We start from the raw sequence: 103,302 nt of genomic DNA, 5'->3' as shown, positions 1-103,302 counted from the left end.
GTGGGTCATGAGGGGTAGGTCCTTCGCGCGGATGGGTTGTAGAGGTACTTCCATCCTGCGCTCGGGGACCTACCCCTTTCGCACGCTCACACCACCTGGCGCGTTAGCAACGTCATGACCCACAACACCTAGTGCCGGGTGTCCTCCTGTGCAGGCCCGGCTGCCTGACGCGGGGTGTCGTCGTGGGCGGCGTGGGTCACGATGTCGTCCAGCTCGTCGAGGGTCAGCAGTTCGCGGCGCAGGTGACGCGTACGGTACCCGGCGCGACCGACCATGTGGGCGGAGACGGGGCTGGTGAGCAGCTGGAAGATCCAGCACAGCACCAGGACCGGCACCAGCGCCCAGACCTCGAGTTCGACCGCGAGGGCCAGCAGGAACAGGAGCAGCCCGAGGACCTGGGGTTTGGTGGCCGCGTGCATGCGGGAGAGCAGATCCGGGAAGCGCACCAGACCCACACCTGCGGCGAGGGACATCAGCGCTCCTCCGATGAGCAGCACCGAGACGATCACGTCGTGGATCATGGCCCTACTTCCTGTCCGTGACGAACCGGGCCACGGTCACGGACCCGATGAACCCGATCAGCGAGACCACCACGAGCAGCACCAGGTTGTCCGTGTGACGCCCCACGATCATGTTCAGGACCAGTCCGGCGCCGATGGTGGCGAGGACCACGTCGAGCGCGAGGACCCGATCGAGGACCGACGGCCCGATCACCGCCCGGTAGACGGCCATGATCGCCGCGAGGCTGAGTATGCCGCCCACCACATATATCACTGCGGTCATGCCTTCTCCTCCGCCTTCAGCGCTGCCAGATCCGCACGACTCCCGAGGATCCGGATCAGCCACGCCTCCGTGGCCCGTACGTCCCGGCGGATGGCATCCGCGTCGGCCTCGTTGCTCACGTTCAGGGCGTGGAGGTACAGCGTGGACGTGGAGCGGTCCACCTCCAGCACCAGTGATCCGGGGATCAGGGAGATCGCGTGGCCGGTGGCGGTCACGAGGATGTCGGAGTGGCTGCGCAGTTGCACGGCCACCACCGCGTTCCGCAGGGTGGGGCCCTTGGTGAGTGCCAGCCAGAACACCTCGAAGCTGGCCGTGACCAGCTGGAAGAGGAATCGTCCGAGGAACGGCACCAGCAGCAACGGGTTGAACCGCCCCGTCAGCTCCACCGGGGGCAGGTAGAAGAAGTTCACGATCACGTACGCGATCAACGCACCGAAGACGAGGTTGCCCAGGCCGAAGTCCTGCCAGAGCGCACCCCAGACCAGGACCAGCCACAGGACCAGGGGGAGTTCGGTGATCAGCGGGATCCGTTGTCTGCTCATCGGTCTGCCCCCTCGCCCAGCACGGCCTCGATGTACGGGGTGCGATCGAGCATCTCCTGCGCGGCGCCGTCACTGAGCGTGAAGAGCGGGCCGGCGAGGAAGGTGAGCGCGAGGCCCAGCCCCACCAGCCCGATTGTGGGGCCCGTCATGGTGCGCGGGAGGAGGGTGACCGGGTTCTTCCCCGCGAAGCGCCCCGTGTCCTCACCGGTCACGTGGCGGGAGGTGCCGATGCTGCTGCCGTCGGCCTTGCTGGCCAGGAGGATGGGATCCGGGTCCGCCACGTCCTCGGTGCTGCGCCAGAACGCGCGGTTCCACACGCGGGCCATCACCAGGAGCGTCAGCAGACTCGTGACCACGCTGGCGGCGACGAGCACGTAGGTCAGCGGTGTGCCGAGATCCACGCCGGCCTGGATGAGCCCCAGCTTCCCCAGGAAGCCGGAGAACGGCGGGATGCCCGCGAGGTTCATGGCCGGGACGAAGAACAGGACGCCGAGCAGCGGTGAGAGCTTCGCGAGTCCGCCGAGCCGGTCCACGTTGGCCGTACCGCCGCGCCGCTCGATGAGACCGGTGACCAGGAACAGACTGGTCTGCACCGTGATGTGGTGCGCCACGTAGTACACCGCCGCACCGAGGCCCACCCGCGTGGAGATCGCCAGACCGAACACCATGTACCCGATGTGGCTCACGAGCGTGAAGGAGAGCAGCCTCTTGATGTCCGACTGCGCCAGGGCCCCGAGGATGCCCACGATCATGGTCAGCAGCGCCACCACCATCAGGAGCGAGTTGATGCGGTCCCCCGGGAACAGGAGCGTCTCGACACGCACCATCGCGTAGACACCCACCTTGGTCAGCAGCCCCGCGAACACCGCCGTCACCGGTGCCGGCGCCGTGGGGTAGGAGTCCGGCAACCAGAAGGAGAGCGGGAAGACGGCGGCCTTGATGCCGAACGCCACCAGCAGCATCAGGTGCAGCACCAGCTGCGTGGCCGGGTCCACGTCCTCGAGCTTCACGGCGAGATCGGCCATGTTGATGGTCCCGGTGGCACCGTAGATCATGCCGATCGCGATGAGGAACAGCATGGAGGAGACCACGCTGACCACCACGTACGTCACCCCGGCGCGGATCCGCGGTGCCGTACCGCCGAGCGTCATCAGCACGTAGCTGGCGGTCAGCAGGATTTCGAATCCCACGTACAGGTTGAACAGGTCGCCGGTGAGGAAGGCGTTGGACACACCGGCCACGAGGATCAGGTAGGTGGGGTGGAAGATCGACACCGGGCCGTCCTCGTCACCGTCCGCGACGCCCTGGCCCGAGGCGTAGATCAGCACCGCGAGGCTCACGGCCGAGGAGATCACCAGCATCAGAGCCGAGAACTGATCGACCACCAGCACGATCCCGAACGGTGGTTCCCATCCGCCCAGCCGCACCGCGTGCGTTCCCGTGGACGGGGCGTTGACGAGCATCAGCACCTCGATGAGGAGGGTGACACCGAGGACCGAGATGCTCACGGCGCGCTGCGCGTGGGCATGCCTGATGAGGATGAAGGTCACTGCCGCCCCGAGGAAGGGCAGGACGACGGCGAGCGGCGCGAGGTCGGCGGCGATCACAGTCCGGTCCCCCGGACGGCGGTGGAACCCGAGTTCACGACGTCGTCCTGCTCGAGGAAGTCGGAGGTGTCCGCGGCGAGCTCGGCGTCGTCCTCGTGGTCGTAGGCACCGCGGTCGGTCCGGACGCGGTGGTCCTCGGGGTCGTCCTGGACCTCGTCCTCACGGCCCAGGACCCACGAGCGGTAGATGATGCCGAGCACGAAGGCGGTCACGGCGAACGTGATCACGATCGCGGTGAGGATCAGCGCCTGGGGGAGACTGTCCGTGTACTCCTCCGCGGGTGTCCCGGAGACGTACAGCGGCGCCCTCCCACTCCCCCCGCTCATGGCCAGGATGAGGATGTTGGCGCCGTTCCCCATGAGGATCAGGCCGAGCAGCACACGGGTGAGGCTCCGCTCGAGCAGCAGGTAGATTCCCGCGGCGAAGAAGGCGGCCATGAGCACGATGAGCGTGATGTTGACCGTCATGGCCGAGCTCCTTCGGTGGTGGATGGTGCGCGTGTGTCCGGACCGGAGTCTTCCTCCACGGGCCGCTCGTTCTCCTCCCGCTCGTCGATCTCCGAGCCGAGACTGCGCAGGACGTCGAGGACCAGGCCGATGACGACCAGGTACACGCCGATGTCGAAGATGGTGGACGTCACGAACTTCACGTCACCGAAGACCGGCATCCAGAACTCCAGGATGTAGCTCTCGAGCACCGCGCCCCCGAGGAACAAGGGCGCCACCGCGGTGAGCGTCACGATCCCGAGGCCCACACCGAGCAGCGTCCCCGCGCTGACCGGGCTCGCCTCGGCCAGCTCGAACCGCCCACCCGCGAGGTACCGGATGGCCAGTGCGAGGCCTGCCACGAGGCCTCCCGCGAAGCCTCCACCGGGGAGGTTGTGCCCCGCCACCAGCAGGTAGATCGAGAGCAGGATGATGGTGTGGAAGAGCAGGCGCGTGATCACCTCGAAGATGATCGACCGCCGTTCCGGGGCGAGTGTGCGGCCGGCGACCAACCACGGGTCGCGGGAGACCACGGCGAAGCGTTCCGCCAGCTGCCGGGCCGCGTCCGACCGGCCCCCCGCGCTCAGCGGCCCCTGTCCGCGGTCCCCCGAACCGTCCTCCACCCCTTCGGCGCGACGCCGGCTGTCACCACGACCGCGGACGAAGATCAGGCTCGCGACACCCGTGGCCGCGATGGCGAGCACCGTGATCTCCCCGAAGGTGTCCCAGGCACGGAGGTCCACCAGGAGCACGTTCACCGCATTGGCCCCGCCCCCGATGTCGTAGGCGAGTTCCGGGTAGGCCAGGGAGATCGGATCGGCGGTCCTCGACGCCATGGCGGACATGGCGATGACCGCCATCGTGATGCCGAAGGCGATGCCCAGGCCCGCGCGCAGCAACCGGTGCGTGCTCCCGCGGTGGTCCCACAAGCGGGCCGGCAGCGAGCGCAGCGCCAGCACGAAGGCCACGAGCACGATCGTCTCCACCAGCATCTGCGTGAGGGCGAGGTCCGGTGCGCCGTGCAGCGCGTAGATGATCGCCATCCCGTACCCGGCGACGCCCACCATGAGCACGGCGGTGAACCGCTTGGTCGCACGCAGTGCCGCGAGGACCCCGATCAGGATCACCACCACGGCGACCACCTGCACCGGGGAGTCGGCGACCTCGAAGCTCGTGGGAAGCGGTGCATCCAGCAGGATCAGCGCGGACAGCGGTGTGGCCACGGCCATGGTGAGGATGACGAACAGGTAGAAGGACAGCGAGCCGCGCTGGGTACGTCCGGTCACACGTGCGGCGACGTCGTCCACCACGTTGATGGTCGACCGGTACGCCTCGTCCGCCCCGATCACCGTGGGCAGCCGCCCCTGCAGGCGCTCGAACGGCTCCCGCAGGAGGTACAGCGCGACCCCTCCGGCGATGGTCACGGCGGAGAGCACCAGGGGAAGGTTGAACCCGTGCCACAGCGCGAGGTACGACTCCTCCCCCTCGGCCGGGAACAGACCGGCATAGGGCTGGATCATGGCATCGAGGGGCACCGGCCAGAGGCCGAAGAGCAGGGAGGCGACGGCGAGCAGTGCCGGCGCCAGGAGGAACGTGGCCCCCACGGCGGCGAAGTCCGTCCGCGGCTTGCCCCGCTTGAGGGCGAAGGCGCCCCAGACGAAGCGCGCGCTGTAGGCGAAGGTCAGGATGGACCCGAGGATGATGCCGCCGAACAGGAGCACCCCGGCCGGGCCGTGCTCGGCGCGGTGCAGGAACGCCTCGTAGACGGACTCCTTCGCGACGAAGCCCAGCAGCGGGGGCACACCTCCCATGGACGCCGCTGCGATCAGGGCGGTCACGAAGAGCAGCGGGGACGCCGCTCCCACGCCGGAGAGCACGCGCAGGTCCCGCGTACCGGCCTGGTGGTCGATGATCCCGACCACCAGGAAGAGCGTGGCCTTGAAGAACCCGTGGGCCAGCAGCAGGCCGAGCCCGGCGACGGCGCCGTCCTGTCCGCCGAGTCCCACCACCATGGTGAGGAACCCGAGCTGGCTCACGGTCCCGTAGGCGAGCACCAGCTTGAGGTCGAACTGCCGCAGTGCACGCCAGCCCCCGATCAGCATGGTGGCCATGCCGAGGACGAAGATCACCGGGTACCAGTACGCCGTCTCCGTGAAACCGGGGGCGAACCGGGCCACCAGGTAGATCCCCGCCTTCACCATCGCCGCGGCGTGGAGGTAGGCGCTGACGGGCGTCGGGGCCGCCATGGCGGCGGGCAGCCAGAAGTGGAACGGGACGAGCGCCGACTTGGTGATCGCGCCCACCAGGACCAGCACGATCGCGACGTCGACCAGGGTTCCGCGGGCCACGAGGTCGGAGGCGCCGGCCATCACCTCGGAGATCCGGTAGGTGCCCGCCGCCTCGCCGATCATCACAAGGCCCACGAGCATGGCGAGACCGCCGAACGTGGTGACGATCAGCGCCTGCAGGGCGGAACGGCGCGCCGAGAGGCGCTGCCGCGAGTACCCGATGAGCAGGTAGGAGAGGATGGTGGTGATCTCCCAGAAGATGAACATCAGGATCAGGTCATCGGCCAGGACCAGTCCGAACATCGCGGCGGCGAACGCGAGGAGCTGCGCCCCGAACGCACCGATGCCGGGATCGTCGTCCTTGAAGTAGCGGGCACAGTAGAACAGGACGAGCGCCCCCACGCCGAGGATCAGCAGGCACAGGACGGCGGCGAGGGAATCGAGCCGGAAGGCGAGCGCGAGCTGGAGCTCCGGGATCCAGGGCACGGTGACCGAGGGGGGCGCGCCCGGCTGTCCCTCGAGCGCCGACTGGTCCGCGGAGAGGACTGCCGGCAGCATCGTCAGGAGCCAGCCGAAGCCGGCCGCCGGGGCCGCCGCGAGGACGAAGAAGGCGGACCGTCCCAACCGGGGGAAAAGGAAGGGCGCCACCAGGGCGAGCGCGAACATCGCCAGGAGCACGGTGAACATGGGGGATCTCGATCTTCCACTGGGGGACGGTCGGGTTTGCCCCATTCTATCGGTAGGGGGCCCCTGCCGATTCCACGGGGTCCGCTGCCGCGCCTCTTCGCCCGTGCCTCCCACCCCGGGCCGGCCGTGGCGTTAGCATTCGCAGTATGAGTGCGCACCAGCGTGGCACGGGCACCGCGGCCTCGTCCCCCTCCCCGTCCGTGGGATCCGGCCGCCTGTCCAGCAGGCCCGTGCTCGCATGGGCGTCCTGGGACTGGGGTTCGGCGGCGTTCAACGCCGTCATGACCACCTTCGTGTTCACCGTCTACCTCACCTCGGACGCCTTCGGCGGCGAGGCCCGGGCCTCCCAGGTGCTCGGCTGGGGACTGGCCGCCGCAGGGCTGCTGATCGCCCTGCTGGCGCCCGTCACCGGTCAGCGCTCCGACACGGGCGGGCGCCGCAGACTCTGGCTCGGGGTGAACAGCCTCCTGGTGGCGGTCCTCACGGGCCTGTGCTTCTTCGTGTTCCCGAGTCCGGAGATGCTGTTCCTCGGGGTGGCGCTCATCGCCGTGGCGAACATCTTCTTCGAGTTCGCCAACGTCAACTACAACGCGATGCTCACCCAGATCTCCACGCCGTCGTCGATCGGCCGGGTCAGCGGTTTCGGTTGGGCCATGGGGTACCTCGGGGGCATCGTGGCCCTCCTCGTTGTCCTCGTGGCGTTCGTGGAACCGGTGGTGGACTGGCCCGGGGCCTCCAGCGACAACGGGCTGAACATCCGGCTGGTGGCGGTCTTCTCCGCCCTGTGGTTCGCCGCCTTCGCGCTGCCGGTACTGTTCGCGGTACCGGAGGTGCCGCGACGTCCGGACGCCCCGCGACCGGGCATCCTCGCTTCCTACGCCCTCCTGGTGCGCCGGGTGAGGACGATCCACCGGGAGAGCCCCCACACCATCTACTTCCTGCTCGCGAGCGCCGTCTTCCGCGACGGCCTGGCGGCGGTCTTCACGTTCGGCGGGGTCCTCGCCGCGGGCGCCTTCGGGTTCTCGACGAGCCAGGTGATCGTCTTCGCGATCGTGGCGAACGTCACCGCCGCCTCCGGTGCGGTGGTCGGCGGGTTCCTGGACGACCGCGTCGGCCCCAAACGGGTGATCATCGGATCGCTCCTCGGGCTCCTGGTGGCCGGGACGGCGATCCTCGTCCTCGGGACCAGGTCCTACGAGGTGTTCGGCCGGGACTGGACCTCGGACACCACGTTCTGGGTGTTCGGTCTGCTGCTCACCCTGTTCGTGGGCCCGGCCCAGGCCTCGTCCCGGGCCTACCTCGCCCGCCTCGCGCCGCCCGGCGGCGAGGGCGAGATCTTCGGGCTCTACGCCACCACGGGGAGGGCCGTGAGCTTCCTCGCACCCGCCCTCTTCGCCCTCAGCATCACCGTCTTCGGCTCCCAGCTGTCCGGCGTCGTCGGCATCCTGGTGGTACTGCTCGCGGGTCTCCTCCTCCTGCTGCCGGTGCGCCCACCCGCCGTGGGACACGCCTCCGCATCCACGGGGTGAGATCGGCGCGGACGGCCGCCCGAGGTCGTCGCGGCCGTGGAGGAGCGCGGCCGGGAGGAGGTGGGGTCAGATGACCGTCCGGTGGAAGTTCAGGTGGCTCCGCGACGCCGTGGGGCCGCGCTGGCCCTGGTAGCGGTTCCCGTACTCCCCCGAACCGTAGGGGTGCTCGGCCGGTGAGGTGAGCTTGAAGAAGCACAGCTGGCCGATCTTCGAGCCCGGCCACAGCTTGATCGGGAGCGTCGCCATGTTGGAGAGCTCGAGCGTCACGTGCCCCGAGAAGCCCGGGTCGATGAATCCCGCCGTCGAGTGCGTCAGCAGCCCGAGGCGCCCCAGCGAGGACTTGCCCTCGAGCCGGGCGGCGATGTCGTCGGGGAGGGTGACGGTCTCGTAGGTGGATCCCAGCACGAACTCCCCCGGGTGGAGGATGAAGGGCTCGTCCGGTGCCACCTCGACGAGGCGGGTCAGCTCCGGCTGGTCCTCGGCCGGGTCGATGTGCGCGTACTTGTGGTTGTCGAAGAGCCGGAAGTAGCGGTCGATGCGGACGTCGATGCTGGAGGGCTGCACCATCCCGGGATCGTGCGGGTCGAGGACGATCCGCTGGGCGGCAAGTTCTGCTCGGATGTCGCGGTCTGAGATCAGCACCGTCCAAAACTACCAGCCGGGACACCGCGTCCGGCTCCCGGATGTCGGCCCCCGGGTCTACCGTTGGACCAACCCGAGGAGGTTCCCCGTGCAGAGAATCCACTGCGGCATCGTCCCCCCGCACCTGCTCACGCGGCTCGCCGCGCTGGACACGCCGGTCGCCCCGCGCGCCGCCCGGTCCGCGCGTCACGCCCTCCTGGAGCTGGACCCCCTCGTCCGGGCGCGCTCCGAGGCGCTGGGCTCCCCGGTCCGCAGGACCCTGACCGTTCCGGCACCCCTCACGCGTCGCATCCACGACGCCGGTGGGCGCGAAGAGCTCCCCGGTACCCTCGTGCGCGCCGAGGGCGCTCCTGCCACCCGCGATCCCGCCGCGGACGAGGCGTACGACGGCCTGGGGGCCACCTACCGGCTCTTCTCCGAGGAGTACGGGCGGTCCTCGATCGACGGCGCGGGGATGCCGCTGGAGGCGACGGTGCACTACGGCACGCACTACGACAACGCGTTCTGGGACGGGGACCGCATGGTCTTCGGCGACGGCGACGGCGAGGTCTTCGGGCGTTTCACCGCATCCCTCACCGTGATCGCCCACGAGCTGGCCCACGGGTTCACGCAGTACACCACGAACCTCGAGTACCGCGGCCAGTCCGGAGCGCTGAACGAATCGCTGTCCGACGTGTTCGGCGTGCTCGTGGAGCAGCGGGAGCTCGGCCAGGGGGCCGGCGACGCCGACTGGCTGGTGGGCGCCGGGATCTTCACCCCGGGCGTGAGCGGCCAGGCCCTCCGCTCGCTCCGGGCCCCCGGGACGGCGTACGACGACGACCTGCTCGGCAAGGACCCGCAACCCGCCACGATGGCCGACTACGTGGAGACGGACACCGACAACGGCGGCGTGCACATCAACTCGGGCATCCCGAACCACGCCTTCTACCGTGCCGCCGTGGCTCTCGGCGGGCCGGCCTGGGGCGGGGCGGGCCGGAGCTGGTACGCCCCCGGGCTGGGCGGGGGCGTGCCGCCGGGCTGCGATTTCCCCCCCTCCGCGCGGGCCCCCGTCCGCCCCGCGGCGGCCCGCGTCGGGGAGGGCAGCCGTGAGGCGGGGGCGGTCCCCGAGGCCTGGTCGCAGGTGGGGGTGCTCGGGTGAGGATCGAGATCACCCGCTCCGGGGGCTTCGCGGGCATGACCCGCACCTGGGTGATCGAGGTCAGCCGGAGCGAGGCCGAGCAGCGCTGGATCCCGCTCGCCGAGGCGGAGGCAGGCGCTGGTGACGGGGAGGCCGGTTCCGGTTCCGCGCAGCGTGACAGGTTCAGCTACCGGATCCTCGTGGGCTACGTGGAGGTACAGGTCCCCGAGAGCCGGCTGGAGGAGCCGTGGAGGGAGCTGATCGCCCGCGCCCGCTCGGATGACCGGAGGGCCGGTGACGAGGGAACCACCGGGAAGGAGTGAGCGGCCGGTGAGGACGGGCCGGAGCCCTCCGCAGCGCGTGCGCCACGGAACCCGCCCGAACTGTTGTAAGGTGATGGAGCGGTTCACGCCGTGACGCGGGCGTAGCTCAATGGTAGAGCGCTAGCTTCCCAAGCTCGATACGCGGGTTCGATTCCCGTCGCCCGCTCCAGCACTTCCTCCGGCGCCGTGTGCGCAACGCCACCCCGCCTCGTCGGCCTCCACCGGGGCAGCAGCAGTATCCTTGAGGCGATGAATCGCACCCAGTCATGAACCGCACACTGTTCAAGTCCAAGATCCACCGCGCCACGGTGACCCACGCCGATCTGCACTACGTCGGATCCGTGACCGTGGACCTCGACCTCCTGGAGGCCGCGGACATCCTTCCCGGCGAACTCGTCTCGATCGTCGACGTCACCAACGGTGCACGCCTGGAGACGTACACCATCGCCGGTGAGCGCGGGTCCGGGGTGCTCGGCATCAACGGGGCGGCAGCCCATCTGGTGGAGCCGGGGGACCTCGTCATCCTCATCACCTACGCCCAGTTCTCCGACGAGGAGGCGCGCGTCTTCGTCCCGACGGTGGTGCACGTGGATGCGGCCAACCGGATCGTGGAGCTCGGCACCGATCCCGCCGAGGCCGTCACCGGCGACGTCGAGCGGCCGCCGTTCGCGCTCGACAACTCCGCGCTGCGCGGCTGAGTCCGCGCTCCCGCGTCGTCCCACCCCCACCCTGTCCTCCCGGAGCACCTCGGGCCCCCGGTGCGTCCCTGGCGGAATATCGTCAGAAGGCTTAGGGTCGGAAAGCAAGCTGCTCGAGCTGTCAACTCCCTGGGAATCGACGGCCGGCTCGCCTACGACGAAGTGGAGGCTCGGGACGAATGCGGATCAGACGATTGACGCACAGGGGGATGGGCCGTCCGCGAGTCGCCGTCCTGACCGGGCTGGTGGTGGGCACGCTCGCCCTCAGCGCGTGCGGTGGCGGGGAGGCGGACAACGCCCTGACCTGGTACATCAACCCCGACGACGGCGGTCAGGCCACCATCGCGCAGCAGTGCAGCGATGCCTCCGGGGGCCGCTACACGATCGAGACCTCCCTGCTGCCCAGTGATGCGGCCTCCCAGCGCGAGCAGCTCGCCCGCCGCCTCGCCGCGGGGGACAAGTCTCTGGACATCATGAGCCTCGACCCTCCCTTCATCCCCGAACTCGCCGAGCCGGGCTTCCTGGCACCGATCCCCGAGGACGTGGTCGAGCGCACCACGGAGAACGTGGTGGAGGGGGCCCTGGCCGGCGCCACCTGGAAGGACGAGCTGGTCACCGTCCCGTTCTGGGCCAACACGCAGATCCTCTGGTACCGCACCTCGGTGGCGGAGGCCGCCGGACTGGACATGACGCAGCCCGTGACCTGGGACCAGCTCATGGAGGCCGCCGAGAGCCAGGACAAGGCACTCGGGGTCCAGGGGGCCCAGGCGGAGTCCATGACGGTGTGGGTGAACGCCCTGGTCGAATCGGCCGGCGGCTCGATCATCGTGGACCCGGAGGCCACGGCGGACGAGATCGAACTCGGACTGGACTCCGAGGCCGGTACGGAAGCCGCCCGCATCATCTCCACCATCGGCAGGGAGGGCCTCGGCGGTCCGTCCCTGCCCACCCAGAACGAGAACGCCTCCCTGATCGGTTTCCAGGGGGACTCGGGGTCCTTCATGGTGAACTACCCCTTCGTCTGGCCCGCCACCTCCGGCGCCGTCGAAGCGGGGACCCTGGACCAGGAGGTGCTCGACGACATCGGCTGGGCCGTGTTCCCGCGCGTCACCGAGGACCAGGAGTCCGCTCCGCCGCTGGGCGGCATCAACCTCGGGGTGGGTGCCGAGAGCGAGAAGCAGGATCTCGCGTTCGAGGCCGTCGAGTGCATCGTCTCGGTGGAGAACCAGGCGGAGTACTTCGTGACCAACGGCAACCCGCCCTCCAACACCGAGGCGTACGAGGACCCGCGGATCGAGGAGTCCTTCCCGATGGCCACCACCATCCGGGACTCCCTCCAGATCGCCGCGCCCCGTCCGCAGACCCCGTTCTACAACGAGGTGTCCACCGGCATCCAGCAGACCTGGGCACCGCCGTCCGCCGTCGACCCGGACACCACCCCGGGGTCGTCGAGCACCTTCATCACCCAGGTACTCCGAGGGGAGAGACTCCTGTGACCTCAGCAATCCCGGCGCGGACGACGACGGCGGCGTCCGCCGAGCCCGGCCCGCACCTCGACACCGGCGAGGACAAGGGTAACGGCAGGACAGGCAAGGCACCGAAGCAGTACAGCGAACGGGTGCGTGCCGAGCGGCGCCTCGGCTGGATCCTCGCCGGCCCGGCGTTCGTGATCATGCTGCTGGTGACCCTCTACCCGATCCTGCAGGCCATCTACGAGTCGCTCTTCCGGTTCCGGCTGACGGCACCGGGCGAACGCGAGTTCATCGGTCTCGGCAACTACGCGGTGATCCTCACGGACCCGGTGTGGTGGTCGGGCCTGTGGACCACCGTGCTCATCACCGTGGTCACCGTGCTCGTGGAGCTGGTGCTCGGGTTCGCCCTGGCCCTCGTGATGCACAAGGCGCTCAAGTCCGTCAGGGGCCTGCTGCGCACGGCGATCCTGGTGCCCTACGGCATCATCACCGTGGTCTCGGCGTTCGCCTGGTTCTACGCGTTCGACATCAACTCCGGGTACATCAACAACTGGTTCGGGTGGCTGCCGGGGATCGACCAGGACCTCAACTGGTTCGCGCAGGGCCCCACGGCCCTGTTCGTGATCATGGCCTCCGAGATCTGGAAGACCACGCCGTTCATCTCCCTGCTGCTCCTGGCCGGGCTCGCCCAGGTCCCGGACGAGCTCACCGAGGCCGCCAAGGTGGACGGCGCCACCTGGTGGGAGCAGATGCGCAAGGTGATCATCCCGAACATGAAGGCCGCGATCATGGTGGCCGTCCTGTTCCGGGCACTCGACGCCTTCCGGATCTTCGACAACGTGTTCATCATGACCAACGGGGCCTACGGCACCGAGGTGCTGTCCCTCCTGGCCTACCGGCAGTCCATCAGCAGGCTGGAGATCGGGCTCGGATCCGCGGTCTCGGTCCTCCTGTTCATCTGCGTGCTGCTGATCTGCTTCGTGGCCATCAAGCTCTTCAAGGTGGACCTCGCCGGATCCCAGGGAGGCAAGTGATGCTCACCACCAAGGCCAAGCTGCTGTGGGCGCTCGTGACGGTCCTCGTGCTCGTGTATGCCCTGTTCCCCGTGCTCTCCATCCTCGCCACCTCCTTCAAGGCGCCGAGTGACCTGACGAGCGGCACGTTCCTGCCGTCGTCGGGCACGGCCACCACCGCGAACTACGAGCAGATCCTGGTGGGTGACGCCCAGGGACTGTTCCTCTCCGCCCTGCGGAACTCGATCGGCATCTCGCTGATCGCCACGTTCATCGCCGTCGTCCTGGCCACACTGTGCGCCTACGCGATCGCCCGGCTGGACTTCCCGGGTAAAAAACTGGTGCTCACCACCGCGCTGGCGGTCTCGATCTTCCCGGTCATCTCGATCGTGACGCCGCTGTTCAACCTGTGGCGCACCATCGGCCTGTACGACACGTGGCTGGGCCTGATCATCCCCTACCTCTCCCTGACCCTGCCGATCTCCATCTGGACGCTCGCCGCGTTCTTCCGGCAGATCCCGTGGGAACTCGAGCAGGCGGCGCAGGTGGACGGCGCCACCACGTGGCAGGCGTTCCGCAAGGCGATCGTGCCGCTCGCGGCGCCCGGGGTGTTCACGACGGCGATCATCGCGTTCTTCATCGCCTGGAACGACTTCGTGTACGGCATCTCGCTCACGTCCACGGAAGCGGCACGACCCGTTCCCGCGGCGCTGGCCTTCTTCACCGGCGCCTCCCAGTTCGAGGCACCCACCGGGGCCATCTCCGCCGCGGCGATCATCGTCACCATCCCGATCGTGCTGCTGGTGCTGCTCTTCCAGCGCCAGATCGTCTCAGGCCTGACCTCGGGCGCCGTCAAGGGCTGACGCCCCCGTTCAAGAAAAGGATCCGCACCATGGCATCGATCACCCTCAACCACCTGGTCAAGAAGTACGGCGACGGCTTCCCCGCCGTGAACGACATCAGCATCGACATCGCGGACGGCGAGTTCATCATCCTCGTGGGCCCCTCGGGCTGCGGGAAGTCCACCCTGCTGCGCATGATCGTGGGCCTCGAGGACATCACGGACGGCGATCTGCTCATCGACGGCGAGCGGGTGAACGACAAGGCGCCGCGCGACCGCAACCTCGCGATGGTGTTCCAGAACTACGCCCTGTACCCGCACCTCACGGTGTACGAGAACATCGCGTTCCCGCTGCGGCTGGCCAAGGGCAAGCACTCGGAGGACCAGGTGAAGAAGCTCGTCACCGAGGCCGCGGCCACCCTGGAACTCACGGACCACCTGCAGCGCAAGCCCGCCAACCTCTCCGGCGGCCAGCGGCAGCGCGTGGCGATGGGCCGGGCCATCGTGCGGCAGGCGGACGCCTTCCTCTTCGACGAGCCGCTCTCCAACCTGGACGCGAAGCTCCGCGGCCAGATGCGCTCGGAGATCTCGCAGATGCAGCGGCGCCTGGGGGTGACGTCCGTGTACGTCACCCACGACCAGACGGAGGCCATGACGCTCGGTGACCGCGTGGCCGTGCTGAAGAAGGGCGAGCTGCAGCAGATCGCCTCCCCACGCGAGCTGTACGAGCAGCCGGTGAACCTGTTCGTGGCCGGCTTCATCGGCTCGCCGTCCATGAACTTCCTCCCCGCCACGCTCGAGGGGAACGTCCTGCGGACGGCCCTCGGCGACCTGGAGATCCCCGCGGAGAAGGCGCGGAAGGCGGCGGACAAGAAGGTGGTGCTCGTGGGGGTGCGGCCCGAGTTCTTCGAGGACGCCTCCCTGGTGGAGGAGCACAAGCAGCACCACGGATCCACGTTCGCCGCCACCCTGACGCACACCGAGTGGCTGGGCAACGAGCAGTACGGCTACATCAACTTCGACCCGGCCCCCGAGATGCGTGAGCTGCTGAACAGCCTGGCCCGGGACATGGACGCGGACGAGCTCCGCCCGCAGGTGGTGGTCACCCTGGACGCCGCGAGCAGGATCCGGGGCGGGCGCGAGGCCGAGATCTGGCTGGACACCCGCAAGCTCCACCTCTTCGACGCCGAGACCGGTGAGAACCTGACGCGCGACGCCGAGGCCGGCGCCCAGCTGACCCGGGAGGCCGGCGAGGACCGGGCCGAGGAGATCGCCCCCGCGCAGCGCGCCGACGCGGAGTCCGGCCACGGAGACGGCGGCAGCGATGCCGGGACGGGCGGCGCCACCGCGGTAGGGGGCCGGCACAGCGCCGGCTGATCCCGGCCCCGCAGCCCGGACACCCTAGACTCGACGAGCGGGACCGCACGCACGGCAGCGCGGCTCCCGGACGGACGGCGGACGGGATCGGAGGGTGGAGCGGATGGTTGCGGCTGAGATCGTCGGTGCCACCCTCACCGCCGTGGGGCTGGGCCTGCTCGCGGTGGCCCTCGGGATACGCCTCGCCCACGGTTCCTGGACGACGACGCAGGCCATCGCGTTCCGGCACGAGGGCCATTGCTACCTGCGCTGGCATGACCACCGGTACCGGATCGTGGAGGAGCTGTGGGCCGGCGGTATCCGCCGCCGGAGAACACCGCCCCCGCCCCCGCCCGACCCCGGCCGGGGCGGGACCATCTTCTCCCTGGCGCGCCCCCCGGCCGAGTGGGCCCTCGGGGGGCCGTACCGGAAGACCAGGTTCCCCGCCGTCGGGGGACTCGGCTGCGCCGTCATCGGTACCCTGGTGGGTTTCCTGCCCGTCTGATCCGGACGAGCCGGTACTCTGGGCAGCGTGTCCACTCCCCCCGCCCTGAAGGTCGCCGCAGGCTGGTTGCTCGGGCTGGTGCTCCTCGGTGCGGGGTCCCTCACCGCCGTGACACTGCTCAACAACCGGATGTACGGCCCGGAGCACCAGGTGGGCCTGTACCTGGACGCGCTGCGGGACGGTGACGGCGGCAGGGCCCTCGGACTGCTGGACGCCAGCGTACCCGAGGGGGCGAACCCGGCCCTGCTCGACGGCGACGCACTGCGCGGTGCCGTCGCCCCGCTGCAGGACCTGGAGGTGGGTCCGGCACGGGATGCCGGGGCGGACCGGGTGGAGGTGCCGGTCAGCTACAGCCTGGCCGGGACGGGGCACACCACGGTGCTCCCGCTCCACCGCACCGGCCGCGAGTGGCTCTTCTTCGACGTCTGGCGTTTCGAAGGCGGTGTACTGCCCGCCGCCGAGGTGTCCGTAGCGCACGACGTCGGCGCCACCGTCAACGGGATCGCGGTGGGTCTGCCGGGGGGGACCGCGACCCTGGCGTCCTTCTACCCCGCCACCATCGAGGTTGAGTACACGCGGACGTACTTCGCGGCACCGGCGCAGCAGATCCTGGTGGACTCCCCCGCACCTCCGGAGCCCCTGTCACTGCTCACGGAGGCCACCCCGGAGCTCGACCGGGCGGTCGAGGAGCAGCTGCACGGTTTCCTCGACGACTGCGCGGCGCAGGGAGTCTTCCAACCCACCGGGTGCCCGTTCAACTACCCCACCACCGAACGCACGGTGGGGGGCGTCCGCTGGTCGATCCAGGAGTACCCGGCGACGTCGATCACGGCCACGGCCGACGGCTACGTCATCGGCCCGCTCGAGGGAGTGGCGCGTATCGACACCGAGCTGCGGGACTTCTTCTCCGGTGCCGTCCGCCCGATCTCCGAACCGGTACCGTTCGAGTTCGGCGCCGAGCTCCTGGTGACCCAGGACGACGTCGTCGTCACGCCCGTGGTGCGTCCCTGACGCGTCCGTGACCTCTCACCGGCCGGGACGCCGCGCACCCGTCACGGGATCAGCCGGTCCGCCCGGTACCGGTCGAAGAGTGCGGTGAAGCAGTCCAGGGTGCGCCGGTACCCGGTGAAGCCGGCGTCCCTGCTCCTGCCCATGTCGGCCACCACCTCGATCTCGCGCCCGAGATCACCGTCCGTGTGCCACCAGGACGCCATCCGGTCCAGCCGGGGCTCGGCGAGTCCGTGCCGCTGCGCCAGCGCCCGCCACTGCTCGTCGCGTCCGGCCATGGCCTGCTCGAGCGGGCGCGGGGCACCCTCGAAGCCCTCCCACTCCACCCCGAAGTACGCGGCGAGTTTCGGCCACATCCAGCGCCACCGGAACACGTCGCCGTTCACGATGTTGAAGGCGCGGTCCGCCGCTCCCGGCGTCACTGCCGACCACAGCATGTGCTCGGCGAGGAGCCCGGCGTCGGTCATGTCCGTCAGCGCGTTCCACTGGGTCTCCGAGCCCGGGAACACGAAGCGCTCACCGGTCTCCCGGCAGAGGGTGGCCTGGGTGGCGAGGGTGAGACCGATGTTCATGGCATTGCCCACCGCGTGGCCGATCACCGTGTGCGCGCGATGCACCGACCAGGTGAATCCCTGCGCCCCCGCGGCGGCGAACAGTTCGTCCTCCTGCGCGTAGTAGAAGTTGTCCACCGGCAGCCGCGGTTCCTCCTCGTGGAACGGGGTATCCGGCATCTCCCCGGCCCCGTACGCCTCGAACGGGCCGAGGTAGTGCTTCAACCCCGTCAGCAGCGCCACGTGGGTCACGTCCTTGCCCTCGAGCGCGGCGAGCAGACTGCGCACCATGCCGGCGTTCACCTCGATGTTCTCCTCCTCCGTGTCCCGGCGGGACCAGGCGGTGAAGAACACGTGGGTGGGGTGTTCCGGGGCGAGGACGGCGGCCACGGACTCCGCCGAGGTGAGGTCCGCGGACAACCAGCGCACCCCTGCCCGCTCCGCACCGGGGGTACGGGAGAGGGCCAGCACCTCCAGGCCCTCCCCGGTCAGGTGCTCGAGAAGTGCCGAGCCGGCGATCCCGGTGGCACCCACCACGAGAGCCGTGCGCTGCGGGCGGTGGGACGGGGAGGTGGTCGAGGGCATGTCGATACTCATACCGGCGACAAGAGAGGACGCTGTGCCGTTATTCCGTGCTCCACCACGGGCAGGATCCCTGCGCTCCGGGGGAGGCTGCCGGGCGTGCGGCCACCGGTCGGCCCCGTACGCCCCCATGCCTCGCGGTACGCGTCAGTCGAGACCGCGCAGGTCCAGGGTCAACGAGGTGTCGCCGTCGGGCGCCACCGAGACCGGGATCCCCCAGTCCTGCTGGTACAGGTGGCATGCCGCGTGGTCGGGGATGTCACCGCCAGGCTCGCCGTCGCAGGACGCGGCGCGTGCCGTGATGTGCAGGACGCCGTCGCCGGCCTCGGGGGAGAGCACGAGGTCACGTGTCAGCCCGGTGGAGGTCCCCGCACCGGAGACCAGGAGCGATTCCGGTGACGCGCTGATCTTCAGCTGCGTCGGGTCCCCCCAGCGGTCGTCGAGCTTCTGGCCCGTGGGGGCGGTGAAGCGTACGGTCAGCGCCACGGGTCCTGCGGACATCGGCGTCGTGGGACGCTGGGTCCGGGACGCACCCTCGTCCACCGCCAGTGCGTCCTTCGGCAGGGGCACGCGCACCAGCTGGTGCCGGTTCGCCTCGACCACGATCAGCAGCGGGTCGCCGCCGTCGGCCACGGGGGTGAGATCCACCAGTACGTCGGAGGGCTCGGCGAGGCCGCGGAGCAGGGTGGAGACCTGCTGCGTGGCCGGGTCGTAGCGCCGTACGGCTCCGTTGTAGGTGTCGGCGATCGCCACGGAACCGTCCGGGAGCACCGCCACCCCGAGCGGGTGCTGCAGGCGGGCCTGCTCGGCGTCGCCGTCGCGGAACCCGAAGTCGAACAGCCCGGTACCGACGGCCGTGCGGACCCGGGACCCGCGCCCGCCGTCCGCCTCGGGGAACTCCAGCACGCGCAGCGCCGACGTCTCGGAGTCGGCGATCCAGATGCTGCCGTCGGGGCCCTCGGCCAGACCCGAGGACTGCGCGAACCAGGCGGCGTCCGCATCACCGTCGAGGAGCCCCTCGAGCCCGGTGCCGGCCAGGACCTCCACGGCGTGCGTACGGGGGTCGAAACCGAAGATCTGGTGGGTACCCGCCATCGCGATCACCACGCGCTGCAGCACCGACGAGTACAGCACGTCCCACGGGGAGGAGAGCGAGATCTCCAGCGGCTCCGTGCCGAGGTGGGTCTCGGTGAGCCGCGGCGACTCGCTCTCGGCCCCCACGTCCCGGAAGTCCTCCTGCTTGCCGGTCTTGGTGTGGTTCCCGGCGTCGAGCAGGCGCTGCGTGCCGTTGCCGGCGAGCGTGCGCACCTGACCGGTGGCGAGGTCCACGCCACGCAGGCGGTGGTTCACCGAGTCGGCGACGACGACGTCGTACCCCCCCCCCGCCGCCCCCCCGGGCGGCAGGAGGGCGACGCCCCGCGGTTCGTTGAACTCGGCCTCGTCCGCTCCCCCGGCCAGGCAGCCCTTGCGGCCCGACCCGATCGTCCGGCGGACCGTGACGAGACCCGCCTCCAGCTCCACCCGGCGGCGGTGCCCGGTGTCCCCGGCGAGGAACGTCCCGGGCCCGGGCCGGGCGGGGCGCTTGCCCGGGACCCTGGGGCCCCCCGCCGTGCTCTCGGCGGGGACGTACGGGCCGTCCCCGCGGTGCAGCGTGCCCTTCGTCTCGTGCTCGGCCACGAGCTCCTGCACCAGGGACGTCAGACCGGCGGCATGGCCCTCCCCGGACAGGTGCGCCACGATGTACCCCTCGGGGTCGATCACCACGAGGGTGGGCCAGGCGCGTGCCGTATAGGCCTGCCAGGTGGAGAGCTCGGGGTCGTCGAGCACCGGGTGGTGGAGGTCGTAGCGCTCCACGGCCGCGGCGAGCGCCGCCGGGTCCGCCTCGTGCTCGAACTTGGGCGAGTGCACGCCCACGGTGACCAGCACGTCCGAGAACTCCTCCTCGAGGGGGCGCAGCTCGTCGAGGACGTGGAGGCAGTTGATGCAGCAGAAGGTCCAGAAATCGAGGATCACGATCTTCCCGCGGAGATCCGCGAGGGACAGCTGGCGGCCGCCGGTGTTGAGCCAGTTGCGCCCGGTCAGCTCCGAACCGCGTACCCGGTAGTTGGCGCGAGCGCGCGCGGTGGTCTCCGTCATTCGTCTTCTCCTGCGGTCTTCCCTGCTGGGGTGTTGCCTCGTACGGTGCTCCCCGCCGCCGGCACCCGTCCGGTGGACTGGTGGCCCGGACGCCGCGGCGTGGTGTCGCGTGCGGCGAGATCGGCGAACATGCTGTTGTAAGCCGCGAGGTCGGCGTCGTTATTCCGGTCCGCCGCGCGATCCTTGCGCTTGGTCTCGCGGGCGTCCGAACGTGACCAGGTGACCGCCACGCCGATCGCGAGGATCAGGGTGGGCAGCTCCCCCAGCCCCCAGGTGACGGCCCCGCCGACCTGCTGGTCCTCGATCGCCGAGGCCCCCCATTCCCGGCCCATGTTGCCGAACCACGAGGCCTCCAGCAGGGACTCGGAGCCCATGAGGGTCACCCCGAAGAACGCATGGAACGCCATGGTGGCGAACAGGAGCAGGATGCGCAGGGGGTAGGGCGCGCGGAACGGCACCGGGTCCGAGCCGATCATCGAGAGCACGAAGATGTAGCCGGTGATGAGGAAGTGCGTGATCATCAACTCGTGCCCCACGTGCTCGCGCAGGGCGAACCCGAACAGCGGCGAGTAGTAGAACACGATGATCGAGGCCACGAAGTTGCCGGCGGCGAACAACGGGTGGGTGATGATGCGGGAGGGCAGCGAGTGCACCACCACGAGGATCCACTCGCGGATACCTCGTGTGCCGTCCCGCCGCGCGCCGAGCGCCTTGAGTGCCAGGGTCACGGGCGCACCGAGGACGAGGAACAGCGGGACCACCATGGTGAGTGCCATGTGGTCGATCATGTGGGCGCTGAAGAGCACCATCCCGTAGACGGCCGGGGCTCCCGAGGTGAAGTAGGTCAGCAGCAGCAGCCCGAAGACCCAGCTCACCAGCTTGAGCTTCGACCAGGGGTCCCCCCGACGGCCCAGCTTCCACACGCCGAGGAGGTAGGCGATCCCGAGGGTGAGCGCCACCGTGATCCACAGCCAGTCCGGGCGCCACTCGCTGATCCAGCGGCCTAGGGTGGGCTCGGGGGGAAGATCGTAGCCGGTGAGGATGCGTGCGGGGCCGGCCTCGGGCGGCAGGGCCTCGGCGCGCGGAGGCGCGGGGCGGCCGGGGGCCGCGGCCGGCCCGGACACGGCCCCCAGGACCCCCGGTCCCCCGGTGATCAGCTGCCACAGGACCCGCCGTGCGGAGAGTTTCGACGCCGCGCTCCCCCCGGGAGCCTTGAGCTGCGGGATGATCCACTGGCGGTGCATCCAGCCGATACCGCCCAGCAGGAGCGTGGCGATGGTCTTGAGGGGGACGAGCAGGCCCCACTGCGACCCGAGCTGGGCGAGATCGGGGATCCGCAGGCTGGCGGTCACCACGCCGGATCCCACGACGAGGAAGAAGGCGAACCCCGCCAGGGCCGAGAAGCGTCGGAGCACCGGCAGGGTCTGCTCGCCGAGCTTCCCTCCCACCGCCGCGACGGCGATGATGCCGCCCACCCACAGGCAGACGCCCACGAGGTGGAGGGCGATCGAGTTGACCGCCGCGTTGTGGTCGTCACCGCTGGCGGAGTGGCCGATCAGTGCCATCGGCAAGAGGTTCAGGAGCGCCACCACGAGGGTGAGCGCCAGGCCCGTCTGCGAGCGGACACCGAACAAGATCGTGGCGAGGACGGCCGAGACGATCGAGGTGACCAACCAGGCGCGGCCCGTGGAGAAGTCCGTCAGGAAGGCGGCCAGCCCCTGGGTGTAGGTGGGATCCGTGCTGAGCGGCAGACCGGCGGCGTCCGAGTAGGTGAACACCATGACACCGAGCGCGCCGAGGGTCCAGAGGACGGCGGAGGCCGCGGCGAGGAGCAGGACACGGGAGAACGCCGGATGCTCGGCGGCTTCCTTCTTCGGCTTCCGCCCCGGGACGCCGACCAGTCGGGGCACCATGAACACGGCGAACACGAGGGCACCGATGGTGCCGGCCGCCGCCGTGTTGTTCAGGGCCTTCGCGACGGGCAGGCCCCACCGTGTCAGCGCGCCGGGGTCCCCGAGCTGGCGTGCGGCGGAGGCACCGGAGTAGAGCAGTGCGACGACGAGGGCCGCGAGGACGAGCACCCCGGCCAGGATCAGCCACCCGGTGCCGACCCCGCGATCGCCGGACGTGGTGACGAGCCTCTCACGCGGTTGCTTCGTTGTAGTCGACACGTACACCATTCTCTACCTGCAGTAGAACCAGCGCTAATCCGTCTACGGCCGGACGAGGCTCCCGGCACCGAGCACGAAGGACCGCTGCTGGATCAGCAGCGGTCCTTCGTGGGTGGAACTACTTGGCGGAAGCCTTGAGCTTCGACCCGGCGGTCAGCTTGACGCTGTGACCGGCGGCGATCTGGATGGTCTCACCGGTCTGCGGGTTACGGCCGGTGCGCGCTGCGCGGCTCGTGCGCTCGACGGCGAGCCAGCCGGGGATGGTGATCTTCTCATCCTTGGCCACGGACTCGGCGAAGACGTCGAACAGCGCATCAAGGACACTGTTGACGGCGGCCTGGCTGGTATCGGCCTTCTCGGCCACCTCTGCAACGAGTTCACTACGGTTCTTAGCCAATTTGGGTCCTCCTGGACGTCACTCTCGGGAACGAGCTCTTCACGGTATTCGAAAAGCCTCTGTGCGAAAACCTACCAGCTTGGAGGGCGACCGCCGCGTGTTGTCGGGGTTCCGCACCCCGAACGGGTGTTCTTCGAACCCCTCCGGCACGCCCACCGGGCTCGCCGGGACCCGGATGCAGGAAGCCGGCACCCCGAGGGCTGCCGGCTTCCTGACGGTCACCACGTCATGTGGCGGGTACTGCGGGCGGAACGGTCGGTTCCGCGGGACGTGCTACCAGCTGGACTTGGTCACACCGGGCAGCTCGCCGCGGTGTGCCATGTCACGGAAACGCACGCGCGAGATCCCGAACTTCTGGAGGGTACCGCGGGGGCGCCCGTCGATCTGGTCGCGGTTGCGCAGGCGCACCGGCGAGGCGTTGCGCGGGAGCTTCTGCAGACCGAGGCGAGCAGCTTCACGTGCATCGTCCGTGGCGTTCTCGTCCACGAGGGTCTTCTTGAGCTCGAGGCGCTTGGCCGCGTAGCGCTCCACGATGACCTTGCGCTGCTCGTTACGAGCAATCTTCGACTTCTTGGCCATGCTTAGCGCTCCTCTCGGAATTCGACATGCTTGCGGATCTTGGGGTCGTACTTCATGAGGACCATGCGGTCGGGGTCGTTACGCCGGTTCTTGCGCGTCACGTAGGTATAGCCCGTACCCGCGGTGGACTTCAGCTTGATGATCGGACGTACGTCCTTGTCCTTCGCCACTAGAGCTTCACTCCCCTCGCGAGGATCGACGCGACGACCGCATCGATGCCACGGACGTCGATGGTCTTGATGCCGCGGGCCGAGACCTGCAGCGTGACATTGCGGCGAAGGGAAGGCACGTAGTAGCGCTTCTTCTGAATGTTCGGGTCGAACCGGCGCTTGTTGCGGCGGTGCGAGTGGGAAATGCTGTGTCCAAAGCCGGGCTCGGCTCCGGTCACTTGGCAGTGGGCTGCCATAACTCTCCTCCAGATCAGTTGGATGTGACGGAATCACCTCTCGAGCGTCCCGCCACCAGTAATGACACCGTTATTACTGCAGCTTTCCGGAGGTTTACCTGGCAGGGTGAGAACCTGCCGAAGCGCCTCGCCGCGGGGAAGACGGTGAAGATCGGGCAGTGCGCGGCCTGACGGCCGGGCACAGCCCTGAATTCCAGTGGTCACGGGTAGCCGGGCCGATCCTGACCCCTCCTGAGAACGGGCAGCACCGGCTGCAGCCAAACGCCTTACCATACTACCGACATGATTCGGCGGTGCCAAACGGGTCAGCCGGTCGTCCTGCCGTCCCTGCCCACCACCACGGGATCGTCCGGACCTGCCCCTGTGCTCTCGCCCGACAGCCGGGCGCCGGAGTCGACGACGGCGTGGCGGACCACGGCGCCCTCCTGTACCCGTACGCCGTCCAGCAGCACCGAGTCCTCCACCACCGAACCCGCTTCCACCACCGCGCCGGCACCGATCACGCTCCGCCGGACCGTCCCGCGCACCACCGCCCCCGCGGCGATCAGGGCGTCCGCCACCACGGCACCCTCGGCCACGAGGGCGGGAGCCAGCAGCGGCGGCTCGGTGAGCACGGGCCACTCCGGATCGGCCAGGTCCAGGCCCTTCCCCGCCACGAGATCCAGGTGCGCCCGGAGGTAGTTGGCGGGCGTGCCGAGATCACGCCAGTACCCGGTGAGCCGGTGCTCCACCACGGAACCCTGTTCCACGAGGTGCGGGACGAGATGGTCCCCGTAGTCACCGATGCCCCCGTGCTCGGCCTCCAGGTGCGTGAGGGCGTCGAGGAGTGTGTCCGCCGTGTAGAGGAACCCCTCCGCCGAGACGATGCTGGTCCTCGGGTTCTCCGGCTTGTACTCGAACCCCGTGACCGCTCCGCCCTCCGCAACCGTCACCACCCCGTGGCTCGAGGCGTCACCGTCGAAATCGACCGTCACCATGGTCAGCGCGGCGTCGGACCGCAGGTGGGTGTCGACGACGTCGCGGAAGTCCAACCGGTAGAGGTGGTCCGAGCTCAGTACCAGCACCAGGTCGGGGTCGAAGTCGCGGATGAAGGGTACCTGGCGGAGGAGTCCGTCCGCATTGCCCTCCGCGAAGCCCTCACCCTCGTGCCCGCTGTAGGGCGGCAGGACGAGCAGTCCGCCACGGGTACGGTCCAGGTCCCAGGGCCTGCCGTTCGCGAGGTGGTCGTTGATGGTCTTGGGCTGGTACTGCTCCATGATCCAGACGTCCGAGATCCCGCTGTGCAGCAGGTTGGAGAGCGGGATGTCGATCAGGCGGAAACTGCCACCGAGCGGCATCGCAGGTTTCGCCCGGTGATCGGTGAGGGCCCCCAGCCTCCCTCCTGCTCCCCCGGCGAGGACTATCGCGAGAATGCGCGGGTGGTGGCGGAATCGGATCTGCCGGCTCATGGTGCTCCTCGTCCTGTCGGGTCGGTCAACCGTTACCTGCACGGGTCGCGGCCGGATCGTCGTCGGTGAGGATCCAGTGCGTGCTGTCCAGCTTCCCGAGGATCCTGCGGCCGATCCGCTCGAGGTCCGCGACGTCCTGCTCGTCCAGCGGATCGAACACCGTGGAGCGGACCTGGGTCACGTGGGCCACGGCCAGGCCCGTGAGCATCCCCAGACCCTCGGTGGTCAATTCCGCCGTGGTCACCCTGCCGTCGGAGTCGGACGGCTGCCGGGTCACCCACCCCCTGCCCTCGAGCTTCTTCACCACGTGGCTCAGGCGCGAGAGCGAGGCCGTGGAACGCGCGGCGAGCTCACTCATGGGCAATCTGGTTCCCTCCGCCTCGGAGAGCATCGCCAGCACGTGGTAGTCGAAGAGCGTGATCCGCGCCTCGCGGAACAGGAAGGTGTCCAGGGTGGCGGGCAGCAGCGAGGTCAGGGCCTGGAGGGCCAGCCATGCCCGCCGTTCGTCGGGTGTGAGCCAGTTCGCCTCCATCAGCTCATTCTGGCACACGGGTCACGGTTCCCCGGGACCGCCCGGGGAACCGTGGGTACCCGGATCAGGTGGTGCCGGCTGCACCGCCCTGCTGGTCTGAGCCCGCACCGATCCGATACGGGTGTCCCGGTACCGGGTACTTCGCCGACAGCTCGTCGCCCGAGGAGACCCCGCGCAGCCGCCGCCCCACCCACGGGCTGAGGTACTCCCGCGCCCACCGGGCGTCGGCCCGCAACTGGTCCGCCCGCTTCAGCGCGGGGCGCGTCTCCAGCTCGGGCAGCTCGATCGCGTGGGACGCCTTCATCGCCTCGAGCACGCGCGCCGCCATGAGCGTGTGCCCGGCGGTGGACATGTGCATCCGGTCCACGTCCCAGTACCCCCAGTCCTGGAACTCCCGCAGCCGCCAGTAGTCCACCACCGTCGTCGAACGCGCATCGGCGATCTCGCGCACCCACTCGTTGTAGACGGCCGTGCGCCCACGGGTCTTGCCGAAGACGGCGGAACCGGAGGTGTCGAAGCCGGTGAAGAGCACGACGTCGATCCCTGCGTCCCGGAGCCGCCCCACGCCGTCGTCGTACGCGGCCATCAGGCCGTCGATGTCCACGCGGGGCCGCAGGATGTCATTGGCGCCCGCGTAGATCGTCACGATGCCCGGCTCGAGGGCGAGCGCGGCGTCGATCTGCTCGTCGAGGATCTGGTGCATCTTCTTGCCGCGGACGGCGAGGTTCGCGTAGCTCCAGGACGGGTCCGCGAGGACGAGCTGCTCCGCCACGCGGTCCGCCCACCCGCGCACGCCGTTGGGGGATCCCGGGTCAGGATCACCCACCCCTTCCGTGAAGGAGTCACCGAGGGCCACGTATCGCTGTACTGGGGTCACCGACCACAGATTACCCTCGCGCACGGACCCCCCGGGATAAGCTCGCCTCAGACACAGACCCACCCGAGCCGGAGGAAGACATGATGGCCGCAGCAGCACCGGAGGAACCTGTGAGCGCACCCGACACCGGGTCGGGCGGCCGTCGGGCGGCACTCGTCATCAACCCCGTCAAATCGGGCACCGACGACGTCCGGAGCGCGGTGGAGCGGATCGCCGCGGAGGACGGCTGGGACACCCCGCTGGTGATCGAGACCACGGAGGACGACCCGGGGCGCGGGCAGGCCCGGCAGGCCCTTGAGGCCGGGGTGGATCTCGTGATCGCTGCGGGCGGGGACGGCACGGTGCGCTGCGTCGCCGAGGAGCTGGCGGGCAGCGACACCCTCATGGCCCTGGTGCCGCTGGGAACGGGTAATCTCCTGGCCCGCAACCTGGACATCGCCGTCGACGACCCGGGCGCCGCCGTGGACGCCGCGTTCCGGGGGACCGAGCGCAAGATCGACGTGGTGCACGTGACCCTGGACCGGGCGGACACCTCCCACGTCTTCCTCGTGATGGCGGGACTCGGTTTCGACGCCGCGATCATGTCGGACACCCGGGACGATCTGAAGGACAAGGTGGGCTGGCTCGCCTACGTGGATGCCGGGATCCGGAATCTCCCGGGCAGGCCCACCCGGGTTCGGGTGTCGGTGGACGGTGGTGAGCCCTTCGAGCGGCATCTGCGCAGTGTCATGGGGGGCAACTGCGGCAAGATCATGGGAGGGCTCGAGATCTTCCCGGGGGCCAAGATCGACGACGGTCTCATGGACCTCATGACCGTGGCGCCCTCGGGCAGACTGGGCTGGCTCGGCGTGCTGGGCAACCTTTTCACGCGGGGGAGGAGCAAGGATCCCTCGGTGGAGTACTTCCAGTGCCACACCGCGGAGGTCACCCTCGAGGAACCGCTCGAGGTGCAGCTCGACGGCGACCCCCTCGGCAAGGCGAAGCACCTGACCTTCGAGGTCAAGCCCTACTCCCTCAGGCTCCGGATGCCGTTCGGCTACAAGGACCCGGCCGTGGTGAGCGAGCCACTGCCCTGAGGGGATGCTCCGCACGACCCTCACCCCGCCGGCACCATCCGGGGTAGGGGGTCCACCTTCTGGCCGTCCACCAGCACCTCGAAGTGGAGGTGGCAGCCGGTGGAGTTCCCGGTGCTGCCGACCGCGCCGAGGACGGTGCCGCGCTGCACCGGGGTGCCGGCCGGGATGCCGAGCGCGCTCAGGTGGTTGTAGGTGCTCTGCACCCCTCCTCCGTGGTCCACCACGATCCGCTGGCCGCCGCCGTAGGCGTGCCATCCCGACTCGATCACCTGCCCGGCGGCAGCCGCCACCACACCGGTACCGCAGGCGCCGGCGTAGTCCACGCCGGTGTGGAGCTCGGGGACGTCACCTCCGAGCGGGTTGACGCGGTACCCGAAGAGAGAGGTGGGACCCGCTCCGGCCACGGGCAGTCCGAACACGAGGGGATCGTCCGGGGGCACAGGATCCACGGCGGGGACTGCAGCGGGAGGAACAGGAGCCGCCTCCGGCGCAGGAACAGTGGGCGTCGGAGGCACGGACGGCTCCGGCACGGCGTGAACGGCGGGAACCACGGCGGGAGGAGCAGGAGCGGCCCCGACGGAAAGAGCCCTGACCGCTTCCTCCGCCGCAGGCGGATGCAGCGCGTACACCGGCTCCAGGGGGTGGTGCATGGTTACCCCGGCCGCCGCGACGACCGCTGCTCCCGGACGCGTCTCGGCCACGACGAGGGCCGGCGACACTTCATGGCCGGCGAGAGGGGCGGCGGGGGCATCGGGGCGCGCCCCACCGAGGCTCAGACCCGCGAGGGCGAGCAGACCTCCGCCCGGAAGTGCTGCACTCCCGCGGGGTGTCCCGCCCCGGTGCCATCGCCGGCGGCGGCGTCGTGGGGGCTGAGCGCCCGCTTCCCGTGCGCCGACGAGATCGACCCGCTCGGCTGGACGGGGTCCGGATGTGGACCGTCCCGTCGGAACCACCTGCATGTGCCGCCCACCTCTCTCCAGGAGAGCGACACCCCTTCACCGCTGGACGGCGCGAGTGTCCGCCCCCGTCCCGGGTGGGCGCCGCTCGCGGAGGTGGCGGGAGGAGCCCGGTCGGGAACCAGCTCTGACCCGTCCAACCCTAGGCAGCACAGGGGCAGGACCCCACGGGATACGAGGACATGTGGACAACGTGCACACAGGTGCTGTGCCGCAGCGTCCTGGGACGGCGTCAGGAGAGCTCGGCGCGGCCCTTCCGCCAGTACCCCATGAAGGCCACCTGCTTGCGGTCCACGCCGACGTCGCGGACGAGGTAGCGGCGCAGCCCACGCACCACGGCCGCCTCCCCCGCGATCCAGGCGTAGAAGGGCTGGGTACCGGGGGGCCGCTCGGGGTTGACTGTCGACTGCACCACCGCGGCCTCGAGACGCTGCGGGGTCTCCCAGAGGATCGTGCCGTCGATGTCCACGTCCTCGGGTTCCGTGCCACCCTGCGCACCGCCCGGTCCCGCGAGGGACACCCACCCGGGTACCCGGACGGCGTCGCGCACCGCCGCGTCCAGCGCCTCGCCGTGGACAGCCTCGCCCCGGGAGAGCCAGGTGACGGTCACCGAGGAGCGCGTGGCGATGTCCTGGAAGTCCCGCGCGTCGGGCACCTCGAGGAAGGCATGGCCTCCGATGTGCTCGGGGAGGGACTCGAGGATGGAGCTGATGGCGGGGACGGCCGTCTCGGCACCGGCGAGGAGCACGTGCTGCGCGAGGCCCGGGCGCCCTTCGCCCCCGCCGTAGGCACCCGCGGTGGCGCACTGTGCCGCGGCCGCGTTGGGGCCGATCACGCACACGGCGTCACCGGGCCGGGCGGCTGCCGCCCACTCGGCGGCGGGGCCCCCGCGACCGTCGTCGTCCAGGTGCAGCACGAAGTCGACGTCGATCTCCGGAGTGGCGCCCCTGCAGCGCGAGTTCCGGACGGTGTAGGTGCGCATGGCGCCGCGTTCCTCGGCGTCCATCCCGAGCCACAGCTGGTACCAGCTCCCGGCGTCATCGCGCCGCATCAGCGACGCGATGTCCGGGCACGGCCGGCCCGCGGACGGGATGATCACCTTGATCCGCAGGTCCAGGGTGTCCCCTGCCACGCCGAAGGCCTCCAGCCCGGCCCCACCGAAGGTGATGCGGCGGAAGTTCGCGCCGAGCTGCTGGACGCGCGTGACGACGACGTCGAACGCCAGCACCATCGGTTCGGTGTCCGACGACGTCCGCCGGGCGCTTCGCTGTGTCACCTGGGTCATGATGTTGCCTCCACATGGGCAGGAACGGTGTCCTGCGGGTTGGGTCGGTAGCCCCGGGCGGCCTCGTGGCCGCCCGGGGAGGGCTGGGGTCGGCTGTCCGGGGCCCCGTGGTGACGGCCTACGGGGACCACCATCGGGGTACCGGACACCGGGTCCTCGATGACGCGGCAGTCCAGGCCGAAGACCCCGGAGACGGTCTCCTGCGTCACCACGTCCGCGGGTGCACCCTCGGCCACGATCCGGCCCGACCGCATGGCGATCAGGTGGTCCGCGTACCGTGCGGCGAGGTTGAGATCGTGCAGCACCATGACCACCGTGGTGCCTGCACGCCGGTTGAGGTCCGTGATGAGGTCCAGGACCTCGATCTGGTGCGTTACGTCGAGGAAGGTGGTGGGCTCGTCCAGCAGCAGGATCCCGGTCTGCTGCGCCAGGGCCATCGCGATCCACACCCGCTGGCGCTGCCCGCCGCTGAGCTCGTCCACGGTGCGCTCGGCGAGACCCAGTGTGTCGGTGGCTTCCAGCGCGCCGGCGACGGCGGCGTCGTCCTCCGGCGTCCACTGGCGGAACCAGCCCTGGTGGGGGTACCGCCCGCGGCCCACGAGGTCCGCCACGCTGATGCCGTCCGGCGCCGTCGGCGTCTGGGGCAGGAGCCCCAGCACCCGGGCCACCGACTTGGTGGACTGCGTGTGGATGTCCGAGCCGTCCAGCACCACCGCGCCACGGGCGGGCTTGAGCAGGCGCGCGAGCCCGCGCAGCAGCGTGGACTTCCCGCAGGCGTTCGCGCCCACGATCACCGTGATCCGGCCGGCGGGCAGCTCCAGAGACAGCTCCTCCACCACCGTGCGCTCGTCGTAGGCCAGCGTGAGGTCCACCGCCGCGAGCGTGTGCTGCCGCAGGTCCCGGTTCTCCGCCATCATCCACCCCCCTGGCCCGAGCGGTTCGCCGTGGCCAGCAGCCACAACAGGAACGGTGCGCCGAGGGCCCCGGTCACCACACCCACGGGCAGGGAGGTCCCGGGGACGAGGTTCGAGGCGACGAAATCCGCGCCGAGCACGATCACGGCACCCACCCAGCCGGCCAGCATGAGCGAGGGCCGCCCGAGGATCCGGCGCGCGATCGGCCCGGACAGGAAGGCCACGGAGGCCACGGGCCCGGCAGCGGCGGTGGCGAACGCGGCGAGGGCCACGGCGGTGGAGAGCAGACCCAGCCGTGACGCCTCCACGCGCAGACCGAGACCCGCGGCGGCGTCGTCGCCCAGTTCCAGTCCGTGCAGGGTGCGTGCGAGCAGTGCGATGGCCGGCAGGAGGACCACGAGGGCCGCCACCAGCACGGTGACGCGGTCCCAGGTGCTGGAGTTGAGCGATCCGTTGAGCCAGAGCACCGCCTGCGACGCCGTACGGAGATCGGTGCGGGTGATGAGGAAGCTGACGAGTGCGTGGAGCACGGCACCGAAGCCGATGCCGACGAGGATCAACCGGTAGCCGGCCACTCCCCCGCGCCGGGAGATCAGGTAGATGGCGGCGGCCACCACCAGACCACCGATCAGCGCCGCGACCGACACCCCCCCCCCTGCCGCACCGAAGAGCACGATCGCGGTGACCGCGGAGGCGCTGGCACCGTAACTGATGCCGATGACGTCCGGGCTCGCGAGCGGGTTGCGCAGCATCGTCTGGAAGACGGCACCGGCGATCCCGAAGGCGACGCCGATCAGCAGACCGATCACGGTGCGGGGCAGTTTGCTCTCGAGCACGATGAACCTGGCCCCGGGGATGTCGGCACCCCCGAGGATGCGGAAGAAGTCGGGGACGGTCACCGTGTAGGAGCCGAGCAGCACGTTGCAGGCGAACAGGATCACCGCGAGACCGGCCACCAGCGCCAGGCACGCGGTGGTCCTGCGGCGGTTCCGGGAGCGCGCGCGGACCAGGAGCGCCGTGGAATCCGGAGCGGGAGCGGGCAGTGGCGTGGTGGATGTCCGCTCCGGGGCCTCGGTCACAGCTGCACCGACGTCCGGCGCCGCACGAGCCAGATGAACACCGGCGCGCCCACCACCGCCGTCATCACACCCACCTGGACCTCTCCGGGAGGCAGGATCACGCGCCCCAGGACATCCGCGCCGAGGAGCAGTACCGGACCGAGCAGGGCGGAGAACGGGAGGATCCAGCGGTAGTCCGCGCCGACCACCAGGCGCACCAGGTGCGGGATCACGAGCCCCACGAACGCGATGGGTCCGGCGGCCGCCGGGGCAGCGCCGCAGAGGAGGACGACGCCGAGAGCCGTGACGGCGCGGGCGGGACCCACACGCGGGCCGAGACCGCGGGCGACGTCGTCCCCGAGGGCCAGTCCGTTGAGGATCCGGCCGGGGGCCAGGGTCAGGAGCAGACCCACCACGATGAACGGCAGGACCGTCCCGATGACGTCCCAGCCGCGACCGGAGAGCGTGCCCACCTGCCAGAACCGGAAACGGTCCAGGGTCTCCTCGCTGGACACGAGGACCCCGTTGGTCAGGCTCGCGAGGCCCGCGGCGAGCGCCGCGCCGGCCAGCGCGAGCTTGACCGGGGTGGCCCCCTCCCGTCCCAGGCTCGCGACGGCGTAGACCACGAGGGCGGCGCCACCCGCCCCGGCGAAGGCGAACCAGATGTACCCGGAGGCCCCCTGGACGCCGAAGAGGTAGATGCCCGCCACCACGGCGAGCGCCGCCCCCGCATTGATCCCGAGGATCCCGGGATCGGCCAGCGGGGTGCGGGCCACACCCTGCAGGGCCGCGCCCGCCGTCGCGCGGGCCGCCCCGACGAGGAGTCCGATCACCGTCCGGGGAATGCGTGAGAGCACCACGGCGTGGTCGCCGTCGGAGGGGTCGAAGGCCGTGAGGGCCTGGAGCATGGTGGCGGGGCTGATCGGGCGGGCACCGATGGTGAGCGACGCCACGCAGCAGGCGAGCAGGACGAGAGCCGTGAGGGCGAGCTTCCCCGGCAGGCGGGTACGCACCCGGCGGGGACGGACCGGGATCGCCGTGGCGCGCGGCGGATGCAGGGCGGAGGCCTGGACTGCCATGGTGCCTCCTCAGCCGGACGATCGGTCTGAGGTAAGGCTAGCCTAGGCTTCCGATGATTAGGAAACGAGTTCGTTCGCTAATCACCACTCGGTGACTCCCGCTGCCACGGCGGTCGCCGGGCCTGCGGAGCACCCGGTCAGACCGCTGCGGGCGCCGTACCGTTCCCGAAAGGCCGCCCGCCGAGGGACTCCCGCCCGTGGGAGGTGGTCCAGCCGGACAGATCGGGGCCCTTGGGGACGATCCCCGTGGGATTGATGTCCTCGTGCACGATGTAGTAGTGCTGCTTGATCTGCTCGAAGTCGATCGTGTCGCCGAAGCCCGGTGTCTGGAACAGGTCGCGTGCGTAGCCCCAGAGTGCGGGCATCTCCGTGAGCTTGTTCCGGTTGCACTTGAAGTGCCCGTGGTAGACGGCGTCGAACCTCACCAGCGTGGTGAACAGGCGGACGTCGGCCTCGGTGATGGTGTCCCCCACCAGGAACCGCTGCGCGCTCAGGCGGTCCTCGAGCCAGTCCAGCGCCGTGAACAAGCGGTCGTAGGCGGCCTCGTACGCCTCCTGCGACCCGGCGAACCCGCAGCGGTACACGCCGTTGTTCACCTCGGTGAACACCCGCTTGTTCACGGTGTCGATCTCCTCACGGAGCGCTTCCGGGTAGAGCTCCGGTGCGCCCTCGCGCTGGAACTCCTTCCACTCGCTCGAGAAGTCCAGGGTGATCCGGGGGAAGTCGTTGGTGACCACGGCGCCGGTGGTGGTGTCCACGACGGCCGGGACGGTGATGCCGCGGGAGTAGTCGGGGTCCCGCTTGAAGAACGCCTCCTGCAGCCGCTCGATCCCGAGCACCGGGTCGCGGCCGTCCGGGTCCAGGTCGAAGGTCCAGGACCGGCTGTCGTGGGTGGGGCCGGGGGTGCCGAGGGAGATCGCGTCCTCGAGCCCGAGGAGGCGCCGCACGATGATGGTGCGGTTGGCCCAGGGGCAGGCGCGGGCGGCGATGAGCCGGTAGCGGCCCGCCTCCACCGGGAAACCGTCCACGGCGTCGCGCGTGATCCGCGTCTGGATGTACTGGCTGTCGCGGTTGAACTCCTGGCCGGAGGTCACGTACGAACCCTTGGTGCTGTGCGCTGAGTCAGCTGACTGCTGTGTGTCGGACATGGTGCCAGTCTAGGACCGCGGACCGACGGAAGGCCCGGACACCTGAGTGTCCGGGCCTTCCATGGTGAGAGATGCAGGATCAGCTGTTCATCGACTCCCGCTCGTACTTCTCGCGCAGCTCGCGGCCGTCGTTGACGAGTGCGAGCTGCTTCTCGTGCGTCTTCTCCGCGGCCTTCGTATCGCGGGGAGGCAGCTGGATGGTGTCCTCAGCCTCGATGCCGCCCTGCAGCTGGCGGCCGCGCTCCATCTCGGCGTCGAACTCGGCCCCGAAGAGCAACGAGAGGTTGGCCAGCCAGATCCACAGGAGGAGGATGACCACGCCGGCGATGGCGCCGTAGGTGGCCTGGTAGCTGTCGGAGTTCGCGACGTACAGCGAGAACCCGGCCGTGGTGATGGCAAGCACCAGGAGGGCGATGAAGCCACCGAGACTCATCCAGCGGAACTTGGGCTGCTGGATGTTGGGCGTGCCGTAGTAGAGGGTGGCGATCATCAGCACGGCGAAGAACACCATGACGGGCCACTTGGCGATGTCCCAGATCATCACCGCCGTCGAGCCGATGCCGATGGCATCGCCCACGGCCTGGGCCACCGGGCCGGTGAGCACCAGCAGGAGACCCATGATCACGATGAGGATCAGCACCACGACGGTGACCAGGAGCATCTGCGGGCGCAGCTTGATGAAGGGGCGCCCCTCCTCCACCTCGTACACCCGATTCATGGCGCGGGAGAACGCGTTGACGTATCCGGAGGCGGACCAGATGGCACCGACGAGACCGATCACGAACGTCAGACCGGCGGCCTGGTTGGCGGCGAGGTTCGCGATCGGGCCCTCGAGCGTACTGATGGCCTCGGGAGGCGCGAATTCGCCGATGATGTCCAGCACCGCATCGGTGGTGGATTGCGCCTGTCCGAAGAGTCCGAGGAGCGAGAGCAGGGCCAGGATGCCCGGGAAGATCGCGAGGACGGCGTAGTACGTCAGACCCGCGGCGAGATCGGTGCACTTGTCCTTGCCGAACTCGGCCACCGTCCGCTTGAACACGTACTTCCAGGCAGGCTTCCTGACCTCCGACGGGCCGTCCGGCTTCCGCGGATCGTTGGGGTCGGGGGCGTTCTTCGCCTTCTTGCCCGCCTCGCTCTGCGGGCTGCTCTTGTGCTTGTCGGTGCTGCTCATGCATGTCTCCTGGTCCGGCCCCCGGACGGTCCCCCGGGTCCTGAATATTTCTGTCGTCTCGCTCCACTGCACCATAAGGTTACTTAGTAGTCCAGCGTCGTCCGGCCACAGCGGCCACCCACCCTTCAGGAGAACTCATGAGAATCGCTGTCATCGGAGCCACCGGAAATGTCGGCACCGCAGTCCTCGCACGTCTCCGGCGCGCCGCCCGTGATCGCGAGGCGATCCAGCGATCAGGGTACGACACCGCGGAGGACACCGGTGGAATCTCGATCACCGGCGTCGCCCGCACCGTCCCGGACACCTCGAAGGAACCGTACGACGGCGTCGAGTGGTACGGGATCGACATCGGCACGGACGCCGGCCGGGAAGAATTGACGCTCACGCTCACCGGTGTGGACGCCGTGATCCACCTCGCCTGGGCCATCCAGCCGAACCGCGACGAGGCCGCGATGCCCCGCACCAACGTCACCGGTACCGCCAATGTGCTCGGCGCCGCCGCCGCAGCAGGCGTGGGGCACGTGGTCTGCGCCTCCTCCGTGGGCGCCTACTCGCCGTCGGACAAGGACGTACGGAAGGACGAGAGCTGGCCCACGAGAGGCATCGGGTCCTCGCACTACAGCCGGCACAAGGCTGAGCAGGAGCGCCTGCTGGACACCTTCGAGCAGGCACACCCCGAGATCCGGGTGGCCCGGCTGCGCCCCGGCCTGATCTTCCAGGAGCAGGCCGGCAGCGAGATCGGCCGCTACTTCCTGGGTCCGCTGGTGCCAAAGTTCCCCCTGGGCCGTGTCCCCCTACCGCTCCTCCCGGTCCCCGGTGCCTTCATCTTCCAGGCGGTGCATGCCGAGGACGTCGCGGATGCCTACTGGCGCGTGGTGGCACGCCGCGCCTCGGGCGCCTTCAACATCGCCGCCGAACCGGAGTTCACTCCGGCCCGGGTGGCGGACCTGCTGGGGGCCCGCCGGGTCCTGACCATCCCCGTCGCGCCCCTCCGGGCACTCGTGGCCGTGAGCTGGAGCCTGGGGATCCAGCGCACGGACCCGGGGTGGATCGACATGGCCGCCCTGAGCCCGGTCATGGACACCACGAGGGCCCGCACGGAACTGGGCTGGGAGGCCCGGCACTCCTCACGCGGGGCGATGGCCGCCGTCCTCTCCGGACTGCGGTCCGGCAGGGGCAGGTCCGGATCCCCGAAGCTGTACCCGCGGTAGGGGTCGGGCGCGGCTGATCAGCTGCGGGCGGCCGGAAGGGTGGGCTGCAGGGCATCCACCAGGGGTACGCCCTCGGGCCGCTGCTCCGGCCCCCCCGGGAGGCACACGGTGAACTGCGCCCCACCCGTCGCACGATTCCGCACGCTGATCGCTCCCCCGTGGCTCTCGGCGATGCGGCGGCAGATGGCGAGTCCCAGCCCGGTTCCCGTGGCCTGCCGCAGCCCGTTCTCCGAGCGGTGGAACTCCTCGAAGACGCGATCCAGGTCCGCCTCCGGGATGCCGATGCCGTTGTCCGCCACGTGCACGAGCGTCCTGCCGCTCGCCTCGTCCACCGACGTGGTGACGGTCACCTCCCCCGTGCCGTCAACGCGCCCGTACTTCATCGCGTTGCCCACGAGGTTCTCCATGAGCTGGAGGAAGAGCCGTTCGTCCGCGTACACGGGATGTGGTGCATCCACCGTGAAGCGGACGGGAGCCGACTGCGTCCCCGGGAGTGCCGTCCGCAGATCGATGATGCCCTGCACCACCACCTCGACGTCCAGCCGCGCGGCGATGACCTTCTCCTCCTTGGCCAGGCTGTAGGCCAGGAGGTTGCGGATCTGTGCCCGCATGCGTCGACTGGCCTGCTGCAGACGCTCGATGCTGGCCTGCTGCTCGGCCACCGGGAGGTCCGGGTCCTCCAGTAGCTCCAGCCAGCCGTCGAACACGGTGAGGGGCGTGAGGAGGTCATGGGCCACCACGGAGGCGAACCGGCTGAGGTCCCGCTGCTGCACCCGCTCGTTCGTGACATTGCGGGCCACCACGACCGCACCCCGGCCTCCGGGCAGCGGGACGGCATCCACGGAGAGATGGAGCAGCCTGCCCGAACCGTCACCGACGTCCAGGTCCATCCGCTCCGTCACCACACCCCGGAGCGCCAGGAGGAGCGGGTTGTCGTGGTCCTCCAGAGGCCTGCCGTCACTCGTGGAGACCTCCAGGCCCTGGAACAGACCCGTGCCGGGCGCCCCCACGGGGCCCAGCCAGCGAGCGCTCGTCGCGTTCTGGAACAGCAGGCGCTGGTCCGGGCCCGCCACGAACACGCCGTCGTTCATCTTGGAGATCACGAGGTCGCGGAGCTCGGCGGAGGCCTGGGCCTCCTGGTTCGCCGCGGACAGCCGGTCGATCAACCGTCGTCGCTCGTCCATGCTCAGGGCGAGGACGGCGGAGAGCGAGAAGGCGATGAACATGAAGGACTGCGCCACGTAGGCGGCGGTGTCGTCCGCCAGGTCCTGGAAGGGCCCGAGGTCACGCAGGGTGAAGAAGACGAGGAACGCCCCGCAGGCCACCCCGTACACCATGGCCCAGCCGGATTTCAGCCGGAGTCCCGCCCACATGTGGGCGGGGATGGTGGTGTAGGCGATCGGCAGGGCGACGCTGGAGCCGAACGTGGCGGTGTACACCACGGCTGAGGTCACTGCGAGCGCCGCGTATTCGACGATCTGCGGCCTGGTGAGTGCGGCTCGCGGCTCGTACCTGCTCGCCGAACGGAGGTATGTCACCAGCACGATGCCGAGGGCTCCCAGAGCGGTCAGCGAGACGGAGTGGCGCACGAGCCAGGGGATGAACACCGCGAAGGGTTCGGCCATGCCGTCCACGGCGCTCCCTGCCACGAGGAACAGCGCGCCGACGGTGCAGGAGACGAGCGCCGTGACTCCCAGCCGGAAGAACTCACCCACCGTCCGCACGGTGAGATCCGGTACGAGCTTCCGGAACAGCTGGGTGGCCACGGCGGTCTGGACCGTGTTCCCGACGGCGACGGCGGCCGAGAGCAGCAGATCGAGACCGGTGAGGTGGTTGACCAGGGTGATGAGCGGTACGGTGACGGCGAGCGCCAGGAGGAAATCGCCACGGGTCCGCAGCGCCCAGAGCCCCCAGAGGAAGCTGGCTCCGGCTGCGGGCCAGACCAGGGCCAGGCCGGAGGCTTCCAGATTGGTGACGCGACCTGTCAGGCCGGCGACGATCAGCGCGAGGGCGAAGACCACATGGAGGATCGCCGGAGGAAGACCTGCCAGTTTCGCCGCGACGCTCTGCATCCCCATGCTCATGCCACTACCTGTTCGAATGAGTGTCCACACCGGTCGGACCAGAACCGGCGGCATGGCGGGTGAGAAGACCGCCGCGCCTCAGCCTACTGGGTAACACCATCCGTGGGCGTCTCCCTGATGTCGTGGCGCATCCTGGTCAGCGCTCCGCGGGTGGAGGAAGGGGCGAGGACACGGATTCCCAGCGCTGCCGCGGGAGGGCGTCCGGGTACGCGTCCTGGAGGTGGCCGACCATGGACTCGCGGATCTGGCACCGCAGGTCCCAGAGGGAACCACTGTCGGCGGCGCTGACGAGGATCCGCACACGGACCACGCCGTCCACGGCACCCGTCACCTGGAGGGACCCGGTACGGCCGTCCCACAGGGGCGAGTTCTGCAGGATCCCGTCGAGGTGCTCCCTGAGCGCCGCGACGGGAGCGTGCCAGTCGAGGTCGAGCTCCACGGTCCCGAGGAGCTCGGACCGGCGGCGGGTCCAGTTCTCGAAGGGCGTGCTGGTGAAGTAGGTGGAGGGCAGGATGATACGGCGTTCGTCCCAGACCTGCACCACCACGTAGGTGAGGGTGATCTCCTCGATCGTCCCCATCGATTCCTCCACCACCACGACGTCGTCCACCCGGATGGCTCCCGTGAAGGCCAGTTGGACACCGGCGAAGACGTTGCTGAGGGAGCTCTGCACCGCGAGCCCGGCGACGATCGAGATGAGACCGGCGGAGGCGAGGAGTCCGGCACCGAGCGCCCGGACCTCGTCGATGGTCAGCAGCACGGAGGCCACCGCCAGGGTGATGACCAGCGCCACCCCGATACGCCGGGCCAGGACGATCTGCGTCTCGAGGCGCTTCAGCCGCCGGGTGTCGCGCGCGACCGCCGCGTACCGGGAGAGGACCACCGTCTCGACGATGACGAGCACCACGGCGAGGAACCAGGCGAGCGAACCGATCAGCAGCAGGACCAGCGCGTAGTCCACCACGGCCGCCCAGGGCTCCCCGGCGGCCGTCTGGCCCAGGGCTATGCGTGCACCCAGCGCGGCCAGCACGAGGCGCGCGGGGTTACTGGCCTTGCGGGTGACGAGCTGGACCTCCGGCGTGGCCCGCAGCACCCGGTGCACCAGGCGACGGGCGCACCAGACGAGGACGAGCGCGACGAGGACGGCGCCGAGGACGGCGGCGAGGGGCTGGAGGGTGTGGAGCAGTGCTTCCATGCCTCCAGCTTCCCAGAGTGCCCGGTCGGACTCCGAACCGGGGCGCGTGGTCACGGCGGACACGCAGCGACCGTGCGTTGCACCACGGGCGGGCATCACGGGCGGGCATCACGGGCGGCCCGGGTGGCGGGAGGATCCCGGGACGACGCGCGGAGCCCGGGAGGTGGCTTCACATGGCGGCGGGACTAGGCCGGGGAGGCCCGGGCGAGCCATCGCCGGGCCTCGGCCACGGTGCCGAAGTAGCCGACGGCGTACAGGGGCTTCCGGAGCTGCCGGTAGTAGGCCGCGATGGCGCCGTCCTCCTCGATGCCCACGAGCGCGAGCGCCGTGACGTCCAGCCACCTCATGATGATCTCGATGGCATCCTCCGTGAAGGGGACCGGAGATCTGCTCAGTGACAGCAGGGGGAATCGCGTACCGCCGCTGAGCTCCTCGACCGCCCGTACCACCGCCTCGGCGACCGGGACGGTGACCTGCGCACCGACACCCCACTCCACCACCACGAGCTCGTTGTCCAGCCACACGTCGAAGGCGTCCGCCGCAGCGGTCCCGTGGTCCTGGTCGGTCGGGTCCGGCGCCTGCATCAGCCACTCGAGAGCCGTCGCCTCGTCGGTGAAGTACCTGCTGGGCGTCACCGCACGGTAGTTGAAGGCGGTCAGCACCTTCCCCATCTCGTCGACGCCCACCACCGCGGTGCGGGACGAGCAGGTGTCCTCGATCAGGATGCTGCGGGCCGTGGCGGTGATGGCCTCCACCAGACCGATGTTCACGAGGAGGGGCCGCCTGCCCCCCGGGGAGGCCGCGGTCACCGCGGCGATCGTCGAGCGGACGTCGTCCTCACCCATGGTGACACCCGCCGCCCAGCTCAGGCGCAGGAAGGCGCCGTCGTCCGTGAGTGTGTAGCGCGGCTGCTCCACGGCACCACCGGTCATGTGCATCGTCCCTCCAGAAACCCGAGTCCCGATCCTAGGCGCAGCGGCAGCATACTCACAGTCGCCGTCGTGGCCGGTACCACCCGTTGTGGGCACCCGGCGAGCGGGAGAGGATTGGACCACCCCCCGGCCATCGAAGGAGTGCCCCATGGACCATACGTTCGACGTCCTCGTGATCGGTGGTGGACCCGCCGGGATGGCGGCCGCCACCCGTGCGGCCGAACTCGGCGCCCGCACCGCCGTCGTCGAGCGCTCGGCACTGGGCGGTACCTGCGTGAACTCCGGGTGCGTGCCCACCCGCGTGCTCGCGAAGACGGCCCGCCTGTTCCGGGAGGTCCGTACGGCCTACGACTACGGGATCGCCGTCGCCGAACCCGCCGTGGACTGGGACAAGACGGTGCAGCGCGTCCGTGCCACCGTGGCGAGGGTCCTCGCGGCCAAGGAGTACGGGTCCACCATGGACCGCCTCGACATCGAGCTGATCGAGGGCGACGCCGAGCTCACGGGTGAGCACTCCGTCCTGGTGGACGGTCGCGAGATCACGGCGGCGTCGATCATCCTGTGCATCGGCGGGAGCGGTCGCCGGCTCCCCATCGAGGGCGCGGAGCTCGCCGTCCTCCCCCACGAGGTCCTGTCCCTCGAGCGGCTCCCGGGCACGGTGGCGATCATCGGCGGCGGGCACACGGGCGCACAGCTGACCACCATCTTCGACGCCCTGGGATCCGAGGTCCTCCTGCTCGATCTCGCCCCGCGGATCCTGATGACGGAGGACGAGGACGTGGCCCGTGCAGTCACCGCGAGCTTCCGCGGCAAGGGCGTGCAGGTGGAGACCGGGATCGGCGGGATCGACAGCATCAGGGAGGACGGCGGGGGTCACACGCTCGCGTGGCGGGGCGACGGCGAGGCCTTCTCGCGCTCCGTGGACACGGTGATCATGGCGGCGGGGTGGCCGGCCAACCTGGAGGGCCTCGGGCTCGAGGCGGCCGGGGTCCGGACCTCGAGATCCTTCATCCCCGTGGACGACTACCTGCGCTCCAACGTGGCGCACATCTTCGTGGCGGGGGATGCCAACGGCACCAGCATGCTGGTGCAGGCCGCGGTGTTCGAGGGCGAGACCGCAGCGGAGAACGCCGTGCTCGGGGCCACCCGCACCACGCCTCACCACCTGCTGCCGGAGGGCGGCTTCACTGATCCGGACTACTCGGGGGTGGGCCTCACCGAGGCGAAGGCACGCGAACGCGACAGTGAGTGCCATGCCGTGATGGTGCCCTACTCGGCGGTGGAACGGCCGATCATCGACGACCGCGAGCAGGGCTTCCTCAAACTGGTCACCGATCGCCACCGCGAGCTCATCCTCGGAGCACACGCGGTGGGTGAGAACGCGGTGGAGGTGATCACGGCCGTGGCCTCGGCCATGGCAGCCGGGACGGACCTGGCCACCCTGGCGCGGGTCAAGTTCGCGTACCCGACCTACAGCGCCGTGATCGGCCACGCGGCGAGGGCCGCCCTGCGGACCTGAACGGATCCACCCGGACCCACGTGTCACCGCATCGGAGCCGTACTCCCCGGTCCGGCATCTCACGTGGCCCGCGGTGTGACCCACTGCTAAGGTTGCAGTCATCCGAATGGCAAGGGTACTTACCTCTTTCTCGACGGCAGGGATGACGATGGCGACGACCGACAAGAAGTTCACCGCGACGGAGGATTCGACGAGCAAGCACCCGCAGGACTGGGGGCGCGCGATGTCGGTGGCGATCACCCGCCTCACGGAGATGGCACGGGAGGCCGGGGACACGGTCCACCACGAGGCGTTGATCGGCGAGGATCTCCACGTCTACGTCGAGGAGACCGAGGAGGGCGTGAACATCACGATGTCGTGGACGCCCCGGGAGCAAGCCGCTACGACCTCGGGTACCGCACCGGACGGCGCGGCCGATCCGGAGACGGACGGCCCGGGGTCCGACGGCGACGACGCACACAGTGCGGCTGGTCAGCGGTTCGACCCCACGGGTGGAAGCACTGCAGGTCTGGGGCAGTGAGCGCAACACCGGAACCCGTCACGGATCACTAAGCTTGCTGACGAGTTCCCGGGGTAGGCTGGCGGGAGAATCACCCGGCCAACCACGTGGAGGACAGCATGAGTGAACGCACCCCGGAGAACGTCAACCCAGGGGACGACCCGGTGAATGCGGCCAACCCCGATCCGGCGGACGGCAACGTCACGGGGCTCGAGCCCGGAGGTGGAGTACCGCCGGGCGAGACCCCGCCGTCGGAAGCCAGTACCACATGGCAACAGGGACGGAGCGAGGACAAGGCCCCCTCGAAGGCCGTACCCACCCTCGTCATCGGCGTGGTGGGGCTGATCGTGATCCTGGTCCTGATCTTCATTATCGGCAACATCGTGGGAATCTTCCAGATGTTCTGATCCTTCGCCCATGAGAAGGCCCCCGTCCGGCGTCGTGGACGGGGGCCTTCTTCGTCTGCCGGACCGCTCAGACCGAGGTGGTGTCGCCCCGCAGCCGGTAGTAGTCGATCAACCCCGACTCCTCGGCCGGGGTCAGCTCCATGTCACTGATCGTGGTCGGGGAATCGGTGATCTGGTCCCTCGTCCAGGCCACGTGGAGGTCCTCGCCCTCGAAGCGGGAGTCCGCCAGCGGGATGTAGTGCCTGCGGGTGTTCAGGAGCCCCAGGGACACGGTGATCCAGGCGGGGATACCGGACTCGTTCTCGAGGTGCACGTGGTTCACCTCGCCCAGCTTCTTGCCCCTGCTGTCCCAGGCGGTGGCGTCCTGGAGTTTCTTGATCTCAGCCTGGTCCATCGAGGTTCCCTTCATCGGTCGAGCGTCGGTCCCTCTCCATTCCAGCCGAGATACCCGCCGAAGGCAACGCGGGTCAGGACGGCGCGTCCGCGGCTTCCGCGAGCATCGGCAGGAACCGGTCGAGCGCCCAGGGCAGGCTCAGCGGGTCGGCCGCGGAGATGGAGAGGGTCAGCGTGTTGTCGCTGTCGGCCACCAGGGCCCCGTTCCGCACGGCGGGGATCTGTCCGAGCAGGGGGTCCTCGGCGATGGCCTCCTTGGTGGACTCGTCCGGGACCCAGGTCACGAAGATCTCCGAGTCCAGCTCGTCGGCCCGCTCGGCGGACCACGGGATGAAGAACTCCTCGGACCCGGCGGTGTTCTCGGTGACCACGTCCGCCTGCACCATGCCCAGCTCACTGAGGAACCGAGGACGGTTGTCGTTGGCGGTGTAGATGTTCACACCCTGGGCGCCGGCGGGGTCGAGGTTCCCGTAGATGAAGGTGGTGCCCTCGAGCTGCGGGTACTCCGCGGCGGCGTCCGTCACGGCCTGCTCGGTGTCCGCCACCAGCTGCTCGGCGTCGTCGGACAGTCCGAGCGCCTCACCGATCATGCGGGTGGAGTCCTGCCAGGCCGTCCCGTAGGGCAGCTCCGGGTAGGCGATCACCGGGGCGATCCGGCTGAGGGTGTCGTAGTCCTCCTGCGACAACCCGGAGTACGCGGCCAGGATCACGTCCGGATCCGTGGCCGCGATGTCCTCGAAGGGGATCCCGTCGGCCTCGGAGTACTGCACCGGTGCGTCCTCCGAGCCGATCGCCGCCCCGAGCTCCTCGAGTTTCGTGTCCTTCCAGGGGGTGGACCCGTTCTCGTTGCCGCCATAGGAGTCGATCGGCATGCCCACGGGCACCACCCCGAGGGCCAGGGCCACGTCCGCATTGGACCAGGACACCGTGGCCACGCGCTCGGGCCGCTCGGAGAGGGTCGTCTCACCGAAGGCGTGCTCGATGGTCACCGGGAACGCATCCGGATCGGCCGATGCGGTACTGTCCCCCACCGGAGCCGGGTTCGTACCGGCGGGGCCGGTGGAGCATGCGGAGAGGGACAGTGCTGCGATCGCAGCGACAGCCGCGAGGCTGCGGAGACGCGAGGGGGACATGGGGGTCCTTGACTTCTGAGCCGGACGGGCCGGGACTTCTGGACCGGACGGGCCGGGACGGATAGAAGTAAGGCTAACCTAATGAACCGTCAATTAGAAAATACTTCTGTTGCGTAATGCATCATCCCTCTCGCGCCTTCCGGGTCTCCCGGTCGTTCGCCTTCTGCAGTGCGTCGACGAGTTCGTCCTTCGTCATGGACGAACGTCCCGGCACGTCGAGCTTCTTCGCCAGGTCGTAGAGATGCCGCTTCGAGGCCCTCGCGTCCACACCGCCCGCCGTCGGCCCGGTGTTCTTGCCGCTCCGTGCCGCCTGGTCGTCGGACGGCCCCCTCTCCTCCTTGGCCTCCCAGTGGTCCCCCACCTTCTCGAACCCGTGCTTGAGCGAGGCGAAGGCCGTACGGTGCGCCCGCTCGCCGTCGCCGTACTGCTCCTCCGCGGCGTCCAGGGTGGCCGCGAACGTGTCCTGCGCCTTCTCCTCCGAGCGCTGGAGCGTACTCGGGATGATGTCCTGCTTGACCTTGCCGTCCTTCGTGAAGCGCGACATCGCGTCCGTCCTCCTCGTTCCGATGCGTCCGGCCGTCCGTCCCGGCGCGGTAGCAGCACGCTACCGCAGGCAGGCGACGTCGGCGGTGGTTCCTCGTCGTCCCGCGCCCCTCTCCCGCGCCGAGAGGGCACACATCACCACTCGTGAGGTCGATCCGCCGTTATTACTGTCCCCTCGGCGCACGCAGCGACACTGCGCGACAGCGAACGGGACCAAACTAGGCGGGCGAGTAGGCGAGCGGGACCGAATAGGCAGGCAGACGACGACGTCGTCCCTGTCATCCCGTCCCGCTCCACCTACACGACGAGAGGGCACACATCACCACTCGCGAGGGCGATCCGCCGTCATTACTGTCCCCTTGGCGCTCCCGGCGGGCACTGCGCGACGGCGAACGGTGCCGGACCGGACGGGCGAGTAGGCGATCGGACGAACGGGACCGGGTAGTCGGGCGAGCGAGCAGGCGACGACGTCGTCGTCCTCGTCCCGTCCCGCACCACCCCCACGCCGAAAGGGCACACATCACCACTCGTGAGGGCGATCCGCGGTCATTACTGTCCCCTCGGTACACCCGGCGGGCGACGCCGAACGACACCGGACCGGGCGGGCGACGTCGCCGTCTCACCCGAGGGTTGCCAGGTACCGGACCAGCTCGCGGGGCGCGGATTTCGGCGCCACCGCCTCGACGGCGGCGTTGTAGTTGGTGTTCGTGTTGACGTCGTAGGTCAACACACGGCCGTCGGCGGTCTCGATGAACTCGATCCCGCACACCTCCAGGTCGTTGCGCCGGGCGAACTCCTCGAAGCGGGCGATGACGGGCGAGTCGAAGCCCTCCCGCAGGGCGAACAGCTGCTGATCGGGTTCGGGGGCGATCGTGGCCCCGGGAGGCATGATCGGCTTGCCGGTCTCCGGGTCGATCGCGCACGCGTCCGCCGGGCACAGCTGGAACCCGCCGCGCGCGGTGTCGGCCGTGATGGCGTAGACGAACCTCCCGCCCACGATCTCCGCGCGGGTGATGAACGGTTCGGCGGCCTGGATGAACTCCTGCACCAGGGTGATGCCGTCCGCGGGCTCCTCGAACTCGGACGAGGCCACGTAGGCGGCGAGCTCCTCGTGGGACTCGAACTTCCTGACCCCGAGACCCTTGCCGCCCTGGTTGTGCTTCACGATGAACGGCGTCGCGAAACCGGAAGCGGCCTCGACGATCCGCTCACGTCCCACCGCGGCCACCGTGCGCGGGATGTCGATGCCGGCCGCCTTCAACGCGGTGAGCTGGTCCACCTTGCTCATCTCCAGCTCCAGGACGCGGCGCCCGTTGACCGTCCGGCGCCCGTGCGCCTCCAGCCAGGAGAGCACGGAGCGTGCGTAGTCCTTGGACAGTCCGTGGTCCCGGGTGTGCGCCGAGGCGCTGATCCGCGACCAGAAGATGCCCTCGGGAGGCACGGAATCGAGATCCAGCACGCCGTCGGTGAGGAGCCATTCGACCACCTCGACCCCCTCGGCCTCGAAGGCGCGGGCGAAGGGCGGGAACCACTCCGGGTTCTCGTGTAGGGCGTAGACCGTGGTCACGGTGGATCCTTGTCGTCGGGGACTGGTGTGTCCGTATAACCGGTGCACCCGGGGCGCCTATTCCGGTTCGAGGTACATCCCGCACCCACCGGATGGGAAGCTGGGGCCATGCTGACCGATCTCGACCTGCCCACCACCCTGCGGACCCCCGAGAGGTCCGTCACGCTGCGGCGCGCCACGGAGGACGACCTTCCGGCGCTCGTCTCCCTGCTGGCCGACGACCCCTTCGGTGCCGGCAGGGAGGACGCCGATGCTCCCGAGGCGTACCGGCCCGCGCTGCTCGAGGTGCTGCAGAACGCGTCCGACGATCTCCTCGTGGCGGCCGACCACGCCGGCACCCCGGTGGCCATGCTGCAGCTGACCCGCATCCCGGGCCTGGCGCGCCGTGGTGCCACCCGGCTGCTCGTGGAGGCGGTGCGGGTCCACAGCGCGCACAGGTCGGGCGGGATCGGCACCGCGGTGATGCGCTGGGTGACGGCGGAAGCGGCACCCGCGGTGGGCGCGTGCCTGGTGCAGCTCACCTCGCACGAAGCACGGAAGGACGCCCACCGCTTCTACGAGCGCCTGGGCTTCGCAGGTTCGCACCGCGGGTTCAAGGTCGAGCTCGGCTGAGCACCACGGAGCGACGACGGCGGTCGCCCGCCCCCGATGCCGGTGCATGGTCATCGAGCACCGCTGCACCGGACGGTGGCCGGGAAGCTTGAGCCTTCGAGTTCTCGACACCGAGTGTTCACCCGAATGTCATCCCGCTCATCCTCCACGCCATCCGGACTGCACCCCCGCTGCCTACCGTGTGATGTGCGCTACGCGGGGGCGGCGCTCATCACTCAGGGACGTATCTTCGGAGGACCACATGCGTAGGAAAATTCCGGTGCTCGCCTCGGCGACACTTGCTGGTGCACTGCTCGCCACCATGGCTGCCGGGGGTGCGGCCGGCCCCGCGCTGGCGAACGTGCCGGCCGACGTCAACAAGTCGGACCGGGGCCGTGCCCAGAACGTCATCCTGCTGGTCGGCGACGGCATGGGACGCACGCACGTCACCGCCGGACGCGAGCGGTTCGAGGGCGCCGCCGGCCTGCTGACCATGGAGACGCTGCCCTCCCAGGGCTACGTGAAGACGTACGCGGTGGAGGAGAACTCGGGGCAGCCGGGCGAGGCGGACTTCGTGCCGAACCTCGTGACGGACTCGGCGTCGTCGGCCACCGCGTGGTCCTCGGGTGTGAAGAGCTACAACGCGGCCCTGGGCGTGGACGCGAAGGGCCAGGTGGTTCCCACGGCCATGGAGCTGGCCAAGCAGGCCGGGTACCGGACCGGGAACGTGTCCACCGCCGAGATCACCGATGCCACCCCGGCCGGGCAGATGAGCCATGTGCTGGCGCGCGGCTGCCAGGGGCCGGTCTACTCCGCCGCGTCCTGCCAGAACACCGAGGTCTCCGGGGCCGCACTGGCCACCGATGACATCCGGGTGACACCCGTGGCGAAGCAGATCGCGCGGAACGGGACGGCCGACGTGATCTTCGGCGGCGGCCTCGGCCGGTTCGACGCCGCGGACGAGCAGGCGCTGCAGGCGCAGGGCTACTCGGTGCTCGGATCCATCACCGACAAGGTCCCCGCGACGAGGGACGACCTGCAGGCGGCCTCGGGCGCGAAGGTGTTCGGCCTGTTCAACACCGGCAACCTCACCGTCGAGAAGACCAAGCAGGACAACCCGACGGCGGTCCAGGCCGCCGAGCCCTCCCTCTCGGAGATGACCAGCAAGGCCATCGACGTGCTCGTGGACGGCAAGAAGAACCTCAAGGGCAAGGAGAAGGCCAAGAGCGCGGGCAAGGGCTTCTTCCTCCAGGTCGAGGGCGCGCTGATCGACAAGCGCTCCCACGCCAACGACGCAGCCCAGACCCTCGAGGAGATCAAGGCCTTCGACGACGCCGTCGCCGTCGCCCTGGACTTCGCCGAGCGTGACCGCAACACCCTGGTGATCGTCACCGCCGACCACGAGTGCGCCGGCTTCAACATCATCGAGAAGGGCACGTTCACCAACGCCGAAGCGCTCACCCCGCCGAGCAACGTGGACAGCGGCAACACCGCGAACAACTCCGCCCCGAGCCGCACCCAGCGCAGCACCCTGGACCCGGCACGCTCCACCGGGCCGGTCAACGGTGCAGGCGCGGGCAACGCGGGCAACTTCGCGCCCGCGACCTTCCGCACCGCCGACGACGCCGCGGACGTCCAGGACGGCTCACCGGAGGCGAGCCTCTGGCTGACCTACCTCTCCGGCAACCACACGGGTGCCGATGTGCCGATCTACTCCTACGGCCCCGGCAGCAGTGCGATGAGCAGGACGCTGGACAACACCGAGCTGTTCGGCATCATGACCGACGCCCTGCGTCTTCGCCGCTGACCCACGTCCACCTCCGAGGGCGGTGACCACCGAGGGTGGTCACCGCCCTCGGGCCCAGACCAGGAATCATCATGAACACCACCCCACCGCCCCCGTCCCCGCGCCTCCCCGCCGTCCTCGCCGGCCTCGCGCTCGGCCTGCTGCTCACCGGCTGCACCCCCGCCACGCCTGACGCCGAGCCGCAGGGGGTCGCGCAGGCGACAGCCACGGCCCAGCCGACGGAGGAGACGGCCGCGGAGCCCACCGCGGTGGTCCGGACGGCGTTCCCCGACCTGGAAGCACCCGAGGGTGAACCCGAGCTGGAGAGCATCGCGGACGCCCGCCCCGCACCGGGGGAGGTGGTCCAGGCGGAGGGCCCCTTCGACCAGCGGATCGTCCTCGAGGACCTGGTCTTCGACGGCACCGGCGTGTCCGGCGAGGTGGTGGTCACCAGCGACATCAGCGAGCTCCTGGCACTCCAGGTCCTGGCGGGCTTCTACGACGAGCAGGGGAACCTCCTCGGGGCCGATCGCTTCGACCACGAACCCGACGCCGGACACACCCACGGTGGACCTTCCGAACCGGAGGAGTTCGCCATCATGGTTCCGCCGGAGTTCGCGGACCGGGCCGTGTCGGCCGCCGTCGGGGTCCCCGTGCTCGTCAACGAATGACCCCCGATCGGTCCGCCCCCAGCGGCACCCCGTGGTGCGGGCCGATCGGGGAGTCGACCGGGGGCGGCGTGCACCGGATGCCGGAGCGCGGCGCCTCAGTCCTGCGCGCAGACGACGACGACGATCGCGCTCGCCACGAGCTGCGCGAGGAGCAGCACCCCGGTGACGTCCCCGAGGTACAGGGCGATCAGCAGGGGGACCAGCGCGAGGATCGTCATGTCGATCCCCCGGAGCAGGGTGCCCAGTTGTTCACTCGGCACCGGCCCGAAGGGGGTGTCCAGGAGCGGCCGCGTCCAGTCCGTCGGAGGGCGTGAGGCCGCCCGGACCACCCCGGCCCCCGTGCCGATGCCCGCCGTCGCTCCGAGCAGGATCAATGACGGTCCTGCCGCCCCCAGCAGTGCGAGGGCGGCCGTCAGCACGCCCAGCCAGGCGGACATCGCCAGCGCGGGCGCGAGGACCCTGCTGCAGCGTACGAGCGACGGGGCGAGCGGGATGAGGGCGTCGAGTTCCGGGACGATCGCCGTCCTGCGCGCCACCGTCCCGAACCCCGACGCCGTGGCGGAGCCGGCCACGGCGATCACCGCGAGGTTCAGCAGCACCGGCAGGGCGGGCTCCACGAGCACGGGAGCGATGCAGACCAGCAACCAGGCGAGCGGGCCGATCGGCCTCGGCTGCACCCGGAGGAAGGCCACCACGTCCGCACGCACCAGTGCGGTGAAGGGTCCGCGGACCGCCCCGGCGTAGAAGCGGGCCGACCGTCCGGCCGCAGCGGGGCGGGCACTCGCCGCCAGGGCCCTCGCCAGTTCGTTCGTGTCCAGAAAGAAGAGGGACGCACCCACGCGCCCGGAGACCGCTCCCCCTCTCACCAGCTCGGCACCGGGGATCGTGGCCACCCGGGAGCCCACGTACACCACCAGCGCCCCTGCGCCCAGGACGGCGACCAGCAGGGGTACCGGGTGCGCGAGGAACGGCAGGAGGGCCAGGGGTACGAGGCCCACCGCGCCCAGGACGCGCGCCCCCGGACCACGGGCGTACCCCAGTTGCAGGAGTGCCGCACCTCCGACGGCGATCACGGCACCTGCACCGAAGGTGGCGGCCGCGAGCAGCTGGGCTCCCAGCGATCGTGTGCCGGCGGTGAGGAGGCCGAAGGGGACGTGGAGTGTTGAGGCCCCGACTCCCACGGTGGCGACCCGGCGGAGGAAACCCGGCAGGATCACGGGCCGGCGATCGACCGGCAGCGGCAACCACCAGGCGCCTTCCGCCTGCGCGACCGCCACCGGCCCGAGCTTGCGGGCCGTGATTAGCACGCCCACGAGGGCCAGGTACGTGAGCCCTGACCACAGCACCCCCTGGGGCAGGACCTGCCACTGCTGGTCCACGAGACCGCCCTCGGCCAGGCTCCGCGCCACGAGTTCCTCACGGAGCGCCAGCACGAAGGACACCACCACGGCCAGCACGCACGCGAGGGCGAGCACCGTGGAGTACAGGTCCACGACCACGTCCACCACGGACGTCCGCTCGCGGGTGTGGCGCCGGGAGGAACGGCGCGTGAACCTCGCCAGGTCCCGCGCGAGCTCACGCCCGTCCGCCGCCGAGCCCGTCACGGGAAGCACCACAGCGGGCCGGTCACGCCGAGCACCGCGTCACGATGACCCCGCGATGATCACGGCCCCTTGCTCGGGACTCACCATGGTGGGAACCTCGTCGATCACCAGGCATCGCGAGGCGGTCCGCACCAGGAGCCGCGGATCGTGCGTCACCAGGAGCACCGCGCCGCCGTCATCCACGTGACCACGGATCCGTCCCGCCAGGGCATCGCGCATCACCGGATCGAGGCGCTGCTCCGGCTCGTCGAGGAGCAGGAGCGACGACGGACGGATCAGTCCCGCCGCCAGCAGCAGACGCCGGCGCTGCCCCGAGGACAGGGCGTCCGGGACGGCGTCCGCCCGGTCCGCCAAGCCGAAGAACCCGATCTCGTCGCGGACGCGTTCCTCCGGTGATGCGAGCGAGTGACCCCGGGCCACCAGCAGCAGGTGCTCCCGGACGGTGAGTGCGGGGAAGAAGACGTCCTCGTCGAACACGGTGGCCACCCGGCGCCGGAACAGGACGGCGTCGGGCAGTACGGGCAGGCCGTGGACGCGTGCCTCTCCCGACAGCGGGGGCTGCCGGCCGGCCAGGGTCTTGACCACGGTGGACTTCCCCGCACCGTTGCCGCCCACCACCGCGAGGACCTCGCCGGACCCCACGGTGAAGGAGACCTCCCCGCACACCGGTGCCCCCGCGTACCCCACGAGCAGCGCGTCCGCCTCGAGTACCGCCTCCCCCTCACCCATGCATCCACCCTAGAGGCCCGATGCGTCGGCCCCCGCAGCGCCTCCGGGGAAGCCCCCGATGCGATCCGGCAACGGAACCGCCAGGTGCTTGGTGCTCCTGACCTCGGCGGTTACGCTCGGAGCCGCGCGCCCGTCCCGGGAGCGTGTCAGGAGCAGGGGGATCATGCGGCGTGGTGTGAGCAGGCGGCCGGTGTCCGCGTGGGTGGTGTCCGGCGGACTCGTCGTGGCCCTGGTGGGTGCTGGACTGGTGGTGGGTACCGTGCAGTCTCGGGTGTCCACCTTCGGCTGGTTCGCGTACGCGCCCCTTCGACCCACCACCCTCACCTTCGGGGACGGAGAGCCCGGTGCGGGAGAGCTCTTCGGGTACTTCCTCGCCGCGGGCGGACTCCTGGTGCTGGGCTGGGGTGCCGGGTACCGGTGGAGCCCCCGCGCCTTCCGGCCACTTCTTCCCGGTTCCTCCCGCACGGCGCGGATCACGGTCCTGGTGCTCGCCGGGTGCGCGTCGCTCTCGATACTGGCAGGCGGGGCGATGCTCCTCGGCTCACCGGCGTCCTCCCGCGTGATCACCCCACCGACGCCTCCTGAGGTGGGCGTCGCGTACTCCTCCACCCTGGAACTCGCCTTCGACGCGACTTCCGAACCGCTGCTGCTACCCGGCTTCGGCCTCCTGCTGGGCGGGCTGCTGGTGAGTTCGACGGCGCTCGGTCACCGGGCAGGTCGGCCGCGGGTGCAGGACGGACCCGCGGCCGATGGCGGTGCCGGTCATGCCGGACCGGATACCGGCTCAGGACCCGTGACCCGGCGCCGGGTCACGGGACGGAACCGCGATGAACCGCCGTCGCCTACGGCTCGTGGTGTTCACCGGTGCCGCGTGCATCGCCGTCGGACTTCTGATCGCCGTCCTGGCCGGGCTGCCCGCCACTGCGCCGGCCGGTCCCGCCCGCTACACCGAAGCCTTCGAGGAGGAACCGTCCCGCGTGCTGGGGTGGTTGTTGCTCGTGGGAGGCCTTGCCCTGGCCTCGGGGCTGCTCGGATACCTCCTCGGTGCGCGTCATCGCCCGGTTCCCTGAGCCACCCGCTGACCCTCATCGGAGCGATTACCCGGTCGTCGAGTCGGCGGACAGGATCGACCGCATGAGTGACGACGGCGTGATCCTGGCCGAGGACGCCGCGGCCGCGAAGGACTGACGACGGCGCCTCCGGTACGGGGTCCGGACGCTCGGCCAGGACACGTCGCGACACGGCCCTACCGGTCGAGGAAGATCCCGTTGCCGGGGCCCATCGGCAGGTCGAGGAAGAAGAAGACCGAGAGGATCGCCGTCCAGGCCAGCCAGAACGGCACCACGAACGGGAGCATCCGCGCCATCAGCGTGCCGAGACCCGCGTCCGGCTCGTACTTCCGCAGCATGGTCAGCAGCACGATCATGTACGGGTTCAGCGGGGTGATGACCTGCGTGGCGGAATCCCCTACGCGGAACGCGCCCTGGATGAATGCCGGCTCGTACCCGAGCAGCACGAACAGGGGGACGAACACGGCGGCCATGAGCGTCCACATGGAGGACCCCGAGACGATGAACAGGTTCAGCACGGACGCCAGCAGGATGAACGCGAGGATCGCCGGGTACCCGGTCAGGCCGATGGCCTCGAGCCCCGTGGCACCCGCGACGGCGATCCAGGAGCCGATGCCGGACCAGTTGAACAGGGCGATGAACTGCCCGAGGATGAACGCCAGCACCAGGAATCCCGCCATGTCCTTGATGGCCTCGCCCATGACCCGCGGGACGTCGCGCCCCGTGGTGATGGTGCCGACGATCCGCCCGTACACGAGCCCCGGGACGATGAAGAGCAGGAACACGATGAAGACGATCGAGCTGAGCAGGGGCGAGCGCGGGAGGAATCCACCGGTCTCGTTGCGCCAGGGCGAGTCGGGGAGGATCACGGCGACGAGGATCACGAGCGCGACGACGGCGCCCACCACCACGGACCAGCGCAGGCCGCGGGCCTCCACCGGTGCGAGCTCGGCAGTGCGCACCACGGATGCGGGGGCCTGCTCGCCGTCCTCGACGGTCTCGTCCACCGGGACGCCCTGCCGGTCCAGGCGCGGCTCCAGCACCTTGTCGATGATGAATCCGGCGAGGAGGATCAGCACCACCGAGGAGGCGATGTTGAAGTAGTAGTTGGAGAGCGGGGTGACGGGGGCGCCCGGGTCTGGCAGGTTCTCGGTGACCGCCGTCGTGATCCCGGCGAACAGGGCGTCGAGACTGGTGACCAGCAGATTCGTGGAGTAGCCGGCACCGGCGGCTGCGAAGCCGCCGAGCAGCCCGGCCACCGGGTGACGCCCCGCGGCCTTGAACACGAGTGCGGCGAGCGGCGGGATGACCACGAACGCGGAGTCGGACATGACGGACCCGACCACCCCCACGAAGCCGACCGCGTAGGGCAGGGCCCAGCGGGGCGCGGACCCGAAGACGCGGCGGATGAGCGCACCGAGCAGCCCCGACTTCTCGGCGACCCCCACTGCGAGGAGGATGGGCAGCACGGTGGCCAGGGGCGGGAACCCGAGGTAGTTGGCGCCGATGTTCTCCGTCAGCCAGGCCACCCCCTCCCCCGTGAACAGACCCCGGATCACCGTGGCCTCCTCGGCTCCCGGGACCTGCACGGTCACGTCCGCGAGGGCCATGCCGGTGGTGACGACGGCGGTGACGGCGAACAGGATGACGAAGAGCATGAACGGGTCGGGCAGCTTGTTGCCGATGCGCTCCACCCCGGTGAGGAAGCGGTCGGCCGGACCCGGGCGTCGTGCGGCGGTGGGAGCCATGCGTTCTCCTCGGAGTGGATGCTGCTGGAACGGACCGGTGCCGGGCCGGAGTGGTCAGGCGAAGTAGGAGGGCACGTCGATCGGCCCGCCCTGGGCCTGGAACTCGGCGTGCACGGCCTCACGCAGGGGCGCGTCGAGGAGGTAGTCGAGGGCGGTGAGCGCGAGCCCCACGGCGCCGTCCACCGCTGCGGACTCCGCCGCCCCGCTCGCGGCGGCGACGGCGAACTCCCGCGTGTGCAGGGCGGTGGCGGGATCGGCGATGCGGATCAGCGGGTGGATCCCCGGGATGCGGTAGCTGACGTTCCCGAAGTCGGTGGACGCCGCGAGGGTCTCCGACACGACGCCGAGCGGCAACGGGGACCTCCCGCGCCGCTGCTGGGCTGCCACCCACCGCCCGGTGAGCGCGGTGTTGGTGCGGATGGGCAGTGACGGCGGGTACTCGTCCCACTGCAGCTCCACACCTGTCCCGGTCATGAGTGCGGCCCCGCGGGCCACGTCCTCGAGCCGCGCACTGAGATCCTTGAGCGTGGCCGGTTGCCGCGAACGCGCGTACAGCTTCATCACGGCCCGGCCGGGGATGATGTTGGGGCTCTGGCCCCCGTCCGTGATGTTCGCGTGCACGCGGTCCGACGGCGGGAGCTGCTGGCGCAGCAGCCCGATGCCCTGGTAGGCGAGGCTCACGGCGTCGAGCGCGTTCCGTCCCATGAACGGTTGGGCGGAGGCGTGGGCCTCCACGCCCGTGAAGGTGAGGGTGAGCAGGCGTCGGCCCAGCCACACCTGGTCGGCGAGGTCGTAGCCGTAGGGGTGCACCATGATCGCGGCATCCACGTCCTCGAAGGCCCCGTTGCGCGCCATGACCTCCTTGCCGGAGTGGCCCTCCTCCGCCGGGGTGCCGAGGAGCACCACGCGGCCGGGCAGCCGGTCCGCGACGGCGGCCAGCGCGAGGAACGCCCCCAGTCCCGCCGCCGCGATCACGTTGTGCCCGCAGGCGTGCCCGATCCCGGGCAGGGCGTCGTACTCGGCGAGGATCGCGATGGTGGGACCCCGGTCCGCACCGCCGGTCTCCGCCCGCACGGAGGTCTCGACGCCGTGCACTCCGAGCCGGGCGTCGATCCCGTGCCGTGCGAGCTCCTGGTGCAGGAGCATCGCGCTGTGATGCTCCTCGAACGCCGTCTCCGGGTGGGCGTGGAGGTGCTGCACCACGTGCCGGAGGCGGTCGCCGAGGTCCTCCGCACCGCGCTCGACGTCGTCGGCCAGGTCCGAGGGCGCACCGCCGAAGGGTGAGGCCTCCGGAGCAGCCCCGGCGACGAGGGTTCGCGTGCGTTCCTCGATGGCCCCGGCATAGGCGCGGTCCGGCTCGGTGGGGTGGCTCATGCGAGTAGCTTAGGCAACGATCAGGCTGCTGGGCAGACCCCGCGGGCGCTCCTGACGTCTCCTCCTGCGCGGGGTGCGGAAAGATAATGTGCCCGAAATATCCCGGCAACACCGCTCCCGAATCATGAAGTGGTCGCCGGCCCTACCCTGGCCGGCGGACCCCGAACCACGAGGAGCATCCGATGACCGCCGTCGCCACCCCCGCCACCACCCGCATCCTGGACCTGGCCGCGCTGACCGAGGGCACCGTGGTGGAGGCCCGACGTCGCGGCCAGGTGTACTACCGCGGGCGGGTGGAGGACACGGTCCCCGCGCTCGGCATCCTCTGGATCCGCGACGACCTCGCCGGTCACCGCGCCCTCCTGGACCTGACCGAGTTCAGCATCTGGCACGTCGTCGACTGAACGGGTGGTCACCGGGACGGCGACGCTCCCCGGTGGTGCGGCCGGCCTAGGAACCGGTCGGTAGTTCGGCTTCGACATCGACGGCGAGTCGATGGAACGCCTGCTGGTCCTCGTGGGTGAAGGCACGAGGACGTTGATCCGCCAGGCAGATGATGCCGACCACCCAGTGGCCGGGCCCGCGGAGTGGATGACCGGCGTAGAAGCGGAGGTGGGGCTCCTCCGCGACGAGGGGATGGTCCCTGAAGCGCTCGTCGGTCAGGGTGTCGGGCACCACCAGCGGACCCCCGCCATGGAGGGTGGCCGTGCAGAACGCGATACTGCGGGGTAGGTCCTGCTCGAGCGAGCCGATCACGGACTTGAGGAACATGCGCCGGTCGCCGACGAGGATGACGAAGGCGGTGCCGACCCCGAATTCCGTGACCGCCTGCCGGGTGAAACGGTCGAACCGGGACTCCGGCTCGGTACCGAGCAGGCCGGTGCGCTCCAGGGCGTGGAGCCATTCCATCCCGATCTGCTCCGGCGCGAGGAGGAAGGCACCCGCCGCTCCCAATCCCTTCCACGGGTCCTCGCCCGTCTCGTCGGGCTCGTCCTCGCGGCTCTGCGGGATCCGCGTGGTCACCGCCGTCTGCTTCAGGAGGGAGTTGCAGGCATCGGCGAGCAGGTCCCGCTCGAAGGCCGGGAGGAGGATCGCCGCGTTGAGGAACGCCTCGAGCTCGAACTGCGTCGCCTTGCCGCCGAGCGCGCAGTACTCGATCCACAACTCCCCCGGGCTCAGGGATGCCTCCTGCAGCGCTGTCCGCAGCACCCCGCCCTGCACGCGTCCGTCCACGAGTTCCGCCTCCACAGTGTCACGGTCCCGGCCACCGCCAGCAGTTCCGATCCTTCGTGCTGCACCGCTGCAGCACGAATACTCAGTACGCTTACTGTAGCCGCACGGTGGCAGACCCGTCACTGGTCCCGTTCCCGCGGTCCGCCACCCGCCCGCCGAGGTTCTCGAGCGAACTCCTGTGTCCTCGGTGCAGGGATACTCGACCTCGGTGTTCTATCGTGGATGGGACGTACTGAGGGGATACATCGGCATGACATGTGACGGATGTTCGGCGTCGTCGGCACTCGACTTCGATTTCAGCATGGCCTTCCAACCGATCTACGACGCCGGCGGGGATCGCGTCTGGGGCTACGAGGCGCTGGTCAGAGGGCTGTCGGGAGAGGGTGCCTTCGAGGTCCTCGCGAAGGTCTCACCGGCGCAGAAGTACCGCTTCGACCAGGACTGCCGGGTCAAGGCCATCGAACTGGCGGCGCGGCTGTTCCCCGCAGGTGAGGATCTGAGACTCTCCATCAATTTCATGCCCGGGGCGGTCTACGAACCGGCCGCGTGTCTGCGGGCCACCCTGCGTGCCGCCGCGCGGCACAGTTTCCCGACGTCGTCCATCATGTTCGAGTTCACGGAGAACGAGGAGATCGCGGACACCCATCATCTCGAGAGGATCATCACCGAGTACCGGAAGCACGGTTTCACCACCGCCGTGGACGACTTCGGTGCGGGCCACGCGGGGCTGGGACTGCTGGTGGACTTCCAACCCGATCTGCTCAAGATCGACATGAAGCTCATCCGCGGGGTGGACTCCAGCCCCGCCCGCCGGGCCGTGATCGCCGGCATCGTGCACATCGCCCGGGAGCTCGGCGTCACGGTGCTCGCGGAGGGCATCGAGACCGAGGCGGAGTTCCGGTTCCTCGCGGGACAGGGCATCCGACTGTTCCAGGGCTACTGGTTCGCGGAACCGGCTTTCGAGGAACTCCCACGGCTCCACCTGCCCTCGTCGCCGGCCGCCGCTTCCTGAGCGTCCTGCCCGCCGGAGGACCGCGCAGGCCATGATGCGACATACGGTGGCTCCCGCACCCGCCGAACTCTTCGGCACAGAGGGCGCGAACCCGGTGCATCATGGCGCGCGGGAGCGCCCCTTCTACACTGAGGGCATGACTGCAACCCTCGTGGCGAAGGACCTGTCCGGGGGACACGCCCACCGCACCCTGTTCTCGAAACTGGACCTCACGGTGGCCCCGGGCGACGTCGTGGGAGTGGTGGGCGCCAACGGCGCCGGGAAGACCACCCTCCTGCGCCTGCTCGCCGGCCCGGACACCCCGCCGGCCGGCAGTGTGCGCGCCACGCCACCGGGGGCCTTCGTGGGCTGGCTGCCGCAGGAGCACGAGCGGATCGGGGGCGAGACCGTGGCCGGCTACCTCGGCCGCCGGACCGGGACGACGGCGGCCACCGAGGCCATGGAGGACACCGCGGCGTCCCTCGGGTCCGGGGACAGGGGCGCCGACGACGCCTATGCCGCGGCCCTGGACCACTGGATGGCCTCGGGTGCCGTGGACATCGAGGAGCGCATCCCCGCCGTCCTCGCCGACGTGGCCTACGGCATCGATCCGGGGACCCTCACGAGCTCCCTCTCCGGCGGGCAGCTGGCGCGTGTGGCCCTCGCCGTCCTGCTGCTGAGCCGGTTCGACGTGGTGCTCCTCGACGAGCCCACCAACGATCTCGACCTCGCCGGGCTGGAACGCCTGGAGACCTTCATCCAGGGTCTGCGCGGCGGCGTGGTGCTCGTCTCCCACGATCGCGAGTTCCTGGCACGCTGCGTCACCACCGTCGTCGAACTGGACCTCGCGCAGAACCGGGTGGCCGTGTACGACGGCGGGTACGACGCCTTCCTGGAGGAGCGCGCCGTCGCCCGGAGGCACGCCCGTGAGGCCTACGAGGAGTACGCGGAGAAGAAGCAGGATCTCGTGGGCCGGGCGAGGACCCAGCGCGAATGGAGCTCGCAGGGCGTCCGGAACGCCATGCGCAAGAGCCCGGACAACGACAAGATCCGCCGGAAGGCCAGCGCGGAGTCCTCCGAGAAGCAGGCGCAGAAGGTGCGCCAGATGGAATCGCGGATCGCGCGGCTGGACGAGGTGGAGGAACCCCGCAAGGAGTGGCAGCTGCAGTTCACCATTGGGTCCGCGCCGCGCTCCAGCTCGGTGGTGGCCACCCTGAACAACGCGTCCGCCGTGCAGGGGGACTTCACCCTCGGACCGGTCTCGGTGCAGGTCAACGCCGGGGACCGCATCGGGATCACCGGCCCCAACGGCGCCGGGAAGTCCACCCTCCTGCGGCTCCTGCTCGGCCACCAGGCACCCGACGACGGCGGAGCGGCCCTCGGTTCGAGCGTGGCGGTGGGTGAGATCGACCAGGCCCGCGGCCAGCTCGAGGACACCGTTCCCCTCGGCGCCGCCGTCGAGGCCCTGGTGCCGGAGCTGTCCCAGGGGGAGGTGCGCACCCTGCTGGCCAAGTTCGGGCTGAAGGCGGATCAGGTGCGCTCCCTGGTGGGGTCCCTCTCCCCCGGCGAGCGGACCCGCGCCGGGCTGGCACTCCTGCAGGCCCGCGGGGTGAACCTCCTCGTGCTGGACGAACCGACCAACCACCTGGACCTGCCCGCCATCGAGCAGCTGGAGGACGCGCTGGAGTCCTACACGGGAGCACTCCTGCTGGTCACCCACGACCGCCGCCTGCTGGAGAACGTGCGCCTGGACGAGCGCTGGGAGGTGGAGGACGGCCGGGTGAGGATCGGCTGAGCGGGTCCCATGATGTGTGATGTCATCCAAGGGTTGACGTATCACCACCTCAGGTTAGTCTTGGCAGATGGATGATCCCGGCAAGGAGCCCCTCGAGGCCCTCACCGGGCTGATCCGCGAAGCAGAAGCGGCCGCAGGATCCGCAGACCGCCTCGAGGATGTCCGGCTCGCCCGGCGCCTGGAGGATGCCGCGGAACGGCACCTCATCAGGACCGTGGCCGTCGCACGCGCCCACGGGGTTCCCTGGCAGGCCATCGGCGACGTCTACGGCATCTCCCGACAGGCCGCCTTCAAACGCTTCGGAACCACCCCGCCGGACAACCCAGGAGCAGACATCGTGACCCGACCACTCATCGATCTCCAGGAACGCACCGAACAGGTCTTCGCACTCCTCAGCACCGGTGACTACGCAGCGGTGAAGGCGATGATGACCTTCTCCACCTCACGTGTCCTGACGAAGAAGAAGGTCATGGCCGTGTGGGATCAGGTCGTGAGCACCAGCGGTGCGTTCGAATCATGCTCGGAGACGCGACTCCAGACCGCGGACGGACGCAATGTGGTGCTCCGCCACATCAATCAGTACCTCTCCGGCGGCTTGGTAGGCCAGACCCGGCTCGAGCACGAAGCGGGTGATTGGGTGGGGCGTGTGGCGTTCAACGGGACCGGCAAGATCACCGGGATGCTGATCGTGCACCCCCTCGAGGCGGACAACCTGCCCTTCTGACCACAGCGGCGGACCTCGTCCCGCCGACCTCCGAGCACCATGCCGAGGAGGCGGAGGGCGCACACCGCCCTGCCGGACGAGAGGTGCTGCACCCCGTCCCGTGACACCATGGGGGCAGAGGCGTGCATCGCCTTCCGGACGAGGGGTGCCGTACCCGGTGAGCGACAAGACGGCCCGTAGGAGCAGAACATGGCCTGGCTCGTCCTCATCGTCTCAGGGGTCCTCGAAGCGGTGTGGGCCACGGCCCTCGGGAGGTCGGAGGGCTTCAGCCGGCTCGGCCCCACCCTGGTGTTCGCCGTCAGCGTGGTGGCCAGCATGGTGGGTCTCGCCTACGCCATGCGGGAGCTGCCCACCGGGACGGCCTACGCGGTGTGGGTGGGGATCGGAGCCTCGTTGACGGTGGTCTACGCCATGCTCACCGGCACGGAACCGGCATCCCTGCTGAAGATCGTGTGCCTCCTGATGATCGTGGGCGGCGTGATCGGCCTCAAGCTCGCGCACTGACCTCCCCGCGGTGTCCTGACGTACACCTGCTCTCCTTGCGGCAAAACTGAGTGAAGTCACCCGTTTGGCTTGAAGTGCGCGCGGCAGGATCGAAGAGGCTCAGCAGAGCCATCGACGAGGAGTTGAGCACCATGCAGAACGAGGACACGCTGACGGCGATGGAGTTCGCAGGCCTTTCGAGCTACGAGACGTGGCTGCACTACTGCAATGCCGGTGGCTGCACCGCCTACTTCGAGTTCAAGGCCTACCTCTACTGCGGTCTGGGCCTCGAGCCGCAGGACGCGGACCTCGTCTCCCAGGCGGTCAACGAGCTCATCGACGACGTCTGCGCCCCCGAGGAGCTGGACATCTGCCGCGCCCCCTACTCCTGGGCCGTGGAGTCGGGGTTCGACCCCGGGGACCTCCCCGGCGAGGACGTCCCCGGCGAGGAGAACCCCACCTGCGAGATCCGTACCATCGGTGACGAGCTGCTGACACCGCGCTCCACCGCCACCTTCGGGTCCCGCTTCCTCTCCGGGCCGGACGGCACTCCCCTGCCCGGATGCCCCGGGATCCCCCTCCCGCCGGGCACCACCGTGGAACTGCTCGGCGAGATCATGGACAGCGGCGTCATCGCCCGCATCTCGAGCGACCTGAACTGACGCACACCTGATCTCCGGGACCGTACCGCCCGCCGTCCCGCTTAGACTGGCTCCGCCACCACCCCGTCCCCGGAGGATGCCATGAGCCCGACGATGCGCGCCGCAGTACTCCGCTCCGCCGATGCCGGCTCTCCCTACGGGCGGAGCCGTCCGCTGGCGCTGGAACGGCTTCCCGTCCCCGCACCCCGTTCCGGCGAGGTGCTGGTCCGCATCGTGCGGGCGAGTCTCTGCCACTCGGACCTGTCCGTGATCGACGGCTCACGGGTCCGCCCGCTGCCGATGGTGCTCGGCCACGAGGCCACCGGGGTGATCGAGGGCGTCGGGGACGGCGTGGACGACGTCCGGACCGGCGACCACGTGGTGCTCGTGTTCGTCCCCGCGTGCGGCGCGTGCCGCGCGTGCTCGGCGGGGCGGCCCGCCCTCTGCTACCGCGGCGCCGAGTCCAACGGGAGCGGGGACCTGCTCCACGGCCCGGCACTGCTGCGGGGCCCGGACGGCGAGCGCATCAACCACCACCTCGGCGTCTCCGCCTTCGCCGAGTACGCCGTGGTGGCCCGCGAATCGGTGGTGGTGATCGACCGCGACGTCCCGTTCGACGTCGCCGCCATGTTCGGGTGCGCGGCCCTCACCGGCATCGGGGCGGTCCTGCGCACCGGCGCACTGCAGGAGGACCAGTCCGTCGTCGTCCTCGGCCTGGGTGCGGTAGGGCTGATGTCCGTCATGGCGGCGGCTCAGGTCCGCGGATCCACGGTGATCGCGATCGATCCGCTGCCCGCCAAGCAGGAGCTCGCACTGCGCTGCGGTGCACAGCAGGTGGGCGCGCCCGACGACGCCGGGGAGCTGGTGGGGCGCCTCACCGACGGCGGCGCCGACGTCGTGGTCGAGGCGGCGGGCAGCGCCCGGGTGATGGAGGCCGGGCTCGGCCTGCTCGCACGCGGCGGGGCGCTCGTGTCCGTGGGGCTCCCGCACCCGGACCAGCAGCTGACCACCCAGGCACTGCAGTTCGCCGGGACGGGCAGGCGCCTGCTCGGCTCCTACATGGGCGACGCCGTGCCGGCGAGGGACATCCCGGCCTACCTGGACCTGTGGCGGAGCGGCGCCCTCCCGGTGGAGCTGCTGCACACGGACACCCGTCCGCTCGCCGACCTCAACGAGAGCCTCGACGCCCTGGCCGAGGGCAGCATAGTGCGGCGCGTCTTCGATCTGGAGCGGGACGAGGACACTCGCGGGTAAGTGCGAAGCATGCTTACCATGTGGGCAGCACGTCTACCCTAAGGAGTACGGCAATGCAGCAACGCACACTCGGCGGAACCCCGGTCAGCGCCCTCGGACTGGGCGGCATGCCCATGTCCATCGAGGGGCGCCCCGACGAGGACCGCTCCATCCGCACCATCCACGCAGCACTCGATGCCGGCGTCACGCTGATCGACACCGCCGACGCCTACCACCGCGACGCGAACGAGGTGGGTCACAACGAATCCCTCATCGCGAAGGCACTGGGCAGCTACGGCTCGGACAGCTCGCACGTCCTCGTGGCCACCAAGGGCGGTCACCTGCGCCCCGGCGACGGCTCGTGGACCAAGAACGGGCAGCCCGACTACCTGAAGGAAGCCGCCAAGGCCTCCCTGAAACGGCTCGGCGGCGACGCCATCGATCTCTACCAGTTCCACCGTCCGGACCCCGATGTCCCCTACGAGGAGTCCATCGGCGCGCTGAAGGACCTGCTGGACGAGGGCGTGATCCGCATGGCCGGCATCTCCAACGCCACCGTGGAGCAGATCAAGCAGGCCAATGAGATCCTCGGCGGCAAGCTGGTGTCCGTGCAGAACCAGTTCTCCCCGGCCTTCCGGTCCAGCGAGGACGAACTGCGCTACTGCGGCGAGAACGACATCGCCTTCCTGCCCTGGAGCCCGCTCGGCGGCATCGCGAAGGCGAGCGACCTCGGCGAGCAGTTCGTCCCGTTCAAGGAGGTGGCGGACAAGCACGGCGTGAGCCCGCAGCAGGTCTGCCTCGCCTGGGAACTGGCCCTCGCACCCACCGTGATCCCCATCCCCGGCGCCTCACGGCCCGAGAGCATCACCGACTCGGCGAAGGCCTCGGAGCTGACGCTCTCCGACGAGGAGATCAGCACCCTCTCCGGCACGGACTGACACTGCCCCGCCGGAGAACGCCCGCACCCCGCCTCGGGGGTGCGGGCGTTCCCGCACCCGGCCCTCCTCGTCGCAGCACCTCCGTGCGGGGAGTCCAGCGGCTAGGGTGAGGGCATGTCCTCCCTCCCCGTAGCGCTCGTCACCGGCGCCTCCCGCGGCATCGGCCGCGCCATCGCCGACGAACTGGCCGCCACGCACCACCTCCTCCTCGGCGGACGCGACCTCACCGCGCTCGCGGAGCTCTCGTCGTCGTTCCCCTCCGCCGAACCGTTCGCGGCGGAGCTGCGCGACGCCGGTCAGGTGGTGGCCGCCGTCGCGGGGATCCCGCGCCTCGACGTCCTGGTCCACTCCGCGGGGGTCCTCCGGATGGGTACGGTGACGGAGCTCTCCGACGACGCCTGGCGGGAGAGCTTCGAGGTCAACGTGTTCGCCGTCGCCTCCCTGACCCGGGCGCTCCTGCCGGCACTGCGCGCGGCAGGGGGTCAGGTGATCGCCATCAACAGCGGTTCCGGCTACAGCTCGGGAGCGGGTTCCGCGGTGTACAGCGGGACGAAGTTCGCGCTCCGGGCCCTCACGGACGCCCTGCGCGAGGAGGAGCGGCAGTACGGCGTCCGGGTCTGCTCGATCCACCCGGGGCGCGTGGCCACGGACATGCAGGAGGAGCTGCACGCCTTCGAGGGCAAGCAGTACCGGCCCGAGGCCTGGATCCAGCCGGACCAGGTGGCCAAGGCCGTGCGGCTGGCCGTGGACGCCACGCGGGAGTCCGCGATCGAGACCCTCAGCATCCGCCCGTCGGGCATCTCCCTGAGCTGATACCCCGGGGCGCCCTGGCTCAGCTCACACGAAGACGTGGAGGAAGCGGAAGAACACCGAGGCAGCGACGGCGATGAAGATGAGGGCGATGATCGGCCCCACCCAGGCCGTGAACCAGCGGGTGAACGCGGCGGGTGCGGGGATGACGCCGTGGGCCAGGTTCCGGGCGGTGGTCAGGACGGAGAGCGGGATCATGGCCGCCCAGACGACCATGCAGTAGAGGCAGAGGATGTAGATCTCGAAGAGCGCCTGGCTCCACAGCCAGATGGCGAACACGGAGCCGAGCGTCACCCCGATCTGCAACCCGGCCCAGTACCAGCGGCTGAACCGCGCGCCGGCGAGCAGCGCCATGCCGGTGGTGATGACGATCGTGAAGCCCACCAGCCCGAGGAACGGGTTGGGGAACCCGAAGAGCTCGGACTGCCAGGTCTTCATCACCTGACCGCAGGACACCCAGGGGTTGATGTCGCAGCTGGTGATGTGGTCCGGGTCCCGGTACAGCTCGAGCTTCTCGAGGATCAGGGTCCCGGCGGCCACCCACCCGGTGACCCCCGTGAGCACGAGCATCACGCCGAACGGGACCCGGCGCGCGAACGCCGGGACCGGTCCGCCGTCGTTCCCGGGTTCGGGGGTGAGGCCGGTGTCGTGGGCCGTGGTGTGTGCCATGGTGGTGTCCTTCGCCGTACGGGCGCGATCAGTCCGCGATCGCGGTGTCGATGAGGTCGTGGAACTCCTCGAGCGTGGCCGGCTGGATCCTCTCCCCGTCCAGGAAGAACGTGGGCGTGCCGCCCAGCTCCAGGTTCAGGGCGTCGTTCTTGTCCAGGTTCACCCGCTCCAGGGTGGCCGGGTCGGCGATCGCGGCGTCGTAGGCCGCCAGGTCCAGGCCGAGGTCCTCGGCGTACCCGCGGAACACCGGCGACCTGTCCTCGTTCGTGTGGCCCCACTCCGTCTGCTTCTGGTACATCACCGAGTGCATCTCCGCGAACCGGCCCTGCTGCGCGGCGGCTTCGACGGCGAGCGCCGAGGTCTCGGAATTGGGGTGCCCGGGCAAGGGGAAGTACCGGGCCACGACCGTCAGGTTCTCCCCGTACTCCGCGGCCAGGTTCTCGACCACGGGGTACGCTGCCAGGCACGCCTCGCACTCGAAGTCGAGGAACTCGACCAGCACGGCTTTCTCCTCGGGCGCCTGGGACAGCCGGTGGCTGTCGTCCCGGACGATCATCGCCCCGGAGGGGTCCTGGTCCGCGGCGCCGGCCGTCCCGGAGGAGCCGAGCGCGTTGACGATGATCACGATCCCCACCACGAGCGCGGCCAGGGCGAGCAGGCCGATGGTGACGCGGCTCTGCAGGCTCAGCCCCTTGCGCTCGGTCGTCTCGGCCGGCCGGGTGGCGGGGGATGTCACGGTGGTGTCTCCTCGTGCTGTGGCTCGCGCTGGAGCCGGCGGTGGCGTTCCGGTTCTCGTCCCAGTGTCCCAGCCGCATGGGCGGCAGGAGTACCCGGCGGCACGGGACCCTCGAGGTGCCAACGCACCGACCACGCGGGAAGTTTCCGCACGCAGGCACTCACGGGGTGCCCGGCCCGGACCCGTCGGCGCAGCGGCCCATCATCGACTGGTCTCTCATCGCCGAATGACGATAAGATCGCCGCGTGACGATCAATTACGACATGCATCAGCACGACGACGTCGCCCTGGTCTTCAGGGCGCTGGCGGAACCGGCGCGGTTGTCCCTGGTGCACTGCCTCGCGGACGGACCGCACCGCGTGGGGGAACTGTCCACCCACCTCGGCCTGGCCCAGTCCACGGTCTCAGCCCATCTCGCGGTCCTCAGGAGCGCGGGACTGGTCGCGGCGGCCCCCGACGGCCGGGCGACGCTGTACCGGCTGGCCCATCCCGGGCTCGATGATCTGCTGCACGCCGGGGAGCGGTTGCTCACCCCGGACGCCGGCGGTTCCCAGGACGACGGCGGGCCGCACGGCCACCACGCCGGACACCCCCTGCAGGACCGCGGACCGGGCACACTCGCGGAACCTGCAGGATCCGGACCGGCGCGCAGCACCTCCGATTCTTCCGCCACGGTGCGCGCGTCGTGAGCGGCCACTCCCATGGCGGTCACTCCCACGGGTTGACCGCCGGCGGCGCCCACCGGGGCCGGCTCGTCGCGGCCCTGGTCATCACCCTCAGCGTCATGGTGATCGAGGTGGTCGGCGCCCTCTTCTCGGGATCGCTGGCGCTGCTGGCCGACGCGGCGCACATGCTCAGCGACTCGGTGGGTCTGGGAATCGCCATCCTCGCCACCTGGCTCGCCGCCCGGCCCCCCACCGAGCGGCGGACCTTCGGATGGAAACGCGTGGAGGTCCTCGCCGCCCTGGTGAACGGGGTGATCGTCGCCGTCATCGGCGTGCTCATGCTCGTCGAAGGCACCAAACGGCTGATGTCCCCGGCCGACGTCGATGCCCCCGTCATGCTGGTGGCGGCGGTCCTGGGGCTGGCCGCCAACGTCGTCGCCCTGCGCCTCTTGTCCGGCGGCCAGAAGGAGAGCCTGAACGTACGGGGTGCCTACCTCGAGGTGCTCGGCGACATGCTGGGATCCATCGCGGTGATCGTCGCCGCCGTGGTCATCGCGCTCACCGGCTTCATGGCGGCGGACGGACTGGCAGGGATCGTCATCGGGTGTCTCATCCTCCCCCGCGCCTACGGTTTGCTCAGAGCCGTGGCCCTGGTGCTCCTGGAGGCGACACCCGCGGAGACCGATCTCGGTGAGCTCCGCCGGCACATGGAGGAGGTGGACGGCGTGGTCGAGGTCGAGGACCTGCACGCCTGGACCATCACCTCCGGATCCCCGGTGCTCACCGCGCACGTGCAGATCCACCCGCTCGCGTACGCGGACGGCAGCGCGCACCGCATCCTCACGGAGTTGAACGCCTGCATCGGGGAGCACTTCGACATCCGCCACTCCACCCTGCAGCTCGAGCCCGCCGGCGGACGCCACGACCACTGCTGAGGACTCGGCCGGCTCGGAGATGCGAGGCGTGGGAGGTCGGAGACCACCGCCACCTCCCGACGCGCCCATGGGTGAACTCGTTACTCTTAACAAGCGCAGCAGCACGCCGATCGAGGAGAAGGTTCTGCCACCCGAGCTCACTCCCCCATGATCAGAACACCGACCCGCATGGTGCCGAGAGGACTTCACCACTCAGCGGGACGTAACCACGCCCAAAGGAATTACCCTGTGCGTATGAATCAACCCTGACACCACCCACTGGGTGTACCCCGATGCCACACCCCGGAACTCTCGTGGCTGACCGGTGTACGGGTAGTCGTATCCAAGTATCTGCTCATGCCCGGCTGGGTACCATGTGGGAACTGCGGGCCGGAGGTCCGTGAACCGCGTGACTGACCGAGTAAGCGGTTGGAAGGGGGGCGAGGTCCGAGGGTGTCCACGCCACCGATTGTTCTCATGACAGGTATGAGGCTCCGTCGCAACGCTGCTTTCGTCCGGTTCTGGTCCGCGTCCACCGTCTCGGATTTCGGTACGTACATCACGACGGTCGCCCTGTCCGTCCTGGTCCTGGTGTCCCTGGAGGGCACAGCCCTGGATCAGGGTCTGGTCAACGCCGCACGGTGGGCACCGTATCTTCTCTTTGGGTTGCTCGCGGGCATCTGGGTCGACCGTTTCCGACGGCGCACGGTGCTGATCACCGGGGACTTCGGACGAGGACTGATCCTGGGGACGCTGTGCCTGCTCGGGGCTCTGGGGGTCCTGAACGTCCCGACCGTCATGGGCCTGATGTTCGGCTTCGGGACGCTGGCATTGATGAGTGATGCCGCGTACCAGTCCTTCCTCCCCAGACTGGTCCCCAGGCCTTTGCTCACGCGGGCGAACGCACGGTTGCAGCAAAGCGACACCGTCGCGCAAACCACCGGAAGCGCCATCGCCGGCGGTGTGGTCGCCGTGGTGACAGCTCCCTTCGCTCTCCTGCTCGGCGCGGTGACCCACGTCATCTCCGGGGCGGTCCTGGTGTCCCTGAAACACGCCGGAACCGACACGCCGCCCTCGCACGCCGAGGGTACCGTGTGCCGGAAGATCGGCGAGGGCCTGCGGTGGATCTACGGGCATCCCCGCCTGGCGCCCCTGGCGTGGTCCAGCCACACCTGGTTCATCGGTTCCGCGATGATGGGTGCGGTCCTACCCGTCCTGGTACTGAACGATCTGCGGATCGGTGCGGTAGGACTCGGGTTGGTGCTCACCGGTGCGGGAATCGGCTCCGTCGTCGGCACACTCATCTCGATACGTGCGGGTGAGCGGTGGGGCACTGGCAGGACGATGATCGCCGCCCGACTCATCCAGCCGGTAGCACTGGCCCTGATCGCCCTCGCCCCCCTGGTCGCTGCTACACACGGCCCACTGACCGAACAGCTCTACGACTCTCCTACCGAATGGCCGGCAGCACTCTGGGCCGGGTTCGCTGTCGCCGTGACAGGGCAGTTCGTCTTCTGGCTCTCGATGGGCGTCGAAGGCCCCTTGGACATGGGCTACTGGCAGGCAGTGACACCGGACAGGCTCATCGCCAGGATGAGCGCCACACGGCGCTCGATGAACCGGGGAATGATCGTCCTCGGCGCACCCCTCGGGGGCTTCATCGCCACCATCACCAGCTCATCCATCGCTCTCTGGACCGCCGCCGGGATCATGGTCATCTCGGCCTCGATACTGCTGTTCTCGAACTTCCGGACCGCGAACGTCGAGCACGATCAACTCACCGACGAGCAAGCCCCCATCTGACCGGCTGCATAACCGACTGCGAGGGAGTTCTTCCGCACTGATCGGACCGCCTGAATACCTGACCTGATCAGGGCTTGAAGTCCGGGGAACCCGAGGTTCTGACCCCCGCCAGTTGTGCGCAGGGCGTACCCGACGTAACAGATTCGGTGACGTTCCGGCCCTTGCTGCCGCACCTGCACGAGCAGGGCCGGTCGTGCAGCATCACGACCTTCCTGGAGGGACGGCAGTGGAGTTGCCGTCCCGGGCGGTGGTCGAGGGTGCGGTGCGCCGTTCGTCGAGGAGCAGGATCCCGGCGGCGACGAGAACCCCGATGGCCGCCCCCACGGTGTTCATGAACCAGTCATCGGTGTCGCAGGAGCGCCCCAGTCCGGGGGCGACGGCTTGGACGAGCTCGATGATCGCGGACAGCCCCGAGACCGCAGCGAACACGAGCAGGGGCCGCCGGAGGAGCAGTGCCGCGAAGAGCGCCAGGGGGATCAGCATCGCCAGGTTCGCCAGCGTCTCGATTCCCTGGAACGGGACGGAGAACTGGACGTAGCAGAAGGACTCCGGCTGCGCCGTCGAGGGTGAGAGCGTCAGAACCAGCGGCCCGAGGAGGCTGATGATCGTGAAAGCGGTCAGGACCTTGCGGGCCCTCATCCGGTGGAGGATCCACCCGAGAACGGACCCGACGGCGATGGCGACCCAGAAGAGGACACGCACGAGGTCGGGGTTCGAGGCGAGGACGGTGCTGATCATGGTGGTCCTTCGGAACCGGCGTGACGGAGATACGTACACAGAATAGAGTCGAGTTCGGGGTCGCAGGTCACGTCGGAGGAGACGTCGACGCCGAGCACGGGCATCGGATACCCGGGGGTGGGCTCCGTCAGCGGCGTATGGTTGGCGGACCCGGCCCGGGCAGGGCCGTTCGAGACACGAGGAGACAACCATGCAGGGCTTGAAGGTACTGTTCATCGGCGGCGGCGGGACCATCAGCGCCCACTGCACCCGAGCGGCGATCGAAGCGGGCATGGACGTCCATCTCCTCAACCGCGGCACCAACAGCAAGCACCAGGCACCAGAGGGTGTCACCACCTTCACCGCCGATTCCCGCGACAAGCAGTCCGTCCTCGATGCCATCCGGGGTCACGACTTCGACTGCGTGGTCAACTGGGTCAACTTCGTGCCCGATCACGTGCAGCAGGACATCGACATCTTCGCCGGGCGCACCCGGCAGTACGTGTTCATCAGCTCGGCCTCGGCGTACCAGACACCGCCCACACACCTGCCCGTCGTGGAATCCACCCCGTTGAAGAACCCCTTCTGGGAGTACTCGCGCAACAAGATCGCGTGCGAGGACCTCCTCACCGAGGCCTACCGCGACCACGGGTTCCCCGTCACGATCGTGCGTCCCTCCCACACCTACGACGAGACCCTGATCCCGTTCGACGGAGGATGGACGGTCATCGAACGCATGCGCGCCGGACGGCCCGTCATCGTGCCCGGGGACGGGACGTCGCTGTGGACGATCACCCACAGCCGCGACTTCGCCCGAGGATTCATCGGCCTCCTCGGACACCCCCACGCCATCGGTGAAGCCGTGCACATCACCGGCCACGAGACGCCGTCGTGGAACCAGATTTACACGGACATCGCGCATGCCGCCGGCGTACCGGACCCCGTGCTGGTCCACGTCGCGTCGGACGCCATCGCCGCAGCCGACCCCGAATGGGGCGCGGGTCTGCTGGGCGACAAGTCCCACACGATGATCTTCGACAACTCGAAGATCCGTTCCCTCGTCCCCGGCTTCACCGCCACCACCCTCTTCAGCCAGGGCGCGCGGGAGATCGTCGCCTGGTACGACGCGGACCCGGCCCGCCGCACCGTGGACGCCCGCCTGGACGCCCTCATGGACCGGCTCGCCGACACCTACGCACCTCGTCCTTCGGGCACATGAGGCGATCGATCGTTCCCGGACCCGTCCGGGTGGATCACCACAGGGGCGACGGCGCGGGCACCACCCGCTGATCCGCGGAAAGTGATCGGCACACCACTCAGGAGGTGTGGACCACGCCCGGCTTCCCGAACTGCGTCTGCACCCCGGGCGAGAACAGCACGGAGTCGGGCGACCCGCTCACCGGGAAGCCAGCTGCCGCGAGCAGGCCGTCGTCGAGCTCGGTCACCCGTGCCGGGTGCAGCGGCCACGGCGTGTGGGTGTTGGGGATGTAGAGGGTGCGGCCCGCGAGGGCGCTGTGCAGCCCAAACCGCGCCGTGAGTTCCAGGGACACCTCGTCCTCCGCCGTCCGCGTCGGGTCCGGCTGCACCGCGAAACGCGAGGCGGCCTGCCTCCGGAAGCGCACGACGTCGTACCCCACCTCCCCCTCACCGCGGTTGAGGGGTGAACACCTGGACCAGACGTAGGGGATCCCGGCGGTGCGGGCCGCGAGCACCACGGCCAGGCGCGAGGCATCGAGGGTCACGAACACCACCCCGCGCGTGCCGTCCGGGCCGCGGGAGTAGAGCCGCACGTTGATCTCGGCGAAGGACCCGAGGTACGGCACCGGCAGCCCCCGCCCGAGCCCGGCGCCGACCATCCGGAAGCCGATCAACCCCACCCACGAGGAGCCGTCCACCACGTCCGGCACCACGCCGGGTGGCATGAAACGCGCCGCGACCCCGGCGTCGATCCGCCAGTGCAGGAACACGGCGTCCGCCCAGAACTGGTCCATGATCACGGGAAGCGGCAGCTCCGGGGCGAGGTACGCACCCGGGCCCGCCTGCCGGCTGCCGGTCACGGGAGTGCCCGCCCCGGGCTCCGCCGCACCATGGTCAGAACGCGTAGCGCACACGGCAGTAGGGCAGTTCCGCGGCGGCGAGTCGGAGGAAGTCGTCGAGGTACCCGCGCTTCTCGTAGGCGATGTACCGCACGTTGGTGAAACCGTTCTGCGACTGCTTGTTCTCCTGCAGGTCCGGGCGCCAGAGGATCTCCTCGGCCTGCGGGTGCCAGCCCAGGTTGACCTCGTGCAGCTGCTGGTTGTGCGTGAGGAAGATGACCTCCGCCGCCAGGTCCCGCTTCGCCGCCGGCGAGAGCACGGCGTCGAGCTGGCGGAACAACTCGCGCCAGTCCTCGAGCCACCCCGGGGTGATGATCACCGGGGAGAAGTTCACGTGCACCTCGTAGCCCGCCTCCACGAACTCGTTCATCGCCGCGATCCGCTCCGCCACCGGGGTGGTGCGGACATCCACCATCCGGGCGATGCGCTCGGGCATGAGGGAGAAGCGCAGGCGTGTGCGCCCCGCGGGGTCCCAGTCCAGCATCTCGCGGTTCACGTACTTGGTGGCGAAGGACAGCTTCGCGGTGGGCAGCTCGCGGAAGAGGTCCACGAGATCCTGCACGTTGTCGCTGACCAGGGCGTCCACCGAGCAGTCGCTGTTCTCCCCGATGTCGTACACCCACGCCTGGTCGTCGCACTGGTTCGGCTCCAGCTTCATGCCCTGCCGGGCCACGTGCCGCTCGAGGTAGCCGCTGATCTGGTCGATGTTCGCGAACACGGTGATGGGGTTGCTGTACCCCTTGTGCCGCGGGACGTAGCAGTAGGCGCACGCCATGGCGCAGCCGTTCGCGGTGGAGGGGGCGATGAAGTCGGCGGACCTGCCGTTCGGTTTGGCCGTCAGCGACTTCTTCACCCCGACCACCAGGGCCTCGGTCTTGATCCGCACCCACCGGCTGACGTTCGCCTCGTCGCCGCTGAGCTCCGGGATGCGCCAGTGGCTGGCCACCTCGACGACGTCGGCCTCGGGCCAGCGGGCGAGGATCTCCTGCCCGCGGGGCAGCGCGGCTGCCGCCGGTTCCACGTAGATGCGGCTGATCTGGAGCAACTTCTCGGCCTGGACCATACGACCTTTCGGATCGGCGTTTCCGCTCCACCGTAGCGGCTTCCACCGACACTCCGGACGGGTTGCCCACCGGGTGCGCACCCCCTCCCGACCAGCGCTTCCGGGTGCTGCGCGGGGCCGGTGACCGGTGGGGCAAATAGGATGGGAGGTGCAAGGAGCCGCTACGGAGGCAGGTCCCCGGGACCTGCGGCCACCGGCACGAGAACGCAGGAGGCAGCAGTGACGCGCAAGAAGCAACCCCTGTCCGCCCGCTTCATGGCCGCCACGGGGAAACTGCGCATGTTCTTCGGCCCGGCCCAGGGCGGGAGCACGGCGGGACCGATCCTCTACCGCGACGACGAGGCCCACCGGCGCCGCGAGGAGGAGCTCCAGCAGTGGACCGTGGTCCGCAACCCGGACGGGTCCACCTACCTCACCACCAAGCGCGAGGACCTGCCCCCGGCTCCCCTCCCTCCCGGGGAATGAACCGCGGCGGCCCGTCCCTGTAGTGGATGACCCGCTCCGCACCCCGGCGGACGGCACCGAAAGGAATCCCATGACCCGCATCGGCTCCTCCGACCTCGACGTCCTCACCCTCTCCCTGGGCGGCAACACCTTCGGCTGGCCCTCGGACGAGGACACCTCGCGCAGCGTCCTCGACGCCTTCACCGCGGCCGGGGGCAACTTCATCGACACCGCGGACGTGTACTCGGCATGGGCCGAGGGGAACTCCGGGGGCGAGTCCGAGACCATCCTCGGCCGGTGGCTCGCCGGACGCGGCGACCGGCAGGACCTGGTGATCGCCACGAAGGTGAGCCAGCACCCCGAGTTCCAGGGACTCTCGGCGTCGACCATCGCAGCGGCCGCCGACGCCTCGCTCTCCCGCCTGCAGACCGACACCATCGACCTCTACTACGCCCACTTCGACGACGCCGACACCCCGCTCGAGGAGAGCCTCGGCGCACTCGACGCGCTCGTGACGGCAGGGAAGGTCCGCTACGTGGGGATCTCCAACTACAGCGCCGAGCGCATCGAGGAGTGGATGTCCATCGTGGAGGCCAACGGGTTCGCCGCACCGGTGGCCCTGCAGCCCCACTACAACCTGGTGCACCGCACGGACTTCGAGCGCGACCTCGCCCCCCTCGCCGAGAAGCACTCCCTCGGCGTCATCCCGTACTCGTCGCTGGCCAGCGGGTTCCTCACCGGGAAGTACCGGACCCGCGAGGACCTGGAAGGTGCTGCACGGGGCCAGGCCGCCGGGGGCTACCTGAACGACGCCGGTCTGGCGGTCATCGCCGAGCTGCGGGACATCGCCACCGCGCACGACGTCGCTCCCGCGTCGGTGGCGCTCGCCTGGCTCCGTGGACGCCCCACCGTCGTCGCGCCCATCGCCAGCGCGCGGACGACGGACCAGCTCGCGGCCCTCCTGGACGCCGTCGCACTGGAGCTGACCGGCGAGGAGGTCACCCGCCTCGACTCCGTGTCCGAGGGGATCGGGGCCGAATAGGGGTTCCGCCCGGGACGAGCACCCCGGCACGGGGCGAGGTCCGGTTCCCACCGGCGAAGTTGCGGAAAACCTGCGTCTTGGCCCGGTGGGAACCTACTTCCACGGTGGCAGACTGGAGGGTGTTCCCATGGTGCCCGCACCCGGGGTGTCCGGGCACCATCCCGATCTGGAAGAGGTCTCAGCCATATGAGTGCACCGCGTCCGTCCGCTGCTGCGAGCACCGCGACCCAAGGGCCATCGCGCACCAGACTCCTGGTGATGCCGGGCGGAGCCGATGCACCCAGTGCCGCGATGATGGCCGATCACCTGGCCGGCGAGACGGAGGAGCTGCTGGAGAACCTGGAGGGCACAGTGGCCCGGCTGGCCCTCGCATACAGGTCCTGCACCCCCGACGCGGAGGACCAGGCGATGGACGACGAGGCGTTCGCCTGGGTGCAGCAGTCGCTCGAGGACATCTCCGCCACGCTCCGCGGCCTGACGCTGGGCCGTGCGGCGGAGGACGACGTCGCCGCCCCCACCCCGCTCTCCAGGGCCACGGAACTGGCCTGACCCTGACGTGCCAGGGGCTCCTCCGGCGGAAGCCGGAGGAGCCCCTGGCACGTCAGGCCTAGCTCGCCTTCCGGGAGCGGATGCCGGCCCTGCCCATCGCATCCGTGTAGGCCGAGCGGATCTCCTCCAGCCACTGGTCCTGGCTCGCCGGCGTGCCCTTGAACGCACGCTCCCCCGGTGAGCGGACCTCGTAGATCTTGAACCCCCGCTTCGCGATGGCACGGTTCTCCAACTTCATGAGGCGCCGCGCCGACTTGTGGGCGTCCGCTCCGTGGGCGATCAGCGCCGAGGCGCGGGGAACCTGCTGCAGGAAGGTGAGGAGCGGTTTCACGCCGTCGGAGATCTGGTCCAGCGTCAGTGCCCGCTCCTTGCCCTCCGGCAAGTACCACGGGTGGGCGTTCCAGGGCATGAAGGCGTCCGGGCGCAGACCCACGGCCTCGTAGATGCCGGCCATGCGGACCGAACTCGGATCGTCGTTCTCGAAGGAGACGAACCCCGACGGCAGGGACGGCCCGGGGTTCGAGAAGAGGCTGACGATCTTGCACCCGTCGACGTCGTGCACGGGATCGATGTAGGGCACCGCCGATCCGGGCCTGGACTCCGCCAGCGTGTCGCAGAGCCTGTTCACGTCCTCGATCTGCGGATCGTACCGCTGCTCCCACTGCTGGGTCCGGTAGGTGGGATCCGCCATGCGCTGAACCAAAGTCTCGCCTCCTCGCGGACGGCGCCAGGAGTGGCGCGTAGCTGTCCGCTGCTCTCCAGCCTACGCCAGCAGTGCATCGGGGCCTCCCGGTGGCGGCTCGCGCCGTGATCAGGTGCCCGCACCCGCTCTCCATGTCACCCCATCACCTGCCACGGGGCAGGAGGAGCTCGCTGCAGGCGCCGGCGTACGACGCCATCGGCGCGCCGTCGGCCTCCCGGCCCTCCTCGGTGTCCGGCGCTGGCTACGATGACGTCGGAAGGAGGGCCCGTGACCGCTGACGATCGGACGACGCCGGCCGCCCGCTCCGTGCGCGGCTGGCTGTGCGCTGCCGTCGCCACCTTCCTCGCCGCCGCCTCCCACGCCGTCGCCGGCGGGTCGGTCCCCCTCCTCGCCGTCGTCCTGTCCACGGCCCTGGGAGCCCTGGTGTGCGTACTGCTCGCGGGGCGCCGGCTGACCACGCCCCGGGTGGTCCTCGGCGTCCTGGCGAGCCAGCTGAGCTTCCACGCACTGTTCGAGGTCTTCTCGGCGGCCCCGCTCCCCGCGGTCGGCGATGCCGGTCCCCATCAGCACGAGGTGGCGGGGGCACTCCTGCCCACCGTGACGACCGCGACCGGGAGCGGCATGACCGCGCTCATGGCCGTGTCCCACCTCTGCGCGGGTCTGCTGACCGTGCTCCTCGTCCTGCACGGCGAGAGCCTGTGGTGGAGCCTTCTCGGCATCCTCACCGCGGCACTGGTGGTGATCGTGCACCTGGTGGCCCACCGCCCCCCGGTGTACCTGCGCCGCGTGCGGCCCTCGGCCGAGCCCTCCCCCGCGCTCTACGAGCTGCTCCACCGCGACACGAGGTTCAAGCTGCGCGGCCCACCACGGTGGGAGCCGTCCCTCACCTGATCCGCGGTGGCGCACCCTGCGCTCCTGCCGCCGAAGCGGCCAGTACGCCGCGGATCCCCGGACCGCGAGACCCCCCGTCGCATACGACGCCGGGTCCCCGCACGGTGAGTACGGGCGGTTCCCCTGAGCCCACACCCCACCCGAGCGCCGGTGGACGCCCCGTCCCCCTGCAACACCTCCCTGCGACACCCCCTGCGATCTCCGTCCCGCGGACATGAGCGGCGCACCGCACGAGCGGCGTCCCTCCTGCCCCGCGGACCGCCCCAGAAGGACACCACATGACCTCCACGCATCTCCGGAGCGACCCCGCGTCGCCCACCCCGCCCGCTCCGCCCACTCCCAGAGGCACCTGGCTCGGCGCCCTGGCCCTGCGGATCCACTTCTACGCAGCGGTCTTCGTGGGACCGTTCCTCCTGGTCGCCGCCCTCAGTGGCGCGCTCTACGCCATGACACCGCAGCTGGAGAAGATCATCTACGCCGATGAGCTGACCGGCACCCAGGCCGCGGCTGTCCCCCTCGAGCAGCAGGTCCGGGCCGCACAGGACCACCTCGGCACGGAGGCCCTGCCGGCGGCGGTACGTCCCGGCCCGGAGGGCCTGACCACGCGCGTCATGTTCGCCGACCCGGAGCTCGGCGAGTCCGAGACCCGCGCGATCTTCGTCGATCCCGCGACCGCCGCCGTCACCGGGGACCTGACCGCCTACGGGACCAGCGGCTCGTTGCCGTTCCGGACGTGGATCGACCACCTGCACCGCAATCTCCACCTGGGTGAGTTCGGCCGTCTCTACAGCGAGGTGGCGGCCTCCTGGCTGGGGATCGTCGCCGTCGCCGGTGTGGTGCTCTGGGTCCAGCGGATCCGCCGGACCAGGAAGGCCCGCGGGCTCCTCTACCCCGACACCAGGGCATCCGGTCGCAAGCGGCTCGTGTCCCTGCACTCGGTGATCGGCATCTGGCTGTCCCTGGGCTTCCTGTTCCTCGCCGCCACGGGCCTCACCTGGTCCACCTACGCGGGCGCCAACGTCAGCGAACTACGCGCCGCGATCGGCTGGTCCACACCCAGCATCACCACCGATCTCGGCGCCGACCCCGCGGAACCCGGCAGTACGGACGAGCACGTCGACCACGGACCCCCGCTCGCCGGGGGCACCGAGGCCGCCGAGGACCACTCGGGCCACGGCGAGGCAGGGGCACCTGCCGGTTCGGGTGCCGCCGGGCGCGACGGGTTCGACCGCAGCCTGGCTGCCGCCCGGGATGCCGATCTCACCGCCGGACTGATCGAGGTCAAGCCGCCGGCCATGGAGGGCATGGCGTGGACGGTGACCGAGATCGACCGCTCCTGGCCCAGCCAGGTGGACGCCGTGGCCGTGGAGCCCGGGTCCTTCACCGTGATGGACAAGGTGGTCTTCGACGACTACCCCTTCGCCGCGAAGCTGGCCCGGTGGGGTATCGACGCCCACATGGGCGTGCTGGTCGGGGTGGTCAACCAGATCGCGCTGACCCTGGTGGCCCTGGGCCTCGCCGCGATGATCGTGTGGGGCTACGCCATGTGGTTCCGCCGTAGGCCCATGCGCTCCGCCGAGGGGAAGCGGGCCATGGCCGGACGCGCCCCTGCTCGGGGGGCACTGCGGAAGGCCCCGGCCTGGGCCGTGGTGGGAGTCCTCGCCGCAGCGGTGCTCGTCGGGGTCTTCGCCCCGCTGCTCGGTATCACCCTCCTGGCGTTCCTCGTGGTGGATGCCCTCGTGGGTCACCGCCGGCGCTCCGCCGGGACCCCGTCCCCGGCGGGATCGGGTACGGGGTACTCCACGTAGGCGAACCGGCGGCCGTCCGGGGCCCAGCTGTTCACATTGAGCGTGCCCTGCCCGCCGAGGAGCTCGACGGCGTCCACCGCACCCCGGGCGGTGGCGTCGGCGACGCGCAGCAGCACCGTCTCGTCGGCGGGGTGCCCCTGCACGCCCGGTGGATAGCTGAGATACACGAGGGTGGAGCCGTCGGGCGAGAGGTGCGGGAACCAGTTGACGCGCGCGTCGTCGGTCAGCTGCTCCATCCCGGTGCCGTCGGGGCGCATGCGGAAGAGCTGGGAATCGCCGGGACGCCCGGAGCCCCGCTCCGAGTTGAAGTACAGCCACCGGCCGTCCGGGCTGTACTCGGCGCCGTCGTGCGCGTGCGGGGAGTCGGTGAGCCGGTGCGTCCGGCCGCCCTCCACCGACACGGCGAAGATGTTCGACGTCGTGCTGCCGTGTGCGTCCCCCCGGACGCCGATGTGGACGAGCGTGCCGCCGTCCGGCGAGATCCCGTGGAGGTAACGGGCCTCCAGCCCGTCCTCACCGGTGGTGATGCGCGTGGCGTCACCACCGGTGAGGGGCACCCGGTACAGGTGGCCGTCCTGGGAGGAGAGGTAGAGGGAACGGCCGTCCGGTGAGATCACGTGGTCGTTGTTCGCATCCGTGACGGAGCCGGTGAAGATCACCTGGGGTTGGCCCCCGGGCCGTGGTGCCGTGCGGTACAGGAGCCCGTCGCAGTTGACCACGAGCTCCGCGCCGTCCGGCGTCCAGTTCGGCGCCTCGATCACGAAGTCCGCGGTCTCGAAGACGCACTCCGCGGACCACGTGCCGAGATCGAACACCATCAGCCGGGAGCGCTGACCGGGCAGGAGCCTGCGCCACCGTGGGTCCCGTGCCGTGCCGGAATCCGCTGTGCCGGAACCGTCCACCGTGATCCTCCTGCGCGTCGTCGTCCTGCTGCGGCGGTTGCCCCTGCGTCCCCGTACCCCTGCGTGCGGCGGGTCAGGCGAGGGTGGGGGCGAAGGGGTCCCAGTCCTCGGGCAGCGGCTCGGCGGCCTCGGCGGTGCTTGAGAGCGCGACGAACTCACCGGTGTCGATGCTCTCCGAGATGGAGACCATGGCATCCAGCACGTGGTACGCCATGGCGCCCTGGGCCCGGTGGGGTCTGCCCGCGCGCAGCGCACGGGCCATCTCGAGCACACCGCTGCCGCGCGTCGCCGTCGACCCCACCGCCGGCACCACCTCGGGCTCGTCCGCGCCCCGGCGGGTGAGCAGCAGGTCACCCGTGAACATGTTCGGGTCCGGGAAGGCGAGGGTGGCCTCGGAACCGGTGACCTCCACCAGCCCCGCGCGCTGCAGCGGGGAGTCGAAGCTGAAGATGCTCTGCGAGGACTCCCCGCCCGCGAACTGCGCGATGGCACTGACGTGCGAGGGCACCGTCACGTCGAACACCTCACCGGCCTTCGGGCCGGAGCCGATGGTCCGGCTCCCACGGGACCTCGAGCCGAACCCGGCCACCTTCGTGATGGCACCGAAGGTCTGCACCAGCGTGGTGAGGTAGTAGGGGCCGATGTCGAACAGGGGACCGGCACCCTCCTGGAACAGGAACGCCGGGTTCGGGTGCCAGGACTCCGGGCCGGGCGACTGCATCAGGGTGAGCGCTGTCAGCGGCACGCCGATGTCACCGCGCGCCACCATGCGCAGTGCGGTCTGCAGCCCGGCGCCGAGGAAGGTGTCCGGCGCACAGCCGAGCCGGACGCCGGCCTCGTCCGCCGCCTCCAGCAGTCCCGCTCCGCTCGCGCGGTCGAGGGAGAACGGCTTCTCGCTCCACACGTGCTTGCCCGCCTGCACCGCGGCCGTGGCCACCTCCACATGGGCTGCCGGGATGGTCAGGTTCACCACGATCTCGACGTCGGGGTGGTTCAGGGCGTCCTCCACGGTGCCCGAGGCGGGCACCCCGAACTCCACGGCACACGCCGCCGCCGCCTCGGGGACCAGGTCCGCCACGATGTGCACCCGCACGTCGGGGAAGCCCGTGAGGTTGGTGAGGTACTCCTTGCTGATCACGCCCGCGCCGATCACGGCGACGCCAACGGGCCCCGTGGTGCTCACTTCTTCCCCGCCTGCAGGTAGGAGAGGCTGTCGGCGACGGCGGTGAAGACGTCGCCGTCGAAGTCGTCGAGTTCCACGACGGCCGCCTCGAGACCGGGGGCGGCATCCAGCACGTCCCAGACCTGCATGCTGCCCGACCCCACGGCCACCTGGTCCTTGTTCTCCCGGGTGAGCGGGCCGTCCTTGATGTGCACGAAGTGCACGCGGTCGCCGAGTCTGCGCAGCAGCTCCGCCGGGTCCTCACCGCCCACCGCGGCCCAGTAGGTGTCCACCTCGAGGACCACCTCGGGGTCCAGGTGCTTCGCGAGCACCTCCAGCGCGCAGACGCCGTCGATCCGCTCCTCGAGCTCGAACTCGTGGTTGTGGTAGCCCACCCGGACGCCGTACCCGGCACCCTTCCTCGCGGCGGCGTTGAGCGCCTCCGCCGTGGCCCTGATGCCCTCCTCCGAGGTCCAGTGCGAGCGCTCCACATGGGGATCGATCACGGTGCCGATCCCGAGCGTGCGGGCCGCCGCGAAGATCGCGTCCTGGTCCTCGCGGAGGAGGGGCGCGTGCCCCGAGGGGGCGGTGAGCCCATGGGCGGCGAGCGCCCCGGCCAGCTCGTCGGCGGTGGCCACGAAGTCGTAGGGTTCGACGGCGGTGTACCCGAGTTCGGCAACACGCCCGATGGTGCCCGGCAGATCCTCCCCGATGGCCGTCCGCAGGGTGTAGAGCTGGAGTGAGTAGGTCACGGAGAATTCTCCTCGCTGAGAAAAGGTATTTACTGAACCGGTTCAGTCCTGGATCGAACCTAGGCGACCCGACCCGGCATGGTCAAGGGGTTCCCGGGGCTAGGGTGGATCCCGTGGCCAAGGAAACCATCGCCGGACTGGCCAAGCGCCTGGGCATCTCGAAAGCCTCCGTCTCCTATGCGCTGAACGGGCAGCCCGGCGTGAGCGAGTCGACGCGCCGTCGCGTGCTCGATCTCGCGGAGGAGCTCGAGCGGTACCCCAGTTCCTCCGCCCGCGCACTGTCCCGTTCCCGCTCCGGGGTGGTGGGCGTGGTGCTCTCCGCCGATCCCCTGCTGGTGGGTACGGAGCCGTACCACATGGGACTGCTGGCCGGGATCGAGACGGCGCTCGCCGAGCGTGACATGGCGCTGATGCTGCGGATGGTGGGGGCGGACCCCGGGCAAGAGGGTGCCATCTACGAACGCTGGGCCGGCGAACGGAAGGTGGACGGCGTCCTGGTGTTCGACCACCTGCAGGACGATCCGCGCCCGGCCCTCCTGACCCGCCTCGGTCTCCCCTTCGTGCTGCACGGCGCTCCCGGCGTGGCCGGTACGGCAGGGTTCCCGAGTACCGTCACGGACCATGCACTGGAGGCCGGCATGATCGTGGACCACCTCGCCGGGTACGGCCACCGCTCGATCGCCCACATCTCAGGACCCGGTACCTTCCTCCACGAGTCGGAGCGGCTCGTGGCCGTCCGGGAGGCAGCGGGCGGCCACGGGATCGACGTCGTCCGCCGCGAGGGCACCTACGCGCTGGAGTCCGGGCGCGGCGCCATGCTGGAGCTCTGCGACCGGTCCGCGGGCGAGCAGCCCACCGCCGTGGTCTTCGGCAACGACCTCATGGCGATGGGCGGTCTGCTGGCCGCGCGCGAGCTCGGTCTGCGCTGCCCCGAGGACGTGGCCCTGGTCACCTGGGACGATTCCCTGCACTGCCGACTCGCCGCGCCGTCGGTCCCGCGCTCTCCCGCAACCCCTCCTGGCAGGGCGGGGGGGCGGCGGGGCTGCTCCTGTGCGTCCTGGCCTCCGGGCGGGTCGGGCCCCGCCCGTTGCCCGGGGGCGGGCTCGGGGACCGGGCGAGCCCCGCGGGGCGCTGGGCGGCCCCGCCGGGAGCAGCGGGGATGCGCGTCCGGCGTGAACGCGACGAAGCCCGGTCCGGGGCGGCCGCGACCACCGGCCGGGCCCGCGCCTACGATGGGGCACATGAACTCCACCGCGCCCTCGCCCGCAGAAGTCGACGCCGCGGATCGCGGACTCGACGTCCGCCTGATCCCCCTGGGCGGCGGGGGCTTCGGGGGTGCCGCCGCCTCCGCCGGCCTCACCCCCGAGGACGGCGCCAAGACCCTGGTGGTCAAGATCAGCGGCGGGATCGCCGTCCTCGTGCTGGTCCCGGGGACCCGGCGGCTGGACTGGGGCAAGCTGCGGGCGCTGCTCGAGGTGAACAAGGCGTCCCTCGTCACACCCGAGGCCGCGCTCGGGCTCACGGGGTACGCACCCGGCACCATCACGCCCCTCGGCAGTACGAGCGTCCTCGCGGTCTACGCCGACGAACGCATCGCCGGCCGGAGGATCGGGATGGGGTCCGGCTCCACCGACCATCTGCTCGTCACCGATGCCGACCCGCTGCTCGCCTCCTTCCACGCCGTGGTCGGGGACATCACCTCGGAGCTCCCTGCCGCCTGATCAGCCCGCGGTAGCAGCCGTTCGAGCCCTGACCTGCAGGGCGTCGACGGCGAGGGACAGCGCCCCGCGCACCCCCGACCCGTCACCCAGCACCGGGCGCACCACGTAACCGCTGCCCGGGTCCGTCAGGGGATGGTCCGCCAGCGCCCCGCCGACCAGCAGGGCGAGCTGCCGCCGCACGGCCTCGAGCAGCCCGGGCGTCTTGAGCACCCCGCCCCCGGCGACGATGCGCTGCGGCCCCGTCGCGTACGTCACCGTGGCGAGCAGCTGCGCTATGTAGTAGGAGGAGATCTCGACGGCCTGCGGGAGCAGCGGCCCGAGTTCCGGGCCGGGCCTGCCCCAGCGCGCTGCGACGGACGGCCCGGAGGCGAGCCCCTCGAGGCAGTCGCCGTGGAAGGGGCACACCCCTGGGAAGGGGTCGTCCGGGTGGCGGCGCACCAGGAGGTGCCCGAGCTCGGGGTGACTGCGGGGCGAGAAGGGCGCCCCGTTCACCACGAGCCCCGCGCCGATACCCGTTCCCACGGTCACGTAGGCGATGTCGTCGACCCCCCGTCCCGCCCCGAAGCGGTGCTCCCCGAGTGCCGCGCCGGTGACGTCCGAGACGAGCCGCACGGGTGTACCGGGCGCCAGCCCGAGGGACGCGATCAGATCGGTGTCCTGCCAGCCCGCCTTCGGCGTCGAGGTGATCCACCCGAAACGCGGCGATGCGGCGTCCACCTCCACCGGCCCGAACGAGGCGATGCCGACGGCGTCGAACCGGCCCTTCACCGCGTACGGTGCGAGGAAGTCGCGCACCGCGGCCAGGGTGCGCTCGGGGGTGGTGGTGTCGATGCGCGTCTGGTCCGCGAGCACTCCCGGATCGGCAGGATCGGCGACCGCGCAGATCACCTTGGTGCCGCCGGTCTCGATACCCGCGATCATCGCGCCGCGCCTCCTCCTGCTTCGTCCTCGCCGGTCGGGACGGACGACGACGGCGTGTCCCCGACGCAGCGCAGCACGGGGAAGCGCTCGGCGTCCGAGAGATCGGCCGGTGCTGCCAGCGTACCGCCGTCGCGCCTGCGGACAGTGAAGGTGGCCGTCTCGCCGGCCAGGACGGTGAGCATCATGTCATCGACCTCGAGCTGGGTCGCCGGGACGCCGAGCGGATCGGCGAGCCGGTCCGCGAAGAGGCAGAGATCGCGCAGCAGCGTCTCGGCATGGACGGTGACGCGGAGGGATCCGCCGTCCACCACCGCCCGGGCCGAGAAGCGCGGCTCGATCGGCGCGAGAGTCGCGTCGGGCGCGAAGAACCAGGTCGAGCGGAGTCCGTCCGTGTCCGCCACCAGGAATTCGTCGGTGGCGACCACGGTGAGGGCGGCGGGGAGCACGGAGCGCGCCGTGCCGTCGGGAGCGGCCGTGAGGCCGATGGTCTCCCGGCCCACCTCGGTGCCGTCGAGTGCGAAGCGGCGCACCACGACGTCGGCCGTCCACGCCGACAGACCGTCGTTGACGAGCACCACCTCGAGGCCGTCCGGACCCGTGGGATCCTCCGTGCTCCCCGATGTCACGGGCACGATCGTGAGCATCCGGTCCGCGAAGGCGCGGCGGAGCGCGTACCAGACGGGCTTCTCGATGCCGTCTCCGTCCACGGCGGACCAGCTGAGCACCGGCCAGCAGTCGTTGAGCTGCCAGATGACCACGCCCGCGCAGCGCTCACGCGCCCGCAGCCATTCCGCGCCGGCGGCCTGCGAGCGCGCCTGGACCACCTGGGTCAGGTAGTGCCAGTCCTCCGCCGTCGCAGGGGTACCGAAGTAGGGTGCCAGTCCGCGGGCGAGCTTCTCCATCCCGTCACCGGCACGCATGTGGTGGGCCACCTGGGGGTTCTCGGGCACCAGGTCCCCCTCGGTGACCACGCGGCGCAGCGTGGACCAGGCCGGGGGTGCGCACCAGCCCATCTCGGAGACGAAGGGCGGGTCGACGTCGCGGTAGTGCACGTAGTCGACGTTGTTCCAGACCTCCCAGATGTGCACGGGCCCGGTGTCCCGATCGTTCGGGTGCTTGTCCGGCGAGCCCGACCACGGGCTGTTCGGGACGTAGGGGCGGGACGGGTCCAGCCGGGCGATGACCCCCGGGAGCACCTCGGTGTAGAAGGCGGCCCCGTAGGGGCGCCCGTCGAGGATCTCGGGCCACCCCCAGTCGTACATGCCCCACACGCACTCGTTGCCGCCGCACCACATCACCAGACTCGGGTGCGCGGACAGGCGGGCCACGGCCTGCTCGGCCTCGACGGTGACGGCGTCGATCATGGCCTCGGACTCGTCGTAGGCGGCGCAGGCGAACAGGAAGTCGTGCCACACCATGAGCCCGCGCTCGTCGCAGCCGGCCATGAACTCCTCGGTGGAGAAGTACCCGCCTCCCCAGACCCGGAGAAGATTGGCTCCGCCGTCCACGGCCTGGTCGAGCCGTTGCCCGAGACGCTCCTCGGTCACCTCGGCGATGAACGGATCGTCGGGGATCCAGTTGTAGCCGCGAACCCGCACCCGGCGCCCGTTCACCACGAACGCCCAGGTGCTCCCGGCGTCGTCGGGCTCCTCCTCGACCACGACGGTGCGCAGACCGATCCGTCGTTCCTCCTCGGAGAGCACGTCACCGCTGCCGTCGACCGTCACGGTCAGCGCGTAGAGCGGCTGGTCCCCGAGGCCGGTGGGCCACCAGAGCAGGGGATCCGCCACGTCGAGACCGAGGACGACGTCGGTAGCGTCCGCCGGCACACTGGACCGCGCGGCCACGCTGCCGTCGGGCGCGGTCAGGACCGCGGTGACGGTGACGTCCGCGTCCGACGTCGTCCCGCTGTGCTCCAGTCCCACCGCGACGGACACGCGTGCGGCGTCCCCGTCGATGACGGTGTCGGGCCGGACCGAGACGATCCTCGTCCGGGACCACGACTCCAGCCGGATGGGCTGCCAGATCCCGGCGGTGATGTAGTGCGGGCCCCAGTCCCACCCGAAGTTGCACGCGCTCTTGCGGACGAACGGGTACGGCTCGTCGTAGGGCCGCGGCAATGCACCCACCTCCGCCTCGCACTCATGGGCGGCGTCCCAGGCGGAGCCGAAGGTGATCTCCAGCAGGTTCTTGCCGCGGACGAGCATCTGTGCCACGTCCCAGCGGTACCCGATGTGCTGGTCCGCCGTGACCGCGACCTCCTGGCCGTTGAGGCGCACCGTGGCGAAGGTGTCCAGCCCGTCGGCCACGAGCTCGGTCCGCTCGGCCGCCGTGCCGTCCCAGTCGAAGCGCCGCGCGTAGGTCCACCGGGAGTGGCCGATCCACAGCTGATCGGCCTCACGCAGCCCCACGTCCGGGTCCTCGAGGAGTCCGGCGGCCAGCAGGTCGGTGTGTACCTGGCCGGGCACGGTGGCGTTGATCGCCGTACCGGAGGTGGCGTAGTCCGGCGAGTCCTCGGGACCCGCGGCCCAGGTGAGCTCCCAGGCACCCCCGAGGTCGAGAGTCCGTGGGGCGGTCGTGATCGTGGTGTTCATGGGTACTCCAGTGGTGATGGGTCGGTGGCTGCACGGCCGCCGGTGGATCGAGGTCAGGCGCTGAGGCGCTTCTCGGGGTTCGGGGCGGCTTCGGCGAGGAGCCGGGTGTACTCGTGCTGCGGGTCGAGGATCACGTCGTCGGCCGGGCCGCGCTCCACGATCTCGCCCTTGAACATGACGAGGATGTCGTCGGAGAAGTGGCGCGCCGTCGCGAGGTCGTGGGTGATGTAGAAGACGCCGAGGTTCTCCTCGCGCTGCAGGTCGGCGAGCAGGTTGAGCACCCCGAGGCGGATGGAGACGTCGAGCATGGACACCGGTTCGTCGGCGACGAGGATCTTCGGCTCCGGTGCTAGCGCACGGGCGATCGCGATGCGCTGACGCTGGCCGCCTGAGAGTTCGTGCGGCTTGCGCTGCGCCATGTCGGGGTCCAGCCGCACGCGTTCGAGCAGCTTCGCGACGCCGGCCTGCACCTCGTCGCGGCCCTTGGCCTTGCCGTGGAGGATCAGCGGGCGCCCGATGTGGTGCTCGATGGTGTGGTACGGGTTCAGGGAGGCGAAGGGATCCTGGAACACCATCTGCACGTCGCTGCGATACCGGCGCAGGCCGGCCCCGCGGCGGCTGACAGGTTTGCCGTCGAGCAGGATGCTGCCCGAGGTGGGCCGTTCCAGCTGCATGAGCAGTTTCGCGAGCGTGGACTTGCCGCTGCCGCTCTGACCCACGAGCGCCACGGTCCGGCCGCTGTCGATCGAGAAACTGACCTCGTTCACCGCCTTCAGGGTGGTGGAACGGCGTCCGTCCCGGAGAGTGTACTCCTTGACGAGGTCCCTGACCTCCAGTGCGCTCATGCCTGCCCTCCGTCCTGGTGCCGGGATCCTCCGCGGATGAAGTCCCCGCGCTCCCCGGTGAGACTGGGGAAGGAGGCGAGGAGCTTCCTGGTGTACTCGTGCTGGGGGTTCGTGTAGAGCTCGACGGCATCGCCGAGTTCCACGATCTCCCCGGCGCGCATGACGGCGATACGGTCACTGATCTCGAGCAGCAGCGGGAGATCGTGCGTGATGAAGATGACGGCGAAACCGAGATCCTCCCGCAGGCGGGTGATCTCGCGCAGGATCTCCCGCTGCACCACGACGTCGAGCGCAGTGGTGGGTTCGTCCATGATCATCACCTGCGGGTCCAGCGCCATGGCCATCGCGATCATGACCCGCTGACGCATGCCTCCGGAGAGTTCGTGCGGATAGGAGCTCAGGCGTCCACGATCCACGCCGACACGTTCGAGGAGATCCCCGCACCTGGTACGGCGCTCTTTCTTCGAGAGGTCCGGGCGGTGCGTGGAGAAGATGTCCTCCATCTGCCGCCGGATGGAGATCACCGGGTTCAGCGAGTTCATGGCGCCCTGGAACACCATGGCGATCTTGTCCCAGCGGAACGCCCGCAGCTCCTCCCCGCTGAGCTCGCTGAGGTCGATGGCGTAGCCCTCGCGGGAGTGGAAGTGCGCGCTGCCGCCGGTGATCACCGCCGGTGGCTTCAGGAGCCGGTTGATGCCGTATGCGAGGGTGGACTTCCCGCAGCCGCTCTCCCCCGCGAGCCCGAGGATCTCCCCGCGGCCGAGGGTCAGGGTCACGTTCTTCACCGCCTGCACCACGCGATCGCCCTTGTACTCGACGCTGAAGTCGTCGATGGTGAGGACGGGATGATCCTGGCTCTGCGCGGCGCGCAGCTCACGCCGTTCCCTGCGGTCCGCGGCGCCCCGCTCACCGAGATCGGTGATGCTCGCCGCATGGGCTCCTTGGTTCTTGGTGGTCACAGGACACTCTCCTTGGCGGCGTGCAGCTCGGACTTGGAGATCTTCCAGGTCTTCCGCGAGGCTCGCGTCTGTGAGCGCAGCCTCGGGTTGATGATCTCGTCGATCGAGAAGTTGATCAGGGCGAGAGCCGCACCGAACAGGGCGATCAGTAGTCCCGGCGGCACGAACCACCACCACGCGCCGAGCCGGAGTGCCAGGCCGTTCTGCGCGAAGTAGAGCATGGTGCCCCAGGTGAACGAATCGGCGGCGCCGAGTCCGAGGAAGGACAGCCCTGCTTCGCCCAGGATGGCGAAGATCACAGCGAACACCACTTGGGAGGCGAGCAGGGGAACCAGGTTAGGCAGGATCTCGACACCGAGGATCCGCAGCGGTCTCTCACCGGACACCCGCGCTGCGGCTACGTAGTCCCGGTTCCTCACACTGAGTGTGAAGCCGCGCAGCACGCGGGCGGAGCCTGCCCATCCCGTGATACTGAGGACCACGGCGACCAGGAGCAGGCTCTTCTCGGGGACGTAGCTGGAGATGATGATGACCAGGGGCAGTCCCGGGATCACCAGCATCACATTGCTGAACAGGGAGAACGACTCGTCCAGCCAGCCACCGAAGTAGGCGCCGACGATCCCGAAGAAGGCCGAGAGGAACAGGGTGAGCACACCGACGATCAGTCCCACGGTCAGAGATCCCCGTGTCGCATAGGCGAGTTGCGCGAAGACGTCCTGTCCGGTCTGCGTGGTGCCGAGGAGATAGCCCTCCGCCGGTCCTGCAAGTCCTACGTTGTTGACAGCACGCGGGTCGCCTACGAAAAAAGGGCCGAGGATCCCGAAGAGGATGATGCTGCCGGCGATGACGAGGCCGATCAGGAGCTTCGGCGTCAGAGGTGGCAGAGCGCGTTTCGGTCGGGAGGATCGTGCGCTCGCGGCGGCGACGCCTGGATCCTGGGTTGTCGCGGTCATGGCGGATCCTAGCTTCGGGCCCGGGTACGGGGATCGATGAACGAGTAGAGGAGGTCCACGAGCAGATTCGCCCCGAGGACGGACAGGGTGATCACGAGGAAGAGCCCCTGCATCAGCGAATAGTCGTTGTTACCCACCGCATTGAGCAGGGCGGATCCGATGCCGGGATAGGAGAAGACAGCCTCCGTGACGATCGATCCGGCAACCACGAAACCGAGCGAGATGGCGAATCCCGCCACGGACGGCAGCACCGCGTTCCGCGCCGCGTAGGTGGTCATGATGCGCATGGGCCGCAGGCCCTTGGCCTCAGCAGTCAGGATGTAGTCGTCCGAAAGGGTGGACACCATCATGTTGCGCATGCCGAGCATCCACCCGCCCACCGAGGAGATCACGATGGTCAATGCCGGGAGCGTCCCGTAGTAGATGACGCTGCCGATGAAGTCCCAGCCCCAGCCGGGGTTCGTCTCGTAGACGTTGTCCCCGCCGTTGATCGGGAAGATCTGCCACATGCCACCCAGCACGAACAGCAGGATGAGCGCGAGCCAGAAGTAGGGGACGGACTGCAGCATGGTGGTGACCGGGATGAGGTTGTCCAGCCAGGACCCGCGCTTCCAGCCCGCGAGCGTCCCGAGGGTCACACCGATCACGAAGGAGATCACGGTGGCAATCCCGATCAGGCCGATGGTCCAGGGAAGGGTCTGGCCGATGATGTCCGTGACCGAGGCCGGGAAGTAGGCCACCGAGGTACCGAGGTCGAAGGAGAAGAGCTTCCCGAGGTACTGCCAGTACTGCACCACCAGGGGCGCATCCGTATTGGTGCCCAGCATGAGTTCCACGGCCTCGCGGGCTTCGGGCGAGACGGGACCGCGTTGCGCCAGCCGAGAGAGCATGATGTCTACCGGATTGCCCGGCAGGAGCCGGGGAAGGAAGAAGTTGACCGTCAACGCGGCCCAGAACGCGACGAGGTAGAAGCCTAGCTTCTGGAGGATGTATTTCATGGGACCGTACCTTCCACGGCTGGTCGAGGTAAAAGGCCAGGAGGGACGGCAACCTGTCGGAGGTTCCCGTCCCACCGACCCCCGAGGGGGACGAGTGCTACTCGGCAGGCGTGATGTTCTTCAATACGATGCCGTTGTCCCAGCTCTTCCAGGTCGCCGCGAGAGCGTAGGGATCCTCGTTGGTGGGCCATCCGGTGGCTCGTGCGGTGTTGAATTCCGTCAACAGTGAGTTGATGTAGATCGGGATGTACGGCATGTCCTCGACGATCTCGTCCTGGATGATGCCGTACTGCTCCTTCTGCACGTCCTCGTCATTGGTGGCCCGAGCCACCGCCAGTGCCTCGTCCACCACGGGGTTGCTGTATCGACCCGTGTTGTTGTTCAGCGCGGACTCCCCCACCGGTGTGGTGTTCTCGGAGTTGTACCACTTCTCGTAGGAGTAGTACGGGTTGTTCGAAGGCTGGAGTCCGATGGATTCCAGGGTCAGTTGGAACTGACCGATATTCAGGTTGTTGATCCACTCGTTGTAGGTGATCGCCGTGGGGTTGAGCTCGATACCCACCTCGCGCAGTTGCTGGGACATCGCGTCATTGAGCGAGATGAAGTCGCTGTAGCCGGTGACGGTCTGGATGCCGAGTGAGAGGCGCTCGCCGTCCTTCTCGCGGATGCCGTCGCTGCCCTCCACCCATCCGGCCTCCTCGAGGATCCTGCTGGCCTCCTCCACATTGGCGTTCGTCGGCGTCTCGCTGTTCTCGGGGTCGACGATCCACTCGGAGTCGCGCTCCGGCAGCACCAGGGTGGGGGACGCGGTTCCTGCGAAACCACCACCGGCGAGGGCATTGAGCTGCTCCCGATCGATGCCCTGGTAGATGGCCTGACGTACGGCCGGGTCCGTCTGCGGACCCTCGCAGCCGAGTTCCTCGTTGGAACAGGTGAAGATCGACGCCGTCAGAGCCGGGGTGTTGACGTAGGAGAGGGTCTCGTTGTCGGCAAGGATCTGCTCGAGTCCCGGCAGGAAGGAACTCATCCAGTCGACGTCGCCGGCCAGGAGTGCACCGGTTGCCGCGTCAGCGGAGTCGAGCGAGATGTAGCGGACCTCGTCGATGGCGGGCTTACCCTCCTCCCAGTAGAGATCGTTCTTCTCGAGCAGGTAACTCTGGGCGGAGAAGGTGCTCACCTTGAACGGCCCCGTCCCCACGGGATTGGAGTTGATCTCGGTGATGGGATCGGCGACGTCCTGCCAGATGTGCTCCGGGACGATCCCGCGGTTACCGAGCACGCTCGGCTCCTGCATGAAGGAGTTCTCCTCGAAGGTCAGCACCACGGTGGTGTCGTCCGTGGCCTCGGCGGTCGCCGCGAGACCGGTGGTGTTCAGCTCGGGCGTCTCGTTCACGAGGTTGAAGGTGAAGGCGACGTCGTTCGCGGTGAAGGGTTCGCCGTCGGACCACTGGACACCCTCGCGCGTGGTGATGGTGAGCTCCGTGCCGCCCTCGTTCCATTCGAAGGATTCGGCGAGCAAGGGTGTGGGTGGTTCGTCGGACGCGGCGTTGTACCAGAACAGCGATTCGAAGATCACCCCGAGCGTGGGCTGGAGCGCGGTGGAGGAGAAGGGATTGAAGTTCTCCGCGATGGTGCCGGTGGCGCCGTTGAAGACGGTCACGGACGTGGACTCCGAACCATCACCTTCGTTGGATGCTCCCCCTCCGCCGGCGCAGCCGGTGAGGGTGAGGGTGGCAATGCTCAGCATTGCTGCGGCTGCCAGACCGAGTCGCTTCGAGCCAGAGGACATTGAGGACATCTTTGTACCTTTCATCTGGGGCGGCCACGGTGCCGCCGAGCAGTTCCGCCACCCGTGGCCGAATCGTTGACTACTTTCTTAGGCCACTTTATTATCTGAGTCAAGTAACTTCGTGATGTACGTCTCATGGTGGTACCCGGCCGTACTGCCGGGGAAGGAGAACCACATCGTGCGCCGATGAGCCGTACCGGCCGTCCGGGAAGGAACCCCACCGCGGTCGGCGTCGTCGCGCCCTCCGCCTCTGCCATCCGGGGGCTGCGGTCCGGTCCGTCATGGGACGGGAGGCGGACCTCACGATTGCCGCTGCGGCCGTCCTTGCCCGTAGTTTGATCCAGTGGGGGCGTCGCTCGAGGGAAGAAGTGGACATGGAACTGCAGGGATGCGTGGCCCCCTCCGGTGACGGTGTCGCCGGCTGCGGCCGGCGCGGGGATCCTCCGATCCCGGGACACGGAGACGTCCGCGAGCACGGCAGCACACGGGTCAGCGCGGTGACCCGGCCATGACCGCGGCGTCGAGCCCGCCGTCGGGCACCGTGACCACCGTCCCGGCGAAGGTGGCGGCGTCGTCGAACGCCGTCGAGAAGATCCGTCGCCGGGAATCCTCCAGGGGCAGGGTCATCGACCTGATCCGCTCCAACGGACCCATCAGCCGGGTGGAGCTCGCCGAACGGACGGGCCTGACCCAGGCCACCATCTCGACGCTCGTCCGTGCACTGCTGACCGAGGACATCGTGGTGGAGTCGGGTCGCGGTGTCTCCACGGGCGGCAAGCCGCGCATGTTCCTCGAACTCAACCCCGCCGCGAGGCTCGGCGTGGGGGTACACCTGGGACAGGACTACATCACGTACATCATCGCGGACCTGGCCGGGCGCGTGGTCGCCCGGCGACGCGTCGACGGCCCCGGGGACACCTCACCGCTCACCGTGGTCAGCCGGATGACGCGCGACATCGAGGCGCTGATCGAGGGGTCCGGGGTGGACCGCACCGGGATCGTCGGGATGGGGATCGCCACCCCGGGTCCGCTGGACCGCACCACCGGGACGGTCCGCAACGCACCGTCCCTGGCCGCGTGGAACGACTTCCCGATCCGCCGGGCACTGGCCTCCACCACCGGCCTGCACTGCGAGTTCGACAACGACGCCACGGCCGCGGCGATCGGCGAGTACTGGCTCGGGGCCACCGAGGGCTACGCGAACTACGCCTCGGTGTACATGGGCTCGGGCATCGGTTCGGGGATCGTCATGGACGGCACGATCTACCAGGGTGTCAGCTCGAACGTCGGCGAGATCGGCCACGTCACCGTGGATGCCAGGGGGCTGCCCTGCCCCTGCGGCAACATCGGCTGCCTCGAGCTCTACGCGAGCCCCCGGGTGGTGGTGACCCGCGCAGCCGAGGCGGTGGATCGTGGTGAGCTCACGATCCCCTTGACCGGCGTGGTCTCCGAGGACTTCGCCGCGGTGGGGGTGGCCGCTGCTGCCGGCGACCCCGTCGCCGTGCACCTCGTCCGGGAATCCGCCGAGTATGTGGCGAGCGCGGTGATCTCCATGGTGAACCTCCTCGACCTGCAGCTCGTGGTCCTCGCGGGCAGCGCCTTCTCCACGAGCGGGAGCTTCTACGTGGAGATCATCTCCGAGGCGCTCTCCCGCCGCGCCATGGCGCGGGCCATCCACCCGGTGGAGGTCAGGCTCTCCGTCAACGGCAACGACGCCGCGGCGCTCGGCGCCGCCACCCTGGTGCTCCAGGACCGGCTGTCCCCCCGGACCCTGCGCTCGGTGTCCTTCGCCTGACCCGTCGGCAGGGACCGGGCACCGGCGCTCAGTCCAGGCGCCGCGCGTAGCAGACCGAGTGCTCCTCGCCCGCGTAGGCACCGAAGGCGGGGATGCGGTGGTAGCCCTCCCGTTCGTAGAAGCGCATGGCGTCCGGCTGCTCGGTCCCCGTCTCGAGCAGCAGTTCGCTGCACCCCGACGCCAGCGCCTCCCGCTCGATGCGCCGGAGGATCGCGGTGGCGATCCCGCGTCCGCGCAGCTCCGGCACCACGTACATCCGCTTCACCTCGAGGCCGCCGTCGGGCAGGGGACGCAACCCCCCGCAACCGACGGCGGTGCCGTCCGATGTGCGCGCCACCAGGAAGAACGGGACGTTGTCCGCGGTGGGAGGTTCACCGGGTTCGTGGTCCCCGCTGCCGTAGCGGACGTGCAGCTCGGCCTGCTGCGCGTCCCGGAGCAGCTCGGCGTCCGGGGCGGAGAAGGGGACGGGGTCGAGCGTCAGGTGCATGGGGAACGTCCTCGAGGGTCGGAAGCAGGGCCTGCACCTCCCCGTGCATGGGCGCGGAGGTGCAGAGACGGGAAGAGTGGCCGGCCCCCCAGAAGGGCCGACCACTCTTTCTACCGCCTCGGACCCTTCCGGGTCACGCTACCCGCGCTGCCTCACCCTCGGTGCGGAACCGGGCCTCGAGCTCCTCGAGGGACAGACCCTTGGTCTCCGGCACGAACTTGCGGACGAACAGGAAGGACACGATGTTCACCGCGACGAACAGGCCGAACGTCCCCGTGGAGCCGAGGGCGTCGTTGAGGATCGGGAACAGGAGGGACATGGCGGCCTTGACGGTCCAGGGCGAGAAAACCGCGAGGCCCATGGCGAAACCGCGGATGGCCATCGGGAGGAGGACGGCGCAGATCGGGCCCGTGGAGCGACGACCGATGCAGTTGGTGGGCCCTCCACCGGTAAGGGTGCCGGGTGCCGCTCCGCGGAACAGGAGCGAGATCACCATGGAGGCCTGCTGGACGACGGATCGGACCACTGGAGTGTCACCGGTGGTTGGGCGCACTGCGATCGCTGTGAATGCCCCGAACCACACGTCAGCACTTCATACCATCGGCAGCACGGGGTGCCCGAAGAGGTCTGCCGCATCACCGTCCCGCTCTACCACCAGATGGTGCAGGGCACCGAGGCGGCGATCCATACCGGCAGGTTCGCACCGGGCGCCGGATCGAGAACGAATACTGTCCCTCGCGCACGTCCTCGCCGACGAGGCGGTCCACGGGGGTTCGGACTGCCCGTCGGCGAGCGCACCTACAGCATCGTGCGGTTGCGCAGGGTCGACGGCAACCCGCCGGCGCTCATCGAGAACCGGGTACGCGACGACGTCGCCGAGCTGGACGAGAAGATGCTCAGGGGGCACGAGCCGGACAAGGTCCTCCGCACTGCCGGGGTCAACCTCCGGCCGGCACGGCAGCATCGGTACCCGGATCTGCGACGGGTACGAGTCCGCTCTACCGGGGGTCCCGAGGAGTTCCGCGCTCGTCACCATGGGCCGCACAGTCGTGGACGACGGCGGGCACCACTCCCCGGGTGACCGGAGATTCATGGCCCGCTGCCACTCCGACGTCAGCCGGTGGTCTCGCCCTTGAACTCCTGTTCGAGCTCCTCGAGGCTCTTGCCGCGGGTCTCGGGGATGAACCTGTAGGCGAAGAGGATCGCGCCGATGCCGAGGACCACGAACACGAAGAAGGTGTTCGAGATCGAGATGGCGTCCACGAGGATCGGGAAGCTGAAGCTCACCATGAAGTTCACCATCCACAGCACGAACACCGAGAGGCCCATCCCCAGCCCGCGGATCCTCAGGGGGAAGATCTCCGAGAGCATCAGCCACGTCACCGGGGAGATGGCACCCTGCTGGAATGCGAGGAACGTCACCGTGAACGCGAGGATCACGAACCCGCGGGTGGTGCCCTCGGGCAGGACCAGGGATACGATCCCGATCGCGAGGAGCGCCGCCGTGGTTCCCATCTGGCCCACCATGAGCATGGGCCTGCGGCCCACCTTGCCGAGGAGCCAGATACCGAGGAAGGTCGCCGCCACGGAGATTACGCCGTTGGCGATGTTCGCCGTCAACGCCGCCTGGGCGCCGAAGCCGGCGTCGGTGAGGATCTGCGTGCCGTAGTACATGATCGAGTTCACGCCGGTGATCTGCTGGATCACCGCGAGCCCGAGGCCGACGAGGAACACCCGCTTCAACCACGGCTCGCTCAGGTCCTTGAACGTGCCCATCTTCGCCCTGTAGTCCTCGACGGCGAGGGTCTGCACCTCCTCGAACTCCTCGCGGGCCGCTTCCCTGTCGCGGATCTGCCGGAGCACCGAGAGGGTCGCCCCGAAGTTACCGGTGGAGGCCAACCAGCGGGGGCTCTCCGGGACGAAGTGCATGCCCACCCATAGGCCGATCGCGGGAATGGTCGCGATCACCAGCATCCACCGCCACACGCCCTCGGACTCACCGAAGGTGTTGCCGATCACCGCGTTGGTGGTGAACGCGATGAGCTGACCGGTCACGATCATCAGTTCGTTGCGGGTGACCATCTGGCCACGGCGCGACGCCGGGGAGAGCTCCGCGAGGTAGATGGGCACCATCACGGACGCTCCACCGACGGCGAGGCCGAGTACCAACCGCGAGATCACCATGACCGTGACGTTCGGGGCGAAGGAGGCCCCGAGCGTGCCGACGAGGAAGATGATGGCGAGCACGATGATCATGCGCTTACGGCCGTAGCGGTCGGCGAGACGACCGCCGGTCACCGCGCCGAACGCGGCACCGAACACCAGCGAACTGGCCACCAAGCCCTCGGTGAACGGGGTCAGCCCGAGATCCTCCTCCATGAAGGGCAGCGCGCCGTTGATGACACCGGTGTCGAAGCCGAACAGCAGACCACCCAGGGTGGCGATCCAGGTGACCCGGCGGAGGAACCTGTCCTGACCGCCCTTCGGGAGGTCGGCGTCGGACGCGACGGAAGCGGAGGACGAGGCCATCAGGAGACCTCCCCGTTCCGTATCGGGGCGGTCATACCCGCGCCTGCCCGATCGAGGCGGTGATGCTCTCGGGCTGGAACCGGAAGACCTCCTCGGCCTGCTCGTTCTCGACGAACACGCTCGGGACCACCACGGAGTCCCCGCGGTCGTGGAAGCCCGTCTCGCCGGGCTCGGTGCAGAACGCCCCGGACGACGCCGCCCACCTTCAGGTGCTGGTGCACCCGTCCCGGGTCACCCGGCAGATCGGTGATGTGGCGCAGGGCGTGGTCCACGATGGGTTCGACAGCCTCGCCTCCACTCGTGGATGGGTGCCAGGCATTCGTCCGCGTCCGGTGGCGCCCAGCACAGCACAGCAGCATGGAGGCGATGGTCACCCCTGCATCGTCGCAGGTTTTCCGGAGATCGGCGACGATGCCGTCATCGGCCTTCGGGTGCTGGAAGCACGGGACGACATCGGGGTGCGGGACGAGTTGCAGGTGGCCGTACCCGGGGTCCACGACGACATGGCGCGACTCGGGTGGGCGGTGTGCGGGAACGGAGGGATCCTCGCCGGCCCGAGTGGTCATCGCCGTGCGGCGCCCGTGGACAGCCGCCGCGACCGCCGTGTCGGAGGGCGAGCCGCCCAGGTGCTTGCCAGAGGGGTGACGTCCTCGAGATCCATCCCGATGCCGTTCGGGTGGATGTCGACGCTGATGCGTCCGATCGTCAGTACTTCATGAGCTTCCATCGACCCTGGCCTCTCGTTCACGTCGAGGAGCAAGGTGATTGCCCATGCAGGCACGCACTGCTCTGACAGTGCATCTTTCAGACACTCGGGAACACGGCACTCCGCGAGGACGGCCCTGTGAAGGGCCCGCTGAGCTGACGCAGCTGCTCGGGCCCCAGGCCGCGGTCGATGTCGACGCGAATGAGCGTTATTGCTCCTCCCCTCCGCCCGGTGCGGGGTGGCTGCGCAGAACCTGCCCAGATCCTGAGGTCCTTTCCGTCCTTTCTTGACCTCGACGACGTAGTCACCACGTCACACTTGAAAAATGAAGGATTTCTCAAGATCAGCCGAGGAGCCCGACGTGCTCCTGGCCGCTCTCCCCGCCCGCCTCCCCGCCCTCGCCGCGGCGTCCGGTCGCGGCGTCGTCCTCGTCCTGGCACTGGCGGTGCTCCTGCTGGGCCTGACCCCTCCCGCGCAGGCAGCGGCGACCATCTCGCTGAGCAGCTCGAGCGCGGTGGCGGGATCCTCGATCACGGTGACCGGGGCGGGTTTCCCGAAGCGGACCGCCGCGACACTGGTGGCCGGCGGCACCAGCGTCCGGCTCACCACCACGTCGGCGGGCACCTTCGACTCGACCCTCACCGTACCGGCCGCGACCACGTCCATCTCCGTCACCGCCGGGAGATCCGCCGCCTCCGCCCCGTTCACCATCACGCAGCCGGCCGAGGAGCCTGTCGCACAGCCTCCGGCGGCATCCACCCCGAAGGCCCTGCGTTTCGGCGCGGGTACCGGCGGCGGTCCGATGGCGGTCGACGAACTCGACGAGGTGGCACGCCCCGCGGGCGAGGCGCCGTCGATCGTGCTCTCCTACAAGGACTTCGACCAGCCCGCCCCCATCGCCGAGCTCGAGGCCGTGCGGGCGCGGGGCGCGGACGCCCTGCTCGCCTGGGAGCCGTGGGGGTGGGGCGGGGGCACCGAGCAGCCCGCCTACTCGCTCGCGCGGATGGCCGCCGGTGACTTCGATGCCCACCTGCGGCAGTGGGGCGCGGACCTGGCACGGTGGGGCCAGCCGGTGTACCTGCGGTTCGGGCACGAGATGAACGGGGACTGGTACCCGTGGGCCGAGGGCGTGAACGGCAACGCCCCCGGCAGCTACGTGGCCGCGTACCGGCACGTGCACGACGTCGTGGTGTCGATGGGCGCCGGCAACGTCAGCTGGGTCTGGAACCCGAACGTGCCCTACCAGGGGTCCATCCCGCTCGACGGGCTCTACCCGGGAGCGGCCTACGCGGACGTGGTGGCCCTGGACGGCTACAACTGGGGCACCTCGCAGCCGTGGAGCACCTGGCAGGATCCGCAGGCGCTCTTCGGCGAGGGCATCACCGAGCTGCGCCGCATCGCCCCGGGCAAGCCGATCGCCGTCGCCGAGACGGCGTCCGCCGAATCCGGCGGATCGAAGGCCGGGTGGATCGGCGACCTGGTCCGGTACCTGTCCGCGCAGCCCGACGTCGCAGCGCTGATCTGGTTCCACCTCGACAAGGAGGCCGACTGGCGGATCGACAGCTCGGCGTCGTCCGCGTCCGCCCTCGCCCCCGCGCTGGCCGCCCGCCGCTGATCCGCGCCCGGCCTCGACCCAGCCCGGCCCCGTCCCGATTCAGCCCGTGGACCCCGGCGGCTGGCAGCGCGGACACCACCAGGTACGACGGCGGCCCGGGTCGCCCGGCACCTCGGCCCGCACCTGCACCGTGGTCCCGCAGCGCAGGCACGGCCTCCCGGCGCGCCCGGCCACCCAGTGCTGCTCCCCCTTCCGGGTGTTGCCCGTGGTGACCTGGTGGGCCCCGGGGTGGGTGGCCGAGAAACGCAGGCACCGTGCACCGAGTGCCACGAGTGCGGGCACGTCGACGTCGGCCATCCTGGTGTCGGGGGGGATGCCCCGCAGGAAGCACAGCTCGTTGGCCCACAGGCTCCCGAACCCGGCGACGTTGCGCTGCTCGGGCAGGCCCGCGGAGACGCGCTCGGCCGGAGCGCGCCCGGGCCGCCGCACCGCCTCACCGGCGGACCAGTCCCCCCGCAGCGGGTCCGGCCCGAGGTGACCGATCCCCCCCGCCTCCGCCCGGGTGGGCACCAGGTCGACGACGGGCAGGTCCAGACCGTAGGCGGTGGGACCGTCCGCCACCGCGAGGACCACCCGGGCATCGGGCAGCAGCTTGCGCGGCAGAGCCCTCCCGGGTGCCGTGACGGTCCAGGAACCCTGCATCCGCAGGTGGGTGTGGAGCGTCAGCCCGGCGTCGAAGCGGGTGAGCAGGTGCTTGCCGTGCGTGTCGTGGCCGATCACCCGCAGTCCGTCCAGCGCGTCGGTGGCGTGCGCGGGCACGCGGAGCTCGCCGCGCACCAGGACGTGCCCGTCGAGGGACCGCCGCAGCCGGGCGGCGAGCCGGTAGACGCTGTCGCCCTCTGGCACATCTCCCCCTGCTCTCGACCGGCGCTCTCCCGATCGTCCGGATCCGGTTCCCACGCTAACCTCCGCCACCCCCGTCAGGTCCCGGAACCGCTTCCCTTCCTCACCGGGACTGGTTACTATTCCCCTGCCGGACCAGTTCCGGTGGTCGCGGTCTAGCAGAGGGCCTCATCCACAGCCACCCCGCACGATCGAAGAGGCCAGATGAGCAGCAGACTGACACCCTCCGAGGACTTCCCCGACGACCTCACCGCACTCGACCTCACCGCCGTCGAGGTCCTCAACAGCAGGATCCACCGCGAACTGGACCACGAGTACGCGCACGACGGCGCGGCGTCCACGGAGACGGAGATCAGGCACGAGGAAGTGACCGAGGAACTCGACCGCCGCGACCGGCAGCCCGGGTCGACGCCGCTGGTCACGGGGCTCGAGGCCACCCGGCAGTACTCCTGACCCGCAGCCGTCGGAGGTCCGCGCCCCCGGTCACAGTTCCGCGACGGGGCGCCGTCGTCCGCCCTACACCCGCCCTCCGGCGCTGACAACTTCCCACGGGGATCACGCGGCGGGTGGCTGCCCGGAGCGGCCGCTCCTAGCGTTGGACCCGGTCGCCGATCAGCTGTGCGTCCCTTGCCCCGAGCTGTGAAGGAGTACTCATCATGAAAGCCCTCGTCTGGCACGGTGAAGGCGACATCCGCCTGGATACCGTGGACGACCCCGCGATCATCGATCCCACGGACGCCGTCGTCCGGATCACCCGGAGCGCCATCTGCGGTACGGACCTGCACTTCATCCGCGGCACCATGTCCGGCATGCGGGAGGGCACAGTCCTCGGCCACGAGGCCGTGGGTGAGGTGGTCGCGGTGGGTTCAGCGGTTCGCGGCTTCGCACCCGGCGACCGCGTGGTGGTGTCCTCGACCATGTCCTGCGGAGCCTGCTGGCAGTGCCGCGCCGGCCACACCGCACAGTGCGACAACGCCAACCCCAACGGGCCGCAGGCCGGCACCTGCTTCTTCGGCGGGCCCGCGACCACCGGGCCGGTGAACGGTCTGCAGGCCGAGTACGCCCGCATCCCCTGGGCCTCGAACACCCTCACCGGGCTGCCCGACAACGTCAGCGACGAACAGGCCATCCTGCTCTCGGACATCTTCCCCACCGCCTGGTTCGGCGCGCAGCTCGCCGGGGTGCAGCGCGGGGACACCGTGGCGGTGTACGGCGCGGGAGCCGTGGGGCAGTTCGCCATCGCGTCGGCGTTCCGCCAGGGCGCCTCCCGCGTCTTCGCGATCGACGGCATCGACACCCGCCTGGTGCAGGCCCTGGACCAGAACGCGGAGGTGGTGGACTTCAACCGCGAGGACCCCGTGGAGGCCCTGATGGAGGCGACGTTCGGGATCGGCGTGGATGCCGTGATCGACGCCGTCGGCGTGGACGCGCAGCGCCCCTCCTCCGGTCCTGCCGCGGCCAAGGCCGAGGAGCAGGCGGAGGAGTTCGCCCGGGAGGTGGACGAGGTGGCTCCCACCACCAATGTGCAGGGTGGGAACTGGGTGCCGGGGGATGCCCCGTCCCAGGTGTCCCGGTGGAGCATCGAGACCGTCAGGAAGTACGGGCGCATCGGCATCATCGGCGTGTACAGCCCGGACACCATGACCTACCCGATCGGTCAGGCCATGAACAAGAACCTGACCATCCGCATGGGCAACTGCGACCACCGCTCGGTCACCCCGCCCCTGCTGGACCTCGTCGCCTCGGGCGTCTTCGACCCCACCGGGTTCATCACGCAGCACGAACCGCTCACCGACGTCGTGGACGCCTATCTGACCTTCGACCGCCGCGAGGAGGGCTGGCTCAAGACGGCCCTGACCACGTCCTAGCCGGGCGCCCGGGTATCGGCTCCGGCCCCTACCCGGGGGCGGGAGCGGAGTTCAACTGGCCCCCGCTGTCGCCCCTACTGCGCCGATGGCCTAGATTCGAGGGAACACCGCCCAGCGAAGGAGAACCGCATGAAGAACAAACTGGTATTCGCAGCAGGCATGGCTGTGGGGTACGTCCTCGGGAGCCGCGCCGGCCGTGAGAGCTACGAGCAGCTCAAGACCAAGGCCCAGGACCTGTGGAACGACCCCAAGGTCCAGGACACCGTGTCCTCCACCACCGAGGCCATCAAGGACAAGGCGCCCGAGGTGCAGGAATCCCTGAAGGATGCCCTGAACACGGACGGCTCCGGATCGGACACGCTGTCCAAGGTCAAGGACGCAGCCGCAGATGCTGCCGAGAAGGCCAAGGATGCGGCTTCGAAGGGCGCGGACAAGGCGAAGGACGCCGCCTCGGATGCTGCCGACAAGGCGAAGGACGCCGCGTCGGACGGCGCGGACAAGGCCAAGGAAGGTGCCGAGAAGGCCAAGGACGCCGCTTCCAAGGGCGCGGACAAGGCCAAGGAGGGCACCGAGAAGGCCAAGGACGCCGCCTCCAAG

101 protein-coding genes, 1 tRNA gene, 1 pseudogene and 1 riboswitch (1 of these 104 only partly in view) are annotated in these 103,302 nt (G+C 69.9%); of the genes and pseudogenes, 45 read left to right on the top strand and 58 right to left on the bottom strand.

Annotation, left to right across the window (positions count from 1 at the left end; all coding sequences use genetic code 11):
• Positions 1–128 precede the first annotated feature (128 nt).
• The 6 genes from mnhG to AC792_RS12615 are packed head-to-tail and all read right to left on the bottom strand — an operon-like array spanning position 129 to position 6,392.
• On the bottom strand, positions 129–521 hold the full coding sequence (mnhG, locus tag AC792_RS12640; RefSeq protein ID WP_049830844.1) for a monovalent cation/H(+) antiporter subunit G: 393 nt from the start codon (positions 519–521) through the stop codon (positions 129–131).
• Positions 522–525: 4 nt separating this feature from the next.
• Positions 526–783 (bottom strand): monovalent cation/H+ antiporter complex subunit F, encoded by a 258-nt coding sequence (locus AC792_RS12635; protein ID WP_049830843.1) that lies wholly within the window; start codon positions 781–783, stop codon positions 526–528.
• The gene (locus AC792_RS12630) at positions 780–1,325 is read right to left on the bottom strand and encodes a Na+/H+ antiporter subunit E (protein WP_049830842.1); all 546 of its coding nucleotides are present in this window, start codon (positions 1,323–1,325) and stop codon (positions 780–782) included. Before AC792_RS12630 ends, AC792_RS12635 begins: the two co-directional genes overlap by 4 nt.
• Positions 1,322–2,932 (bottom strand): Na+/H+ antiporter subunit D, encoded by a 1,611-nt coding sequence (locus AC792_RS12625; RefSeq protein WP_049830841.1) that lies wholly within the window; start codon positions 2,930–2,932, stop codon positions 1,322–1,324. The genes AC792_RS12630 and AC792_RS12625 overlap by 4 nt, the downstream gene beginning before the upstream one ends.
• Entirely contained in the window at positions 2,929–3,399 is a 471-nt protein-coding gene (locus AC792_RS12620; protein WP_049830840.1) for a Na(+)/H(+) antiporter subunit C, read from the bottom strand. Before AC792_RS12620 ends, AC792_RS12625 begins: the two co-directional genes overlap by 4 nt.
• Positions 3,396–6,392 carry a Na+/H+ antiporter subunit A gene (locus AC792_RS12615; protein WP_082177719.1) on the bottom strand — a complete coding sequence of 999 codons (2,997 nt, stop codon included), beginning with the start codon at positions 6,390–6,392 and terminating at the stop codon, positions 3,396–3,398. The genes AC792_RS12620 and AC792_RS12615 overlap by 4 nt, the downstream gene beginning before the upstream one ends.
• Before the next feature lie 146 nt (positions 6,393–6,538).
• Here AC792_RS12615 and AC792_RS12610 point away from each other — a divergent pair, with 146 nt between their 5' ends.
• The gene (locus tag AC792_RS12610) at positions 6,539–7,921 is read left to right on the top strand and encodes an MFS transporter (protein WP_049830839.1); all 1,383 of its coding nucleotides are present in this window, start codon (positions 6,539–6,541) and stop codon (positions 7,919–7,921) included.
• Between the two features lie 66 nt (positions 7,922–7,987).
• On the opposite strand, the gene dcd is transcribed toward AC792_RS12610, so the two are convergent.
• Entirely contained in the window at positions 7,988–8,563 is a 576-nt protein-coding gene (gene dcd, locus AC792_RS12605) for a dCTP deaminase (protein ID WP_049830838.1), read from the bottom strand.
• An 88-nt stretch (positions 8,564–8,651) separates the two neighbouring features.
• Between dcd and AC792_RS12600 the strand changes: the two genes are divergently transcribed.
• The 10 genes from AC792_RS12600 to AC792_RS12555 all read left to right on the top strand — a co-directional run bounded on the left by AC792_RS12600 (position 8,652) and on the right by AC792_RS12555 (position 16,899).
• Positions 8,652–9,701 carry a M4 family metallopeptidase gene (locus tag AC792_RS12600; RefSeq protein ID WP_442853620.1) on the top strand — a complete coding sequence of 350 codons (1,050 nt, stop codon included), beginning with the start codon at positions 8,652–8,654 and terminating at the stop codon, positions 9,699–9,701.
• Positions 9,698–10,003 carry a protealysin inhibitor emfourin gene (locus tag AC792_RS12595; RefSeq protein WP_049830837.1) on the top strand — a complete coding sequence of 102 codons (306 nt, stop codon included), beginning with the start codon at positions 9,698–9,700 and terminating at the stop codon, positions 10,001–10,003. Before AC792_RS12600 ends, AC792_RS12595 begins: the two co-directional genes overlap by 4 nt.
• 95 nt (positions 10,004–10,098) lie before the next feature.
• Positions 10,099–10,172: transfer RNA gene (locus AC792_RS12590), tRNA-Gly, on the top strand.
• A 97-nt stretch (positions 10,173–10,269) separates the two neighbouring features.
• A complete protein-coding gene (gene panD, locus AC792_RS12585; protein WP_200903406.1) occupies positions 10,270–10,701 on the top strand; it encodes an aspartate 1-decarboxylase in 432 nt (143 codons plus the stop codon).
• Positions 10,702–10,910: 209 nt separating this feature from the next.
• A complete protein-coding gene (locus AC792_RS12580; RefSeq protein WP_049830836.1) occupies positions 10,911–12,197 on the top strand; it encodes an extracellular solute-binding protein in 1,287 nt (428 codons plus the stop codon).
• Positions 12,194–13,207, top strand: coding sequence for a carbohydrate ABC transporter permease (locus AC792_RS12575; RefSeq protein WP_442853619.1), 1,014 nt, complete (start codon positions 12,194–12,196; stop codon positions 13,205–13,207). The genes AC792_RS12580 and AC792_RS12575 overlap by 4 nt, the downstream gene beginning before the upstream one ends.
• Positions 13,207–14,049 (top strand): carbohydrate ABC transporter permease, encoded by an 843-nt coding sequence (locus AC792_RS12570; RefSeq protein WP_049830835.1) that lies wholly within the window; start codon positions 13,207–13,209, stop codon positions 14,047–14,049. The genes AC792_RS12575 and AC792_RS12570 overlap by 1 nt, the downstream gene beginning before the upstream one ends.
• A 29-nt stretch (positions 14,050–14,078) precedes the next feature.
• On the top strand, positions 14,079–15,404 hold the full coding sequence (locus AC792_RS12565) for an ABC transporter ATP-binding protein (RefSeq protein WP_049830834.1): 1,326 nt from the start codon (positions 14,079–14,081) through the stop codon (positions 15,402–15,404).
• 103 nt (positions 15,405–15,507) lie between these two features.
• The gene (locus tag AC792_RS17055; RefSeq protein WP_152916196.1) at positions 15,508–15,888 is read left to right on the top strand and encodes a hypothetical protein; all 381 of its coding nucleotides are present in this window, start codon (positions 15,508–15,510) and stop codon (positions 15,886–15,888) included.
• A 27-nt stretch (positions 15,889–15,915) separates the two neighbouring features.
• The gene (locus AC792_RS12555) at positions 15,916–16,899 is read left to right on the top strand and encodes a hypothetical protein (RefSeq protein WP_152916194.1); all 984 of its coding nucleotides are present in this window, start codon (positions 15,916–15,918) and stop codon (positions 16,897–16,899) included.
• Between the two features lie 41 nt (positions 16,900–16,940).
• On the opposite strand, the gene AC792_RS12550 is transcribed toward AC792_RS12555, so the two are convergent.
• The 7 genes from AC792_RS12550 to rpmB all read right to left on the bottom strand — a co-directional run bounded on the left by AC792_RS12550 (position 16,941) and on the right by rpmB (position 23,718).
• Entirely contained in the window at positions 16,941–18,032 is a 1,092-nt protein-coding gene (locus tag AC792_RS12550) for an SDR family oxidoreductase (protein ID WP_049830865.1), read from the bottom strand.
• A gap of 144 nt (positions 18,033–18,176) precedes the next feature.
• The gene (locus AC792_RS12545) at positions 18,177–20,165 is read right to left on the bottom strand and encodes an NHL domain-containing thioredoxin family protein (protein ID WP_049830831.1); all 1,989 of its coding nucleotides are present in this window, start codon (positions 20,163–20,165) and stop codon (positions 18,177–18,179) included.
• Positions 20,162–22,336: a bifunctional copper resistance protein CopD/cytochrome c oxidase assembly protein gene (locus AC792_RS12540; RefSeq protein ID WP_049830864.1), complete on the bottom strand. Its 2,175-nt coding sequence runs from the start codon at positions 22,334–22,336 to the stop codon at positions 20,162–20,164. Before AC792_RS12540 ends, AC792_RS12545 begins: the two co-directional genes overlap by 4 nt.
• A 118-nt stretch (positions 22,337–22,454) precedes the next feature.
• Complete coding sequence (locus AC792_RS12535) at positions 22,455–22,733, bottom strand: HU family DNA-binding protein (RefSeq protein WP_049830830.1); 279 nt, start codon at positions 22,731–22,733, stop codon at positions 22,455–22,457.
• A 273-nt stretch (positions 22,734–23,006) separates the two neighbouring features.
• Positions 23,007–23,312: a 30S ribosomal protein S14 gene (rpsN, locus tag AC792_RS12530; RefSeq protein WP_049830829.1), complete on the bottom strand. Its 306-nt coding sequence runs from the start codon at positions 23,310–23,312 to the stop codon at positions 23,007–23,009.
• A gap of 2 nt (positions 23,313–23,314) precedes the next feature.
• Entirely contained in the window at positions 23,315–23,482 is a 168-nt protein-coding gene (gene rpmG / locus AC792_RS12525; protein ID WP_019481734.1) for a 50S ribosomal protein L33, read from the bottom strand.
• Complete coding sequence (gene rpmB, locus AC792_RS12520) at positions 23,482–23,718, bottom strand: 50S ribosomal protein L28 (RefSeq protein ID WP_043441573.1); 237 nt, start codon at positions 23,716–23,718, stop codon at positions 23,482–23,484. Before rpmB ends, rpmG begins: the two co-directional genes overlap by 1 nt.
• Positions 23,719–23,742: 24 nt before the next feature.
• Between rpmB and AC792_RS17360 the strand changes: the two genes are divergently transcribed.
• Positions 23,743–23,889: a hypothetical protein gene (locus AC792_RS17360; protein ID WP_160317644.1), complete on the top strand. Its 147-nt coding sequence runs from the start codon at positions 23,743–23,745 to the stop codon at positions 23,887–23,889.
• Positions 23,890–24,023: 134 nt separating this feature from the next.
• On the opposite strand, the gene AC792_RS12515 is transcribed toward AC792_RS17360, so the two are convergent.
• The 3 genes from AC792_RS12515 to AC792_RS12505 all read right to left on the bottom strand — a co-directional run bounded on the left by AC792_RS12515 (position 24,024) and on the right by AC792_RS12505 (position 26,575).
• A complete protein-coding gene (locus tag AC792_RS12515; RefSeq protein WP_049830828.1) occupies positions 24,024–25,166 on the bottom strand; it encodes a glucose-1-phosphate adenylyltransferase family protein in 1,143 nt (380 codons plus the stop codon).
• Positions 25,167–25,191: 25 nt separating this feature from the next.
• Positions 25,192–25,701, bottom strand: coding sequence for a MarR family winged helix-turn-helix transcriptional regulator (locus AC792_RS12510; protein ID WP_049830863.1), 510 nt, complete (start codon positions 25,699–25,701; stop codon positions 25,192–25,194).
• A 61-nt stretch (positions 25,702–25,762) separates the two neighbouring features.
• Positions 25,763–26,575: an SGNH/GDSL hydrolase family protein gene (locus AC792_RS12505; RefSeq protein ID WP_235436716.1), complete on the bottom strand. Its 813-nt coding sequence runs from the start codon at positions 26,573–26,575 to the stop codon at positions 25,763–25,765.
• Between the two features lie 83 nt (positions 26,576–26,658).
• On the opposite strand from AC792_RS12505, the gene AC792_RS12500 reads away from it, so the two are divergent.
• Positions 26,659–27,651 (top strand): diacylglycerol/lipid kinase family protein, encoded by a 993-nt coding sequence (locus tag AC792_RS12500; RefSeq protein WP_049830862.1) that lies wholly within the window; start codon positions 26,659–26,661, stop codon positions 27,649–27,651.
• A gap of 20 nt (positions 27,652–27,671) precedes the next feature.
• Here the strand turns inward: AC792_RS12500 and AC792_RS17545 are convergent, their stop codons facing one another.
• The 7 genes from AC792_RS17545 to AC792_RS12465 form a co-directional block, all read right to left on the bottom strand.
• The gene (locus AC792_RS17545) at positions 27,672–28,100 is read right to left on the bottom strand and encodes a M23 family metallopeptidase (RefSeq protein WP_235436714.1); all 429 of its coding nucleotides are present in this window, start codon (positions 28,098–28,100) and stop codon (positions 27,672–27,674) included.
• Between the two features lie 739 nt (positions 28,101–28,839).
• On the bottom strand, positions 28,840–29,892 hold the full coding sequence (locus AC792_RS12490; RefSeq protein ID WP_049830827.1) for a siderophore-interacting protein: 1,053 nt from the start codon (positions 29,890–29,892) through the stop codon (positions 28,840–28,842).
• Positions 29,889–30,809 (bottom strand): ABC transporter ATP-binding protein, encoded by a 921-nt coding sequence (locus AC792_RS12485; RefSeq protein WP_326948187.1) that lies wholly within the window; start codon positions 30,807–30,809, stop codon positions 29,889–29,891. The genes AC792_RS12490 and AC792_RS12485 overlap by 4 nt, the downstream gene beginning before the upstream one ends.
• Positions 30,806–31,816 (bottom strand): FecCD family ABC transporter permease, encoded by a 1,011-nt coding sequence (locus tag AC792_RS12480; RefSeq protein ID WP_442853621.1) that lies wholly within the window; start codon positions 31,814–31,816, stop codon positions 30,806–30,808. The genes AC792_RS12485 and AC792_RS12480 overlap by 4 nt, the downstream gene beginning before the upstream one ends.
• A 65-nt stretch (positions 31,817–31,881) precedes the next feature.
• Positions 31,882–32,943 (bottom strand): FecCD family ABC transporter permease, encoded by a 1,062-nt coding sequence (locus AC792_RS12475; protein ID WP_049830825.1) that lies wholly within the window; start codon positions 32,941–32,943, stop codon positions 31,882–31,884.
• 137 nt (positions 32,944–33,080) lie between these two features.
• Positions 33,081–34,091 (bottom strand): glutathione S-transferase family protein, encoded by a 1,011-nt coding sequence (locus AC792_RS12470; protein ID WP_049830824.1) that lies wholly within the window; start codon positions 34,089–34,091, stop codon positions 33,081–33,083.
• 79 nt (positions 34,092–34,170) lie between these two features.
• Positions 34,171–35,262, bottom strand: a complete 1,092-nt coding sequence (locus AC792_RS12465) for a YihY/virulence factor BrkB family protein (RefSeq protein WP_049830823.1) — start codon at positions 35,260–35,262, stop codon at positions 34,171–34,173.
• A 137-nt stretch (positions 35,263–35,399) separates the two neighbouring features.
• Here AC792_RS12465 and AC792_RS12460 point away from each other — a divergent pair, with 137 nt between their 5' ends.
• Positions 35,400–36,473 (top strand): NAD-dependent epimerase/dehydratase family protein, encoded by a 1,074-nt coding sequence (locus tag AC792_RS12460; RefSeq protein ID WP_049830822.1) that lies wholly within the window; start codon positions 35,400–35,402, stop codon positions 36,471–36,473.
• A gap of 17 nt (positions 36,474–36,490) precedes the next feature.
• Here AC792_RS12460 and AC792_RS12455 read toward each other — a convergent pair whose 3' ends face one another.
• From AC792_RS12455 to AC792_RS12445, 3 genes are all read right to left on the bottom strand, one after another.
• Positions 36,491–38,557, bottom strand: coding sequence for a sensor histidine kinase (locus AC792_RS12455; protein WP_049830821.1), 2,067 nt, complete (start codon positions 38,555–38,557; stop codon positions 36,491–36,493).
• 136 nt (positions 38,558–38,693) lie between these two features.
• Entirely contained in the window at positions 38,694–39,752 is a 1,059-nt protein-coding gene (locus tag AC792_RS12450) for a mechanosensitive ion channel family protein (protein ID WP_049830820.1), read from the bottom strand.
• A 185-nt stretch (positions 39,753–39,937) separates the two neighbouring features.
• Positions 39,938–40,684, bottom strand: coding sequence for a DUF7793 family protein (locus AC792_RS12445; RefSeq protein ID WP_049830819.1), 747 nt, complete (start codon positions 40,682–40,684; stop codon positions 39,938–39,940).
• Positions 40,685–40,832: 148 nt separating this feature from the next.
• Between AC792_RS12445 and AC792_RS12440 the strand changes: the two genes are divergently transcribed.
• The 3 genes from AC792_RS12440 to AC792_RS12430 all read left to right on the top strand — a co-directional run bounded on the left by AC792_RS12440 (position 40,833) and on the right by AC792_RS12430 (position 43,109).
• Positions 40,833–42,203, top strand: a complete 1,371-nt coding sequence (locus AC792_RS12440; protein WP_049830818.1) for a dihydrolipoyl dehydrogenase family protein — start codon at positions 40,833–40,835, stop codon at positions 42,201–42,203.
• A 148-nt stretch (positions 42,204–42,351) separates the two neighbouring features.
• On the top strand, positions 42,352–42,723 hold the full coding sequence (locus AC792_RS12435; protein WP_049830817.1) for a hypothetical protein: 372 nt from the start codon (positions 42,352–42,354) through the stop codon (positions 42,721–42,723).
• Positions 42,724–42,821: 98 nt separating this feature from the next.
• The gene (locus tag AC792_RS12430; protein WP_235436712.1) at positions 42,822–43,109 is read left to right on the top strand and encodes a DUF6480 family protein; all 288 of its coding nucleotides are present in this window, start codon (positions 42,822–42,824) and stop codon (positions 43,107–43,109) included.
• Between the two features lie 67 nt (positions 43,110–43,176).
• Here AC792_RS12430 and AC792_RS12425 read toward each other — a convergent pair whose 3' ends face one another.
• The 4 genes from AC792_RS12425 to AC792_RS12410 form a co-directional block, all read right to left on the bottom strand.
• Complete coding sequence (locus AC792_RS12425) at positions 43,177–43,503, bottom strand: PRC-barrel domain-containing protein (protein ID WP_049830858.1); 327 nt, start codon at positions 43,501–43,503, stop codon at positions 43,177–43,179.
• Between the two features lie 73 nt (positions 43,504–43,576).
• Positions 43,577–44,635: an iron-siderophore ABC transporter substrate-binding protein gene (locus AC792_RS12420; protein WP_049830816.1), complete on the bottom strand. Its 1,059-nt coding sequence runs from the start codon at positions 44,633–44,635 to the stop codon at positions 43,577–43,579.
• Positions 44,636–44,756: 121 nt separating this feature from the next.
• The gene (locus AC792_RS12415) at positions 44,757–45,179 is read right to left on the bottom strand and encodes a ChaB family protein (RefSeq protein WP_049830815.1); all 423 of its coding nucleotides are present in this window, start codon (positions 45,177–45,179) and stop codon (positions 44,757–44,759) included.
• A gap of 618 nt (positions 45,180–45,797) precedes the next feature.
• A complete protein-coding gene (locus AC792_RS12410; RefSeq protein WP_082177711.1) occupies positions 45,798–46,745 on the bottom strand; it encodes an ATP-grasp domain-containing protein in 948 nt (315 codons plus the stop codon).
• Between the two features lie 108 nt (positions 46,746–46,853).
• Between AC792_RS12410 and AC792_RS12405 the strand changes: the two genes are divergently transcribed.
• From AC792_RS12405 to AC792_RS17355, 3 genes are all read left to right on the top strand, one after another.
• Positions 46,854–47,357 carry a GNAT family N-acetyltransferase gene (locus AC792_RS12405; protein ID WP_049830813.1) on the top strand — a complete coding sequence of 168 codons (504 nt, stop codon included), beginning with the start codon at positions 46,854–46,856 and terminating at the stop codon, positions 47,355–47,357.
• A gap of 241 nt (positions 47,358–47,598) precedes the next feature.
• Positions 47,599–49,143: an alkaline phosphatase gene (locus AC792_RS12400; protein ID WP_049830812.1), complete on the top strand. Its 1,545-nt coding sequence runs from the start codon at positions 47,599–47,601 to the stop codon at positions 49,141–49,143.
• 71 nt (positions 49,144–49,214) lie between these two features.
• Positions 49,215–49,793, top strand: a complete 579-nt coding sequence (locus AC792_RS17355; protein ID WP_049830811.1) for a hypothetical protein — start codon at positions 49,215–49,217, stop codon at positions 49,791–49,793.
• 95 nt (positions 49,794–49,888) lie between these two features.
• Here the strand turns inward: AC792_RS17355 and AC792_RS12390 are convergent, their stop codons facing one another.
• The 3 genes from AC792_RS12390 to AC792_RS12380 are packed head-to-tail and all read right to left on the bottom strand — an operon-like array spanning position 49,889 to position 52,693.
• Entirely contained in the window at positions 49,889–51,397 is a 1,509-nt protein-coding gene (locus AC792_RS12390) for a DUF6297 family protein (protein WP_049830857.1), read from the bottom strand.
• Positions 51,398–51,436: 39 nt separating this feature from the next.
• Positions 51,437–52,126 (bottom strand): ABC transporter ATP-binding protein, encoded by a 690-nt coding sequence (locus tag AC792_RS12385; protein WP_049830810.1) that lies wholly within the window; start codon positions 52,124–52,126, stop codon positions 51,437–51,439.
• Between the two features lie 9 nt (positions 52,127–52,135).
• A complete protein-coding gene (locus tag AC792_RS12380; RefSeq protein WP_049830809.1) occupies positions 52,136–52,693 on the bottom strand; it encodes a hypothetical protein in 558 nt (185 codons plus the stop codon).
• 260 nt (positions 52,694–52,953) lie between these two features.
• Between AC792_RS12380 and AC792_RS12375 the strand changes: the two genes are divergently transcribed.
• Complete coding sequence (locus AC792_RS12375) at positions 52,954–53,196, top strand: hypothetical protein (protein WP_049830808.1); 243 nt, start codon at positions 52,954–52,956, stop codon at positions 53,194–53,196.
• A gap of 176 nt (positions 53,197–53,372) precedes the next feature.
• Here the strand turns inward: AC792_RS12375 and AC792_RS12370 are convergent, their stop codons facing one another.
• The gene (locus AC792_RS12370) at positions 53,373–54,944 is read right to left on the bottom strand and encodes an AbgT family transporter (protein WP_049830807.1); all 1,572 of its coding nucleotides are present in this window, start codon (positions 54,942–54,944) and stop codon (positions 53,373–53,375) included.
• A 54-nt stretch (positions 54,945–54,998) separates the two neighbouring features.
• Positions 54,999–56,318: an amidohydrolase gene (locus AC792_RS12365; protein WP_049830806.1), complete on the bottom strand. Its 1,320-nt coding sequence runs from the start codon at positions 56,316–56,318 to the stop codon at positions 54,999–55,001.
• Positions 56,319–56,500: 182 nt separating this feature from the next.
• Here AC792_RS12365 and AC792_RS12360 point away from each other — a divergent pair, with 182 nt between their 5' ends.
• The gene (locus AC792_RS12360) at positions 56,501–56,722 is read left to right on the top strand and encodes a hypothetical protein (protein ID WP_049830805.1); all 222 of its coding nucleotides are present in this window, start codon (positions 56,501–56,503) and stop codon (positions 56,720–56,722) included.
• Between the two features lie 46 nt (positions 56,723–56,768).
• Here AC792_RS12360 and AC792_RS12355 read toward each other — a convergent pair whose 3' ends face one another.
• On the bottom strand, positions 56,769–57,566 hold the full coding sequence (locus AC792_RS12355; protein WP_049830804.1) for a GAF domain-containing protein: 798 nt from the start codon (positions 57,564–57,566) through the stop codon (positions 56,769–56,771).
• 286 nt (positions 57,567–57,852) lie between these two features.
• Here AC792_RS12355 and AC792_RS12350 point away from each other — a divergent pair, with 286 nt between their 5' ends.
• From AC792_RS12350 to AC792_RS12315, 8 genes are all read left to right on the top strand, one after another.
• The gene (locus AC792_RS12350; RefSeq protein WP_235436710.1) at positions 57,853–58,563 is read left to right on the top strand and encodes an EAL domain-containing protein; all 711 of its coding nucleotides are present in this window, start codon (positions 57,853–57,855) and stop codon (positions 58,561–58,563) included.
• Positions 58,564–58,699: 136 nt separating this feature from the next.
• Positions 58,700–60,337: an ABC-F family ATP-binding cassette domain-containing protein gene (locus AC792_RS12345; RefSeq protein ID WP_049830856.1), complete on the top strand. Its 1,638-nt coding sequence runs from the start codon at positions 58,700–58,702 to the stop codon at positions 60,335–60,337.
• Between the two features lie 67 nt (positions 60,338–60,404).
• A complete protein-coding gene (locus AC792_RS12340) occupies positions 60,405–61,061 on the top strand; it encodes a hypothetical protein (protein WP_049830802.1) in 657 nt (218 codons plus the stop codon).
• A gap of 114 nt (positions 61,062–61,175) precedes the next feature.
• Positions 61,176–61,240, top strand: a riboswitch (guanidine-III (ykkC-III) riboswitch).
• 10 nt (positions 61,241–61,250) lie between these two features.
• Complete coding sequence (locus tag AC792_RS12335; protein WP_049830801.1) at positions 61,251–61,565, top strand: DMT family transporter; 315 nt, start codon at positions 61,251–61,253, stop codon at positions 61,563–61,565.
• 131 nt (positions 61,566–61,696) lie between these two features.
• A complete protein-coding gene (locus AC792_RS12330; RefSeq protein ID WP_049830800.1) occupies positions 61,697–62,206 on the top strand; it encodes a hypothetical protein in 510 nt (169 codons plus the stop codon).
• Positions 62,207–62,299: 93 nt separating this feature from the next.
• A complete protein-coding gene (locus AC792_RS12325) occupies positions 62,300–63,439 on the top strand; it encodes an alcohol dehydrogenase catalytic domain-containing protein (protein WP_049830855.1) in 1,140 nt (379 codons plus the stop codon).
• A 53-nt stretch (positions 63,440–63,492) separates the two neighbouring features.
• Positions 63,493–64,356, top strand: a complete 864-nt coding sequence (locus tag AC792_RS12320) for an aldo/keto reductase (protein WP_049830799.1) — start codon at positions 63,493–63,495, stop codon at positions 64,354–64,356.
• A gap of 114 nt (positions 64,357–64,470) precedes the next feature.
• A complete protein-coding gene (locus AC792_RS12315) occupies positions 64,471–65,169 on the top strand; it encodes an SDR family oxidoreductase (RefSeq protein ID WP_049830798.1) in 699 nt (232 codons plus the stop codon).
• 24 nt (positions 65,170–65,193) lie between these two features.
• On the opposite strand, the gene AC792_RS12310 is transcribed toward AC792_RS12315, so the two are convergent.
• Together AC792_RS12310 and AC792_RS12305 are read right to left on the bottom strand one after the other, a co-directional pair.
• Complete coding sequence (locus tag AC792_RS12310; protein WP_049830797.1) at positions 65,194–65,835, bottom strand: vitamin K epoxide reductase family protein; 642 nt, start codon at positions 65,833–65,835, stop codon at positions 65,194–65,196.
• A 28-nt stretch (positions 65,836–65,863) separates the two neighbouring features.
• A complete protein-coding gene (locus AC792_RS12305; protein ID WP_082177708.1) occupies positions 65,864–66,571 on the bottom strand; it encodes a DsbA family protein in 708 nt (235 codons plus the stop codon).
• A 245-nt stretch (positions 66,572–66,816) separates the two neighbouring features.
• On the opposite strand from AC792_RS12305, the gene AC792_RS12300 reads away from it, so the two are divergent.
• The 3 genes from AC792_RS12300 (at position 66,817) to AC792_RS12290 (ending at position 69,953) form a co-directional block, all read left to right on the top strand.
• Positions 66,817–67,260, top strand: a complete 444-nt coding sequence (locus tag AC792_RS12300; RefSeq protein ID WP_049830796.1) for an ArsR/SmtB family transcription factor — start codon at positions 66,817–66,819, stop codon at positions 67,258–67,260.
• On the top strand, positions 67,257–68,171 hold the full coding sequence (locus AC792_RS12295) for a cation diffusion facilitator family transporter (protein ID WP_049830795.1): 915 nt from the start codon (positions 67,257–67,259) through the stop codon (positions 68,169–68,171). Before AC792_RS12300 ends, AC792_RS12295 begins: the two co-directional genes overlap by 4 nt.
• Positions 68,172–68,627: 456 nt before the next feature.
• Entirely contained in the window at positions 68,628–69,953 is a 1,326-nt protein-coding gene (locus tag AC792_RS12290; RefSeq protein ID WP_049830794.1) for an MFS transporter, read from the top strand.
• Between the two features lie 201 nt (positions 69,954–70,154).
• Here the strand turns inward: AC792_RS12290 and AC792_RS12285 are convergent, their stop codons facing one another.
• A complete protein-coding gene (locus AC792_RS12285; RefSeq protein WP_049830793.1) occupies positions 70,155–70,691 on the bottom strand; it encodes a VanZ family protein in 537 nt (178 codons plus the stop codon).
• Positions 70,692–70,881: 190 nt separating this feature from the next.
• Here AC792_RS12285 and AC792_RS12280 point away from each other — a divergent pair, with 190 nt between their 5' ends.
• Positions 70,882–71,889, top strand: a complete 1,008-nt coding sequence (locus tag AC792_RS12280; RefSeq protein ID WP_049830792.1) for an NAD-dependent epimerase/dehydratase family protein — start codon at positions 70,882–70,884, stop codon at positions 71,887–71,889.
• A 97-nt stretch (positions 71,890–71,986) separates the two neighbouring features.
• On the opposite strand, the gene AC792_RS12275 is transcribed toward AC792_RS12280, so the two are convergent.
• A complete protein-coding gene (locus AC792_RS12275; protein WP_049830853.1) occupies positions 71,987–72,661 on the bottom strand; it encodes a YqjF family protein in 675 nt (224 codons plus the stop codon).
• 100 nt (positions 72,662–72,761) lie between these two features.
• Entirely contained in the window at positions 72,762–73,829 is a 1,068-nt protein-coding gene (locus AC792_RS12270; RefSeq protein WP_049830791.1) for a spore photoproduct lyase family protein, read from the bottom strand.
• A 219-nt stretch (positions 73,830–74,048) separates the two neighbouring features.
• Here AC792_RS12270 and AC792_RS12265 point away from each other — a divergent pair, with 219 nt between their 5' ends.
• From AC792_RS12265 to AC792_RS12255, 3 genes are all read left to right on the top strand, one after another.
• Positions 74,049–74,294: a hypothetical protein gene (locus AC792_RS12265; protein ID WP_049830790.1), complete on the top strand. Its 246-nt coding sequence runs from the start codon at positions 74,049–74,051 to the stop codon at positions 74,292–74,294.
• A 70-nt stretch (positions 74,295–74,364) separates the two neighbouring features.
• Positions 74,365–75,315: an aldo/keto reductase gene (locus AC792_RS12260; protein WP_049830789.1), complete on the top strand. Its 951-nt coding sequence runs from the start codon at positions 74,365–74,367 to the stop codon at positions 75,313–75,315.
• Positions 75,316–75,573: 258 nt separating this feature from the next.
• Positions 75,574–75,864 (top strand): hypothetical protein, encoded by a 291-nt coding sequence (locus tag AC792_RS12255; RefSeq protein ID WP_152916190.1) that lies wholly within the window; start codon positions 75,574–75,576, stop codon positions 75,862–75,864.
• Between the two features lie 58 nt (positions 75,865–75,922).
• Here AC792_RS12255 and AC792_RS12250 read toward each other — a convergent pair whose 3' ends face one another.
• The gene (locus tag AC792_RS12250; RefSeq protein ID WP_049830787.1) at positions 75,923–76,555 is read right to left on the bottom strand and encodes a uracil-DNA glycosylase; all 633 of its coding nucleotides are present in this window, start codon (positions 76,553–76,555) and stop codon (positions 75,923–75,925) included.
• 279 nt (positions 76,556–76,834) lie between these two features.
• On the opposite strand from AC792_RS12250, the gene AC792_RS12245 reads away from it, so the two are divergent.
• Both AC792_RS12245 and AC792_RS12240 read left to right on the top strand, forming a co-directional pair.
• On the top strand, positions 76,835–77,458 hold the full coding sequence (locus AC792_RS12245; protein WP_049830786.1) for a hypothetical protein: 624 nt from the start codon (positions 76,835–76,837) through the stop codon (positions 77,456–77,458).
• Positions 77,459–77,736: 278 nt separating this feature from the next.
• A complete protein-coding gene (locus AC792_RS12240; RefSeq protein ID WP_049830785.1) occupies positions 77,737–79,266 on the top strand; it encodes a PepSY-associated TM helix domain-containing protein in 1,530 nt (509 codons plus the stop codon).
• On the opposite strand, the gene AC792_RS12235 is transcribed toward AC792_RS12240, so the two are convergent.
• The 3 genes from AC792_RS12235 to AC792_RS12225 all read right to left on the bottom strand — a co-directional run bounded on the left by AC792_RS12235 (position 79,203) and on the right by AC792_RS12225 (position 82,082).
• Entirely contained in the window at positions 79,203–80,168 is a 966-nt protein-coding gene (locus AC792_RS12235) for a biopolymer transporter Tol (protein WP_235436703.1), read from the bottom strand. The two genes, AC792_RS12240 and AC792_RS12235, sit on opposite strands and share 64 nt — an antisense overlap.
• 73 nt (positions 80,169–80,241) lie before the next feature.
• A complete protein-coding gene (locus tag AC792_RS12230; protein ID WP_049830784.1) occupies positions 80,242–81,351 on the bottom strand; it encodes a Gfo/Idh/MocA family protein in 1,110 nt (369 codons plus the stop codon).
• Positions 81,348–82,082, bottom strand: coding sequence for a sugar phosphate isomerase/epimerase family protein (locus tag AC792_RS12225; RefSeq protein WP_049830783.1), 735 nt, complete (start codon positions 82,080–82,082; stop codon positions 81,348–81,350). Before AC792_RS12225 ends, AC792_RS12230 begins: the two co-directional genes overlap by 4 nt.
• Positions 82,083–82,195: 113 nt before the next feature.
• Between AC792_RS12225 and AC792_RS12220 the strand changes: the two genes are divergently transcribed.
• Positions 82,196–83,803 (top strand): YbaK/EbsC family protein, encoded by a 1,608-nt coding sequence (locus AC792_RS12220; protein ID WP_049830782.1) that lies wholly within the window; start codon positions 82,196–82,198, stop codon positions 83,801–83,803.
• Here the strand turns inward: AC792_RS12220 and AC792_RS12215 are convergent, their stop codons facing one another.
• The 7 genes from AC792_RS12215 to AC792_RS12185 form a co-directional block, all read right to left on the bottom strand.
• Positions 83,804–84,724 (bottom strand): ROK family protein, encoded by a 921-nt coding sequence (locus AC792_RS12215; protein WP_049830781.1) that lies wholly within the window; start codon positions 84,722–84,724, stop codon positions 83,804–83,806. It abuts the gene before it with no gap.
• The gene (locus AC792_RS12210; RefSeq protein ID WP_049830780.1) at positions 84,721–87,318 is read right to left on the bottom strand and encodes a glycoside hydrolase family 2 protein; all 2,598 of its coding nucleotides are present in this window, start codon (positions 87,316–87,318) and stop codon (positions 84,721–84,723) included. Before AC792_RS12210 ends, AC792_RS12215 begins: the two co-directional genes overlap by 4 nt.
• Before the next feature lie 53 nt (positions 87,319–87,371).
• Positions 87,372–88,163, bottom strand: a complete 792-nt coding sequence (locus tag AC792_RS12205; RefSeq protein ID WP_049830779.1) for an ABC transporter ATP-binding protein — start codon at positions 88,161–88,163, stop codon at positions 87,372–87,374.
• The gene (locus AC792_RS12200) at positions 88,160–89,035 is read right to left on the bottom strand and encodes an ABC transporter ATP-binding protein (RefSeq protein WP_049830851.1); all 876 of its coding nucleotides are present in this window, start codon (positions 89,033–89,035) and stop codon (positions 88,160–88,162) included. The genes AC792_RS12205 and AC792_RS12200 overlap by 4 nt, the downstream gene beginning before the upstream one ends.
• Positions 89,036–89,118: 83 nt before the next feature.
• Entirely contained in the window at positions 89,119–90,075 is a 957-nt protein-coding gene (locus AC792_RS12195; RefSeq protein WP_049830778.1) for an ABC transporter permease, read from the bottom strand.
• A gap of 8 nt (positions 90,076–90,083) precedes the next feature.
• Positions 90,084–91,073 carry an ABC transporter permease gene (locus AC792_RS12190; RefSeq protein WP_049830777.1) on the bottom strand — a complete coding sequence of 330 codons (990 nt, stop codon included), beginning with the start codon at positions 91,071–91,073 and terminating at the stop codon, positions 90,084–90,086.
• Positions 91,074–91,170: 97 nt separating this feature from the next.
• Positions 91,171–92,862 (bottom strand): ABC transporter substrate-binding protein, encoded by a 1,692-nt coding sequence (locus tag AC792_RS12185; RefSeq protein ID WP_049830776.1) that lies wholly within the window; start codon positions 92,860–92,862, stop codon positions 91,171–91,173.
• Positions 92,863–93,370: 508 nt separating this feature from the next.
• On the opposite strand from AC792_RS12185, the gene AC792_RS12180 reads away from it, so the two are divergent.
• Positions 93,371–94,657, top strand: coding sequence for an ROK family transcriptional regulator (locus AC792_RS12180; protein ID WP_082177705.1), 1,287 nt, complete (start codon positions 93,371–93,373; stop codon positions 94,655–94,657).
• Between the two features lie 28 nt (positions 94,658–94,685).
• Here the strand turns inward: AC792_RS12180 and AC792_RS12175 are convergent, their stop codons facing one another.
• The 4 genes and pseudogenes from AC792_RS12175 to AC792_RS17795 form a co-directional block, all read right to left on the bottom strand.
• Entirely contained in the window at positions 94,686–95,144 is a 459-nt protein-coding gene (locus tag AC792_RS12175) for a GNAT family N-acetyltransferase (protein WP_049830775.1), read from the bottom strand.
• Between the two features lie 133 nt (positions 95,145–95,277).
• Positions 95,278–95,670, bottom strand: coding sequence for an MFS transporter (locus AC792_RS12170; protein ID WP_049830774.1), 393 nt, complete (start codon positions 95,668–95,670; stop codon positions 95,278–95,280).
• Positions 95,671–96,257: 587 nt separating this feature from the next.
• The gene (locus tag AC792_RS12160) at positions 96,258–97,673 is read right to left on the bottom strand and encodes a sugar porter family MFS transporter (protein ID WP_049830772.1); all 1,416 of its coding nucleotides are present in this window, start codon (positions 97,671–97,673) and stop codon (positions 96,258–96,260) included.
• A 542-nt stretch (positions 97,674–98,215) separates the two neighbouring features.
• Positions 98,216–98,400: pseudogene (locus tag AC792_RS17795) on the bottom strand (5-dehydro-2-deoxygluconokinase); the annotation flags it as partial.
• Positions 98,401–98,704: 304 nt separating this feature from the next.
• On the opposite strand from AC792_RS17795, the gene AC792_RS12150 reads away from it, so the two are divergent.
• Complete coding sequence (locus tag AC792_RS12150) at positions 98,705–99,994, top strand: glycoside hydrolase family 26 protein (RefSeq protein WP_082177704.1); 1,290 nt, start codon at positions 98,705–98,707, stop codon at positions 99,992–99,994.
• Between the two features lie 39 nt (positions 99,995–100,033).
• Here AC792_RS12150 and AC792_RS12145 read toward each other — a convergent pair whose 3' ends face one another.
• Positions 100,034–100,840 carry a DNA-formamidopyrimidine glycosylase family protein gene (locus tag AC792_RS12145; RefSeq protein WP_049830770.1) on the bottom strand — a complete coding sequence of 269 codons (807 nt, stop codon included), beginning with the start codon at positions 100,838–100,840 and terminating at the stop codon, positions 100,034–100,036.
• A gap of 201 nt (positions 100,841–101,041) precedes the next feature.
• Here AC792_RS12145 and AC792_RS12140 point away from each other — a divergent pair, with 201 nt between their 5' ends.
• The 3 genes from AC792_RS12140 to AC792_RS12130 form a co-directional block, all read left to right on the top strand.
• The gene (locus AC792_RS12140; protein WP_049830769.1) at positions 101,042–101,290 is read left to right on the top strand and encodes a hypothetical protein; all 249 of its coding nucleotides are present in this window, start codon (positions 101,042–101,044) and stop codon (positions 101,288–101,290) included.
• Between the two features lie 203 nt (positions 101,291–101,493).
• Positions 101,494–102,705 carry an alcohol dehydrogenase catalytic domain-containing protein gene (locus tag AC792_RS12135; protein ID WP_049830768.1) on the top strand — a complete coding sequence of 404 codons (1,212 nt, stop codon included), beginning with the start codon at positions 101,494–101,496 and terminating at the stop codon, positions 102,703–102,705.
• A 129-nt stretch (positions 102,706–102,834) separates the two neighbouring features.
• Positions 102,835–103,302 carry the 5' portion of a hypothetical protein gene (locus AC792_RS12130; protein WP_049830767.1) on the top strand. Its footprint extends 141 nt past the window's final position, so the window shows 468 of its 609 coding nt (coding positions 1–468); its start codon is at positions 102,835–102,837; its stop codon lies off the right edge, out of view.

It is taken from the genome of Arthrobacter sp. RIT-PI-e (assembly GCF_001187915.1).
Taxonomy (GTDB): Bacteria; Actinomycetota; Actinomycetes; order Actinomycetales; family Micrococcaceae; genus Arthrobacter_D.
This window is presented reverse-complemented; position numbering and strand designations above follow the sequence as displayed.

Excerpts from the sequence above, each read along its gene's own strand:
- AC792_RS12405 (WP_049830813.1), top strand. The coding sequence starts at position 46,854 with ATGCTGACCGATCTCGACCTGCCCACCACCCTGCGGACCCCCGAGAGG.
- AC792_RS12515 (WP_049830828.1), bottom strand. The coding sequence starts at position 25,166 with ATGAGCCGGCAGATCCGATTCCGCCACCACCCGCGCATTCTCGCGATA.
- AC792_RS12565 (WP_049830834.1), top strand. The coding sequence starts at position 14,079 with ATGGCATCGATCACCCTCAACCACCTGGTCAAGAAGTACGGCGACGGC.
- AC792_RS12310 (WP_049830797.1), bottom strand. The coding sequence starts at position 65,835 with ATGGCACACACCACGGCCCACGACACCGGCCTCACCCCCGAACCCGGG.
- AC792_RS12485 (WP_326948187.1), bottom strand. The coding sequence starts at position 30,809 with ATGATGGCGGAGAACCGGGACCTGCGGCAGCACACGCTCGCGGCGGTG.
- AC792_RS12635 (WP_049830843.1), bottom strand. The coding sequence starts at position 783 with ATGACCGCAGTGATATATGTGGTGGGCGGCATACTCAGCCTCGCGGCG.
- AC792_RS12330 (WP_049830800.1), top strand. The coding sequence starts at position 61,697 with ATGCAGAACGAGGACACGCTGACGGCGATGGAGTTCGCAGGCCTTTCG.
- AC792_RS12150 (WP_082177704.1), top strand. The coding sequence starts at position 98,705 with ATGAAGGATTTCTCAAGATCAGCCGAGGAGCCCGACGTGCTCCTGGCC.
- AC792_RS12475 (WP_049830825.1), bottom strand. The coding sequence starts at position 32,943 with ATGGCAGTCCAGGCCTCCGCCCTGCATCCGCCGCGCGCCACGGCGATC.
- AC792_RS12415 (WP_049830815.1), bottom strand. The coding sequence starts at position 45,179 with ATGTCGCGCTTCACGAAGGACGGCAAGGTCAAGCAGGACATCATCCCG.
- AC792_RS12195 (WP_049830778.1), bottom strand. The coding sequence starts at position 90,075 with ATGACCGCGACAACCCAGGATCCAGGCGTCGCCGCCGCGAGCGCACGA.
- AC792_RS12370 (WP_049830807.1), bottom strand. The coding sequence starts at position 54,944 with ATGGCTCCCACCGCCGCACGACGCCCGGGTCCGGCCGACCGCTTCCTC.
- AC792_RS12385 (WP_049830810.1), bottom strand. The coding sequence starts at position 52,126 with ATGGGTGAGGGGGAGGCGGTACTCGAGGCGGACGCGCTGCTCGTGGGG.
- AC792_RS12400 (WP_049830812.1), top strand. The coding sequence starts at position 47,599 with ATGCGTAGGAAAATTCCGGTGCTCGCCTCGGCGACACTTGCTGGTGCA.
- AC792_RS12615 (WP_082177719.1), bottom strand. The coding sequence starts at position 6,392 with ATGTTCACCGTGCTCCTGGCGATGTTCGCGCTCGCCCTGGTGGCGCCC.
- AC792_RS12425 (WP_049830858.1), bottom strand. The coding sequence starts at position 43,503 with ATGGACCAGGCTGAGATCAAGAAACTCCAGGACGCCACCGCCTGGGAC.
- AC792_RS12350 (WP_235436710.1), top strand. The coding sequence starts at position 57,853 with ATGGCCTTCCAACCGATCTACGACGCCGGCGGGGATCGCGTCTGGGGC.
- AC792_RS17055 (WP_152916196.1), top strand. The coding sequence starts at position 15,508 with ATGGTTGCGGCTGAGATCGTCGGTGCCACCCTCACCGCCGTGGGGCTG.
- AC792_RS12360 (WP_049830805.1), top strand. The coding sequence starts at position 56,501 with ATGACCGCCGTCGCCACCCCCGCCACCACCCGCATCCTGGACCTGGCC.
- AC792_RS12340 (WP_049830802.1), top strand. The coding sequence starts at position 60,405 with ATGGATGATCCCGGCAAGGAGCCCCTCGAGGCCCTCACCGGGCTGATC.
- AC792_RS12270 (WP_049830791.1), bottom strand. The coding sequence starts at position 73,829 with ATGGTCCAGGCCGAGAAGTTGCTCCAGATCAGCCGCATCTACGTGGAA.
- AC792_RS12215 (WP_049830781.1), bottom strand. The coding sequence starts at position 84,724 with ATGATCGCGGGTATCGAGACCGGCGGCACCAAGGTGATCTGCGCGGTC.
- AC792_RS12140 (WP_049830769.1), top strand. The coding sequence starts at position 101,042 with ATGAGCAGCAGACTGACACCCTCCGAGGACTTCCCCGACGACCTCACC.
- AC792_RS12280 (WP_049830792.1), top strand. The coding sequence starts at position 70,882 with ATGCAGGGCTTGAAGGTACTGTTCATCGGCGGCGGCGGGACCATCAGC.
- AC792_RS12210 (WP_049830780.1), bottom strand. The coding sequence starts at position 87,318 with ATGAACACCACGATCACGACCGCCCCACGGACTCTCGACCTCGGGGGT.
- AC792_RS12175 (WP_049830775.1), bottom strand. The coding sequence starts at position 95,144 with ATGCACCTGACGCTCGACCCCGTCCCCTTCTCCGCCCCGGACGCCGAG.
- AC792_RS12375 (WP_049830808.1), top strand. The coding sequence starts at position 52,954 with ATGAACCGCCGTCGCCTACGGCTCGTGGTGTTCACCGGTGCCGCGTGC.
- AC792_RS12430 (WP_235436712.1), top strand. The coding sequence starts at position 42,822 with ATGAGTGAACGCACCCCGGAGAACGTCAACCCAGGGGACGACCCGGTG.
- panD (WP_200903406.1), top strand. The coding sequence starts at position 10,270 with ATGAACCGCACACTGTTCAAGTCCAAGATCCACCGCGCCACGGTGACC.
- rpsN (WP_049830829.1), bottom strand. The coding sequence starts at position 23,312 with ATGGCCAAGAAGTCGAAGATTGCTCGTAACGAGCAGCGCAAGGTCATC.
- AC792_RS12190 (WP_049830777.1), bottom strand. The coding sequence starts at position 91,073 with ATGAAATACATCCTCCAGAAGCTAGGCTTCTACCTCGTCGCGTTCTGG.
- AC792_RS12135 (WP_049830768.1), top strand. The coding sequence starts at position 101,494 with ATGAAAGCCCTCGTCTGGCACGGTGAAGGCGACATCCGCCTGGATACC.
- AC792_RS12490 (WP_049830827.1), bottom strand. The coding sequence starts at position 29,892 with ATGACCCAGGTGACACAGCGAAGCGCCCGGCGGACGTCGTCGGACACC.
- AC792_RS12620 (WP_049830840.1), bottom strand. The coding sequence starts at position 3,399 with ATGACGGTCAACATCACGCTCATCGTGCTCATGGCCGCCTTCTTCGCC.
- AC792_RS17355 (WP_049830811.1), top strand. The coding sequence starts at position 49,215 with ATGAACACCACCCCACCGCCCCCGTCCCCGCGCCTCCCCGCCGTCCTC.
- AC792_RS12570 (WP_049830835.1), top strand. The coding sequence starts at position 13,207 with ATGCTCACCACCAAGGCCAAGCTGCTGTGGGCGCTCGTGACGGTCCTC.
- AC792_RS12260 (WP_049830789.1), top strand. The coding sequence starts at position 74,365 with ATGACCCGCATCGGCTCCTCCGACCTCGACGTCCTCACCCTCTCCCTG.
- AC792_RS12205 (WP_049830779.1), bottom strand. The coding sequence starts at position 88,163 with ATGAGCGCACTGGAGGTCAGGGACCTCGTCAAGGAGTACACTCTCCGG.
- AC792_RS12315 (WP_049830798.1), top strand. The coding sequence starts at position 64,471 with ATGTCCTCCCTCCCCGTAGCGCTCGTCACCGGCGCCTCCCGCGGCATC.
- AC792_RS12550 (WP_049830865.1), bottom strand. The coding sequence starts at position 18,032 with ATGCCCTCGACCACCTCCCCGTCCCACCGCCCGCAGCGCACGGCTCTC.
- AC792_RS12160 (WP_049830772.1), bottom strand. The coding sequence starts at position 97,673 with ATGGCCTCGTCCTCCGCTTCCGTCGCGTCCGACGCCGACCTCCCGAAG.
- AC792_RS12275 (WP_049830853.1), bottom strand. The coding sequence starts at position 72,661 with ATGGACCAGTTCTGGGCGGACGCCGTGTTCCTGCACTGGCGGATCGAC.
- AC792_RS12365 (WP_049830806.1), bottom strand. The coding sequence starts at position 56,318 with ATGAGCCACCCCACCGAGCCGGACCGCGCCTATGCCGGGGCCATCGAG.
- AC792_RS12435 (WP_049830817.1), top strand. The coding sequence starts at position 42,352 with ATGGCGACGACCGACAAGAAGTTCACCGCGACGGAGGATTCGACGAGC.
- AC792_RS12610 (WP_049830839.1), top strand. The coding sequence starts at position 6,539 with ATGAGTGCGCACCAGCGTGGCACGGGCACCGCGGCCTCGTCCCCCTCC.
- AC792_RS12420 (WP_049830816.1), bottom strand. The coding sequence starts at position 44,635 with ATGTCCCCCTCGCGTCTCCGCAGCCTCGCGGCTGTCGCTGCGATCGCA.
- AC792_RS12465 (WP_049830823.1), bottom strand. The coding sequence starts at position 35,262 with ATGAGCAGCACCGACAAGCACAAGAGCAGCCCGCAGAGCGAGGCGGGC.
- AC792_RS12345 (WP_049830856.1), top strand. The coding sequence starts at position 58,700 with ATGACTGCAACCCTCGTGGCGAAGGACCTGTCCGGGGGACACGCCCAC.
- AC792_RS12250 (WP_049830787.1), bottom strand. The coding sequence starts at position 76,555 with ATGGCGGATCCCACCTACCGGACCCAGCAGTGGGAGCAGCGGTACGAT.
- AC792_RS12320 (WP_049830799.1), top strand. The coding sequence starts at position 63,493 with ATGCAGCAACGCACACTCGGCGGAACCCCGGTCAGCGCCCTCGGACTG.
- AC792_RS12460 (WP_049830822.1), top strand. The coding sequence starts at position 35,400 with ATGAGAATCGCTGTCATCGGAGCCACCGGAAATGTCGGCACCGCAGTC.
- AC792_RS12500 (WP_049830862.1), top strand. The coding sequence starts at position 26,659 with ATGGCCGCAGCAGCACCGGAGGAACCTGTGAGCGCACCCGACACCGGG.
- AC792_RS12445 (WP_049830819.1), bottom strand. The coding sequence starts at position 40,684 with ATGACCGGTGGTGCCGTGGAGCAGCCGCGCTACACACTCACGGACGAC.
- AC792_RS12450 (WP_049830820.1), bottom strand. The coding sequence starts at position 39,752 with ATGGAAGCACTGCTCCACACCCTCCAGCCCCTCGCCGCCGTCCTCGGC.
- AC792_RS12180 (WP_082177705.1), top strand. The coding sequence starts at position 93,371 with ATGACCGCGGCGTCGAGCCCGCCGTCGGGCACCGTGACCACCGTCCCG.
- mnhG (WP_049830844.1), bottom strand. The coding sequence starts at position 521 with ATGATCCACGACGTGATCGTCTCGGTGCTGCTCATCGGAGGAGCGCTG.
- AC792_RS12255 (WP_152916190.1), top strand. The coding sequence starts at position 75,574 with ATGCCGGGCGGAGCCGATGCACCCAGTGCCGCGATGATGGCCGATCAC.
- AC792_RS12580 (WP_049830836.1), top strand. The coding sequence starts at position 10,911 with ATGGGCCGTCCGCGAGTCGCCGTCCTGACCGGGCTGGTGGTGGGCACG.
- AC792_RS12290 (WP_049830794.1), top strand. The coding sequence starts at position 68,628 with ATGACAGGTATGAGGCTCCGTCGCAACGCTGCTTTCGTCCGGTTCTGG.
- AC792_RS12285 (WP_049830793.1), bottom strand. The coding sequence starts at position 70,691 with ATGATCAGCACCGTCCTCGCCTCGAACCCCGACCTCGTGCGTGTCCTC.
- AC792_RS12325 (WP_049830855.1), top strand. The coding sequence starts at position 62,300 with ATGCGCGCCGCAGTACTCCGCTCCGCCGATGCCGGCTCTCCCTACGGG.
- AC792_RS12470 (WP_049830824.1), bottom strand. The coding sequence starts at position 34,091 with ATGTCCGACACACAGCAGTCAGCTGACTCAGCGCACAGCACCAAGGGT.
- AC792_RS12455 (WP_049830821.1), bottom strand. The coding sequence starts at position 38,557 with ATGAGCATGGGGATGCAGAGCGTCGCGGCGAAACTGGCAGGTCTTCCT.
- AC792_RS12545 (WP_049830831.1), bottom strand. The coding sequence starts at position 20,165 with ATGACGGAGACCACCGCGCGCGCTCGCGCCAACTACCGGGTACGCGGT.
- AC792_RS12335 (WP_049830801.1), top strand. The coding sequence starts at position 61,251 with ATGGCCTGGCTCGTCCTCATCGTCTCAGGGGTCCTCGAAGCGGTGTGG.
- AC792_RS12185 (WP_049830776.1), bottom strand. The coding sequence starts at position 92,862 with ATGTCCTCTGGCTCGAAGCGACTCGGTCTGGCAGCCGCAGCAATGCTG.
- AC792_RS12630 (WP_049830842.1), bottom strand. The coding sequence starts at position 1,325 with ATGAGCAGACAACGGATCCCGCTGATCACCGAACTCCCCCTGGTCCTG.
- AC792_RS12240 (WP_049830785.1), top strand. The coding sequence starts at position 77,737 with ATGACCTCCACGCATCTCCGGAGCGACCCCGCGTCGCCCACCCCGCCC.
- AC792_RS12440 (WP_049830818.1), top strand. The coding sequence starts at position 40,833 with ATGGACCATACGTTCGACGTCCTCGTGATCGGTGGTGGACCCGCCGGG.
- rpmB (WP_043441573.1), bottom strand. The coding sequence starts at position 23,718 with ATGGCAGCCCACTGCCAAGTGACCGGAGCCGAGCCCGGCTTTGGACAC.